The 113734-nt window shown below is 73.7% G+C and carries 104 protein-coding genes and 1 riboswitch (2 of these 105 only partly in view); of the genes, 26 read left to right on the forward strand and 78 right to left on the reverse strand.

Annotation, left to right across the window (positions count from 1 at the left end; translation table 11 throughout):
• From gltB to ACZ5GH_RS09035, 18 genes are all read right to left on the reverse strand, one after another.
• Nucleotides 1–4152, reverse strand: partial view of a glutamate synthase large subunit gene (gene gltB, locus ACZ5GH_RS08950; RefSeq protein ID WP_464336809.1) — the 5' portion only. The gene continues 450 nt to the left of window position 1, outside the view; 4152 of the gene's 4602 nt are visible here — the first part of the coding sequence; it begins with the start codon at nt 4150–4152; its stop codon lies off the left edge, out of view.
• Between the two features lie 417 nt (nt 4153–4569).
• Nucleotides 4570–5307: a VIT1/CCC1 transporter family protein gene (locus ACZ5GH_RS08955; RefSeq protein ID WP_387749091.1), complete on the reverse strand. Its 738-nt coding sequence runs from the start codon at nt 5305–5307 to the stop codon at nt 4570–4572.
• A 147-nt stretch (nt 5308–5454) separates the two neighbouring features.
• The gene (gene lgt, locus ACZ5GH_RS08960) at nt 5455–6474 is read right to left on the reverse strand and encodes a prolipoprotein diacylglyceryl transferase (protein ID WP_464333885.1); all 1020 of its coding nucleotides are present in this window, start codon (nt 6472–6474) and stop codon (nt 5455–5457) included.
• Nucleotides 6475–6593: 119 nt separating this feature from the next.
• Complete coding sequence (locus ACZ5GH_RS08965; protein WP_464333886.1) at nt 6594–7457, reverse strand: DsbA family protein; 864 nt, start codon at nt 7455–7457, stop codon at nt 6594–6596.
• A gap of 51 nt (nt 7458–7508) precedes the next feature.
• Nucleotides 7509–7967, reverse strand: a complete 459-nt coding sequence (locus tag ACZ5GH_RS08970; RefSeq protein ID WP_387749083.1) for a MauE/DoxX family redox-associated membrane protein — start codon at nt 7965–7967, stop codon at nt 7509–7511.
• 192 nt (nt 7968–8159) lie between these two features.
• Nucleotides 8160–8363 carry a hypothetical protein gene (locus tag ACZ5GH_RS08975; RefSeq protein ID WP_355249753.1) on the reverse strand — a complete coding sequence of 68 codons (204 nt, stop codon included), beginning with the start codon at nt 8361–8363 and terminating at the stop codon, nt 8160–8162.
• Nucleotides 8364–8692: 329 nt separating this feature from the next.
• Entirely contained in the window at nt 8693–9502 is an 810-nt protein-coding gene (gene trpA / locus ACZ5GH_RS08980; protein WP_387749080.1) for a tryptophan synthase subunit alpha, read from the reverse strand.
• A 2-nt stretch (nt 9503–9504) separates the two neighbouring features.
• Nucleotides 9505–10779, reverse strand: coding sequence for a tryptophan synthase subunit beta (gene trpB / locus ACZ5GH_RS08985; protein ID WP_387749078.1), 1275 nt, complete (start codon nt 10777–10779; stop codon nt 9505–9507).
• A gap of 71 nt (nt 10780–10850) precedes the next feature.
• Entirely contained in the window at nt 10851–11000 is a 150-nt protein-coding gene (gene trpM, locus ACZ5GH_RS08990) for a tryptophan biosynthesis modulator TrpM (RefSeq protein ID WP_188296911.1), read from the reverse strand.
• 9 nt (nt 11001–11009) lie between these two features.
• On the reverse strand, nt 11010–11816 hold the full coding sequence (gene trpC / locus ACZ5GH_RS08995; protein WP_387749075.1) for an indole-3-glycerol phosphate synthase TrpC: 807 nt from the start codon (nt 11814–11816) through the stop codon (nt 11010–11012).
• Nucleotides 11817–12158: 342 nt separating this feature from the next.
• The gene (locus ACZ5GH_RS09000) at nt 12159–12599 is read right to left on the reverse strand and encodes a DUF2752 domain-containing protein (RefSeq protein ID WP_387749072.1); all 441 of its coding nucleotides are present in this window, start codon (nt 12597–12599) and stop codon (nt 12159–12161) included.
• Between the two features lie 101 nt (nt 12600–12700).
• The gene (locus ACZ5GH_RS09005) at nt 12701–12961 is read right to left on the reverse strand and encodes an HGxxPAAW family protein (protein WP_387749069.1); all 261 of its coding nucleotides are present in this window, start codon (nt 12959–12961) and stop codon (nt 12701–12703) included.
• Between the two features lie 158 nt (nt 12962–13119).
• Nucleotides 13120–13707, reverse strand: coding sequence for a TIGR02234 family membrane protein (locus ACZ5GH_RS09010; RefSeq protein WP_464333887.1), 588 nt, complete (start codon nt 13705–13707; stop codon nt 13120–13122).
• A gap of 104 nt (nt 13708–13811) precedes the next feature.
• Nucleotides 13812–14333 (reverse strand): Uma2 family endonuclease, encoded by a 522-nt coding sequence (locus tag ACZ5GH_RS09015; RefSeq protein WP_387749064.1) that lies wholly within the window; start codon nt 14331–14333, stop codon nt 13812–13814.
• A gap of 20 nt (nt 14334–14353) precedes the next feature.
• Entirely contained in the window at nt 14354–15877 is a 1524-nt protein-coding gene (locus ACZ5GH_RS09020) for an anthranilate synthase component I (protein ID WP_387749061.1), read from the reverse strand.
• A 38-nt stretch (nt 15878–15915) separates the two neighbouring features.
• Nucleotides 15916–16287 (reverse strand): phosphoribosyl-AMP cyclohydrolase, encoded by a 372-nt coding sequence (hisI, locus tag ACZ5GH_RS09025; RefSeq protein WP_387749058.1) that lies wholly within the window; start codon nt 16285–16287, stop codon nt 15916–15918.
• Nucleotides 16288–16413: 126 nt separating this feature from the next.
• Nucleotides 16414–16983, reverse strand: coding sequence for a hypothetical protein (locus ACZ5GH_RS09030; protein ID WP_387749055.1), 570 nt, complete (start codon nt 16981–16983; stop codon nt 16414–16416).
• A gap of 232 nt (nt 16984–17215) precedes the next feature.
• The gene (locus ACZ5GH_RS09035) at nt 17216–17884 is read right to left on the reverse strand and encodes a hypothetical protein (protein WP_464333888.1); all 669 of its coding nucleotides are present in this window, start codon (nt 17882–17884) and stop codon (nt 17216–17218) included.
• Nucleotides 17885–17993: 109 nt separating this feature from the next.
• Here ACZ5GH_RS09035 and ACZ5GH_RS09040 point away from each other — a divergent pair, with 109 nt between their 5' ends.
• From ACZ5GH_RS09040 to ACZ5GH_RS09050, 3 genes are all read left to right on the forward strand, one after another.
• Nucleotides 17994–18623, forward strand: a complete 630-nt coding sequence (locus ACZ5GH_RS09040; RefSeq protein ID WP_387749051.1) for a TetR/AcrR family transcriptional regulator — start codon at nt 17994–17996, stop codon at nt 18621–18623.
• 84 nt (nt 18624–18707) lie between these two features.
• Complete coding sequence (locus ACZ5GH_RS09045; protein WP_387749048.1) at nt 18708–19352, forward strand: TIGR03085 family metal-binding protein; 645 nt, start codon at nt 18708–18710, stop codon at nt 19350–19352.
• A gap of 229 nt (nt 19353–19581) precedes the next feature.
• On the forward strand, nt 19582–20361 hold the full coding sequence (locus tag ACZ5GH_RS09050; RefSeq protein ID WP_387749045.1) for a VOC family protein: 780 nt from the start codon (nt 19582–19584) through the stop codon (nt 20359–20361).
• A 98-nt stretch (nt 20362–20459) separates the two neighbouring features.
• Here the strand turns inward: ACZ5GH_RS09050 and hisF are convergent, their stop codons facing one another.
• From hisF to hisD, 8 genes are read right to left on the reverse strand one after another with little or no spacing between them, the layout of a single operon-like run.
• Nucleotides 20460–21230, reverse strand: coding sequence for an imidazole glycerol phosphate synthase subunit HisF (hisF, locus tag ACZ5GH_RS09055; RefSeq protein WP_387749043.1), 771 nt, complete (start codon nt 21228–21230; stop codon nt 20460–20462).
• Nucleotides 21227–21676, reverse strand: a complete 450-nt coding sequence (locus tag ACZ5GH_RS09060) for a RidA family protein (RefSeq protein WP_387749040.1) — start codon at nt 21674–21676, stop codon at nt 21227–21229. Before ACZ5GH_RS09060 ends, hisF begins: the two co-directional genes overlap by 4 nt.
• Nucleotides 21673–22398, reverse strand: a complete 726-nt coding sequence (gene priA, locus ACZ5GH_RS09065; protein WP_387749303.1) for a bifunctional 1-(5-phosphoribosyl)-5-((5-phosphoribosylamino)methylideneamino)imidazole-4-carboxamide isomerase/phosphoribosylanthranilate isomerase PriA — start codon at nt 22396–22398, stop codon at nt 21673–21675. The genes ACZ5GH_RS09060 and priA overlap by 4 nt, the downstream gene beginning before the upstream one ends.
• 16 nt (nt 22399–22414) lie before the next feature.
• A complete protein-coding gene (hisH, locus tag ACZ5GH_RS09070) occupies nt 22415–23050 on the reverse strand; it encodes an imidazole glycerol phosphate synthase subunit HisH (protein ID WP_387749038.1) in 636 nt (211 codons plus the stop codon).
• Between the two features lie 37 nt (nt 23051–23087).
• Nucleotides 23088–23240, reverse strand: coding sequence for a hypothetical protein (locus tag ACZ5GH_RS09075; RefSeq protein WP_359828256.1), 153 nt, complete (start codon nt 23238–23240; stop codon nt 23088–23090).
• The gene (gene hisB, locus ACZ5GH_RS09080) at nt 23237–23830 is read right to left on the reverse strand and encodes an imidazoleglycerol-phosphate dehydratase HisB (protein ID WP_049650368.1); all 594 of its coding nucleotides are present in this window, start codon (nt 23828–23830) and stop codon (nt 23237–23239) included. The genes ACZ5GH_RS09075 and hisB overlap by 4 nt, the downstream gene beginning before the upstream one ends.
• A gap of 5 nt (nt 23831–23835) precedes the next feature.
• The gene (locus ACZ5GH_RS09085; RefSeq protein ID WP_387749034.1) at nt 23836–24978 is read right to left on the reverse strand and encodes a histidinol-phosphate transaminase; all 1143 of its coding nucleotides are present in this window, start codon (nt 24976–24978) and stop codon (nt 23836–23838) included.
• 23 nt (nt 24979–25001) lie between these two features.
• Nucleotides 25002–26309, reverse strand: a complete 1308-nt coding sequence (gene hisD, locus ACZ5GH_RS09090; RefSeq protein WP_387749031.1) for a histidinol dehydrogenase — start codon at nt 26307–26309, stop codon at nt 25002–25004.
• Between the two features lie 90 nt (nt 26310–26399).
• Here hisD and ACZ5GH_RS09095 point away from each other — a divergent pair, with 90 nt between their 5' ends.
• The 3 genes from ACZ5GH_RS09095 to ybaK all read left to right on the forward strand — a co-directional run bounded on the left by ACZ5GH_RS09095 (nt 26400) and on the right by ybaK (nt 29391).
• A complete protein-coding gene (locus ACZ5GH_RS09095) occupies nt 26400–27980 on the forward strand; it encodes an oxidoreductase (RefSeq protein ID WP_387749029.1) in 1581 nt (526 codons plus the stop codon).
• Between the two features lie 57 nt (nt 27981–28037).
• On the forward strand, nt 28038–28766 hold the full coding sequence (locus ACZ5GH_RS09100) for an LON peptidase substrate-binding domain-containing protein (RefSeq protein ID WP_387749026.1): 729 nt from the start codon (nt 28038–28040) through the stop codon (nt 28764–28766).
• 130 nt (nt 28767–28896) lie between these two features.
• The gene (ybaK, locus tag ACZ5GH_RS09105; RefSeq protein WP_387749023.1) at nt 28897–29391 is read left to right on the forward strand and encodes a Cys-tRNA(Pro) deacylase; all 495 of its coding nucleotides are present in this window, start codon (nt 28897–28899) and stop codon (nt 29389–29391) included.
• A 65-nt stretch (nt 29392–29456) separates the two neighbouring features.
• Here the strand turns inward: ybaK and ACZ5GH_RS09110 are convergent, their stop codons facing one another.
• From ACZ5GH_RS09110 to ACZ5GH_RS09135, 6 genes are all read right to left on the reverse strand, one after another.
• On the reverse strand, nt 29457–30230 hold the full coding sequence (locus ACZ5GH_RS09110; RefSeq protein ID WP_464333889.1) for a hypothetical protein: 774 nt from the start codon (nt 30228–30230) through the stop codon (nt 29457–29459).
• A gap of 82 nt (nt 30231–30312) precedes the next feature.
• On the reverse strand, nt 30313–31122 hold the full coding sequence (locus ACZ5GH_RS09115; protein WP_387749017.1) for an ABC transporter permease: 810 nt from the start codon (nt 31120–31122) through the stop codon (nt 30313–30315).
• Nucleotides 31119–32117, reverse strand: a complete 999-nt coding sequence (locus ACZ5GH_RS09120) for an ABC transporter ATP-binding protein (protein WP_464333890.1) — start codon at nt 32115–32117, stop codon at nt 31119–31121. The genes ACZ5GH_RS09115 and ACZ5GH_RS09120 overlap by 4 nt, the downstream gene beginning before the upstream one ends.
• A 163-nt stretch (nt 32118–32280) precedes the next feature.
• The gene (locus ACZ5GH_RS09125) at nt 32281–33591 is read right to left on the reverse strand and encodes an NYN domain-containing protein (protein WP_464333891.1); all 1311 of its coding nucleotides are present in this window, start codon (nt 33589–33591) and stop codon (nt 32281–32283) included.
• A gap of 334 nt (nt 33592–33925) precedes the next feature.
• Entirely contained in the window at nt 33926–34954 is a 1029-nt protein-coding gene (locus ACZ5GH_RS09130) for an aspartate-semialdehyde dehydrogenase (protein ID WP_387749009.1), read from the reverse strand.
• Nucleotides 34955–35068: 114 nt separating this feature from the next.
• Nucleotides 35069–35956: a dihydrodipicolinate synthase family protein gene (locus ACZ5GH_RS09135; protein ID WP_464333892.1), complete on the reverse strand. Its 888-nt coding sequence runs from the start codon at nt 35954–35956 to the stop codon at nt 35069–35071.
• 116 nt (nt 35957–36072) lie between these two features.
• Here ACZ5GH_RS09135 and ACZ5GH_RS09140 point away from each other — a divergent pair, with 116 nt between their 5' ends.
• A complete protein-coding gene (locus tag ACZ5GH_RS09140) occupies nt 36073–36960 on the forward strand; it encodes a LysR family transcriptional regulator (protein ID WP_387749004.1) in 888 nt (295 codons plus the stop codon).
• Between the two features lie 35 nt (nt 36961–36995).
• Here the strand turns inward: ACZ5GH_RS09140 and dnaE are convergent, their stop codons facing one another.
• Both dnaE and ACZ5GH_RS09150 read right to left on the reverse strand, forming a co-directional pair.
• Complete coding sequence (gene dnaE / locus ACZ5GH_RS09145) at nt 36996–40529, reverse strand: DNA polymerase III subunit alpha (protein ID WP_387749001.1); 3534 nt, start codon at nt 40527–40529, stop codon at nt 36996–36998.
• A gap of 157 nt (nt 40530–40686) precedes the next feature.
• Nucleotides 40687–41475, reverse strand: coding sequence for a hypothetical protein (locus ACZ5GH_RS09150; protein ID WP_464333893.1), 789 nt, complete (start codon nt 41473–41475; stop codon nt 40687–40689).
• 161 nt (nt 41476–41636) lie between these two features.
• Here ACZ5GH_RS09150 and ACZ5GH_RS09155 point away from each other — a divergent pair, with 161 nt between their 5' ends.
• Together ACZ5GH_RS09155 and ACZ5GH_RS09160 are read left to right on the forward strand one after the other, a co-directional pair.
• Nucleotides 41637–42056, forward strand: a complete 420-nt coding sequence (locus ACZ5GH_RS09155) for an I66 family serine proteinase inhibitor (RefSeq protein ID WP_464333894.1) — start codon at nt 41637–41639, stop codon at nt 42054–42056.
• 344 nt (nt 42057–42400) lie between these two features.
• On the forward strand, nt 42401–43180 hold the full coding sequence (locus ACZ5GH_RS09160; RefSeq protein WP_464333895.1) for a VOC family protein: 780 nt from the start codon (nt 42401–42403) through the stop codon (nt 43178–43180).
• A 94-nt stretch (nt 43181–43274) separates the two neighbouring features.
• Here the strand turns inward: ACZ5GH_RS09160 and ACZ5GH_RS09165 are convergent, their stop codons facing one another.
• The 6 genes from ACZ5GH_RS09165 to ACZ5GH_RS09190 all read right to left on the reverse strand — a co-directional run bounded on the left by ACZ5GH_RS09165 (nt 43275) and on the right by ACZ5GH_RS09190 (nt 51863).
• Nucleotides 43275–44402 (reverse strand): MFS transporter, encoded by a 1128-nt coding sequence (locus ACZ5GH_RS09165; RefSeq protein ID WP_464333896.1) that lies wholly within the window; start codon nt 44400–44402, stop codon nt 43275–43277.
• A 148-nt stretch (nt 44403–44550) separates the two neighbouring features.
• Nucleotides 44551–45276, reverse strand: a complete 726-nt coding sequence (locus ACZ5GH_RS09170; RefSeq protein WP_387748988.1) for an HAD family hydrolase — start codon at nt 45274–45276, stop codon at nt 44551–44553.
• A gap of 147 nt (nt 45277–45423) precedes the next feature.
• Entirely contained in the window at nt 45424–47151 is a 1728-nt protein-coding gene (locus tag ACZ5GH_RS09175; RefSeq protein WP_464333897.1) for a carbamoyltransferase family protein, read from the reverse strand.
• 388 nt (nt 47152–47539) lie between these two features.
• Nucleotides 47540–48118: a dienelactone hydrolase family protein gene (locus ACZ5GH_RS09180; RefSeq protein ID WP_387748983.1), complete on the reverse strand. Its 579-nt coding sequence runs from the start codon at nt 48116–48118 to the stop codon at nt 47540–47542.
• A gap of 80 nt (nt 48119–48198) precedes the next feature.
• Nucleotides 48199–49038, reverse strand: coding sequence for an ABC transporter permease (locus ACZ5GH_RS09185; RefSeq protein ID WP_387749301.1), 840 nt, complete (start codon nt 49036–49038; stop codon nt 48199–48201).
• A 47-nt stretch (nt 49039–49085) separates the two neighbouring features.
• Nucleotides 49086–51863, reverse strand: coding sequence for an alpha/beta fold hydrolase (locus ACZ5GH_RS09190; protein WP_464333898.1), 2778 nt, complete (start codon nt 51861–51863; stop codon nt 49086–49088).
• A 96-nt stretch (nt 51864–51959) separates the two neighbouring features.
• Between ACZ5GH_RS09190 and ACZ5GH_RS09195 the strand changes: the two genes are divergently transcribed.
• Nucleotides 51960–52979 (forward strand): mechanosensitive ion channel family protein, encoded by a 1020-nt coding sequence (locus tag ACZ5GH_RS09195; protein WP_464333899.1) that lies wholly within the window; start codon nt 51960–51962, stop codon nt 52977–52979.
• 66 nt (nt 52980–53045) lie between these two features.
• Here ACZ5GH_RS09195 and ACZ5GH_RS09200 read toward each other — a convergent pair whose 3' ends face one another.
• The 4 genes from ACZ5GH_RS09200 to ACZ5GH_RS09215 all read right to left on the reverse strand — a co-directional run bounded on the left by ACZ5GH_RS09200 (nt 53046) and on the right by ACZ5GH_RS09215 (nt 55849).
• Entirely contained in the window at nt 53046–53516 is a 471-nt protein-coding gene (locus tag ACZ5GH_RS09200; RefSeq protein ID WP_387748973.1) for a GNAT family N-acetyltransferase, read from the reverse strand.
• 1 nt (nt 53517) lies between these two features.
• Nucleotides 53518–54456 carry an RluA family pseudouridine synthase gene (locus ACZ5GH_RS09205; RefSeq protein WP_387748970.1) on the reverse strand — a complete coding sequence of 313 codons (939 nt, stop codon included), beginning with the start codon at nt 54454–54456 and terminating at the stop codon, nt 53518–53520.
• A gap of 90 nt (nt 54457–54546) precedes the next feature.
• Nucleotides 54547–55143 carry a signal peptidase II gene (gene lspA, locus ACZ5GH_RS09210; RefSeq protein ID WP_464333900.1) on the reverse strand — a complete coding sequence of 199 codons (597 nt, stop codon included), beginning with the start codon at nt 55141–55143 and terminating at the stop codon, nt 54547–54549.
• A 241-nt stretch (nt 55144–55384) separates the two neighbouring features.
• Nucleotides 55385–55849, reverse strand: a complete 465-nt coding sequence (locus tag ACZ5GH_RS09215) for a TraR/DksA family transcriptional regulator (RefSeq protein ID WP_387748967.1) — start codon at nt 55847–55849, stop codon at nt 55385–55387.
• A 663-nt stretch (nt 55850–56512) separates the two neighbouring features.
• Between ACZ5GH_RS09215 and ileS the strand changes: the two genes are divergently transcribed.
• Nucleotides 56513–59698, forward strand: a complete 3186-nt coding sequence (gene ileS, locus ACZ5GH_RS09220) for an isoleucine--tRNA ligase (protein ID WP_464333901.1) — start codon at nt 56513–56515, stop codon at nt 59696–59698.
• Nucleotides 59699–59941: 243 nt separating this feature from the next.
• Here the strand turns inward: ileS and ACZ5GH_RS09225 are convergent, their stop codons facing one another.
• The 16 genes from ACZ5GH_RS09225 to rsmH form a co-directional block, all read right to left on the reverse strand.
• Nucleotides 59942–61291: a DivIVA domain-containing protein gene (locus ACZ5GH_RS09225; protein WP_387748962.1), complete on the reverse strand. Its 1350-nt coding sequence runs from the start codon at nt 61289–61291 to the stop codon at nt 59942–59944.
• Nucleotides 61292–61350: 59 nt separating this feature from the next.
• Entirely contained in the window at nt 61351–61632 is a 282-nt protein-coding gene (locus ACZ5GH_RS09230) for a YggT family protein (RefSeq protein WP_030060143.1), read from the reverse strand.
• Between the two features lie 99 nt (nt 61633–61731).
• On the reverse strand, nt 61732–62349 hold the full coding sequence (locus tag ACZ5GH_RS09235; protein ID WP_224276937.1) for a cell division protein SepF: 618 nt from the start codon (nt 62347–62349) through the stop codon (nt 61732–61734).
• Nucleotides 62350–62646: 297 nt separating this feature from the next.
• Nucleotides 62647–63435, reverse strand: coding sequence for a YggS family pyridoxal phosphate-dependent enzyme (locus ACZ5GH_RS09240; RefSeq protein WP_387748959.1), 789 nt, complete (start codon nt 63433–63435; stop codon nt 62647–62649).
• Complete coding sequence (pgeF, locus tag ACZ5GH_RS09245; RefSeq protein ID WP_387748957.1) at nt 63435–64166, reverse strand: peptidoglycan editing factor PgeF; 732 nt, start codon at nt 64164–64166, stop codon at nt 63435–63437. Before pgeF ends, ACZ5GH_RS09240 begins: the two co-directional genes overlap by 1 nt.
• Nucleotides 64163–65395, reverse strand: coding sequence for a cell division protein FtsZ (gene ftsZ / locus ACZ5GH_RS09250; RefSeq protein WP_387748954.1), 1233 nt, complete (start codon nt 65393–65395; stop codon nt 64163–64165). The genes pgeF and ftsZ overlap by 4 nt, the downstream gene beginning before the upstream one ends.
• Before the next feature lie 364 nt (nt 65396–65759).
• On the reverse strand, nt 65760–66566 hold the full coding sequence (locus ACZ5GH_RS09255; protein ID WP_464333902.1) for a cell division protein FtsQ/DivIB: 807 nt from the start codon (nt 66564–66566) through the stop codon (nt 65760–65762).
• On the reverse strand, nt 66559–67665 hold the full coding sequence (gene murG, locus ACZ5GH_RS09260) for an undecaprenyldiphospho-muramoylpentapeptide beta-N-acetylglucosaminyltransferase (protein WP_049649525.1): 1107 nt from the start codon (nt 67663–67665) through the stop codon (nt 66559–66561). Before murG ends, ACZ5GH_RS09255 begins: the two co-directional genes overlap by 8 nt.
• A 6-nt stretch (nt 67666–67671) precedes the next feature.
• Nucleotides 67672–68985, reverse strand: coding sequence for a putative lipid II flippase FtsW (gene ftsW, locus ACZ5GH_RS09265; RefSeq protein WP_387748948.1), 1314 nt, complete (start codon nt 68983–68985; stop codon nt 67672–67674).
• A gap of 115 nt (nt 68986–69100) precedes the next feature.
• Entirely contained in the window at nt 69101–70564 is a 1464-nt protein-coding gene (gene murD / locus ACZ5GH_RS09270; protein ID WP_464333903.1) for a UDP-N-acetylmuramoyl-L-alanine--D-glutamate ligase, read from the reverse strand.
• Nucleotides 70561–71622, reverse strand: coding sequence for a phospho-N-acetylmuramoyl-pentapeptide-transferase (mraY, locus tag ACZ5GH_RS09275; RefSeq protein ID WP_355249882.1), 1062 nt, complete (start codon nt 71620–71622; stop codon nt 70561–70563). The genes murD and mraY overlap by 4 nt, the downstream gene beginning before the upstream one ends.
• Nucleotides 71622–73025: a UDP-N-acetylmuramoyl-tripeptide--D-alanyl-D-alanine ligase gene (locus tag ACZ5GH_RS09280; protein WP_464333904.1), complete on the reverse strand. Its 1404-nt coding sequence runs from the start codon at nt 73023–73025 to the stop codon at nt 71622–71624. The genes mraY and ACZ5GH_RS09280 overlap by 1 nt, the downstream gene beginning before the upstream one ends.
• Nucleotides 73022–74674, reverse strand: coding sequence for a UDP-N-acetylmuramoyl-L-alanyl-D-glutamate--2,6-diaminopimelate ligase (locus ACZ5GH_RS09285; RefSeq protein WP_464333905.1), 1653 nt, complete (start codon nt 74672–74674; stop codon nt 73022–73024). Before ACZ5GH_RS09285 ends, ACZ5GH_RS09280 begins: the two co-directional genes overlap by 4 nt.
• Before the next feature lie 7 nt (nt 74675–74681).
• Nucleotides 74682–76946, reverse strand: coding sequence for a peptidoglycan D,D-transpeptidase FtsI family protein (locus ACZ5GH_RS09290; RefSeq protein WP_464333906.1), 2265 nt, complete (start codon nt 76944–76946; stop codon nt 74682–74684).
• A gap of 73 nt (nt 76947–77019) precedes the next feature.
• Nucleotides 77020–77532 (reverse strand): cell division protein FtsL, encoded by a 513-nt coding sequence (gene ftsL / locus ACZ5GH_RS09295; RefSeq protein WP_464333907.1) that lies wholly within the window; start codon nt 77530–77532, stop codon nt 77020–77022.
• A 157-nt stretch (nt 77533–77689) separates the two neighbouring features.
• Nucleotides 77690–78664, reverse strand: a complete 975-nt coding sequence (rsmH, locus tag ACZ5GH_RS09300) for a 16S rRNA (cytosine(1402)-N(4))-methyltransferase RsmH (RefSeq protein ID WP_387748931.1) — start codon at nt 78662–78664, stop codon at nt 77690–77692.
• A 537-nt stretch (nt 78665–79201) separates the two neighbouring features.
• Here rsmH and ACZ5GH_RS09305 point away from each other — a divergent pair.
• The 4 genes from ACZ5GH_RS09305 (at nt 79202) to ACZ5GH_RS09320 (ending at nt 84814) form a co-directional block, all read left to right on the forward strand.
• Complete coding sequence (locus ACZ5GH_RS09305; RefSeq protein ID WP_464333908.1) at nt 79202–79744, forward strand: beta-class carbonic anhydrase; 543 nt, start codon at nt 79202–79204, stop codon at nt 79742–79744.
• Nucleotides 79745–80107: 363 nt separating this feature from the next.
• Nucleotides 80108–81064: an AAA family ATPase gene (locus ACZ5GH_RS09310; RefSeq protein WP_464336810.1), complete on the forward strand. Its 957-nt coding sequence runs from the start codon at nt 80108–80110 to the stop codon at nt 81062–81064.
• A 1-nt stretch (nt 81065) separates the two neighbouring features.
• Nucleotides 81066–82388: a DUF58 domain-containing protein gene (locus tag ACZ5GH_RS09315; RefSeq protein WP_464333909.1), complete on the forward strand. Its 1323-nt coding sequence runs from the start codon at nt 81066–81068 to the stop codon at nt 82386–82388.
• Complete coding sequence (locus tag ACZ5GH_RS09320) at nt 82385–84814, forward strand: transglutaminase TgpA family protein (RefSeq protein ID WP_464333910.1); 2430 nt, start codon at nt 82385–82387, stop codon at nt 84812–84814. The genes ACZ5GH_RS09315 and ACZ5GH_RS09320 overlap by 4 nt, the downstream gene beginning before the upstream one ends.
• A 90-nt stretch (nt 84815–84904) precedes the next feature.
• Here ACZ5GH_RS09320 and ACZ5GH_RS09325 read toward each other — a convergent pair whose 3' ends face one another.
• The 3 genes from ACZ5GH_RS09325 to ACZ5GH_RS09335 form a co-directional block, all read right to left on the reverse strand.
• The gene (locus ACZ5GH_RS09325) at nt 84905–85294 is read right to left on the reverse strand and encodes a DUF3040 domain-containing protein (RefSeq protein ID WP_074000911.1); all 390 of its coding nucleotides are present in this window, start codon (nt 85292–85294) and stop codon (nt 84905–84907) included.
• Between the two features lie 477 nt (nt 85295–85771).
• Nucleotides 85772–86524, reverse strand: coding sequence for a methyltransferase domain-containing protein (locus ACZ5GH_RS09330; protein ID WP_387748919.1), 753 nt, complete (start codon nt 86522–86524; stop codon nt 85772–85774).
• A 111-nt stretch (nt 86525–86635) separates the two neighbouring features.
• The gene (locus ACZ5GH_RS09335) at nt 86636–87205 is read right to left on the reverse strand and encodes an SAV_6107 family HEPN domain-containing protein (RefSeq protein ID WP_387749295.1); all 570 of its coding nucleotides are present in this window, start codon (nt 87203–87205) and stop codon (nt 86636–86638) included.
• A 610-nt stretch (nt 87206–87815) separates the two neighbouring features.
• On the opposite strand from ACZ5GH_RS09335, the gene ACZ5GH_RS09340 reads away from it, so the two are divergent.
• A complete protein-coding gene (locus ACZ5GH_RS09340; protein ID WP_387748917.1) occupies nt 87816–88415 on the forward strand; it encodes a DUF4126 domain-containing protein in 600 nt (199 codons plus the stop codon).
• Nucleotides 88416–88438: 23 nt separating this feature from the next.
• Nucleotides 88439–89956 (forward strand): phytoene desaturase family protein, encoded by a 1518-nt coding sequence (locus ACZ5GH_RS09345; protein WP_387748914.1) that lies wholly within the window; start codon nt 88439–88441, stop codon nt 89954–89956.
• Nucleotides 89957–89963: 7 nt separating this feature from the next.
• Here ACZ5GH_RS09345 and ACZ5GH_RS09350 read toward each other — a convergent pair whose 3' ends face one another.
• Nucleotides 89964–90824 carry a hypothetical protein gene (locus ACZ5GH_RS09350; protein WP_387748911.1) on the reverse strand — a complete coding sequence of 287 codons (861 nt, stop codon included), beginning with the start codon at nt 90822–90824 and terminating at the stop codon, nt 89964–89966.
• A 202-nt stretch (nt 90825–91026) separates the two neighbouring features.
• A complete protein-coding gene (gene metF / locus ACZ5GH_RS09355) occupies nt 91027–91941 on the reverse strand; it encodes a methylenetetrahydrofolate reductase [NAD(P)H] (RefSeq protein WP_387748908.1) in 915 nt (304 codons plus the stop codon).
• 195 nt (nt 91942–92136) lie between these two features.
• Between metF and ACZ5GH_RS09360 the strand changes: the two genes are divergently transcribed.
• Nucleotides 92137–93252: a polyprenyl synthetase family protein gene (locus ACZ5GH_RS09360; protein ID WP_387748906.1), complete on the forward strand. Its 1116-nt coding sequence runs from the start codon at nt 92137–92139 to the stop codon at nt 93250–93252.
• Between the two features lie 43 nt (nt 93253–93295).
• Here the strand turns inward: ACZ5GH_RS09360 and thiE are convergent, their stop codons facing one another.
• The 3 genes from thiE to ACZ5GH_RS09375 are packed head-to-tail and all read right to left on the reverse strand — an operon-like array spanning nt 93296 to nt 95556.
• Nucleotides 93296–93946 (reverse strand): thiamine phosphate synthase, encoded by a 651-nt coding sequence (gene thiE / locus ACZ5GH_RS09365; protein WP_387748903.1) that lies wholly within the window; start codon nt 93944–93946, stop codon nt 93296–93298.
• The gene (locus ACZ5GH_RS09370; RefSeq protein WP_387748901.1) at nt 93943–94308 is read right to left on the reverse strand and encodes an Rv2175c family DNA-binding protein; all 366 of its coding nucleotides are present in this window, start codon (nt 94306–94308) and stop codon (nt 93943–93945) included. The genes thiE and ACZ5GH_RS09370 overlap by 4 nt, the downstream gene beginning before the upstream one ends.
• A gap of 42 nt (nt 94309–94350) precedes the next feature.
• Complete coding sequence (locus ACZ5GH_RS09375; protein WP_464333911.1) at nt 94351–95556, reverse strand: NAD(P)/FAD-dependent oxidoreductase; 1206 nt, start codon at nt 95554–95556, stop codon at nt 94351–94353.
• A gap of 124 nt (nt 95557–95680) precedes the next feature.
• Nucleotides 95681–95793, forward strand: a riboswitch (TPP riboswitch).
• Here ACZ5GH_RS09375 and thiO point away from each other — a divergent pair.
• The 4 genes from thiO (at nt 95788) to pknB (ending at nt 99919) form a co-directional block, all read left to right on the forward strand.
• Nucleotides 95788–96972, forward strand: coding sequence for a glycine oxidase ThiO (gene thiO / locus ACZ5GH_RS09380; protein WP_464333912.1), 1185 nt, complete (start codon nt 95788–95790; stop codon nt 96970–96972). Its footprint overlaps the riboswitch before it by 6 nt.
• Nucleotides 96969–97223 carry a sulfur carrier protein ThiS gene (gene thiS / locus ACZ5GH_RS09385; RefSeq protein ID WP_464333913.1) on the forward strand — a complete coding sequence of 85 codons (255 nt, stop codon included), beginning with the start codon at nt 96969–96971 and terminating at the stop codon, nt 97221–97223. Before thiO ends, thiS begins: the two co-directional genes overlap by 4 nt.
• A 3-nt stretch (nt 97224–97226) precedes the next feature.
• Nucleotides 97227–98045, forward strand: coding sequence for a thiazole synthase (locus ACZ5GH_RS09390; RefSeq protein WP_464333914.1), 819 nt, complete (start codon nt 97227–97229; stop codon nt 98043–98045).
• Nucleotides 98046–98140: 95 nt separating this feature from the next.
• Nucleotides 98141–99919 (forward strand): Stk1 family PASTA domain-containing Ser/Thr kinase, encoded by a 1779-nt coding sequence (gene pknB / locus ACZ5GH_RS09395; protein ID WP_387749292.1) that lies wholly within the window; start codon nt 98141–98143, stop codon nt 99917–99919.
• A gap of 16 nt (nt 99920–99935) precedes the next feature.
• On the opposite strand, the gene ACZ5GH_RS09400 is transcribed toward pknB, so the two are convergent.
• Nucleotides 99936–100565: a molybdopterin-dependent oxidoreductase gene (locus tag ACZ5GH_RS09400; RefSeq protein WP_387748891.1), complete on the reverse strand. Its 630-nt coding sequence runs from the start codon at nt 100563–100565 to the stop codon at nt 99936–99938.
• Between the two features lie 277 nt (nt 100566–100842).
• Between ACZ5GH_RS09400 and bfr the strand changes: the two genes are divergently transcribed.
• Complete coding sequence (gene bfr, locus ACZ5GH_RS09405) at nt 100843–101322, forward strand: bacterioferritin (protein ID WP_063347260.1); 480 nt, start codon at nt 100843–100845, stop codon at nt 101320–101322.
• A 48-nt stretch (nt 101323–101370) separates the two neighbouring features.
• Here bfr and ACZ5GH_RS09410 read toward each other — a convergent pair whose 3' ends face one another.
• Nucleotides 101371–101661, reverse strand: coding sequence for a (2Fe-2S)-binding protein (locus ACZ5GH_RS09410; protein ID WP_387748889.1), 291 nt, complete (start codon nt 101659–101661; stop codon nt 101371–101373).
• A gap of 160 nt (nt 101662–101821) precedes the next feature.
• A complete protein-coding gene (locus ACZ5GH_RS09415; RefSeq protein ID WP_387748887.1) occupies nt 101822–103171 on the reverse strand; it encodes a class II 3-deoxy-7-phosphoheptulonate synthase in 1350 nt (449 codons plus the stop codon).
• A 303-nt stretch (nt 103172–103474) separates the two neighbouring features.
• Here ACZ5GH_RS09415 and ACZ5GH_RS09420 point away from each other — a divergent pair, with 303 nt between their 5' ends.
• Nucleotides 103475–105412: a chorismate-binding protein gene (locus ACZ5GH_RS09420; RefSeq protein WP_464333915.1), complete on the forward strand. Its 1938-nt coding sequence runs from the start codon at nt 103475–103477 to the stop codon at nt 105410–105412.
• Nucleotides 105413–105484: 72 nt separating this feature from the next.
• Here ACZ5GH_RS09420 and ACZ5GH_RS09425 read toward each other — a convergent pair whose 3' ends face one another.
• Genes ACZ5GH_RS09425 through ACZ5GH_RS09435 form a run of 3 tightly spaced genes read right to left on the reverse strand, consistent with a single transcriptional unit; the run spans nt 105485 to nt 108281 of the window.
• Entirely contained in the window at nt 105485–106180 is a 696-nt protein-coding gene (locus ACZ5GH_RS09425) for a response regulator (RefSeq protein ID WP_464333916.1), read from the reverse strand.
• Complete coding sequence (macS, locus tag ACZ5GH_RS09430; protein ID WP_387748881.1) at nt 106177–107403, reverse strand: MacS family sensor histidine kinase; 1227 nt, start codon at nt 107401–107403, stop codon at nt 106177–106179. Before macS ends, ACZ5GH_RS09425 begins: the two co-directional genes overlap by 4 nt.
• A gap of 53 nt (nt 107404–107456) precedes the next feature.
• Nucleotides 107457–108281 (reverse strand): lysophospholipid acyltransferase family protein, encoded by an 825-nt coding sequence (locus ACZ5GH_RS09435; protein ID WP_387748879.1) that lies wholly within the window; start codon nt 108279–108281, stop codon nt 107457–107459.
• Between the two features lie 200 nt (nt 108282–108481).
• On the opposite strand from ACZ5GH_RS09435, the gene ACZ5GH_RS09440 reads away from it, so the two are divergent.
• Both ACZ5GH_RS09440 and ACZ5GH_RS09445 read left to right on the forward strand, forming a co-directional pair.
• On the forward strand, nt 108482–109276 hold the full coding sequence (locus tag ACZ5GH_RS09440; protein ID WP_464333917.1) for an alpha/beta hydrolase: 795 nt from the start codon (nt 108482–108484) through the stop codon (nt 109274–109276).
• 10 nt (nt 109277–109286) lie between these two features.
• Nucleotides 109287–110048 carry a hypothetical protein gene (locus tag ACZ5GH_RS09445; RefSeq protein ID WP_464333918.1) on the forward strand — a complete coding sequence of 254 codons (762 nt, stop codon included), beginning with the start codon at nt 109287–109289 and terminating at the stop codon, nt 110046–110048.
• A 3-nt stretch (nt 110049–110051) separates the two neighbouring features.
• Here the strand turns inward: ACZ5GH_RS09445 and ACZ5GH_RS09450 are convergent, their stop codons facing one another.
• From ACZ5GH_RS09450 to ACZ5GH_RS09465, 4 genes are all read right to left on the reverse strand, one after another.
• Complete coding sequence (locus ACZ5GH_RS09450; protein WP_387748873.1) at nt 110052–110849, reverse strand: endonuclease/exonuclease/phosphatase family protein; 798 nt, start codon at nt 110847–110849, stop codon at nt 110052–110054.
• Between the two features lie 134 nt (nt 110850–110983).
• The gene (locus ACZ5GH_RS09455) at nt 110984–111928 is read right to left on the reverse strand and encodes an ROK family glucokinase (RefSeq protein WP_387748871.1); all 945 of its coding nucleotides are present in this window, start codon (nt 111926–111928) and stop codon (nt 110984–110986) included.
• Nucleotides 111929–112120: 192 nt separating this feature from the next.
• Nucleotides 112121–112513, reverse strand: a complete 393-nt coding sequence (locus ACZ5GH_RS09460; protein ID WP_387748869.1) for a DUF5304 family protein — start codon at nt 112511–112513, stop codon at nt 112121–112123.
• Between the two features lie 171 nt (nt 112514–112684).
• Nucleotides 112685–113734 carry the 3' portion of an ArsA family ATPase gene (locus ACZ5GH_RS09465; RefSeq protein WP_387748868.1) on the reverse strand. It continues 123 nt past the right edge of the window, so only the last 1050 of its 1173 coding nucleotides appear in the window; its start codon lies beyond the right edge, outside the window — the gene reads right to left on this strand; it ends in the stop codon at nt 112685–112687.

Genomic DNA, 113734 nt, shown 5'->3' on the forward strand with positions numbered 1-113734 from the left:
GCGCAGGTGGATCCGGCCCGAGGTGGCGCCGTAGCCGATGGTGTTGCCGGCGATGACGTGGTTCTGCGCGTCGTTGCCGATGGCCGCCGCCTCGCGGGCCGGGCGGACGACGACCACGCCGCCCGACAGGCCCTTGCCGACGTAGTCGTTGGCGTCGCCCTCCAGGCGCAGGGTCACGCCGCGCGGCAGGAAGGCGCCGAAGGACTGCCCGGCGGAGCCGGTGAAGGTGACGTCGATGGTCCCCTCCGGCAGGCCCTCGCCGCGGTACCGCTTGGTGACCTCGTGGCCGAGCATGGTGCCGACGGTGCGGTTGACGTTGCGGATCGGCAGCTGGATGCGGACGGCGTCGCCGCGCTCCAGGGCGTCCTCGGCCAGCTCGATCAGCTGGTTGTCCAGGGCCTTGTCCAGCGCGTGGTCCTGGGTGGTGGTGCGGTGCCGGGCGGCGCCCTCGGGCAGCGCCGGCACGTGGAACAGCGGGGCGAGGTCGAGCCCGGCCGCCTTCCAGTGGTCGATCGCGGCCCGGGCGTCGATGTGCTCGGCGTGGCCGACGGCCTCCTCGATCGAGCGGAAGCCCAGCGAGGCGAGGATCTCCCGGACCTCCTCGGCGATGAACTCGAAGAAGTTGACGACGAATTCGGGCTTGCCGGAGAAGCGCTCGCGCAGCACCGGGTTCTGGGTGGCGACGCCGACGGGGCAGGTGTCCAGGTGGCAGACGCGCATCATGATGCAGCCGGAGACGACCAGCGGGGCGGTGGCGAAGCCGAACTCCTCGGCGCCGAGCAGCGCGGCGATCACCACGTCGCGGCCGGTCTTCAGCTGGCCGTCGGTCTGGACGACGATGCGGTCGCGCAGCCCGTTGAGCAGCAGGGTCTGCTGGGTCTCGGCGAGGCCGAGCTCCCAGGGGCCGCCGGCGTGCTTCAGGGAGGTGAGCGGCGAGGCGCCCGTTCCGCCGTCGTGCCCGGAGACGAGGACGACGTCCGCGTGCGCCTTGGAGACGCCGGCGGCGACCGTTCCGACGCCGACCTCGGAGACCAGCTTCACGTGGATGCGGGCCGCCGGGTTGGCGTTCTTGAGGTCGTGGATGAGCTGGGCGAGGTCCTCGATCGAGTAGATGTCGTGGTGCGGCGGCGGGGAGATCAGGCCGACGCCGGGGGTGGAGTGCCGGGTCCGGGCGACCCACGGGTACACCTTGTGGCCGGGCAGCTGGCCGCCTTCGCCGGGCTTGGCGCCCTGGGCCATCTTGATCTGGATGTCGTCGGCGTTGACCAGGTACTCGGAGGTGACGCCGAACCGGCCGGAGGCGACCTGCTTGATCGCCGAGCGGCGCTCGGGGTCGTACAGGCGGTCCGGGTCCTCGCCGCCCTCGCCGGTGTTGGACTTGCCGCCGAGGCGGTTCATCGCGATGGCGAGGGTCTCGTGCGCCTCGCGGGAGATCGAGCCGTACGACATGGCGCCGGTGGAGAAGCGCTTGACGATCTCGGAGACCGGCTCGACCTCCTCGACCGGGACGGGCTCCCGTCCGAGGCCGTCCAGCTGGAACAGGCCGCGCAGCGTCATCAGCCGCTCGGACTGCTCGTTCACCCGGTCGGTGTACTGCTTGAAGATGTCGTACCGGCGGTTGCGGGTGGAGTGCTGGAGCCGGAAGACGGTGTCCGGGTCGAACAGGTGCGGCTCGCCCTCGCGGCGCCACTGGTACTCGCCGCCGATGTCCAGCGCGCGGTGCGCGGCCGGGATGCCGGAGGCCGGGTACGCCTTGGCGTGCCGGGCGGCGGTCTCGCGGGCGATCTCCTCCAGGCCGATGCCGCCGAGCTTGGTGGTGGTGCCGGCGAAGTAGCCGTCGACCAGGTCCTGGGAGAGGCCGATGGCCTCGAAGACCTGGGCGCCGCGGTAGGAGGCGACGGTGGAGATGCCCATCTTGGACATGACCTTGAGCACGCCCTTGCCGAGCGCCTTGATCAGGTTCTTGATCGCCTTCTCGGCCTCGACGCCCTCGATGAACACGCCCTGGGCGACCAGGTCCTCGACGGACTCCATGGCCAGGTACGGGTTGACCGCGCCGGCGCCGTAGCCGACCAGCAGCGCGACGTGGTGCACCTCGCGGACGTCGCCGGCCTCGACCAGCAGCGACACCTGGGTGCGCTGCTTGGTGCGGATCAGGTGGTGGTGGATGGCGGAGGTGAGCAGCAGCGAGGGGATGGGGGCGTGCTCGGCGTCGGAGTGGCGGTCGGAGAGCACGATGATCCGGGCGCCGTCGGCGATCGCCGCGTCGGCCTCGGCGGCGATCGCGGCCAGCCGGGAGGCCAGGCCCTCGCCGCCGGCGGCGACCTTGTAGAGGCCGGAGAGCGTGACGGCCTTCAGGCCGGGCTGGTCGCCGTCGGCGTTGATGTGGACGAGCTTGGCGAGCTCGTCGTTGTCGATCACCGGGAAGGTGATGCCGACGGAGCGGCAGGAGGCGGCCTCGGCGGCCAGCAGGTTGCCCTCCGGGCCGAGGTTGGACAGCAGCGAGGTGACGAGCTCCTCGCGGATGGCGTCCAGCGGCGGGTTGGTGACCTGGGCGAAGAGCTGCACGAAGTAGTCGAACAGCAGGCGCGGCTTCTCGCTCAGCGCGGCGATCGGCGAGTCGGTGCCCATCGAGCCGAGCGCCTCGGCGCCGGTGCGCGCCATCGGGGCGAGGATGACCCGCAGCTCCTCCTCGGTGTAGCCGAAGGTCTGCTGGCGGCGGGTGACGGAGGCGTGAGTGTGGGCGATGTGCTCGCGCTCGGGCAGCTTGGCGAGCTGGATCTGCCCGCCGTCCACCCACTCCTGGTAGGGGTGCTCGGCGGCGAGGGCGGACTTGATCTCCTCGTCCTCGACGATCCGGCCCTCGACGGTGTCCACCAGGAACATCCGGCCGGGCTGGAGGCGGCCCTTCCGGGTGACCTTCTCCTGGTCGATGTCGAGCACGCCGACCTCGGAGGAGAGGACGACCAGGCCGTCCTCGGTGATCCAGTACCGGGCGGGGCGCAGGCCGTTGCGGTCAAGCACGGCGCCGATCTGGGTGCCGTCGGTGAAGGTGACGCAGGCCGGGCCGTCCCAGGGCTCCATCAGGTTGGAGTGGTACTGGTAGAAGGCGCGGCGGGCCGGGCTCATGGTGGCGTGGTTCTCCCACGCCTCCGGGATCATCATCAGCACCGAGTGCGGCAGCGAGCGGCCGCCGAGGTGGAGCAGCTCCAGGACCTCGTCGAAGGAGGCCGAGTCGGAGTGGTCCGGGGTGCAGATCGGGAAGATCCTCTCCAGGCCCTGTCCGTTCCTGTTGGCCGGGATCAGGTCGGTGGCGAGCTGGGACTCCCGGGCCCGCATCCAGTTGCGGTTGCCCTTGACCGTGTTGATCTCGCCGTTGTGCGCGACGAAGCGGTAGGGGTGGGCGAGCGGCCAGCTCGGGAAGGTGTTGGTGGAGAAGCGGGAGTGCACCAGGCCGATCGCGGACGCGTAGCCGCGGTCCGACAGGTCGGGGAAGAAGGGCTCCAGCTGGCCGGTGGTCAGCATGCCCTTGTAGACGATGGTGCGCGCGGACAGCGACGGGAAGTAGACCCCGGCCTCGCGCTCGGACCGCTTGCGGACCACGAAGGCGATCCGGTCCAGCTCGATGCCGGCCCTGCCGTCCTGCGCGAGGAAGAGCTGCCGGAACCGCGGCATGACGCTGCGGGCGGTCTCGCCGAGCAGGTCCGGGGTGACCGGGACGTCGCGCCAGCCGAGGACGGTCAGGCCCTCCTCGGCCGCGATGTCCTCGATCCGCGCGACGGCGGCGGCGTCCTGCTCGTCCTCGTCGGGGAGGAAGGCGATGCCGACGGCGTAGGAGCCGGCCGCCGGGAGTTCGAAGGCGACCTTGCCGCGCAGGAAGGCGTCCGGGATCTGGGTCAGGATGCCCGCGCCGTCGCCGGAGTCCGGCTCGGCGCCGGTGGCGCCGCGGTGCTCCAGGTTGCGCAGGACGGTCAGCGCCTGCTCGACGATGGTGTGGTCGGCGATGCCGGTCAGCGTGGCGACGAAACCGACGCCACAGGCGTCGTGCTCGTTCCGCGGGTCGTACAGGCCCTGAGCAGCAGGTCGCGCATCCGGCACGAGCGCGTACGGCTGGCGGGCGGCGCCGGCCTGGGGCTCGTTGGCGGAGTGCATGGATGCAGACAGCATCGGCTCTCCCGTCGTCGTCTTTCGGCAAGGTGGTGCAAGGAGGGACGACGTTGGCCCTGATGCGATGGTGCGTGTCGTGCGAGTTACATGATGCCCGTGATCCCGAGAAGCGGAATGTCCCGTCCACATGGCGGGACGGCGCGCAGGTCAGCGGGGATGTGAGGAGGACGTGCCACAGTGCACGTCCCGACGATTGTGCCCAACGCTCCACCGCCTGAAACAGGGGCGAAACCGGACCGCCACAGAAGCCGATCATGGATGCCTGGGAATCCATTCCGGGAGCCCGCCCGCAGTTGCGAATCCGCGGCGCGCAGGCCCGGATGATGAGACAGTGCCAGGCGTTGCCAGGCGACCATGTGTGAAACGTCACTCACTTCCCAGCATAACCATGCATGATCGCGGTCAGCCGACGTGCCCGCCGATCAGCCACCCCAGCAGGTAGGTCACCCCGGCCGCCGCACCGCCCAGCACCAGCTGCCGCAGCCCGCTGAACCACCAGCTGCGGGCCGTCACCCGGGCCACCACCGCGCCGCACAGGAACAGCCCGGCCCCCGCCGGTAGCAGGGCGGGCAGCAGCGTGGTCGCCCCCAGCAGGTACGGCAGCAGCGGCAGCAGCGCGCCGAGCGCGAAGCACAGGAACGACGAGCCGGCCGCCACCAGCGGCGACGGCAGGTCGGTGGGGTCGACGCCCAGCTCCTCCCGGGCGTGCACCTCCAGGGCCAGCTCCGGGTCGGCGGACAGCTGCCGGGCCACCTCGTGGGCCAGCTCCGGGTCCACCCCGCGCGAGACGTACAGCTGGGCCAGTTCGGCCAGCTCCCCGTGCGGGTTGCGGCTCAGCTCCAGCCGCTCCACCTCGATCTCGGCCTGCACCAGCTCCCGCTGCGAGGCCACCGAGGTGTACTCCCCCGCCGCCATCGAGCAGGCGCCGGCCGCCAGGCCCGCCAGCCCGGTCAGGATCACCGTCCCGTTGGACACCGCTCCGCCGACCACCCCGGTCATCAGCGCGAAGTTGGACACCAGCCCGTCCACCGCGCCGAACACGGCCGGCCGCAGCCAGCCGCCGTTGACGTCCCGGTGGTGGTCGGCCGCGGGTATCCGGGGCTGCTGTGCGGCGTCGGCTCCCACAGTGGTCGCGCTCATCGTCGTTCCCCTCCGTCGTCGTTCGTCAGCCCTGAACGTAGCCCGTCTGACCTGGGCATTTCCAGCAAAGTAAGGCTGTCCGAACACCACTGAGGCCACCCTTCGCAACGCTCGCGAAGGGTGGCCTCAGCCGGGGGAAGCCCCTGGTCAGATCGGGTTCTTGGCGTCCTCGCCGACCGTTTCGGCGGCCGCCCCGCCGCCCACGGGCTCGACCGGCTTCCGGTCCGCGGGCTCACCGGCCTTCCGCGGCACCGGCGTGTCGTCGGCCTTCCGGTCGGCCTTGCCGTCGGCCTTCCCGTCGCCCTTGCCGTCGGTCCGGTCGTCCTCCGCCAGGTGCGCGGCCGGGTCGATGCTCGCCGGGTCCTCCCGCCCGGGCCGCTTCTTCCCCGCGATCACGAAGTACGCGACGGCGCCGACGAACACCCCGATGGACACCCAGTCGTTCAGCCGCAGGCCGAAGTAGACGTGCGCCTCGTCGATCCGCAGCCACTCGGTCCAGAACCGGCCCACCGTGTACGCGGCCACGTACAGCGCGAACACCCGGCCGTGGCCCAGCTTGAACCGGCGGTCCGCCCAGATCACCAGCAGCGCGACGCCGACGCACCACAGCGACTCGTACAGGAAGGTCGGGTGGTAGACGCCCTTCACGACCTCGCCGCCCGGCAGCGTCTTGTCGATCTCCAGGCCCCACGGCAGGGTGGTCTCCCGGCCGTACAGCTCCTGGTTGAAGTAGTTGCCCCAGCGGCCCAGCGCCTGCGCGAGCGCGATGCCCGGCGCGATGGCGTCGGCGTACGCGGGCAGCGGCACGCCCCGGCGGCGGGCGCCGATCCAGGCGCCGACCGCGCCCAGCGCGACCGCGCCCCAGATGCCGAGGCCGCCCTCCCAGATCTTGAGGGCGTCCCAGGGGTTCTTCCCCTCGGCGAAGTACAGGCGGCCGCCGTCGGTGATCACGTGGTACAGGCGGCCGCCGACCAGGCCGAACGGCACGGCCCACACGGCGATGTCACCGACGGTGTGTTTGGCACCGCCCCGGGCGACCCAGCGCTTGCTGCCGAGCCAGACGGCAACGACGACACCGAGGATGATGCAGAAGGCGTAGGCGCGCAGCGGGACCGGTCCCAGGTACAGGACGCCCCGCGACGGGCTGGGAATGTAGGCGATATCCATGGCAGTTCCGACGCTACAGGGTCCGACGGGCCGCTCGGGCAGCCTTGTGGTCACAGAAACCGAACAACGGTCGGCGCCGCCCCCTCCGGACGGGGAGGGGGCGGCGCGGCGCGGCGGGCTCAGCCGGCCGTCGGCGACGGGTTGTTGGCCTCCGAAGCGGTGCTGGTCGGCGCCGGGGTCTGCCCGTGCGAACCCGCCGTTCCCAGCTGCTTGCCCTGGTTCGCGGCGTCCACCCACTTCACCAGGTTCGCCGGGGTGATCTCCTCGCTGCCGTTCTTCGGGTAGATCGGCTGGCCGTTGAGCAGCACCGTGGGGGTGGACTTGAAGCTGGACTTGTCGAAGTCCTGCTGCACCGCGGACACCCAGCCACCGAACCGGTTGTCCTTGACGCAGGACTGGAACCCGGGCGTGTCCAGGCCGTTGACCTGCTTGGCCAGGCTGAGCAGGACGGCCTTGTCGCCGAAGGCGTCGTTGGTCTCCTCCGGCTGGTTGCGGTACAGCACGTCGTGGAAGTCCCGGAAGTGCCCGGCGTCCTGGGCGCAGGCCAGCGCGTTGGCGCCGGTCCGGGAGCCCTTGCCGGTGACCGCCCGGTCGATGAACGACACGATGTGGTAGTTCGTGTAGATCTTCCCGGCGTCCTCCAGCTGGTCGACGGTCGCCGAGAACTCGCGCTCGAAGGTGCCGCAGGCGGGGCAGCGCGGGTCCTCGTAGACGGTGAGGACGGAGGGCGCGTCGGCGGCGCCGACCGGGATGACCAGGTTCTTGTCGCCGATCGTCCCGGCGGGGGCGGCGGTCGGCGTCTCCGGCTTGGAGCGCTGGTTCTGCACCACGACGCCGACGATCACCGCGGCGGCGATCACCGCGAGCACGGACCCGCCCACGATCAGCTTCTTCTTGCGCCGGGAGGAGGCCTCGTCGGCCGCCCGCTGCTCCAGCATCCGCTCGCGGGCGGTGCGCTTGCCTTCTCGGTTCTTCTCGCTCATTGCCTTGACATCCACGGTCGGGGGCCTTCGTCGGGTGCAGGGATGTGGGGGTCAGCTCGCCAGCCGGCCGTCTGCCGACAGCCGGGTGCGGGGCCGCCACAGCAGCCATCCGGCGAGCAACAGGAACCCGGTGTCGCGCAGGATCTCCTGGAGGTACTTCGTCTGGGACTCGTCGACGTGCCCGCCGCCGCCGAAGCAGCCGCAGTCGATCGAGATGCCGCGCGCCCAGGCGGAGGCGATCCCGGCGATGAACACCAGCAGCAGCAGCGCGGAGACCCCGGCCACCAGCCGGACGCCGAGGCCCACCACCAGCAGCAGGGCCAGTGCCAGCTCCAGGAACGGCAGGCCGTAACCGATCGGCTTGACCAGCCCCTCGGGGAGGATCTCGTAGGCCCGTACGGCCTGCGCGGCCTCCGCCGGATCGGAGACCTTCGCCAGCCCGGCCCACCCCCAGACGACCGCGAGGGCGAGCCGGACCACCGTGCCGAGCCACTCACTCCGGACCGGCACCGGGCGCCCCGCTCTCGGCGGCGCGGGCGCGGAGCCATCAGGCTGCGCGGCCATCAGGGAACCCCCCTCGGGAAACTCGTTCACTCCCTGAGGAACCGTCCGGGGCGGGGGGTGGTTCCTCCGTATTCGGTAATTAAGCCGGATGAGTGACGCTCTGTCCGAATGGACCGCCCGGAACCGAACACCCGCGCGTCAGCGGCACCCCGCAAGCCACCCCGCCTCGAACAGATCGGGGTGCCGGGCCGCCTCCGCGCACGCCACCGCCTCCCGTTCCGCCCGTTCGGCACCCCGCTTGGCCAGCGCCTGCCCCACCTCGACGTGCACCCCGACCGCGCCGCCGAGCACCACCACGGCCGCCGCCGCCCGCAGCAGGACGGCCCGCTGGAGACTCCGCACCGGCTCACTCCTTCCGCTCGGGTCCGTAACCGTTCGTGCACTCCTCCCTCCTCTCAACGTCCGCCAACCCCCTCTGATGCGTGTCCCCACCCCTTGTTCACCCGTTCGGGTCCGCATCCCGGTCGGCGCGCACGCCAATGCCGCGCGCCCGCGCCCACGCCCCGCGGAAGAACGGCGGCGGCGGAAGCGCTCGTGCCGCGGGAGGGCGCGTGACCCGGAAGAGCGACGGCCGGGAAGAGCGACGGCCGCGAGCGAGCGCCCCGGGAACGCGGCGGCCCCCCACTCCCCGAGGGAGTGAGGGGCCGCCGGTCGGACGGTCCTACCGGGCGTCAGCGCCTGCGCACGCCCTCGGCCAGCTCTCCGGCCAGGGCCCGTACGGCGTCCAGCGCCGCGGCCTCGTCCTCGCCCGCGGCCAGGATCCGCTTCACGAACGCCGACCCCACGATCACGCCGTCCGCGAACCGGGCGACCTCCGCCGCCTGCGCCGCGTCCGACACGCCGAGCCCGACGCAGACCGGCAGGTCCGTGGTGGCCCGGGTCCGGGCGACCAGGTCCTCGGCCATCGACCCGACGGCCGACCGCGTCCCGGTCACGCCCATCACCGCGGCCGCGTACACGAACCCGCTGCCCGCCGCCGTGACCTCCGCGAGGCGCGCGTCCTTGCTGCTCGGGGCGACCACGAACACGGTGTCCAGACCGTGCTCGTCCGCCGCCTTGCGCCACTCCTCGGACTCCTCCACCGGGAGGTCCGGCAGGATGCACCCGGCCCCGCCCGCGGCCGCCAGGTCCGCCGCGAACCGCGCCACGCCGTAGCGGTCGACCGGGTTCCAGTACGTCATCACCAGCACCGCGGCCCCGGGGTGCGCCGAGGCGACCTCCTGGACGGTCCGCAGCACGTCCTTGATCCGCACACCGCCCCGCAGCGCGATGTCGTCGGCGGTCTGGATGACCGCGCCGTCCAGGACCGGGTCGGAGTGCGGCAGGCCGACCTCGACCACGTCGCAGCCGCCCTCGATCAGCGCCTTGACCGCCCGGATCCCGCCGTCCACGGTCGGGAACCCGGCCGGCAGGTAGCCGATCAGCGCGGCCCGGTCCTCGGCCTTCGCGGCCGCCAGCACACCGCTCAGCTTGGAAGTCATGATCACTTGCCCCCCTCGGCGGCGCCGTCGCCGGAACCCTCGCCCGAACCGCCGGTCCGCTCGTCGTACAGCCCGAAGTACTCGGCCGCGGTGTGCATGTCCTTGTCCCCGCGTCCCGACAGCGAGACCAGGACGGTCGCCTCCGGCCCGAGCTCGCGCCCCAGCTCCAGCGCCCCGGCGAGCGCGTGGGCGCTCTCGATGGCCGGGATGATCCCCTCGGTGCGGGACAGCAGCCGCAGCGCCTGCATCGCGGCGTCGTCGGTGACCGGCCGGTACTCCGCCCGCCCGGTGTCCTTCAGCCAGGCGTGCTCCGGCCCGACCCCGGGGTAGTCCAGCCCCGCCGAGATCGAGTGCGACTCGATGGTCTGGCCGTCCTCGTCCTGGAGGACGTACGTCCGGGAGCCGTGCAGCACCCCCGGGTCGCCCTTGGTGAGGGTGGCCGCGTGCCGGGGCGTCTCGGCGCCCTCGCCGGCCGCCTCGCAGCCGACCAGCCGCACCCCGGCGTCCGGGATGAACTCGTGGAAGATCCCCATCGCGTTGGAGCCGCCGCCCACGCAGGCCACCACCGCGTCGGGCAGCCGCCCGGTCCGCTCCAGCACCTGCCGGCGCGCCTCGACGCCGATGACCCGGTGGAAGTCCCGGACCATCATCGGGAACGGGTGCGGCCCGGCGACGGTGCCGAACAGGTAGTGGGTGGAGTCGACGTTGGCGACCCAGTCCCGGAACGCCTCGTTGATGGCGTCCTTGAGCGTCCGGCTGCCGGACTTGACGGCCACCACCTCGGCGCCGAGCATCCGCATCCGGGCGACGTTGAGCGCCTGGCGCTCGGTGTCGACCTCGCCCATGTAGATGGTGCAGTCGAAGCCGAACAGCGCGCAGGCGGTCGCGGTGGCCACGCCGTGCTGGCCGGCGCCGGTCTCGGCGATGATCCGGGTCTTGCCCATCCGCCGGGTGAGCAGCGCCTGGCCCAGCACGTTGTTGATCTTGTGCGAGCCGGTGTGGTTGAGGTCCTCGCGCTTGAGCAGGATGCGCGCGCCGCCCGCCTCGGCGGAGAAGCGGTGCACGTCGGTCAGCGGGCTCGGGCGCCCGGTGTAGTCCTTGAGCAGCCCGTCGAGCTCGGCGGCGAAGGCCGGGTCGGCCTTGGCCTTCTCGTACTCCTCGGCGACCTGCTCGACCGCGGCGACCAGCGCCTCGGGGATGAAGCGGCCGCCGTACGCGCCGAAGTAGCCTCGCGCGTCCGGCACCTGGGCACCGGGCAGGTAGTCCTTCTCGGACATGGTGGTTTCCCTTGAACGGAGATGAACAACGGTGACGTCCGACCGGCCGGGCTCAGCCGGGTGGCTGGGCCTCAGCCGGACGTCACGCGCCATCGCCGCCCCGGCACCTGCCCGGGCTCGCACCCGATGACGTACCGCACCCGACGCCCCAGCACCCGGCGTGCGGGCGCGCGGCAGCCGCGCGGGCGGCAACCGGGGGCGAGTCGGGCGGCGATCTTCATCGGGTGGCGTCAGTCCTTGTGCCGGACGGCGGGGTGGGCCCCGGCGGCGACCAGGTCGGCGACCGCGGCGCGCGGGTCCTTGCCGGTCACCAGGGTCTCGCCGACCAGCACCGCGTCGGCGCCCAGGTTGGCGTAGTTGATCACGTCCAGCGGGCCGCGCACACCGGACTCGGCGATCTTGACGATGCCGTCCGGGATCGCGTGGGCGACGTTCTCGAAGGTGTTGCGGTCCACCTCGAGCGTCTTGAGGTTGCGGGCGTTGACGCCGATGATCCGGGCGCCGGCGTCCACCGCGCGCTTGATCTCCTCCTCGTCGTGCACCTCCACCAGCGGGGTGAGGCCGATCGACTCGGCGCGCTCGATCAGCGACACCAGGGCCGGCTGGTCGAGGGCCGCGACGATCAGCAGCGCGAGGTCGGCGCCGTGCGCACGGGCCTCCCACAGCTGGTAGGCGGTGACGATGAAGTCCTTGCGCAGCAGCGGGGTGTCCACCGCGGCGCGGACGGCGTCCAGGTCGGCCAGCGACCCGCCGAAGCGGCGCTGCTCGGTCAGCACGCTGATCGCGGCGGCACCGCCGGCCGCGTAGTCGACCGCCAGGGCGGCCGGATCGGCGATCGAGGCCAGGGCGCCCTTGGACGGGCTGGAGCGCTTCACCTCGCAGATCACCCGGACCCCGTCGCCCTTGAGGGCGGTGACGCCGTCCTTGGCCTCCGGGGCCTTGGCGGCGAGCTCCTTGAGCTCGTCCAGGGAGACCCGGGCCTGCCGCTCGGCGAGGTCCTCGCGGACCCCTTCGATGATCGAGTCGAGCACACTCACTCAGGAGCCCCCATCTTTTCTGCCAGTTGGTCGGCGCGAGTCGGCGGGCGACAGCCCACCGGCTCTTCGATGGTATCGGCACCCGGGGGCGGGGAGCGCATCGGTTCGAACCCCGTCCTACCGACCGGACGTCCGCCCCGGTGCACCCCAGCTGCGGCTTCGTCGGCGCCACAGCGGTTTTCGGACGGTCTTCGCACCGGTTTTCGGACGGTCCGGGAGCCGCCCGGACGCGGCCGGTGGCCGGGAAGCGCGGTTCGGCAGGTCGGGACGCACGGCCCGGCGGCCGGAAAAGCGGGTCCGGGGGCCGGCCGAGCGGCCCGGACCGGCCGTCCCGCGGCCGGATCAGACCAGCGGCGGCGCGAGCCCCGCCCCGATCGACGAGTTGCGCACCACGGTGAACACCAGCACCAGCAAGGCGATCAGCGCCCAGCGCCGGCCCCCGACGGTGATCCTGGGCGGCGCCCCGCCGGTCAGCGCGGCCCAGCCCCAGCGCAGCCAGAGCACCGCCAGCACGCCGAACAGCAGGACGGCGACGGCGTTGTCGTGCAGGGCCCCGGTGAGGTCCCCGTGGGTCAGCGCGTGGACGCAGCGGATCCCCCCGCAGCCGGGGCACCACCAGCCGGTGGCGGTCAGGAACGGGCACTCCGGGTAGTGCCCGGGGGTGTTCGGGTCCACCACGGCGACGTACGCGGCGGGGACGGCCACCGCCGCCAGCGCGGTCAGCGGCGGCCTCAGCCGGCGCAGCACGGGCGGCGGGGCGGAGGCGGTGGAGGCGGAGGTCACGCCCCGATTCTGCCCGGATCGGGCCCGGACACGACGAAACGGCGGGCGTGGCGCGCCCGCCGTTCCGATGTACGACAAACGTGTGGTGCGACGATCCGTCGTCAGGCGGCGACGGCGGCGGCCTCACGGGCCGCGGTCTGCTCCTCGACCGACTTGTAGACGTTGGTGCTGGCCTGCTTGCCCATGCCCGCCAGGGACATGGCCTTGCCGACCACACCGCCGGCCAGGACGACCGCCAGGCCGACCCAGACGAGCAGCACCGACGGCAGGATCATCGCGACGCCCGCGACACCGAAACCGACGAAGGAGATGACGACGCCGGTCCAGGCGGCGGGGGTGTGGCCGTGTGCTGCTGCTGCCATCTGAATGGTGCTCCTTGGCTCTCGGGGCCCGGCCGGGCCTGCGGGGCCGCCGGCGGGTTGACGGGTTCCATTGTGCCGGGCCACACATCGGGGGCCCAAAGCGGGTGGCGGGTCTATCGCGTCACATGCGCGCGGCTCACGCGTCACGTGCGCGCGGCTCACACCGCGGTGGGGTCCTCGCCGCGGTCCAGGGCCTTCCACAGGTCGCCCGGGGTGTCGGCCTTCGCCGGGGTCCTGCGGGTCGGCGCCTCGTAGCGGCTGCCCATGGCCGGCCAGCCCCGGCCGTAGCGCAGGGTGAGCAGTCCGGCCAGGGCGAGCAGCGCCCCGCCGACCAGCGCCACCCAGGGCCAGGCGGTGTGCGAGACCTCGGTGGCCGCCGAGCCGGTCAGCGCCAGCTTGCGGGCGGCCTCGGCGTCCAGCGCGGCGGTGTCGCCCGCCCCGGCCACCGAGGCGGCGGCCGCGCCGAGCCCGGCCAGCAGGGTCAGCGCGCCGACGGCGAGCCGGCCGGCACCGCGCACCGCGAACACCGCGACCGCCGCGGCGAGGCCCACCAGGGCCAGGCCGCCGGGCAGTTCGGAGATCCTGCCGCCGGTGACGGAGACGTCCAGGGTGCCGGCCCGGCCCTCGGCCCAGGTCCGCCCGACCGCGGTCAGCACCAGCACGGCGCTCAGCACGGTCAGCAGCAGCATCACGCCGAGGGTGCGGCGGCTGGGAGTGGCGGGGGCGGGGGTCTGCTCAGCGGTCACCCGTCCACTATCCCCCGGCTGACGCCGGGGGCCGTACCCGGGGTGGGGGCGGGTCGCGTCGCGGGTCGGTCGGGGGTGGGCGGCGGGGTGGGGCGCGGGGCGGGTCAGGGGGCGGGTCGCGGGGTGGGGAACTCGTCCGTGCGCAGCACCACCGTGCGGCCGCCGAGCGGCAGGAAGAGGTCGTTGCCGAACGGCACCCGTTCGGCCTCCCGGTACACCCCCTCCGGGGACGGCGCGGTGTGCACGGTGCAGACCGCCGCGGCCGGATCGACCACCACGTACAGCGGGACGCCGCTGCACGCGTACGCCCTCGCCGCCTCCGCCAGACCCGGCCGGGCCAGCTCCAGCACCGCCTCGACCCCGGCCGCCACGAACCGGCCCCGCCCGCCCCGGACCGCGTCCGGGGCGAGCACGGCGAGGTCCGGGGCGAGCACCGGCGGGGCGTCCGCCGAGGAGTCGGCCGGGAAGTCGATCGCCACCCCGGACAGCACCCGCCCGTGGCCCGCCGGCTGCTCGCCGAGCTGGCCGGCCGCGCCGAGCACGACCGCCCAGCGCAGCTCGTCGTACGGCACCTCGGCCGTCTCGGGCACGTCGGGGACGTCGGGCACGTCGGGGACCTCGGGCATCCCGGCCGCCTCCTCGCGCCTCAGGACAGTTCCGGCCTCCGCAGCGTATTGGCGGTGGCGACGGCCCGCAGCACGGCGGCCGCCTTGTTGCGGCACTCGGTGTCCTCGCCGTGCGGGTCGGAGTCGGCGACCACGCCCGCGCCGGCCTGCACGTAGGCGGTGCCGTCGCGCAGCACCGCGGTGCGGATCGCGATCGCGGTGTCCGAGTCCCCGGCGAAGTCCAGGTAGCCGACGCAGCCGCCGTACAGGCCGCGCCGGGTGGGCTCCAGCTCCTCGATGATCCGCATCGCCCGGGGCTTGGGGGCGCCGGAGAGGGTGCCGGCCGGGAAGCAGGCGGTCAGCACGTCGAAGGCGGTCCGCCCGGGCGCGACCTTGCCGGTCACCGTCGACACGATGTGCATCACGTGGCTGTAGCGCTCGATCTGCATGAAGTCGACCACCTCGACGCTGCCCGGCTCGCAGACCCGGCCGAGGTCGTTGCGGCCCAGGTCCACCAGCATCAGGTGCTCGGCCCGCTCCTTGGGGTCGGCGAGCAGCTCGGCGGCCAGCTCCGCGTCCTCGTGCGGGGTGGCGCCGCGGTGCCGGGTGCCGGCGATCGGGTGCAGCATCGCCTCGCCCCCGGTCACCTTGACCAGCGCCTCCGGGCTGGAGCCGACCACGTCGAAGCCGCCCTCGGCGCCGCCGTCCGGCCCGGGGAAGCGGAACAGGTACATGTACGGGCTGGGGTTGGTGGTGCGCAGCACCCGGTAGACGTCCAGCGCGGAGGCCGGGCAGGGCGCCTCGAAGCGCTGCGAGGGCACCACCTGGAAGGCCTCGCCGGCCCGGATCCGCTCCTTGATCTCCTCCACCGCGGCCCGGTACGGCTCGCCGCCGAACGGCGAGTGCACCTCGCCGGGGCCGGCCGGGGAGAAGGTGGCCAGGCCCGGGTCGACCGGCTTGGACAGCTCGGCCTCCATCGCGTCCAGCCGGGCCACCGCGTCCGCCCAGGCCTCGTCCACGCCGCTGGCGAGGTCGTTGTGGTTGACGGCGTTGGCGATCAGCAGCACCGTGCCGTCGACGTGGTCGAGCACGGCGAGGTCGGTGGCGAGCAGCATGGTCAGCTCGGGCAGGCCCAGGTCGTCCGGGTTGAGGTCGGGCAGCTTCTCCAGCCGGCGGACGATGTCGTAGCCGAGGTAGCCGACCAGGCCGCCGGTGAGCGGGGGCAGGCCGTCGTCCTCCTGCCGCGGGGTGTGCAGCGCCTGCAGGGCGGTGCGCAGCACCTCCAGCGGGTCGCCGGTGGTGGGGATGCCGACCGGCGGGGTGCCGAGCCAGCGGGCCCCGCCGTCCGGGCCGACGGTGAGCGCGGCGGCGCTGCGCACCCCGACGAAGGAGTAGCGCGACCAGCTGCGGCCCTGCTCGGCGGACTCCAGCAGGAAGGTGCCGGGCCGCTCCTCGGCGAGGCTGCGGTAGAGGCCGATCGGGGTGAGGCCGTCCGCGAGGAGCCTGCGGGTGACCGGGATGACCCGGGTGTCGACGGCGAGCTTGCGGAAGGCTTCGAGATCCATGACGGGCGGCACCTTCTGGAGTTGTGGACGGGGAGGGATCAGGACAGCGGGAGCACGTCGGCGTCGAAGCAGGTGCGGTCACCGGTGTGGCAGGCCGCGCCGCTCTGGTCGACCTTGACCAGCAGGGTGTCGCCGTCGCAGTCCAGGGCCACCGACTTGACCGCCTGGACGTGGCCCGAGGTGTCGCCCTTCACCCAGTACTCACGGCGGCTGCGGCTCCAGTAGGTGCAGCGGCCCGTGGTGAGGGTGCGGTGCAACGCCTCGTCGTCCATCCACCCGAGCATCAGCACCTCGCCGGTGTCGTACTGCTGGGCGATGGCCGGGAGCAGCCCGTCCTCGGTGCGCTTGAGCCGCGCGGCGATCTCGGGCGCGAGGGCGGTGCTGCCAGGGGTGGCGGGTGTCGTGGACATGGGCCCCATTGTGTCAGCCCGCCCCACCGCCCCGGCGGCGCCCGCCCCCGCCCGGTACCGAGCGCGACTGGGAATCGGATGCCGGATGCCGACCGACCAGCGGCGGCCCCCTCCGGCCGGGAGCCCTTACGGGCGCAGCTGCCCGGTGAGCTTGGGGCCGCCCTGCTTGTTGCCGGCGGTCAGGGTGCAGGTGTAGTCGCGCCAGCCCTGCTGGTAGTTGGCCATCGCCGGGCCGAACTGACGGCCGTAGTAGGTCTTTCCGTCACCCTGGCGGGCCTTGGCGGCGGCTTCGGCCTCCTTGCAGCCGTCCCGCATGGCGAGGGCGAGCGGGATGTCGCCGGTGATGCCGTCGGCCAGCTTGAGGTCGGCGATCACCTCACCGTCGTGGTCGCCGGTGCAGGGGCGCTCCTCCGGCTTGGTGATCACCGGGCTCAGCTGCGGGTGGTCGAAGCAGGCGCCGACCGGGAAGAAGGCGTACGGCGGCTGCGGCGTGGGCGTCGGGGTGGGTGTCGGCGTCGGGGTGACCGTTGCCGTGGGGGTGGGCGGCGGTGGCGCGGCGGCCGGCTTCCTGTCGTCCGGCCAGAGCACCGCGGTGGCCACCACCGCGAGCAGGACGACCAACACGGCGGCCACGGTGAGGACCAGGCCGCGGGACGGGCGGGAGCCGGCTGCGGGCGGCTGCTGCTCGGAGGTCATGGCCACGAGGATGGCCCACCCACCCCCTCCTCGGCAGGCAGTTCACCGAACTCGCCCCCAACGGGCGGTCGGCGCCCGGAGCCCGAGGTCAAGAGGCCCGCCCACCGGCGCCGGACGGCGAAGGACGTGCACGCCTTCGGCACGGCCGCGCGGTCACGTCGAGTTCCCGGACCGAGGTCCGCGCTGCCGGCCGCGTCGACGGTGATCGTGGCGCCGGCGGCGCGTCCGCGGGTCAGACCGCGCGGCCGGGTGCCCGGTGGAGCGGTCGGCGGCGGACCGCCCACGCCGCCGCGGCGAGGGCGAAGCCGTAGACGGACACCAGTCCGTGGCCGTTCTCCTGGGCGAGCCACATGGCGAGGCCCAGGGCGGGGACGCCGGCTGCCAGCGCGATCTCCTTGGGGAGGCGGGTGCGGGTGAGGAAGGCGAGGGCGAGGGTGGCGCCGAGGAAGTAGGTGGCGCCGGAGCTGCCGGCGAAGTTGCGGGGGTCGGTGCTGGGGCCGTCGCCCAGGCCGAGCAGGGTGTCGACGCGGCCGGGCAGCAGGATGCCGGCGAGGAAGAAGCCGAGGGTGAGCGGGCCGCCCCAGTACCACTGGGCCAGCGCGGCGACGGCGGCGAGGGTGACGAGGTTCCACAGGCCGCCGAAGAGGCCGCCGTTCTGCAGGAACACCGAGGTGAACTCGCGCCACCAGCCCGACTTGGCGGGGTCGGCGTCGAGCGCGTCTATCGCGCCGGACCAGACGAGCTGGAGCAGCACGCCACCGACGGCGAGCGCGGTCAGGGCGATCGCCGCCCACGGCAGCGGCCGTCCGCGCAGGGTGTCGCGGCCCACCACGCCGAGCCCGCAGTTGACCATCATGACCATCAGCGCGGCCGTGGTCACGTTGAAGACGATCGCCTCCACGTCTGGCCCCTCCCCCCGGTTCCGGTGTTTCCAACACCGTTCGAAAACTTGCCGACGCAAAGCTAGCACAACTTTCGAACGGTGTTGGAAAACGCTGTACGGTGAGTCCATGAAGCTCACCAAGGACCGCATCGTCGACGCGGGCATGGCCGTCTTCGCCGAGGTCGGCTACCAGAACCTGTCCATGCGCCAGGTCGCCGACCGCCTCGACGCCCACGCGGGCAGCCTCTACTACCACGTACGCGGCAAGGAGGAGCTGCTCGCCCTGATGGCCGACCGGGTCTGCCGCCGGGCCTACGACGCGGGCACCGAGGCCCTGGACGCCCTCCCGGCCGACGCCACCTGGCAGGACCGCATCCGGACCCAGGCCACCACCCTGCGGCTGAGCATCAAGCAGCACCCCGGCGGCGCCCAGCTCCTCGCCGAGAGCCCCGGGACGCTCAGCACCGGCGCCCTCTCCCTGATGGAACGCCTGCTGCGCACCCTCCTCGACGCCGGTCTGCCCGCCGACCACTGCGGCATCGCCGCCGACACCCTGCTCAGCCACGTCACCGGCTTCGTCCTCCAGGAGCAGAACCAGCCGACGGCGCCGCCGACCGTCACAGCCGAGCTCTACGCCGGACTGCGCGAGCGGTTCCCCCTCGTCATGGGCCCGTTGATGCCGCGCCTGAGCCAGGACGAGAAGTTCGCACGGAGCGTCCAGCTGCTCTGCACCGGCCTGGCGGCGGTCATCGGGTGACGGAGAGCAGGATCGCGTCGAGGAAGCTCCGAGAGCCGAGCGACCGGACCCACCGGGTGCGGGAGGAGCCCCTAGGCTGACGTCATGTCGAACCACGCCCTCGCCGAACGCCACCGGCTCGCCCGACTCCTGACCGCCGCCGGCCCGGACGCCCCCACGCTCTGCGCCGGCTGGACCACCCGGGACCTCGCCGCCCACCTGGTCGTCCGCGAGCGCCGCCCCGACGCGGCGGCCGGGATCCGGGTCGGGGCGCTGGCCGGGTGGACGCGGCGGGTGCAGGACGGCTACGCCCAGCGGCCGTACGAGGAGTTGGTGCGGCTGTTCCGGGCCGGGCCGCCGGTCTACTCGCCGTTCGCGCTTCCCGGTGCCGACGAGGCGGCGAACACCGTCGAGTACTTCGTCCACGCCGAGGACGTCCTGCGCGCGGCCGACGACTGGACCGCGCAGCCCGTTCCGCCCGGCCGGGCCGAGGCCCTCTGGCGCCGTCTGCCGCTCATCGCCCGGCTGGAGGCCGGCCGGCGCTCACCCGTCCGGCTGGCCCTCACCCACCCCGACGGCCGTTCCCTCACCGTCGGCCCCGCGGGCGACGCCCCCGTCCGCGTCACCGGCGAGCCCGCCGAGCTCGTCCTGTTCACCTACGGCCGCGGGGAACGCACCACCGTCACCGTCGACGGCGCCCCGGACGCCGTTGAGGCCCTGCGCCACGTCCTGCCGCTGCCCCCGAAGTAGGGCGCACGGCCTGCGGCGGGGCGGCGACGGCTTCCCGGCCGTCCTCGCCGGCACGTCCGGACGACGGGGCCGGGGGCCGGACCGGCCCGCCACCATTCCGCGAGCGGACGGCCCCCCGCTCCGGCTGCGGATGTCAGTGCCCGGGTGCAGACTCGCAGGTGGCCGGGAGGGGGCGTGCGCGCGCCCGACGGAACCGTCCCGGCCACTCTCCGTCGAAGGGCACACCGCCATGCTCACCACCGACTTCCCCATCGGCTCGCCCTGCTGGATCGACCTGGGCAGCCCGGACATCCCCGCCAGCGCCGCGTTCTACCACCAGGTGTTCGGCTGGACCTTCCAGGAGGTCCCCGGGACCGGCGGCTACGGGTTCGTCCAGCTGAACGGCAGGACCGTCGGCGCGATCGGTTCGCTCAACGAGGGGGACCCGTCCACCTGGACGACGTACTTCCGCAGCGCCGACGCGGACGCCACCGCCAACGCCGTCCAGAAGGCCGGCGGCAAGGTCCTGGTCGAGCCGATGGACGTCATGCAGGAGGGCCGGCTGGCCCAGTTCTCGGACCCGCAGGGCGCCCGGTTCGCGATCTGGCAGGCCGGCAACACCACGGGGCTGGACCTCGTCTCCGACGAGGGGGCGCTGGTCTGGGCCGAGCTGCACACCTCCGACCAGGAGGGCGCCTTCGCCTTCTACCGGCAGCTGTTCGGCTGGCGGGTGGAGAACTTCGAGCCGTCGCCGGGCATGGACTACCGGGTGGTCTCCACCGCCGAGGGCGACCAGCGGGCCACCAGCTTCGGCGGCATCGCCCCGACCATGTCCCCGGAGCAGCCGTCCGCCTGGACGCCCTACTTCGCCACCGAGGACGTGGACGGCGTGATCTCCAAGGCGACGGCGGCCGGTGGCACGGTGCTGATGCCGGCCTCGGACGTGGAGAACGTCGGGCGCCTCGCCTGGCTGGCGGACCCGAACGGCGCCCCCTTCGCCCTGATCAAGGGCGAGCCCCGGGAGTCCTGAGCACCCGGAGCCCCGAGCCCGCGGCGAGGGCCCGCCGCACACCGGCGCGACGGGCCCTCGCACGCACGAAGCGACGCACGAAGCGACCTACCGACCGGTCACCGCACCTGGTGCCCGGCCTCCCGCAGCGCGCCCTTGACCTCGCCGATCCGCAGGTCCCCGAAGTGGAACACGCTGGCGGCCAGCACCGCGTCCGCGCCCGCGTCGACGGCCGGCGCGAAGTCCGCGAGCTTACCCGCCCCGCCGGAGGCGATCACCGGCACCGACACGGCCTCGCGCACGGCCCGGATCATGTCCAGGTCGTAGCCGTCCTTGGTGCCGTCCGCGTCCATCGAGTTGAGCAGGATCTCACCCGCCCCCAACTCGGCGGCGCGGGCCGCCCATTCGACGGCGTCGAGCCCGGTGCCCCGGCGCCCGCCGTGCGTGGTGACCTCGAAGCCGGACGCGGTCTCGACACCGGCGGGGCAGCGCCGGGCGTCCACCGACAGCACCAGCACCTGCCGTCCGAACCGCTCGGCGATCTCCCGGACCAGCTCCGGCCGGGCGATCGCCGCGGTGTTGACGCCGACCTTGTCGGCGCCGGCCCGCAGCAGCTTGTCGACGTCCTCGACGGCGCGGATGCCGCCGCCCACCGTCAGCGGGATGAAGACCTGCTCGGCGGTGCGGCGGACCACGTCGTAGGTGGTCTCCCGGTCGCCGGAGGAGGCGGTGATGTCGAGGAAGGTCAGCTCGTCGGCGCCCTCGGCGTCGTAGAGCTTGGCCATCTCGACCGGGTCGCCGGCGTCGCGCAGGTTCTGGAAGTTGACGCCCTTGACCACCCGCCCGGCGTCCACGTCGAGGCAGGGGATGACACGTACTGCGAGGGTCACGGCTGTTCGCCTTCCAGGGGTCCCTGGGCTTCCAGGGTCTTTGCCAGCCCGGATCGGTACGCGTCGAGTTCGATCTCGACCATCATCCGGGAGTCGATCAGTCCCTCGACCACCACCATGGTGGCCACCGGGCGTGCGGCGTCGAAGAGTTCGCGGTGGGCGCGGCCCACCTCCTCGGCGTCGCGGACGTGGGTGATGTACATCCGGGTGCGGACCACGTCGTCGGTGGTCAGACCGTACGCGGCCAGGGCCTTGAGCCCGACGCCGAACGCGGCGAGGGTCTGCCGGTACGGGTCGCCCTCGTGCTCGATCCGGCCGTCCACCCAGGCGGTGGAGCCGGCCACGTGCACGTGGTCGCCCGCGGCGACCGCCCGGGAGTAGCCGAACTCGTCCTCCCAGGGGGAGAAGCCACCGACCCTGCCGCGTACGATCCGACCGTCCGTCATCCTGAAACCGCCTCCAGGGCCTCTTCGAGGGTGAACTTCTGCTCGTAGAGTGCCTTGCCCACGATGGCGCCCTCGACACCCTCGCCGACCAGCGTGGCGATGGCGCGCAGGTCGTCGAGCGAGGAGACGCCGCCGGAGGCGACCACGGGCCGGTCCGTCGCGGCGCAGACGTCGCGCAGCAGCTGGAGGTTGGGGCCGGTCAGGGTGCCGTCCCGGTTGACGTCGGTGACGACGTAGCGGGCGCAGCCCTCCCGGTTGAGGCGCTCCAGCACGTCGAAGAGCTGGCCGCCGTCGCGGGTCCAGCCGCGGCCGCGCAGGGTGGTGCCGACGACGTCGAGGCCGACGGCGATCCGGTCGCCGTGCTCGGCGATGGCCTTGGCGACCCACTCGGGGGCCTCCAGGGCGGCGGTGCCGAGGTTGACCCGGGTGCAGCCGGTGGCGAGCGCCCGGGCGAGCGACTCGTCGTCGCGGATGCCGCCGGACAGCTCGACCTTGACGTCCAGCTGTCCGGTGACCTCGCGCAGCAGCTCGTAGTTGGAGCCGGTGCCGAAGGCGGCGTCCAGGTCGACCAGGTGCAGCCACTCGGCGCCGGCGTTCTGCCAGGCGAGGGCGGCGGCCAGCGGCTCGCCGAAGGAGGTCTCGGTGCCGGAGGCGCCCTTGACCAGGCGGACGGCCTGACCGTCCCGGACGTCGACGGCGGGCAGCAGTTCGAGGCTCATCAGATCAACTCTCAGACGGTCAGAGGGTGTCGACCCAGTTGGTCAACAGGGCGGCGCCGGCGTCGCCGGACTTCTCGGGGTGGAACTGGGTGGCCCACAGCGGGCCGTTCTCGACGGCCGCGACGAACGGCTGCCCGTGGGTGGCCCAGGTGACCAGCGGCGGGTTGATCCGCGCGCTGTGGGTCTCCAGCTCCCAGTGCCGCACCCCGTAGGAGTGCACGAAGTAGAAGCGGGTCTCCGGGTCGAGGCCGGCGAACATCCGGCTGCCCTCGGGCGCGTCCACGGTGTTCCAGCCCATGTGCGGGACGACGGGGGCGTCCAGCGGCTCCACGGTGCCCGGCCACTCGTCGCAGCCGGCCGTCTCGACGCCGTGCTCGACCCCCTTCTCGAAGAGGATCTGCATGCCGACGCAGATGCCCATGACCGGTCGGCCCCCGGCCAGCCGGCGGCCGATGATCCAGTCGCCCCGGACGGACTTGAGCCCGCGCATGCAGGCCTCGAAGGCGCCCACGCCGGGGACGAGCAGGCCGTCCGCGGCCATCGCGGTGTCGTAGTCGGAGCTGACCGTGACGTCCGCTCCGGTCCGCTCCAGGGCGCGCTGCGCCGAGCGGAGGTTGCCGGAGCCGTAGTCGAGGACGACGACGTTCTTGCCCATGTTCAGGTGTCCAGTCTCTATGCGGCGGGCGGCGGGTCTACAGGCGCATGAGGCCGGAGGCCAGGCACATCACGGAGCCGAAGGCGAGCACCAGGATGACGCTCTTCGAGTGCTTCTGCTTCCAGAAGGAGATGACTCCGCCGGCCAGGAAGAGGCCGACGAAGATGAGGATCATCGCGGTGTTGCTCACAGCGCACCCTTGGTCGACGGGAGGATTCCGGCCGCGCGCGGGTCGCGCTCGGCGGCGTAGCGCAGCGCCCGGGCCAGCGCCTTGAACTGGCACTCCACGATGTGGTGGGCGTTGCGCCCGTACGGCACGTGGACGTGCAGCGCGATCTGCGCCTGGGCCACGAAGGACTCCAGGATGTGCCGGGTCATCGTGGTGTCGTACGAGCCGATCATCGGCGCGATGCCCTCGGGCTCGGTGTGCACCAGGTACGGCCGGCCGGAGAGGTCCACGGTGACCTGGGCGAGCGACTCGTCCAGCGGCACCGTGCAGTTGCCGAAGCGGTAGATGCCCACCTTGTCGCCGAGGGCCTGCTTGAACGCGGCGCCGAGCGCGAGGGCGGTGTCCTCGATGGTGTGGTGGGTGTCGATGTGCAGGTCGCCGTCGGTCTTGACGGTGAGGTCGAACAGGCCGTGCCGGCCGAGCTGGTCGAGCATGTGGTCGTAGAAGCCGACGCCCGTGGAGATGTCGGTCCGCCCGGTGCCGTCGAGGTCTATCTCGACCAGGACCGAGGTCTCCTTGGTGGTGCGCTCGACGCGTCCGATGCGGGACATGGGGGTCACAGCTCCTTGCTGACTCTGCGGACGGCGTCCAGGAAGGCGTCGTTCTCGGCGGGCGTGCCGGCGGTGACGCGCAGCCACCCGGGGACGCCGTTGTCGCGGACCAGGACGCCCTGGTCGAGGATGGCCCGCCACACCGCGTGGGTGTCGGCGAAGCGGCCGAACTGGACGAAGTTGGCGTCCGAGTCGGTGACCTCCAGGCCCATCCCCCGCAGCGCGTCGACCAGCCGGTCGCGCTCCTCCTTGAGCCGCCCGACGTACCCGAGCAGGGTGTCGGTGTGCTCCAGGCAGGCCAGCGCGGTGGCCTGGGTGACGGCCGACAGGTGGTACGGCAGGCGCACCAGCTGCACCGCGTCCACCACGGCCGGGTCGGCGGCGAGGTAGCCCAGGCGCAGCCCGGCCGCGCCGAAGGCCTTGGACATGGTCCGGCTGACCACCAGGTTGGGCCGGCCCTCGATCAGCGGCAGCAGCGAGGCGCGGTGCGAGAACTCGACGTACGCCTCGTCCACCACCACCAGGCTGGGCCGGGCGGCCTGCGCGGCCTCGTACAGCCGCAGCACGGTGTCGGCGTCCACGGCGGTGCCGGTCGGGTTGTTGGGCGAGCAGACGAAGACCACGTTCGGCCGGTGCCGCGCGATGGCGGCGACGGCGGCGTCCACGTCGATGGTGAAGTCGTCGTTGCGCGGGCCGGAGATCCAGGCGGTGCCGGTGCCCCGGGAGATCAGCGCGTGCATCGAGTACGAGGGCTCGAAGCCGAGCGCGCTGCGGCCGGGGCCGCCGAAGGTCTGCAGCAGCTGCTGGAGCACCTCGTTGGAGCCGTTGGCCGCCCACACCTGCGCGCGCCGGACCGGGAAGCCGGTGGTCCTGCCGAGGTACGCGGCGAGGCCCTCGCGCAGCTCGACCGCGTCCCGGTCGGGGTAGCGGTTCAGCCCGCGGGCGGCCTCGGCGACGCGCTCGGCGATCCGGGCCACCAGCTCCTCGGGCAGCGGGTACGGGTTCTCGTTGGTGTTCAGCTGGACGGGCACGTCCAGCTGCGGCGCGCCGTACGGGGACTGGCCGCGCAGCTCGTCGCGGACGGGGAGGTCGTCGATCCGGGTCCCCGGAGCGGCACCCGCCGGGGTCGCCGGCGTCGGAGGGGTCACAGGAGCCCCGGAGGTCTCAGGAGTCACGAGCCCGGCACCGTCCAGTCGAAGCGGGCCTTGATCGCGTCCCCGTGCCCCGGCAGGTCCTCCGCGTTCGCCAGGGTGACGACGTGCGCGGCGACGCCCGCCAGCGCGTCCCGGTCGTACTCGACGACCTGGACGCCGCGCAGGAAGGTCTGCACCGACAGCCCGGAGGAGTGGCAGGCGCAGCCGCCGGTCGGCAGCACGTGGTTGGAGCCGGCCGCGTAGTCGCCCAGCGAGACCGGGGTCCAGCGGCCGATGAAGACCGCGCCGGCGTTGACGACCTTCGCCGCCACCGCGTGCGGGTCGCGGGTCTGGATCTCCAGGTGCTCGGCCGCGTAGGCGTTGACCACGGCGAGGCCCTGCTCCAGGTCGTCGACCAGGATGATGCCGGACTGCCGGCCGCCCAGCGCCTCGGCCACCCGCTCGCCGTGCTTGGTCCTGGCGACCTGCGCGGCCAGCTCGGCCTCGACCGCGTCGGCCAGCGCCGGGGAGTCGGTGACCAGCACGGAGCCGGAGGTCGGGCCGTGCTCGGCCTGGCTGATCAGGTCGGCGGCGACGTCGGACGGCAGGGCGCTGTCGTCGGCGAGGACGGCGATCTCGGTCGGACCGGCCTCGGAGTCGATGCCGATCCGGCCGGCGAAGTAGCGCTTGGCGGCGGCCACGTAGATGTTGCCGGGGCCGGTCACCATGTCGACCGGCTCGCACTCCTCGGTACCGAGGGCGAACATCGCGACCGCCTGGGCGCCGCCGACGGAGTAGACCTCGTCCACGCCGAGCAGCGCGCAGGCCGCCAGGATGGTCGGGTGGACCCGGCCCCCGAACTCCTTCTGCGGCGGCGAGGAGACCGCGATGCCCCGGACGCCCGCCTCCTGGGCCGGCACCACGTTCATCACCACGGAGGAGGGGTAGACCGCCAGCCCGCCCGGCACGTACAGGCCGACCCGCTCGACCGGCACCCAGCGCTGGGTGACCGTGCCGCCCGGCACCACCTGGGTGGTGTGCCCGGTTCGGCGCTGGTCCGCGTGGACGGCGCGGGCCCGGCGGATCGACTCCTCCAGGGCGGCGCGGACCTTCGGGTCCAGCGTCTCCAACGCCGCGGTCAGCTGCTCGGCCGGGACCCGGGTCGACTCCAGCCGGACGCCGTCGAAGCGCTCGGTGATCTCGATCAGCGCCGCGACCCCGCGATGGCGTACGTCCTCGGCGATCGGCCGCACCTTCTCCAGGGCGGCCGCCACGTCGAACTCGGCACGGGGCAGCAGGTCACGCGGGTCGTCCAGCGAGCCGCGGAGGTCGATTCGAGAGATCACGCCACCCAGTGTAAGGAGTGGCCGGAACCGCTGGCCCCGCATTTCAGTCCGTGATACGAAAGGCGAGACGACCGGGGGGCGGGGGAAACCATGGCGGAGCGTGCTCCGGAGGGCTGGAACGGGGTCGAGCAGAGGCTCTGGGAGGCCTACCGCCAGGGTGACGTCCTGGATCTGCGGACGGGCCGGCCGGAGGACGACGACGCCTTCGGCGACGCCGTCTGGGGCCCCGAGCGGACCGTCCGCGCCGAGGTGCTCGCCCACCTGCTGCTGGCCGGCCCCGAGCCCGCGCCCGGCAAGGTCGCCTCGCTGCGGCTCAGCGGCGTGCGGGTGACCGGCGCGCTCAAGCTGGCCGGCGCCACCATCGACCGCTACGTCGAGGTCCACGACTGCCGCTTCGACCAGAAGGTCCTGGTCTCCGAGGCCGCGGCCTCGACGCTGCGCTTCGTGGGCTGCCTGATCCCCCGGCTGGAGGCCTCCCGGCTCTCCACCACCGGCGACCTCCACCTGGCCCGCTGCCGCGTCCCCGACGGCATCCGGCTCACCGACGCCAAGATCGGCACCGACCTGCTGCTCAACCAGACGGTGGTCGGCGGCGACCGCTACGCCCGCGCCGTGTCCGCCGACGGGATCACCGTCAACCAGGACTTCGAGGCCGAACGCCTGGAGACGGAAGGCGAGTTGAGCATCCGCACGGCCCGGATAGGCGGCCGGCTCTCGCTGCGCGGCGCCCAGCTGCGCGCCGTCCCGGAGAAGAACCGCGTCTGCTTCAACGCCGTCCGTGTCATCGTCGGCCACACCCTCTACCTGACCGGCTCCGCCGACATCGGCTGGACCGGCTCCCGCGGCTACTACGGCTCCGGCTACGGCCAGCTCCCGCCGCCCGACGGCCCCGTCACCCCGTTCCGGGCCTTCGGCCGGGTCCGGCTGTCCGACTCCCGTTTCGAGGCCGCCTGCCTGATCTCCGGCGAATTCCACCTGGAGGGTGACGACGAGCTCGCGCTGAGCCGCATCCAGACCCCCGAGCTGCGCTTCTCCTGCAAGTTCCGCCCCACCGGCACGGTCTCGCTCTCCCGCGCCCGGGTCGGCAACCTGGTCGACGACCCGGACGCCTGGCCGCTCGGCGGGCACCTGCGGCTCACCGGCTTCGTCTACGAGAACCTGCGCCCGTTCAGGCCCTTCACCGTCCAGCAGCGGATCGCCTGGCTGGAGGGCTCCTCGGTGGACTTCCAGCCGGAGTCCTACGAGCAGCTCGCCGCCGCCCTGCGCCGCGACGGCGCCGACGACGACGCCCGCGAGGTGCTCTACGCCAAGCAGCGCCGGCGCCGGCGAACCCTGCCGCTGCCGGCCCGGGTCTGGGGCGCGGTCCAGGACGCCACCGTGGGCTACGGCTACCGGCCCGGCCGGGCGGGCCTGTGGCTGCTGCTCGCCTGGATCCTCGGCAGCCTCTGGTTCGCCACCCACCCGCTGCAGCCGCTCAAGGCCGACGAGCGCCCGCACTGGAACCCGGTGCTGTACACCCTCAACCAGCTGCTGCCGATCGTGGACCTGAACCAGGGCGGCTGGAACCCCGGCGGCCTCACCCAGTGGATCTCCGCCGGGCTGGTCGTGATCGGCTGGCTGCTCGCCTCCACGGTCGTCGCCGGCGCCACGCGGATGCTGCAGCGCGGATAGCGTCGATCGTCGCGGGCGGGCGACAACCGCCGGGCCCGGGGAACTACGCTGTCCGCCGTGACAGAACGGCTGCCGCTCTTCCCGCTGAACACCGTGCTCTACCCGGGCCTGGTGCTGCCCCTGAACGTCTTCGAGGAGCGCTACCGCCGTCTCGTCGCCGATCTGCTCGAACAGCCCGAGGACACCCCCCGGCGGTTCGGCGTGCTCGCGATCAAGGACGGCCGGGAGGTCGCGCCGGTCCGGCCCGAGGAGGGCCCGGCCGGTCCGCTGGACGGCCTCGGCACCGTCACCGGGGACCCGCTGGAGGCGCTCTTCCCGGTCGGCTGCGTCGCCGACGTCGCGTCCGTCCAGCACCAGCCGGACGGCCGCTACGAGCTGCTGGTCACCGGCACCACCCGGTTCCGGCTGCGCTCGGTGGACGCCTCCGGCCCGTACCTGACCGGCGAGACCGAGACGATCGACGAGCGCCCCGGCGAGGGCTCGGGCGCGCTGGCCTCCGAGGTCGAGCGGGCGTTCCGGGTCTACCAGAAGCGCCTGGCCGGCGCCCGCGAGGCCAGCACCGTCGGCCACCAGGACCTCCCGGACGACCCCCAGGTGCTCTCCTACCTGGTCGCCGCCGCCTCGGTGTTCGAGACACCGGTCAAGCAGCGGCTGCTCGCCTGCCCGGACAACGCCGAGCGGCTGCGCGCCGAACTCGACCTGCTGCGCCGCGAGACCGCCGTCCTCAGCTGGCTGCCCTCGCTGCCCGCCGTCGACCTCACCCGCCAGACCTTCAGCCCCAACTGACCGGGGCACCCGACGGGCCCGGGCCCCCGGCTGGCCGACGGCCCGACCGACCCGGGCCCCCGGCTGACCGAGGCCCGACGACCACGACTGACAGAGGGCCCTGACGACCCGACGACCCCGAGGACCCCGCATGGCCAAGAAGACGAAGAAGGGCGGCCAGGGCACCCCCGCCACCGTCGCCCTGGAAGCCGCCGCCGTCCCGTTCACCGTGCACGCCTACGACCACGACCCGGCCGCCGCCTCCTACGGCGGCGAGGCCGCCGAGGCCCTCGGCATCACCCCCGACCGGGTCTTCAAGACCCTCGTCGCCGACGTGGACGGCACCCTCACCGTCGGCGTGGTCCCGGTCGCCGGCCAGCTCGACCTCAAGGCCCTGGCCGCCGCCGTCGGCGGCAAGCGCGCCGCCATGGCCGACCCGGCCGCCGCCGAGCGCAGCAGCGGCTACGTCCGCGGCGGCATCTCGCCGCTGGGCCAGCGCCGCCCGCTGCGCACCGTCGTCGACGCCAGCGCGCTCGGCCACCCCACCGTCTACGTCTCGGCGGGCCGCCGCGGCCTGGAGGTCGAACTCGCCCCCGCCGACCTCGTCGCCCTCACCGGGGCCCGCACCGCCGCCATCGCCCGCTGAGCCCCGCCCCGCGCCCGCTCACCACCGGGCGCGGGGAACCGCGCGGGCGGAACCGCCCACCGCGGTCAGTGCCCGGCGCCGCTCCCCGTTCCGCTCGCCGGCCCGCTCATCGGCCCGCTCGCCGGATCGCCCGCCGGCCCGGCCCACGGCCCCACCGGGGCCTCCGCCGGCGGCACCCCCATCGGAGCCCCCCAGTACGGCGGCGGGTCCTCCTCCCGCTTCCCGAACGCGGCCGAGAGCAGGAGCAGCACCACCATCGCCGTCATCGGCCAGACCAGCAGCGCCCCCAGCGCCCCCAGGTCGATGCCCGCGTCGAAGTGCCCGCCGTCGCCGACCCGCCGGGCCTCGCCGATCAGGTCTCCGCTCGGCCCGAGCCACCGCCCGATCCGCCAGGCCCCGATCGAGCCGAGCAGCCCGCCGACGGCCAGGCCCAGCGCGACCGCGATGCCGCCGCCGCGCCGCCGGGTCACCAGGAAGGCCCCGAGCGCGGTCACCAGCCCGGCGCCGAGGCAGATCAGCACGAACACCGCGTCGGCCCCGGCCCGCTGCTCCCCCTCGGGGTCGGCGTAGAGGATGCGGTCCCCGTCCACCACCAGCGGCACCTTGGGCGCCAGCCAGGCCCACAGCCCGGCCGCCATCAGCCCGGCCACCAGACAGGCGACCACGACCCCGGCCCCGACCCGCACCTCCGGCAGCAACCGCTGCCCCAGCGGGGTGGTCGTCCCGTGCCCGAGGGCGGTGGCCCCGTGCGGCGGCGGCGCGAACGGGTCGGACGCTGCGTCCGGAACCGCCCGCACATCGGCGGCGGCGGGATCCGGAGGTGTGTTCGGTACGGTCACAGGCCCCATCGTTTCACGACGGCCACTCGAACGACCCACCACCGTACCCACCGGGCCGGGGCCCGACCGTGGCGTAGCGGTACTACCGCGAGACCGCCCGCCGGTACGCCCACGTGGCGAGGGCCAGCGACGCCACGCCCACCCCCGCGCAGACCGCCAGGTCCCCGAGCACCATCGCCCAGTCCGGGTCCGGCGTGAACGTCCGGGCGAAGGCGTCCACCCCGTACGTGGACGGCAGCAGGTCCCGCAGCCACCGCACCGCCTGCGGCAGGTGGTCCACCGGCAGCACGCCCAGCAGCAGGGCGGCCGACATCCCGAGCTGCCCGAGCATCGTCGCGATCTCCTGGCGCGGCGCGAGGAGCCCGCAGGCCGCCCCCAGCCCCGCCAGCGCGGCCCCGGCCAGCGGCACGACCGCCAGCAGCACCCACAGCTGGCCGAGCGGCAGCCCGAACATCACCGCCCCGAACGCCGCCGTGGCGAGCGTCCCGGGCAGGGTGAAGGAGGCGTACGCGGCGGCCGCCCCCAGCACCACCGAGGCGGCCGGCACCGGCAGCGTCGCGTAGTGGTCGAGCCCGCCGGTGGCCCGCAGTTTCCCGAAGTACTGGGCGAGCAGGTTCAGCGCGACGAACGCCACCACCAGCACGCTCGACCCGGCGACCACCGACCGCGCCGCCGAGGACTGCCCGGCGTCCACCACGCCCCGCATCATCACCAGGATGCCCACGGACTGGAAGGTGGCCACGAACAGCAGCGGGATGCGCGCCACCCGCGCCCGGGCGAGCTGCGCCCGGTAGACGGCCGCAAGCGCCGGCAGCAGCCGGGCCGCGGGGGCGAGCGGGGCGGGGGCGGCCGTGGACCGGTCGGTCCGCGGGGGCACCGAGAGCAGCGTCACTTGGCCAGTCCTCCGTGGCGGCCGCCCAGCTTGAGGTACGCGTCCTCAAGGCTCGGGGTGGCGAGGGTGAAGTCGTCGAGTGCGGCGAAGGCCGGGCCGGTGGTCACGGCGGCGACCAGTTCGCGGGCCTGCTCGGGGGTGGTGCGGACGGTCCAGCGGCGGCCGGTGCACTCGGCCCGCTCGCGCAGCGCGGCGACGGCGGGCACGCCGAGCGGCGCCTCGTCCCGCCAGACCAGGTCGAGCCGGACGTCGCCGTCCACCAGCGCCTTGAGCCCGCCGGGCGTGTCGCAGGCGATCACCCGGCCGTCGTCGACCACGGCGACCCGGTCGAGCACCGTCTCCGCCTCGATGACGTTGTGGGTGACCAGCAGCACCGTCGTCCCGTGCTCGGCGCGCCGGCGGTCCACGGCGCTCCACACGGCCCGCCGGGCGACCGGGTCCATGCCGGTGGTGGGCTCGTCCAGGACGAGCAGCGGCCGCTCCCCCACCAGGGCGGCCGCGAAGCAGGCGAGCCGCCGCTGCCCGCCGGACAGCTTGGCGAGCGGCCGGGTGGCGATCGGCTCCAGCCCGAGCTCGGCGAGCACGTCCCCGGCCGCGCCGCGGGCCTGCGCCCGGGTGAGTCCGCGCAGCCGTCCGGTGGTCTCGGCGGCGAGCGCCACGGTCAGCTCGTCCAGCGCGGTGGACTCCTGTCCGAGGTAGCCGAGCAGCCGGGCGGCCCGCTCGGGGTGGCGGACGATGTCGTGGCCGAGGAGTTCGACGGATCCCGAGTCGGGGCGCAGCAGGCCGGTGAGCTGGCGCACCAGCGTCGACTTCCCGGCTCCGTTGGGCCCGAGCAGCCCGAAGACCTCGCCCTGGCGGACGGTGAGGCTGATCCCGTCGTTGGCCCGGATCTCGGTGGCGGCGGCGCCGCGCCCGCTTCGGTAGGTCCTGACCAGGTCGCGCACGGCAACGCACGGCAGGGGTTCCTCGGGTGCTCGCCCGGCCGTCTCGTTCACGACCGAAGACTCTACGCGTTCATACGGGCGAACCGGACAACGGGGGCCTGTCCGCGCCGGGGCCGCCGACCGGTCGGCCCAGCCGTCGGACCGGGCCGGTGGCACGGCCTGCCCCACGGCGGAGCCTGCCCGACGGCGGGGCCGGGCCGGTCGCCCGGTCGGCTCAGTCGTCGACGACCATCGACCCGCCCGGGACCCGCGCGGCCAGCTCCTTCCAGAACCCGGCCCGGATGGCGTAGCGGTCGTGCTCGTCGATCTGGTCGTCCTTGTGCGCGAGCAGCCCGAAGCGGGCGGCGTAGCGCAGCAGTTCGCCGTCCACCCGGTGCGGGATGCGCGGGTAGTCGGGCCAGAGCATGGTGAGCTTCTCGGCGTCGCCGACGCGATCGCTCCAGCGGCGGGCGAAGACCTGCCCGACCTCGTGGGCGTCGCCGCCGATGGAGGTGATGTCCTCCTCGCGGTCGGCCCAGCGCTGCTCGGCGGTGGTGAGCTGGGCGAGCGTGGGCAGGCTGTCGCCGGCGGTGACGGCGGGCTCGGGGGCGGGCCGGTCCACCCAGCCGCGGTCGGAGGACCAGCGCAGCACCGGCCCGGCCTGCGCGACGGCCCCGTGCCCGTTGACCCCGTGCCCGTTCGTGCCGTGGCCGTTGGCGCCGTTCACCACCGGGGTGATCGGGGTGACGGAGGAGGCCCGCCCGGCGAGGTCCTTGGGCGTCGGTACGACCTTGAGCGCGGCCGCGGCCGGCTGCGGCCGTCCGTTGACGGCGGGGGCGGCGCCCGCCGGAGCCGTGGCCGCGGCGGCCGCGGTGGCCGCCGGACGGACCTCCGGCGGCACCACGTCGGGCAGCCCGGTGGGCGGTGCGGCCGGCGGGGCGGCGAGGATCTTGGCGATCTCCTGCCGGGCCCCCGGGGCCGGGAAGACGCTGGAGTGGTCCCGCAGCGAGAAGGACCCCTCGATCCACTCCCGGTCCAGCACCCGCCGCTCGTCCGCCTCGCCGACCAGGTCCTCGGACTGGTTGAAGTCGCCGTCGGCGGCCTGCAGGGCCCACAGGTGGACGGCCACCCCGTGTTCCTTGGCGGTCATCATGCCGGGCAGCAGGTCCCCGTCGCCGGTGATCAGCACGACGTCGGCGCAGGCCCGGTTGCGGGCGAGTTCGGAGAGTTCGGCGTGCATGGCGGCGTCCACGCCCTTCTGCACCCAGCGCCCCTCGGCCCGGGTGAGCGCGCCGAGCCGTACGGTGACCCGGGGCAGCACCCGCAGCCGCCGGTGCTCGGGCATCGGGCGCCGGTCGGGCGCGGCGTCGAACCAGTAGATCCGCAGCAGCGGCAGCCCGGTCTCGGCCTCGGCGCGCTCGCGCAGGGCGGTGATCAGGGCCGTGTGGTTCACGGTGACTCTGGACCGGGACGGATCCCCCGCGAGCAGGCTGGCGGCGGCGCCCAGCAGGTATCCGGCGTCCACCAGGACGACACAGCGGTCCATCGCGCACCTCTTTTCGCTCGCCCTCGGATTCAGTCGGGTGGGTCCATTCGGGCACGGGCGCTCGGCCCGTCGTCCGGGCGTGCCGAGGTGAGGGGCCCCCGTCGTCGCCCGATCGTTGGGTCACCTTTTACCCGCGGTTCGCCTGCCGAACCTCGCCGGTTGTCCCGGTCCCGCAACAGCGGCGCGGGCGCGGAGCGGACGAAAGCGAGGGCGGGCCCCGTACAACGACGGGGCCCGCCCGAGGTCACGCGGCGGTGTTCCGACCGGCGGACACCGGTGCCGGACCGGTGGCCGCCGGCCACGGCGACGGGAGGTGGACGCTCGGCCCCCGGGCTCAGCCCCTGAGCTCGGCGGCAACCAGCTCGGCCAGCTGGACGGCGTTCAGCGCGGCGCCCTTGCGCAGGTTGTCGTTCGAGACGAACAGCGACAGGCCGTTGTCCACCGTCTCGTCCGCCCGGACGCGGCCGACGTAGCTCGGGTCGCGGCCGGCGGCCTGGAGCGGGGTGGGGATGTCGGACAGCTCGACGCCGGGGGCGCCGCTGAGCAGCTCGACGGCGCGCTCGGGGCTGATCGGGCGCTCGAAGCGGGCGTTGATCTGCAGCGAGTGGCCGGAGAAGACCGGCACGCGCACGCAGGTGCCGGAGACCTTCAGCCCGGGGATGCCGAGGATCTTGCGGCTCTCGTGGCGGAGCTTCTGCTCCTCGTCGGTCTCGTTGGAGCCGTCGTCCACGATGGAGCCGGCCAGCGGCACCACGTTGAAGGCGATCGGCCGCTGGTAGACCTTGGGCTCCGGGAACTCGACGGCGCCGCCGTCGTGGGCGAGCGCGGCGGCGCCGTCCACGACCTTGGCGGCCTGGTCCTGGAGCTCGGCGACGCCGGCCACACCGCTGCCGGAGACGGCCTGGTAGGTGGAGACGACGAGCGCGGCCAGGCCGGCCTCCTCGTGCAGCGGGCGCAGCACGGGCATGGCGGCCATGGTGGTGCAGTTCGGGTTGGCGATGATGCCCTTGGGGCGGTCCGCGACGGCCTCCGGGTTGACCTCGGAGACGACCAGCGGGACCTCGGGGTCGCGGCGCCAGGCGGAGGAGTTGTCGATCACGACGGCACCGGCCGCGGCGACCTTGGGGGCCAGGGCCTTGGAGGTCGAGCCGCCGGCCGAGAAGATCACGATGTCCAGGCCGGTGTAGTCGGCCGTGGCCGCGTCCTCGACGGTGACCTCGGTGCCCTGCCAGGGCAGCGTGCGCCCGGCCGAACGGGCCGAGGCGAACAGCCGCAGCCGCTCCACCGGGAAGTTCCGCTCCGCCAGGATCTCGCGGACCACGCCGCCGACCTGGCCGGTGGCACCGACAATGCCGATCTTCATCTCCGACTACTCCTCTGAATGGTGCTGTTCACAGCCGCACTCCGCCCATCATGCCTTGTCACGCGGGTGGGGCGGCCTGGTGTTCCACGGTGTGAGAGGCCGCCCGGACGGCCCCTACCGGTCCAGACCACTGGCGAGGGCCAGCGCGGCGCCGACCTCCGCCTCCCCGGCCGGCAGCAGCGGCAGCCGCACGTCCGGGGTCGGGATGCGGCCCTGGGCGTGCAGCACGCCCTTGGTGACCGACGGGTTCGGCGCCGTGAAGGCGGACAGCGCCAGCCCGGTCAGCCGGTGCCCGAGCGCCCGTGCCCGGGCCACGTCCCCGGCCTGCCAGGCCTCGGCCAGCTCGACGAACCGGGCGGTCGACAGGTGGGCGGAGGCGAGGATGCCGCCGGCCGCGCCGAGCGCCAGCATCGGCGGCAGGTAGGCGTCCTCGCCGGTGAGGAAGGCGAACCCCTCGGGGGTGTCGGCGAGCAGTTCGGCGGCCGTCTGGTCCAGCCCGCCGGTCGCGTACTTGACGCCCACCACGCCCTCGATCGCGGCGAGTTCGCGCAGCGCGGCGGTGGAGAGCTGCTGCCCGGTGCGGTACGGGATGTGGTAGACGACCAGCGGCAGCGGGCTGCCCGCGGCCAGCGCCCGGAAGTGCGCGACCGTCCCGGCCTCGCCGGCCCGGACGAAGGACGGCGTGGTGACCAGCGCCGCCGCCCCCGGCACCCGCGCGCCGAGCACGGCCAGCGCCTCGCCGACGGCCCGGGTGTCGCCGCCGGAGGCGCCGACGAGCAGCTGCGCCCCGCGCGCGGCGCAGGCGGCCGCGGCGACGTCCACCACCGCGTCCTTCTCCTCGGCGCTCAGCGCGGCGGGCTCGCCGGTGGTGCCGAGCGCGCACAGCCCGGCCGCCCCGGCGTCCAGCACCTCGTGCGCGAGCTTCTCCAGCGCGTCCAGCGCGACCGAGCCGTCGGCGGCGAAGGGGGTGATCAGGGGGACGTAGATGCCCTTGAGTTCCATGCCCACGATCCTGCGGCGCACTGATCGCCCAGGTCCAGTTCACATTTCCGACGCTTCTCGTAAGCTGAGCCGATGCTCGGCGGGGCAGGGCCCGGGCCAGGCCGTAGTCTGGCCTGATGCTGGACGTCCGACGCCTGCGCCTGCTGCGCGAACTCGCCCACCTCGGCACCATCGCGGCCGTCGCCGAGGCGCTCTCCTTCAGCCCGTCGGCGGTGTCCCAGCAGCTGTCCGTCCTGGAGAAGGAGGCGGGCGTCCCGCTGCTGGAGCGCACCGGGCGGCGGGTCACCCTCACTCCGGCCGGGCGCAACCTGGTCCGGCACGCCGAGGCGGTGCTCGCCCTGCTGGAGCAGGCCGGCGCCGAACTCGCCCACACCAAGCGGGGGTTGGCCGGCCCGCTGCGGATCGGCACCTACCCCTCGGCGGCCCGGGCGATCATCCCGGCGGTGCTCGCCGAGCTGGCCGGCTGGCAGCCGGGGCTGGAGCCGATGGTCACCGAGGTGGACCCGGCGGCCGTCGGCGCGGCGCTGCGGGCGGGCGAGCTGGACGTGGCGCTGGTGCACGAGTACGACCTCGTCCCGGCCGACCCGGAGCCGGGCCTCGCGGTGACCCGCCCGGTCTTCACCGAACCCATGTACCTGGCCGCCCGCACCCCGGGCACCGTCGCCGAGCAGCGCGGCGCGCCGTGGATCATGTCCCCGCCGGACACGCTCTGCCACACCATGGCCGTCCGCGCCTGCGAGGCGGCGGGCTTCGCGCCCCGCATCCGGCACCAGATCGACGACTTCACCACCGTGCTGGCCCTGGTGGCGGCCGGCCAGGGCGTCGCCCTGGTCCCCCACCTGGGCACGGCCGGCTCCCCGCCCGGCGTCGTCCTCACCCGGCTGCCGATGTACCGCCGCACCCGCGCCGCGTTCCGCGCCGGCGCCGGCTCCCACCCGGCCATCTCGGCCTTCGTCTCGGCCCTGCACACGGCCGTCCCCCCGGGCCTGGGCGGCGGCGTCTGAGGCTCCGCGGACGCGGAGGGGCCTCCGTCGTCGCGTCAGCCCGCCAGGCAGCTCGGTCCGAGCAGCTGCTTCAGGTCCCCGAAGAGCGCCGGGTCCGACTTCACCCGGTGCCGGTCCAGCCGGAGCACCGTGGTCTTGTTGCGGCTCTCCAGGCGCACCCGCACCTCGGTGGTGCCGCGGTGGCTGCCCAGCACCTCGCCGAGCCTGGCCACCAGCGGCGGGGTGACCTTCCCGCTCGGGATGTTGATGGTGATCGGCGCCTCGGCGTGGGCGTTCGACAGGTCGGGGACGGACAGCTCCATGCCCATCAGCCGCGGCACGTCCTCCCGCTTGTCCAGCTTGCCGCGCACGAAGACGACGGCGTCCTCGACCAGTTGGGACGACACCAGCTGGTAGCTGGCCGGGAAGAACATGCAGTCGATCGAGCCCGCCAGGTCCTCGACGGTCGCGATGGCCCAGGCGTTGCCCTGCTTGGTCATCTTCCGCTGGAGGCCCGAGATGATGCCGCCGATGGTGACGATCGTCCCGTCCGGCCGATCCGCGAGGTCGGCCACCGCGCAGTCCGCCTTGTCGGCGAGCACGTGCTCGATGCCGTGCAGCGGGTGCGAGGAGACGTACAGGCCGAGCATCTCCCGCTCCTGGGTGAGCAGGAAGGACTTCTCCCACTCCTCCTCGGAGAAGACGACGTCCAGCCCGAAGCTCGGCTCGTCCGCGGTGGCGTCGCCGCCGAAGAGGTCGAACTGCCCCTCGGCCTCCTTGCGCTTGACGCCCACGACGTTGTCGATCATCGGCTCGAACTGGGCGCTGAGGCCCTTGCGGGTGTGCCCGAGCGAGTCGAAGGCGCCGGCCTTGATCAGCGATTCGACGGTCCGCTTGTTGCAGACCACCGACTCCACCTTGTCCAGGAAGTCGGGGAAGGACGCGAACTTCCCCTTCGCCTTCCGGGTCCGGATCATCGACTCGACCACCGGCCCGCCGACGTTGCGGATCGCGGTCAGGCCGAAGCGGACCAGGGTGTCACCGTGCGGGGTGAAGTCCGAGTCCGACTCGTTGACGTCCGGCGGCAGCACCTGGATGCCCATCTTGCGGCACTCGTTGAGGTAGACCGCGGACTTGTCCTTGTCGTCCTTGACGGAGGTGAGCAGGCCGGACATGTACTCGGCCGGGTAGTTGGCCTTGAGGTACGCCGTCCAGTACGAGACCAGCCCGTACCCGGCGGTGTGCGCTTTGTTGAACGCGTAGCCGGAGAAGGGGACGAGGACGTCCCACACGGCCTGGATGGCCGCGTCGGAGTAGCCGCGCTCGCGGCAGCCCTTCTGGAAGGGGACGAACTCCGCCTCCAGGATCTCCTTCTTCTTCTTGCCCATGGCCCGGCGCAGCAGGTCCGCCTGGCCGAGCGAGTAGCCGGCCAGGATCTGCGCGGCCTTCTGCACCTGCTCCTGGTAGACGATCAGGCCGTACGTCGGCCGGAGCACCTCCTCCAGGGGCTTCTCCAGCTCCGGGTGGATCGGGGTGATCTCCTGCTGGCCGTTCTTGCGCAGGGCGTAGTTGGTGTGGGAGTTGACGCCCATCGGGCCCGGGCGGTACAGCGCCAGGACGGCGGAGATGTCCTCGAAGTTGTCGGGCTTCATCAGCCGCAGCAGCGAGCGCATGGGGCCGCCGTCGAGCTGGAAGACGCCGAGCGTGTCGCCGCGGGCGAGGAGTTCGTAGGTCGGCTTGTCGTCCAGGGGCAGATCAAGCAGGTTGATCTTGATGCCCTTGTTCTTCTCGATCGCCTTGACGGCGTCGTCCATGATCGTCAGGTTGCGCAGGCCGAGGAAGTCCATCTTGAGGAGGCCGAGGCCCTCACAGGTGGGGTAGTCGAACTGCGTGATGGTGACGCCGTCGGTGTGCCGGGTCCAGACCGGGATGTGGTCGGTCAGCGGCTCGGCGGACATGATGACGCCGGCGGCGTGCACACCGGGCTGGCGGATCAGGCCCTCGATGCCGCGCGCGGTGTCGATGACCTTCCGGACGTCCGGGTCGGTCTCGTACAGCCCGCGGATCTCGCCGGCCTCGCTGTAGCGCGGGTGCGAGGGGTCGGTGATGCCGGAGAGCGGGATGCCCTTGCCCATGACGTCCGGCGGCATCGCCTTGGTGATCCGGTCGCCCATCGCGTACGGGTAGCCGAGGACCCGGGAGGAGTCCTTGATGGCGGCCTTCGCCTTGATGGTGCCGTACGTGACGATCATGGCGACCTTGTCGGATCCCCACTTCTCGGTCACGTAGCGGATCACGTCACCGCGCCGGCGCTCGTCGAAGTCGATGTCGACGTCGGGCATGGAGATGCGCTCGGGGTTGAGGAAGCGCTCGAAGATCAGGCCGTGCGGGATGGGGTCGAGGTCGGTGATGCCCATCGCGTACGCGACCAGCGAGCCGGCCGCCGAACCACGGCCGGGGCCCACCGCGATGCCCTGGCTCTTGGCCCACATGATGAAGTCCGCGACCACGAGGAAGTACGCCGGGAACCCCATCTGGATGATGGTGTCCATCTCGTACTCGGCGAGCTTCTTGTGCTCCTCGTCGTACCCGCCCGGGAAGCGCCAGTCCATGCCCTCCCAGACCTTGGACCGGAAGAAGTCCGCCTCCGACTCGAAGCCCTCCGGGATGGGGAAGCGGGGCATCAGGTTCTTGAACTGGAACATGCCCTCGGTGTCGACCCGGGAGGCGACCAGCAGCTGGCTGTTGCGGCAGCCCTCCTGCCAGGCGTCCGAGGAGTCCAGGGCGTACATCTCGGCGGCGGACTTGATGTAGTAGCCGGTGCCGTCGAAGCGGAAGCGGTCCGGGTCGGAGAGGTTCTTGCCGGTCTGCACGCAGAGCAGCAGGTCGTGGGCGCCGGCGTCGGCCTCGGTGGTGTAGTGCGAGTCGTTGGTGACGACCGGGGGGATGTTCAGCTTCCGGCTGATCTCCAGCAGCCCGTCGCGGACCCGCTTCTCGATCTCGAGGCCGTGGTCCATCAGCTCCAGGAAGTAGTTCTCCTTGCCGAAGATCTCCTGGTAGTCGGCCGCGGACTTCAGCGCCTCGTCGAACTGGCCGAGGCGCAGCCGCGTCTGCACCTCGCCGGAGGGGCAGCCGGTGGTGGCCATCAGGCCGCCGGACAGCTCGGAGATCAGCTCCTTGTCCATCCGGGGCCACTTCACGAGCCAGCCCTCGGCGTAGGAGCGCGAGGTCAGCTTGAAGAGGTTGTGCAGGCCCTCCTTGTTGCGGGCCCAGATGGTCTTGTGGGTGTACGCGCCGGACGCCGAGACGTCGTCCCGCTTCTGGTGCGGCTGGCCCCACAGGATGCGCTTGGTGTTGGAGCGGGACTCCGGGGCGACGTACGCCTCGATGCCGATGACGGGCGTGATGCCGGCGGCGGTGGCCTGCTTGTGGAACTCGGCGGCGCCGTACATGTTGCCGTGGTCGGTCATGGCCACGTGGGTCTGGCCGAGGCGCTCGACCTCCTTGAACATCTGCTTCAGCCGGGCGGCACCGTCCAGCATCGAGTACTCGGTGTGGACGTGCAGATGCGCGAACGGCTGGTCGCTCAAGGCGGGGCCTCCGGAGGCTCTGGTGCTGGTCTGGTGGGCCGGCGAACGTGCGGGTCACGGGGGACGCCCCCGGAAATGGATGTGGCCCGGAGCGCCGCTCGGGGCCCGGACCGTCACTCACACGTTCACCCGTCTACTCTAGCCCCCTTCGAACGGCTCATCCGTCCGCCGGGAGGGGTGTCCAGGCAGGCCCGGCGAGTCGTGTTCCGGCGGCCTCGCGGACCTCCGGCCGCTCCATCGGATCGTCCCGGAGGTACGCCAGCCGGGCCCGCACGTCGGGCCGGTCGGGGGCGTGCGCGACGCCGAGGAGCCGGGCCCGCGCCTCGCAGTCCCACAGCGACTCGGTGTACGCCTCGGCCGTCCCGGCGGAGCCGAGCGCGGCGAGTGCCGCCAGGTGGTCGGGGCGCTCGTACGAGTGCGGGGTCCACAGCCAGAACCGGCGCAGCAGGGAGACCGCGTCGGCCGCACCGGCCCCGGCCCCGAGCCGCGCCAGCCCGCCCGCGAGGGCGCCCGGGCCGCACCAGGCGCGGTCCACCCAGTGCCGCTCCAGCTCCGCGACCAGGGCCGGCCCGTCCCCGGGCTCCCCGTCCGGGGACGGGTCCCCCCGCCCGGTCGGGCAGTGCGGGGCCGGCGCGGGGTCCTCCGGGGCGCCGGAGGCCAGCAGCTCCAGGACGCCGGCCGCCCGGTCGCGGGTCTCCTCGTCCCCGGCCAGGAGTTCCTCCACCGGGCCGAGCGGCAGCTCCAGGTCCCGGAGCAGACGGGCCAGGTACAGGCACCGGTCGTCGGTCCGCGAGTCCCAGCGCCACTCCCACCGGAGGCAGCCGTACACGAGGTCGGCGGCCGCGGCCGGGTCCTCCGCCGCCATCCGCGCGCCCAGGCCCCGGCCGCGCTGGAGCAGGCCGGGGAGGGTGTTCGCCGGGGCGTGCTCGAATCTCCGCTGTGTCACGGGAGCCATCGTGCCGCAGCCCCGGCGCGCGGGCGGCCAGGGGGCGGGCGCCGGGGGGCGTAGCTCGTTCAGGTGACGGCGTGCCGAGGCCCCTGCCCCGGCTTCCTCCGAGCACGTACAACTGTCCTGCACCTCGCCCACACCGCGGAGGAATGACAGCCATGGCCCAGCTGGAGTCCGGCCTCTACACCATCCAGAACGGCGGCGCCAGGATCGGCCGAGCCCGTCACGAGGCCCTGGACCTCTCCCCCAAAACCGTCTTCGCCAACACCGACGACCAGGACGCCGTCTGGGTCGTCGAGGCCTGCCCCGGCAACCGCTACCGGCTCTACGCCAAGGGCGCCCCGACCGCCGTGGAGGACCTCAAGCCGGCCGGCCCGCTGGTCTCCCTCCTCCTCGACCAGGGCGACGCGACCGAGTGGGAGCTGACCCCCGTCGACGGCCTTCCGGCCACCTACCGGATCAAGTCCCCCCAGGGCTCCTCGTGGACCGTCCTCGAACCCGGGAGGCGGAGCCCGATCGAGGTCATCCCCGTCCTCGACGGCTCCACCGCCTTCACCTTCGAGAAGGTCGACGTCTGACCGAAGCCTCGGCCCGCCCCGTACGGGCGTCGTCCTCAACGGGGGCACCGCCGTCGTACCGCCCCGCCGGCAGCCGCTCCGGACGCGCGGGAGCGGGCCGCTCCGGCTTCCCGCGCGCCTCCGCCTCCTCGAAGCGTCAGCGGTCGAACCGGGCGGCGGCTCTCCGCAGGTGTCGACCCGGCCGTCACGCGAACGGCCCACCCGTACGCCGTCGGGCCGGCCCCGCCGCCCCGGGCCGCCCCGGCGGCCACGGCGGTGTGTCGAGTGGCGGACCACCGGGCCCGAGGCGATGGTGACCGGCAGAGCCCCCTCACCGCAGAGACCCCTCACCAGAAAGGGCGAGCATGCCCGAGGTCACCTCCCCGTACCCGACCGGCACCCCGTGCTGGGTCGACCTGACGGCCAAGGACCAGCAGGCCGCACTGGACTTCTACCGCGACCTCCTCGGCTGGCAGGGCGAGCCGGGCCCGGCCGAGTTCGGCGGCTACGCCGTCTGCGAGCTCAACGGCAGGGCCGTGGCCGGCATCGGCCCGACGATGACGCCCGAAGGGACGCCGGAGCCGCCGACCGTCTGGACCAGCTACCTGGCCGCCACCGACGCCGAGGCCACCCAGGACGCGATCGTCGCGGCCGGCGGCACCCTGCTCGCGCCGGTCGTGGACGTCGGCGGGCTGGGCCGGATGCTGATCGCCGCCGATCCGCAGGGCGCGGTGTTCGGCGTCTGGCAGCCGGGCGAGTTCTCCGGCGCCAAGGTCGTCAACGAGGCCGGCGCGCTGACCTGGAACGAGCTGCACACCAGCGACATCCCGGCCGCCACCGCCTTCTACGGCGCGGCGTTCGGCATCGAGATCGAACCGCTGGACGGCGCGGACTCGTACTGGGAGCTGCGGGTCGGCGGCCGCGCGGTCGGCGGCGCCACCCTGCTCGCCAACGACCCGCCCGGCACCCCGGCGCACTGGCTGACCTACTTCGCGGTCGACGACGTGGACTCCACCGTGGACGCCCTGGTCCGGGGCGGCGGCACCGTCCTCGTCCCGCCCTTCGACATGATGGCGGGCCGGATGACCGTGGTCACCGACCCGCAGGGCGCCCCCTTCGCCATGATCAGGCCCACGCCGATGTAACCCGCCCCGCTCCGCCCCGCTCCGCCCGTTTAGGCCGGCTCGACGACGTCGGCCACCGCGTGGGAAGTCGGCCGGGCCGACTTCCCACGCGCGCTCACCGCCGTACGGCCCGCAGCCACCCCGCGAGTCCGAGGCAGAGCAGGCACGCCCCGGCCAGCACCAGCGGGATCACCACCGGCCCGCCCGACCCGCTGAGCGCCCCCACCACCGCCGGTACGACGGCATTGCCGAGCATGCAGCAGAGCGTCAGCACCGAGGTCGCCTGCTGCGGCACCTCCGCCACGCCCGAGACCCACGCGATCAGCGTCGGCAGCACCGGCGCCAGCGCCAGCCCGGCCAGCGGGTAGGCCGCCACCGCGAGGTGCGGCACGGCGGCCAGCGCCAGCGCGCCGAGCGCGGCCGCCAGGTAGGCGGGCAGCGCGGTGCGGCCCGGCACCCGCCGGGTCAGCTGCGGGATCACCAGGCGGCCGACGGCCAGCCCGGCCCAGAACCCCGAGGCCGCGGTGGTCGCCGCCTGGGTGCTCCAGCCGTCGCGCTCCAGTTGGGTCGACTGCCAGGTGCCGATGCTGGTCTCCAGGCCCGCGTAGACCAGGCCCACCAGCAGGAACGGCAGGAAGGCCACGACGGTCCCGAGCCGTCGGCCGTCGGCCCCGGTCCGGGGGGCGGCCTGCGTGCGGGGCGCCGCCGCGAGCACCGCCCCGGCCCGTCCGACCAGGAAGCACGGCAGCGCGCACACCGCCGCCGCCAGCGCCAGCAGCCGGATGTCCGTACGGCCCAGGGCCCCGGCGGCCAGCGGGCCCAGCATCGCGCCGATCCCGAACACCGCGTTCAGCCGGTTGACCATCACCACGCTGTCCCCGGCGAAGCCGCGCGCGAACGCCGTGTTGAGGGTGAGCGCCAGCCCGCCGTACCCGATGCCGGTCACCGCCGCGCAGCCGAGGTAGCCGGCCCAGCCGGGGCTGGCCGCCATCCCGGCCGCGCCCGCCGCGAAGACCGCGAGCAGCACGGGCGGCGCCGCCCGGACGTTCAGCCGCCGCCCGAGCAGCCCGATGCCGAGGGTCGCCGCGAGCGCGCCCACGTTGTAGGCGGAGACCACCCGTCCGACCTCGTGCTCGGCGCCGAACCGTTCCCGCAGGAAGGGCAGCGAGGCGCCGAGCGAGGCGGTGAGCACGCCCAGGACGAGGAAGACGCCGAACGCCGAGAGCGCCGCCGATCTCGCCATCACCGGCGCGTCCGGCGCGTCCGGCACCTCCGACGCCGCATCGGACGGCCCCGCGTCCGAGGGCGCACCCGGCGCAGCGTCCGGCGCAGCGCCCGACGGAGCGCCCGACGGAGCGCCCGGCGACAGGTCCGCCGCCGCCCGCCCCGCCTCAGCCACCGTGCGGCCCCGCCGTGAGCACCACCGAGACCAGCCCGTCCGGGTCGGTCAGCACCAGCGGCCCCGCGGCACCGGCCCCGCCCACCACCAGCGCGGTGAAGTCCGGCACCGCGACCACCGCACCCGCCTCCACCAGGGCCGGCCCGCCGATGCCGACGCACACCGCCCCCGCCCCGACCGCCGAGCGGACCCCGCTGACGGAGTCCTCGAAGACCAGCGTGCGCTGCGGCCGGATCCCGAGCCCCCGGCAGGCCGCCAGGTACGGGTCCGGGTGCGGCTTGCCCCGCTCGACGTCGTCCCGGGTGACGCGCACCCGGAAGGCGTCGAGCAGGCCGAGCCCGCCGAGCGCGTTCTCGATCTTCCGCGGCCAGCTGCTGGTGGCCAGTCCGATCGGCACGCCCGCCCGCCGCAGCCGGGCGGCCAGCCCGTCGGCGCCGGGGATCACCGGGTACGGGGCCTCCTCCTCGACGGTGTCCACCTCGGCCCAGATCGCCCTGCGGTCGGCGTCCGAGTGGTCCGGGAAGATCAGCCGGACGGTCTGGTCGCCGGTCCGCCCGTGGACGTAGTCCTCCAGCTCCGGGTCCGTCAGCACCCGGCCGTGGCGCCGGGCCACCGACCGCCACGCCTCCTCGATCACCGGCCTGGAGTCGATCAGGACCCCGTCCATGTCGAAGACGACGGCCTCGACCTCGTACCGCGTTCCGGCTTGCGGCTGCATCGGTCTCCTCACTCGGCGCTCGCACCATACGATCTGACGATTGTTCACACTTTCCCGGCCGCGGGCCGGGCGGTCAATTGGACTAGACCTCGCTCGTCGGTCCGGCCCCCTCGCCCGCCCGGCCCGAGCCCCCGCCCGAGCCCCCGGTCAGACCGCCTGCCGCGCCATGAAGCCGTCGGCGGAGTCCTTCCAGACCAGGTACACGTCGTCCACCAGCAGCAGGTCGATCACCCCGTCGAGCAGCGGGTCGAGCGCGTCGCGGTGCGACCCGACGATCGGCTCCTCGTGCTTGTTGAACGAGGTGTTCACCAGCGCCGCCTGCCCGCTGCGCTCGTACCAGGCCATCAGCAGGCCGTGCAGGAAGGGGTCGTCCTGGGCCCGGACGATCTGCGGCCGGGCGGTGTTGTCCACGTGCACCACCGCCGGGCAGGCCTTGGCGAAGGTCTCGTGGCAGTCGTAGGTGATCGTCATGAACAGCGCCGAGGGCTGCTCGGGGGCCCAGCCCCGGTAGCAGTCGGCCGCCAGGTCCTCGGCGGTGATCGGCGCGAAGGGCATGAACTCGGTACGGTTCAGGCGCTTGTTGAGCCAGTCGTTCATGGTCACGTCGGCGGTGCCGTAGATGACGCTGCGCCGCCCGAGCGCGCGCGGGCCGAACTCCATCCGGCCGCGGTAGGTGCCGATGACCTGGTCCGCCTCCAGCGCGGCGAGCAGCACCTCGCGCATGGACTCGCCGATCCGCCGGTAGCGCAGCCCGGGGTACTCGTGCAGGATCTCCTCCAGCAGGCCCTCGGAGATCGCCGCGTCCGGCCCGAGCGCCATCGAGGGCACCCGCGGGCGCTCGCCGGTCTCCCGGTGGGCCACCACCACGGCGGCCTGCAGCGGCAGCCCGCCGTCGCCCATCGGCGGCAGCACGTAGATGTTCCGCACGCCCTCGGTCTCGAAGATCCGCTGGTTCAGCTTGACGTTGGCGAAGACCCCGCCGGACAGGCAGACGTTGCCGCCGGGCACCCGGCCGATGTGCCGCGCGACCACGGCGGTCAGCAGGTCCTCCACGTGCCGCTGGGCGGCCGCCGCGACGTCGGCCGGCTCGTGCGTCGCGATCTCGCGCAGCAGCTCCTCGGAGTAGCCCTCGTAGGACGGCTGGTACCAGTCGCCGCAGCGGGCGCGGATCGCGCCGTCCTCCTCGATGTCGATCATCCGCCGCATCAGCGGGAGCAGCTTCTCCGGGTCGCCGTTGGCGGCCAGGCCGGTGATCTTGCCCTCGTGCCGGTTGGGGCGGAAGCCGAGCAGCTTGGTGATCCGGCCGTAGAAGTAGCCGAGGCTGTCGATCGAGGTCTCGCGCTGGAGCACCTCCTCGCCGCCGGGGTGGTAGTGGGTGACGGTCAGGGACTGGAAGTCCCCGCGGCCGTCACAGGTGACCACGAGCGCCTCGTCGAACGGGGAGCACAGGAAGGCGCCCAGGCCGTGCGATTCGTGGTGGTCGACGTGAACCACCTTGGCGCGCAGTCCGTTGTCCTCCACGAAGGCGTCGAACTCGGCGCGCTTCGCACGGTCGTTGCGAATTTCGTCGGATATCCGCTTGCGCAGGTGCGGAAGCGCCTCGGGGCGGCGCAGGGCCTCCTCCGAAATCCGGTCCACATAGAGCAGCAGGTGCTTTTCGGCGTCGAATCCGGCCTGCCAGCCGTAGGCCACCCGGTCGACCTCGGAAAGGGTGACCCCGGCCTCCTTCAGAACGTACTCGATGGACCGTTCCGGCCAGGTCCGATGGTCCTTGACCCGGGTGAACCGCTCCTCGCTGACGGCCGCGAGGACCGTCCCGTCCTGGACCAGGCAGGCTCCGGCCAGGTCGTTGTTGGTGATTCCGAGAACAAGCATGTGCCGCTCCAAGCTGGTGTCGCGGGAAATGGCGTGACGGCATTTCCACGGATTAGGCGAGCAAGTGAGGGTTGGAGTGCACACCGATGCTATGAAGGCAATTCACGGTAGATCAACGAGGCCCTGGGAATTCCGGCCGCCCGGGCGGGCCCGCGTACCGTGAAGCCGAAGGGGCCGTACGGTGAACAGCGGATTCCACATCGGCCATCGGCGCTGGCCCGGCGGCCGCGGGCCGCAAGGAGGTCTGGACCATTCGGGCTGTGATCACGCTCTGTAGCTGTCCGGAAACAGTCCTCCCGCCCGGGCGGGCCGGGCCCGGGAACGCGGAAGGCGCCGGGTGGGGCGGTGTCACCGCCCCACCCGGCGCCTTCGGCGCCGGTCCTTCGGCTCAGCCGTCCAGCTCCGCGAGGAAGTCCAGCGACGCCGCCCAGGCCCGCTCCGCCGCCTCCTCGTCGTAGTCCGGCAGCTCCGGGTCGGTGAACAGGTGCCCGGCGCCCCGGTAGCGGTGCACCTCCACCTCCGCGCCGGCCCGCCGCATCCGCAGGTACCAGGCGTTCAGCCAGTCCTCGGGCTCGAACGGGTCCGGCTCCGCGATGTGCAGCTGCACCGGGATCTCGGTGGCCGCGTCCTCCCGCAGGTCCGAGGTGCCGTGCAGGAGCAGCAGTCCGCGCGCCTTCTCGTCGGCCAGCGCCAGGTTCTGCGCCACCGCGCCGCCGAGCGAGAAGCCGGCGTACACCAGCCCGCCCTCGGAGACCGGCGCGACCGCCGCCACCGCCCGCCGCAGCAGCTCGTCGCGGCCGCCGAGCTCCTCCTGGAACTCCTGCGCCTCCTCGACGGACTCGAAGGTCCGCCCGTCGAACAGGTCCGGCGTGTGCACGGTGTGCCCGGCGGCGCGCAGCCGGTCGGCGGCGGCGCGCACGGCGGGGCGCAGCCCGTAGGCGGAGTGGAAGAGGACGATCTGGGCCACGGTTCGGGTCCTTCACCAGGGGGGTCAGCTACCCGTCCATGATCCCGCATCCCCCACCGGGACCCTCGCTCCGCGTCCGGCTACGACACCACGTCCTTGCGCGCGAAGCCGCGGAACGCCAGCGCCAGCAGCACCACCGCGTACGAGAGCGACAGCGACACCCCCTGCACCATGCCGCCCCACTCCAGCTGCGGTTGCAGGGCGTCCGCCCAGGCGTACTGCCAGTGCGCCGGCAGCCACTCCCGCAGGTCGCCCAGCGCGGTGACGGCGTCCAGCACCCCGGTGATGATCGAGGCGAACACCGCGCCGCCGACCGCGCCCAGCGGCGCGTCGGTGGCCGTGGAGAGCCAGAACGCCAGCGCCGCGATCACGATCTCGCCGAGGAACACGAAGGCCACCGCGATGGCGATCCGGGGCAGCGCCTGCCCGGCCGGCAGGCTGACCCCGGCGGGCAGCTTGAGGTCCCCCCAGCCGTACGCCGCCGTGCCGACGACCAGTCCGATCGCGGGCAGCATCACCACCGCCACGGCCGAGAACAGCAGCCCGACCGCGAACTTGCGGGCCAGCAGCCGGGCCCGGGGCACCGGCGCGGCCAGCAGGTAGCGCAGCGAGGACCAGCTGGCCTCGGAGGCGACGGTGTCCCCGCAGAACAGCGCGACCGGGATGACCAGCATGAAGCCGGTGCCGACGAACAGCATGGTGACCGCGAAGTTGGCCCCCGAGGCGGTGGCCAGCTCGATGAAGCTGGTCCGGTCCGGACGGCCCGGGGTGCCGCCGATCTGGAACGCGGCCAGCAGGACGAACGGCATCGCGGCCAGCACCGCGCCGATCACCAGCGTGCGGCGCCGGCGCAGCTGCCGCATCGCCTCCACCCGCAGCGGCAGTGTCCGGCTCGCCCGGTACCCCTCGGCGTGGTCCATCGACTCCGCCGGGTCCTTCGACCCGGCGCGGTCCGTCGCGACGACGCTCACGCTCCACCTCCGATCAACGACAGGAACGCGTCCTCCAGCCGCCGCTGCGGCCCGGCGCTCTCCACCGGCACCTCCAGCCGCACCAGTTCGGCCAGCAGCTCGCTGGCCGCGAGCCCGTCCAGGCGCACCAGCAGTCCGCCCTCGACGGCCTCCACCGAGCCGACCCCGGCCAGCGCGCCGACCTTCTCGACCACCGGCACCGGGTCGTACGGGCCGGCGACGCCGATCACCAGCAGTTCGCCGGCGCCCACGATGTCCCCGACCGGGCCGGCCGTGACCAGCCGCCCGCGGTCCATCACCACCAGGTCCGTACAGCTCTGCTCGACCTCGGACAGCAGGTGGCTCGACACGATCACGGTCCGCCCGCCGGCCGCGTACCGGATCATCACCTCGCGCATCTCGCGGATCTGCGGCGGGTCCAGCCCGTTGGTCGGCTCGTCCAGGATCAGCAGGTCCGGCATCCCGAGCATCGCCTGCGCGATGGCCAGCCGCTGCCGCATGCCCTGCGAGTACGTGCGCACCGCGCGGTCCAGCGCCTCGCCGAGCCCGGCGATGGCCAGCGCCTCGTCGAAGCGCGCGTCCGCCTCCGGCCGTCCGGTCGCCTGCCAGTACAGCCGCAGGTTGGCCCGCCCGGTGAGGTGCGGCAGGAAGCCCGCGCCCTCCACGAACGCCCCGACCCGCGACAGCACCGGCGCGCCGGGCCGCACCAGGTGCCCGAAGATCCGGATCTCCCCGGCGTCCGGCCGGATCAGGCCCATCAGCATCCGCAGCGTGGTGGTCTTGCCCGCGCCGTTCGGCCCGAGCAGTCCGAGCACCTGCCCCTGCTCCACCCGGAAGCCCAGCTCCCGTACGGCGTAGCGGTCCTGGGCGCCCTTGTAGCGCTTGCTCAGCCCGCTGATCCGCAGCGGCACCGCGGCCAGCTCCGGGTCGAAGCCGGGCCCGTCGGCGGTCCGCCGGCGGCGCAGGCGCGGCGCCAGCACCAGGGCGGCGGCGGCCAGCACGGCGACCACCGGCAGCACCCAGGTGCGCGAGGGCAGCGGCGCCGACTCGGTGACCAGCTCCTCGACGGTCGGCACGGTGACCGCCCCGGCCGGCGCCACCCGGTAGGTGGCCGGCTCGACCGGCGAGGCGTACGCGAGGTCGGTGCTCGCCAGCACCAGCCGCACCCGGTGCCCGGCCGGGAAGGCGTGGTCCACGGTCGGCAGCGCCACCGTGACGGTCCGTCCGGCGTCCGCGCCGGTGACCCGCAGCGGGGCGGCGAGCTGCTGCGGCAGCACCGCCTTGCCGTCCGGGCCGACGTCGTACAGCTTGGCGAAGAGCACCGCGTCCGGCCGGTCCGCCGTCACCCGCACCGGTACGGTCGGCTGCCCGGTCAGGTGCAGCGGCGAGTCCAGCGGCGCCGAGTCGAAGGCGGCGTTCTGCCCGGGGAAGTCCAGCGACAGCCCGGCGCCCAGCGAGGCCGCCTGGCTGAGCGCGCCGACGCCGGGCAGGGTCGAGATCCCGGGCGGGGCGCCGCCGGGCGGGTTGGCGAGGGTCTGCTCGCCGCCCGTCAGCTCGACGGTCCGCGAGCCGGTCCCGCCCAGTCCCGGGTACCGGTCGGCGCTGGCCCCGCGCAGCACGGCCTGGAAGCCGGTCGAGTCCACCCCGCCGGTGCGGGTGACCCGGAACGCCGCTCCGGTGTCGTCGCCGAGCCCCTTCAGATGGTGGTCGAACCAGGCCGTCACCCGGTCGTCGACCCGCGCGGAGGTGTCCGTCCCGCCGTCGTGGCCGCCGGCGAACCAGTCCACCGCCACCGGCGCGCCGTTGGCGGCCACCGCCTGGGCGATCCGGTCCCCCTGGTCCAGCGGGAACAGCGAGTCCTGCTGCCCCTGCACCACCAGCGTGGGCGCCTTGAGCCGCTCCGCCACCGAGGACGGGCTGGAGCGCTCCAGCAGCGCCACGGCCTCCGGGTCGGCGTGCCCGGCGGTGGCGACCCGGTCGTACATCCGGCAGAGCGACTCCAGGAACCGCCCGCAGCCGACCGGCCCGTCCTCCTTCGGCCGCAGTCCGGCGTTCTCCCGCGGCGCGCCGCCGGACGGCCCGAGTTCCCCGGCCGAGCCGGTGGTGAAGAAGATCCCGGCCCACAGCTTCTTGAACACGCCGTCCGCGGCGTCCGAGCCCCGCACGCCCTGCGGGAACAGCGCGTCGGCCAGGTTCCACCAGGTGATCTGGGTGGCCACCGCGTCGATCCGGGCGTCGTAGGCGGAGGCCAGCAGCGAGACCGCCCCGCCGTACGAGGCGCCGGTGATGCCGACCTTCGGGTCGCCGGCCGCGTCCAGCCGCACCTCGGGCCGCTGGGCCAGCCAGTCCACCAGGTGCCTGACGTCCTCGACCTCGCGGTCCGGCGCGTTCAGCCCGATCCGGCCGCCCGAGTGCCCGAAGCCGCGTGCCGACCAGGTCAGCACCGCGTACCCCTGCCGGGCCAGCTGCTCGGCACGCTCGCGCTCGCCCTCCTTGGAGCCGCCGAAGCCGTGCGCCAGCAGCACCGCCGGGCGCGGACCGCCGCCGCCGGTGGTGAAGAAGGAGGTGTCCAGCTGGACCTGCTGGGCGCTGCCGGGCGTCTCCGGCATGCTGAGGAAACGGTCCTCCTGCCGGACCGCCCGCTCACCGCCGGACGCCACCGTCGCGGTGCCGGCCGCGGCCACCGCCACCAGGGCCACCGCCCCGGCCAGCAGCCTGCGTCTCACCGATGTTCCCCGGGCGCGCCAGCGACGCCATGCCCCACCGAACTCCATGGCCGCTGATCGTATCGGCCGTCCGGGTAGGCGTCTGATAAAGCCGCCACACCGTTTGCCCGTTTCACCCCGGTATGCCCGAGTATCGTACGGCGCATGCCCTGGCCGCTGATCTCGCTGCTCGCCACCGTCGCCGCCACCCTGGCGGTCGGCTGGACCGTCGACCAGGCCCTCCAGCGGATCGCCGCCCGTCAGCCCTCGGCCCCGGTCTGGCCGCTGCTCCGCCGCTGCCGGGTCCCACTCCAACTCACCGTCGTGTCAGCCCTGTTGCTCGCCGCCAAGCCGCTCCAGCGGACCTTCCGCCCGAAGCACGACGACGGCGCGCACCACCTGCTCCTGCTGTTCCTGCTCGCCGCCCTGGGCTGGCTCACCGTCCGCGTGGTGGCCGCCGTCCTGGAGGCGCTGCTCGGCCGCTACGAGACCCGGGTCGACGACCCGGCCCGGATCCAGCGGGTGCACACCCAGGTCAGCATGCTGCGCCGGGTGGTCAACGCGCTGATCGTCGTGGTCACCGCGGCCGTGATGCTGCTGACCTTCTCCGCCATGCGCACCATCGGCGCCAGCCTGCTCGCCTCGGCGGGCATCCTCGGCATCGTGGCCGGCATCGCCGCCCAGAGCACCCTGGGCAACTTCTTCGCCGGCCTCCAGATCGCCTTCGGCGACACCGTCCGGATCGGCGACACCGTGGTGGTGGACGGCCAGCAGGGCACCGTCGAGGAGATCACCCTCACCTACCTGGTGGTCCGGCTCTGGGACTACCGCCGGCTGGTCGTCCCGGTCTCGTACTTCGTCAGCAGGCCCTTCGAGAACTGGACCCGCCGCGACCCCGGCCTGCTCGCCGCCGTCCTGCTCCACCTCGACCACACCGCCCCGGTGGACGAGCTGCGCGCCGCCCTGCGCGCCCGGCTCGACCGGCACCCGCTCTGGGACGGCGCCGAGTGGGCCCTGCAGGTCACCGACACCACGCCCAGCACCATCGTCGTCCGCGCCACCATGACCGCCCGCACCCCCGACGACGCCGCCCAGCTCCGCTTCGACATCCGCGAACAGCTCATCGCCCACCTGCGCGACGAGCACCCCCACGCCCTCCCGCGGCTCCGCACCACCGACACCTGACCGGCGCCCCCGGGAAGCAGGAGTTCCCCGCACCCCGACGGGGGCACGGGGAACCGCGGCGAACGCCTACAGCACCCGGGTCATCGTCCGGTGCGGGATCCCGGCGTCGTCGTACACCGGCCCCTGCGCCACGTACCCCAGCCGCTCGTAGAACCCGAGCGCCCCCACCTGCGCGTGCAGCTCGACCTCCACGGCCCCGCGCCCGGCCCCCGCGGCCTCGACCGCCCGGACCAGCTCGGCACCCAGCCCCGTCCCCCGGGCCGCCGCGACGACCGCGAGCCGCCCGAGCAGCACCCGTCCCTCGACGCCCCCGGTGAGCTCGCGCGCCTGCTCCCCGAAGATCAGCCGCGCCGTCCCGACGGCCCTACCGTCGGGACCGATCGCCAGCAGGTGCTCGGAGGTCCCGTCGAGGTCGTCCCACTCCTCGTCCTCGGGGATCCCCTGCTCCACGACGAACACCTCGCGCCGCACGCCGTGCACCAGCGCCAGGTCCGCCTCGCCCTCGGCGACCCGGACCGTCACCCCCGCCGCGGCCACGTCAGCTCTCCGCCGCGATGACGTCCAGCGCCTTGCGCAGGTCGTCCGGGTACTCGCTGGAGAACTCGACCCACTGCCCGTCCGCCGGGTGCTCGAAGCCGAGCGACACCGCGTGCAGCCACTGCCGGGTCAGCCCCAGCCGCTTGGCCAGCGTCGGGTCGGCGCCGTACGTCAGGTCGCCCACGCAGGGGTGGCGCAGCGCGGACATGTGGACGCGGATCTGGTGGGTGCGCCCGGTCTCCAGCTTGATCGCCAGCAGCGACGCGGCCCGGTACGCCTCGATCAGGTCGTAGTGGGTGATCGACGCCTTGCCGTCCTGGGTGACGGCCCACTTCCAGTCCGAGCTGGGGTGCCGGCCGATCGGCGCGTCCACCGTCCCGCTCATCGGGTCCGGGTGGCCCTGCACCAGCGTGTGGTAGCGCTTCTCGGTGATCCGGTCGTGGAACTGCCGCTTGAGGTCGGTGTAGGCGCGCTCGGACTTGGCGACCACCATCAGCCCGGAGGTGCCGACGTCCAGCCGGTGCACGATGCCCTGGCGCTCGGCGGCGCCCGAGGTGGAGATCCGGTACCCGGCCGCGGCCAGTCCGCCGATCACGGTGGGGCCGGTCCAGCCCGGGCTGGGGTGCGCGGCGACACCGACCGGCTTGTCGACCAGCACGATGTCCTCGTCGTCGTGCACGATCCGCATGCCCTCGACCGCCTCGGCGACGATCCGCACGGGGGCCGCCGGGGCGGGGATCTCGACCTCCAGCCAGGAACCGGCGGTGACCCGGTCCGACTTGCCGGCCACGGCGCCGTCGAGCGTCACCTTGCCGTCGGCGGCCAGCTCGGCGGCCTTGGTCCGGGAGAAGCCGAACATCCGGGCCAGGGCGGCGTCGAGGCGCTCGCCCTCCAGGCCGTCGGGTACGGGGAGGCTGCGGATCTGCGCTGCGGTACTCACCCGTACGAGTATGCCGGAAACGCGGCCCTCCCCCGCCCGCCGGTGGCCCGGCCCGCCTCCGGGACCGGTCCCCGGCCTGCTTCCCGGCGGCTACTTCCGGGCCTGCTCCGCCTTGTCGGCCTTCTCGGCCGGCTGGTGGACGGTGCCGTCCGGGTTGCTGCCCCGGAAGGAGAGCAGGACCACCAGGATCCCGCCGCAGACGATCGCCGAGTCCGCGAGGTTGAAGACCGCGAAGTGCTGGACGGAGATGAAGTCCACCACATGCCCGCGGAAGACGCTGGGCGCGCGGAACAGCCGGTCGGTGAGGTTGCCGAGCGCCCCGCCGAGCAGCAGCCCGAGCGCGATCGCCCAGGGCAGGCTGTACAGCCGGCGGGCGATCCGCCAGATCACCACGATGACGGAGGAGGCGATCATCGTGAAGACGATGGTCAGCGCCTGCCCCATCCCGAAGGCCGCACCCGAGTTGCGGATCACCTGGAAGGTGACGACGTCGCCGACCACCTTGATCGCCGCGTGGTTCTCCAGCCGGGCGACCACCAGCACCTTGCTGCCCAGGTCGATCAGGAAGGCGAGCATCGCGACGACCAGCAGCACGCCGACCCGGCGCGGGCCCCTGGGCCGCTCGGCCTTCGCCTCGTCCACGGACGCGGACTCGGACACCCGGGCCGGCTCGGTCGGCTCGGCCACGGGCACCTCCACGGCATCGGCGGGGGACGGGACGGCGTCGTCCCGGGTGTGGGGGGAACCTTGCGTACTGATGATCCGCTCCGCTGCCGATGGAGCTCCCCCGGTCCGCAGGAGGGGGAGGGTGGTGGGCCGGTGACTACCTGCCCGCGTTCGCGAACGCGTCAGGCGACGTTACTCGGGCGACGATACGGGGTCGAGCGTACGGCAAGCCCGACCCCCCGCGTCGCTCCGGTCGCCCGGGTCAGCGGCGTTCCTGCTTGGCCTTGCACTGCACGCAGAGCGTCGCCCGCGGGAAGGCCTGCATCCGGGCCTTGCCGATGGCCTGCCCGCAGGACTCGCAGGTGCCGAACCCGACGCCCTCCAGCCGCTCCAGCGCGCGCTCGGTCTGGGCCAGGCTGTCCCGCGCGTTGTTGGCCAGCGCCAGCTCGCTCTCCCGCGAGATGTTCTTCGTGCCGGCGTCCACCTGGTCGTCGCCGGCTCCGTCGTTGGAGTCGCGCATCAGGCCGGAGATGGCCGCCTCGGCGGCGTCGATCTCGTTGCGGAGCCGCTCCAGGTCGCTGATCAGCTCGTCGTGCAGCTCGTGGACCTCCTCGGTGGTCCACGGCTCCTCGCCGGGCCGGACCGGCAGCGTGGCCGGATCGACGGACTCGGCGCCGCGCGGTGCGGTGACGGTGTCGGTGCTGCTCTTGGATGCGGTAGTGGTCACGGTCCCCTCCCCTGGGTCGACCGCCACGGCCTTGCGTGCCCGCTTGGTGGCGGTGCCCGCGCCGGTTCCCTTCTCAGCCATGGCTTTCGACCCCATCTACGAACGAATCGAGCCGCCGGTTCCCGGCGGCTTCCAGTGCCGGAACGATAGTCCCGATCAAAACCGGTCACAACCTGACATACCGACGCCTCATGACGATCCCACCCAGGCAGCCGCCCCAACCGTCCCGCCCCGTGTGCCCATGGTTTTGTGCCCAGATCGACTCCGGCTAACCTCCGCCGCCGAACGCCCCCGGACCGGCCGCCCGAACACCTGCCCGAGCGGCCGCGGGCCGCCCGCCGGAAACGGTTTGGACAAACCGACTCGCCCGGCCGATACACTGGCCCTGCAAGGCGCAGATGGGACGAGTACCGACGTACGCAGCCACCAGCGACCCGGGGACGGTGCGAGCCCGGGGGTGTGCACGGCGGGAAGATCACCCCGGAGCCGCCGGAAGAACGGCCGCCGCGATGCCGCGGTGGCCCACTAGACCCGGCAGCAAGCCCAAACAAGAGGGCCGCGAACGCAGCACCGCGGCCAAGGAGGGTGGTACCGCGGGACGGCCGGGCCGTCTCGTCCCTCCGGAGGATCCAGTCCCAGCATCCGCCGGAGGTAGACGCCGCGATGGCCAGCTCCCAACCCGCCACCCACCACCACCCTTCCGACGACGCACCGCGTGCGACCCCCCTGTACCACCCCGTCCCCGCGCAGGTGGATCTGCCTACCCTGGAGCACGGGATCCTGTCGTTCTGGCAGGACAACAAGATCTTCCAGCGCAGCCTGGAGCAGTCCGAGGGCCGCCCCGAGTGGGTGTTCTACGAGGGCCCGCCCACCGCCAACGGCATGCCGGGCGCCCACCACATCGAGGCCCGCGTCTTCAAGGACGTCTTCCCGCGCTTCCGGACCATGAAGGGCTACCACGTCGCCCGCAAGGCCGGCTGGGACTGTCACGGCCTGCCGGTCGAGCTCGCCGTCGAGAAGGAGCTGGGCTTCTCCGGCAAGCAGGACATCGAGGCGTACGGCATCGCCGAGTTCAACGCCAAGTGCCGCGACTCGGTGACCCGCCACACCGACGCCTTCGCCGAGCTGACCACCCGGATGGGCTACTGGGTCGACCTCGACGAGGCGTACCGCACGATGGACCCGTCGTACGTCCAGTCCGTCTGGTGGTCGCTCCAGCAGATCTTCGACAAGGGCCTGCTGGTCCAGGACCACCGGGTCGCCCCCTGGTGCCCGCGCTGCGGCACCGGCCTCTCGGACCACGAGCTGGCCCAGGGCTACGAGACCGTGGTCGACCCCTCGGTCTTCGTGCGGTTCCCGCTGACCAGCGGCCCGCTGGCCGGCCGGGCCTCCCTGCTGGTCTGGACCACCACCCCGTGGACCCTGGTCTCCAACACCGCCGCCGCCGTCCACCCCGAGGTCACCTACGTGGTGGCCACCGACGGCGACGAGCAGCTCGTCGTCGCCGAGCCGCTGGTCGCCAAGGCGCTCGGCGAGGGCTGGGAGACCACGGGCGAGTCCTTCACCGGCGCCGAGATGGAGCGCTGGGCCTACCGCCGCCCCTTCGACCTGGTCGAGATCGAGGACGCCCACTACGTCCTCAACGCCGACTACGTCACCACCGAGGACGGCACCGGCATCGTCCACCAGTCCCCCGCCTTCGGCGCGGACGACCTCGCGACCTGCCGCAGGTACGGCCTGCCGGTGGTCAACCCGGTGCTCGCCGACGGCACCTTCGCCCCCGAGGTCCCGCTGGTCGGCGGCCAGTTCTTCAAGAAGGCCGACGAGGCCCTGGTCGCGGACCTCAAGGGGCGCGGCCTGCTCTTCCGCCACCTGCCGTACGAGCACAGCTACCCGCACTGCTGGCGCTGCCACACCGCGCTGCTCTACTACGCGCAGCCGTCCTGGTACATCCGGACCACCGCCGTCAAGGACGCGATGATCCGCGAGAACGAGGCCACCAACTGGTTCCCGGACACGGTCAAGCACGGCCGCTTCGGCGACTGGCTGAACAACAACATCGACTGGGCGCTCAGCCGCAACCGCTACTGGGGCACCCCGCTGCCGATCTGGCGCTGCGAGGAGGGCCACCTCACCTGCGTCGGCTCGCTGGCCGAGCTGTCCGAGCTCACCGGCACCGACCAGAGCGGCCTCGACCCGCACCGCCCGTACATCGACGCGGTGACCTTCGACTGCCGCGACTGCGGCGGCACCGCCACCCGCGTGCCCGAGGTCATCGACGCCTGGTACGACTCGGGCTCGATGCCCTTCGCCCAGTACGGCTACCCGTACCAGAACAAGGAGCTGTTCGAGAAGCGCTACCCGGCGCAGTTCATCTCCGAGGCGATCGACCAGACCCGCGGCTGGTTCTACACGCTGATGGCGGTCGGCACCCTGGTGTTCGACAGGAGCAGCTACCAGAACGTCGTCTGCCTGGGCCACATCCTGGCCGAGGACGGCCGCAAGATGTCCAAGCACCTCGGCAACATCCTCCAGCCGATCCCGCTGATGGACCAGCACGGCGCCGACGCCGTCCGCTGGTTCATGGCGGCCGGCGGCTCGCCCTGGTCGGCCCGCCGGGTCGGCCACGGCACCATCCAGGAGGTGGTCCGCAAGACCCTCCTCACCTACTGGAACACCGTCGCCTTCCAGGCCCTGTACGCCCGCACCTCGAACTGGGCGCCCTCGGCGAGCGACCCGGCCCCGGCCGACCGTCCGCAGCTGGACCGCTGGGTGCTCTCCGAGCTGAACACCCTGGTCCGCGAGGTCGACGCGGCCTACGAGGCGTACGACACCCAGCGCGCCGGCAAGCTGCTGTCCGGCTTCGTCGACGACCTGTCCAACTGGTACGTCCGCCGCGGCCGCCGCCGCTTCTGGCAGGGCGACGCCGCCGCGCTCGCCACCCTGCACGAGGCGCTGGAGACGGTCACCCGCCTGATGGCCCCGCTCACCCCGTTCATCACCGAGCGGGTCTGGCAGGACCTGGTCGTCCCGGTCGCTCCGGAGGCCCCGGCCTCGGTGCACCTGGCCACCTGGCCGGAGGCCGACGAGTCGCTGATCGACACCGAGCTCTCCCGGCACATGGCGCTGGTCCGCCGCCTGGTCGAGCTGGGCCGGGCCACCCGCGCCGAGTCCGGCGTGAAGACCCGTCAGCCGCTGTCGCGCGCGCTGGTCGCCGCCCAGGGCTGGGAGGAGCTGCCCGCCGACCTGCGCGCGCAGATCGCCGAGGAGCTCAACGTCGCCGCCCTGGAGTCGCTGGCCGAGGTCGGCGGCTCGCTGGTCGACACCAGCGCCAAGGCCAACTTCCGCGTGCTGGGCAAGCGTTTCGGCAAGGGCGTGCAGGACGTCGCCAAGGCGGTCGCCGCCACCGACGCCGCCCGCCTGGCCGCCGAACTGCGCGCCACCGGCGAGACCTCGGTCGAGCTGGACGGCGCGACGATCACCCTCTCCCCGGACGAGGTGGTCATCACCGAGACCCCGCGCGAGGGCTGGGCCGTCGCCAACGAGTCCGGCGCCACCGTCGCCCTCGACCTGGCCATCACCCCGGAGCTCAAGCGCCTCGGCATCGCCCGCGACGCCATCCGCCAGATCCAGGAGGCCCGCAAGAACTCCGGCCTGGACGTCGCCGACCGCATCGTCCTGCGCTGGCGCGCCACCTCGGAGGAGACCGCCGAGGCCGTCGCCGAGCACGGCCCGCTCGTCGCCGAGGAGGTCCTCGCGACCGACTTCGCCGCCGGTGCGGCCGACTGGGACTCCGAGACCTTCGCCGACGACTCCCTCGGCCTCGCGTTCCAGCTCCGCAAGGCCTGACGCTCCGCCACGAAGCCGCCGTCCCCCCCCCCCGGGGTGACGGCGGCTTCGTCGTACCCGCCCACGCCCCACGCCCGCCCCGGCTCCCGTACGCCCCCTCCGGTTCCACGCGCCCCGCGCTGCTCAGCCGGGCGCGCCCCTCGCCCTGCCCGCACGCCCCCCTGTCCCCCGGACGCAGAAGGGCGCCCCCTCCCCGACCCGTGGGTCGGAAAGGGGGCGCCCTCGAAAGGCCCTGCTACAACCTCAGTTGTCGCCGTCCTCGTCGATCAGGAAGCCCCGCATCGGCGCCGGAGCCTGCTGCATCGGCTGCGGCGGCTGCGGACGGACCGCCGCCATCGGCTGGGTCATCCCGGCCGGCTGCATCTGCGGAGCACCGCTGTTGCCGCCGTTCGACTGCCCGCCGAAGCTCGGCGCCGAGGAGTTGCCGCCGAAGGAGCTGTTCCCGCCGAAGGACGGCGAGTTGCCCCCGAAGGATGGCTGGTTGCCACCGAAGCTCGGCGCGCCACTGCTCATCGCACCGGCACCGGCCGGAGCCATCGACGAGGCCGCCGGCGGCAGCGACGCGGTGGCGGGGATCCGCGGCGGGGCGAGCGAGTCGTCGGCCTGCGACTCCAGCTGGCGCAGCTGGGTCTCCAGGTACGACTTCAGACGCGTGCGGTACTCACGCTCGAACGCCCGCAGGTCCTCGACCTTGCGCTCCAGCGTGGCCCGCGCCGACTCCAGGGAGCCCATCGCGACCCGGTGCTTCTCCTGCGCGTCCCGCTCCAGCGCGTCGGCCTTCGCACGGGCGTCGCGCTCCAGGCCCTCGGCCCGGCTGCGCGCCTCGCCGACGATCTTGTTGGCCTCGGAGCGGGCCTCGGAGATCGCCTGGTCGGCGGTCTGCTGGGCGAGCGCGAGCACCCGGGCGGCGCTGTCGCCACCGGGGCCCTGCTGCTGCATCGGGGCGCCCATCGGGCCGCCCATCTGCTGCGGGCCGCCCATCGGGCCACCCATCGGCTGCATCTGCTGCTGGCCCATGCCCTGGCCCATCGGGTTGCCCATCTGCTGCGGGCCACCGGGGCCGCCCATGGGCTGCAGCATCTGACCGCCCATCGGCTGGACCAGCTGCTGCTGGCCGCCCATGGTCTGGTTCATCTGCTGCTGCGGGCCGCCGCCGGCCGGAAGCTGCGGCGCGGAGCCGGCGGGCAGGCCGAGGGGCTGGTTGCCCATCTGCTGCTGCGGGCCGCCGGGGCCCATCTGCTGCTGCGGACCACCCGGACCCATCTGCTGCGGACCGCCGGGACCCATCTGCTGCGGGCCGCCCGGACCCTGCTGGCCGGGGACCGGAGGACCGGATATGGCGGCCGGCACGGGGGCGCCGCCCTGGCGGGGGGCGTCCTGCTGCGGCTCCTTGCGCAGGTTGGCCTGGTTCTGCGCGGCGGCACGAGTCGCGGCGGCCAGCTTGGCGCGCAGGTCCTCGTTCTCCCGGAGGAGGCGGGTCAGCTCCGCCTCGACCTCGTCGAGGAAGGCATCGACCTCGTCCTCGTCATAGCCTTCACGCAGGCGGACGGTCGTGAACTGCTTGTTCCGAACGTCCTCGGGGGTCAATGGCATCTCTTCACCTCAACGTGATCGTCGGCACACCGGCATCCTGTCGCATCGCTCACCTACGACTAGGGGTGCACAAGCGAGATCAGGACATACACAATGATCATCAGTACGAAGAAGGACAGGTCGAGCGCCACGCCCCCGAAACGCAACGGCGGAATGAGCCGCCGAAGAAGCTTGAGCGGCGGATCCGTGACAGTGTACGTGGCCTCCAGGACCAGGACCATGGCCTTGCCGGGCCGCCACGAACGCGCGAACTGGAAGACCCAGTCCATGACCAGTCGTACGAGCAGGAACACCAGGAAGACGGTCAGGGCGTAGTAGAGCACCGCCCACACGATGTCCATCGCGTTTCCCTCTCCCCGGTCCCGATCCCTCGGGCCTGCCGCTCGTCACCTGTCGCTAAACCACTGTTGATCAGATCCACACGTAAAGTCGTGGCCGGGTCAGCTCTGGTTGAAGAACCCACCCTCGGCGATCCGAGCCTTGTCCTCCGCCGTGACATCGACGTTAGCAGGCGACAGCAGGAACACCTTCTGTGTCACGCGCTCGATACTGCCGTGCAGACCGAAGACGAGTCCAGCGGCGAAGTCTACGAGGCGCTTCGCGTCGGTGTCGTCCATCTCGGTCAGATTCATGATCACGGGGGTCCCGCCGCGGAACTGTTCCCCGATGGTACGGGCCTCGTTGTAGGTCCGGGGGTGCAGCGTGGTGATGCGGTAGGGCTCTCGTTCGTTCACGACCTTGGGCATGATCACCGGTGCGCTCTTCTCCAGGTTGTGGCGACGTTCGGGTGTGATGGACGACACGGGTGCCATCCTCGGAGTCTCCTGTCGGATCGGCACCGCCGCGGGCACCGGCTGCGGGGTGATGGAGGAGACCGGGGCGGGCGCGGCGGCCGCGGGAGCCGGTGCCGGCCGGGGGATGTCCTCGGTCCGCTGGCCCGTCCGGATCGGTTCGGGATCCGCGTCGTAGTCGTCGTCGGGGTCGTACCCCTGGCCGTCGTACGTCTCGTCCTCCACGAGGCCGAGGTAGACCGCCATCTTGCGCATTGCGCCGGCCATGCTCCTGTCTCCTCCGCTCATAGCCACCTCGCTGACGCTCGGTGGCGGCTTCGCGATGCGCGCGCCTTCTGGTGGTCGCCCGCTTCGCTCGCTCCGTACGGACCGGCTCCGGCCCGGGCCGTACGGCCCCGCCTGCGGATTCCGTGGCCCTTCCACGACGGCGTGTCAGCCCGACGGCCGGTCAGAGTGCGTGGAGCGGGGGCCGCGGAGCTGCGATCCACGGTTCGCTAGCGCTCCGAAGAGCTGCTAGATTCTGTCCTATTTTGTCCTGCTGTCTGATCTACTTACCCGGTGACGTTACCTGAGCGGTGACCTCACTCCGAGGACCGCCGTTCCGACGCGCACATGTGTCGCTCCGGCGGCAATCGCCTGCTCAAGGTCGCCGCTCATCCCTGCGGAGACCATGGTGGCAGCCGGATGGTCCGCCCGTACGGCGGATGCGATTTCCGCCAGCCGATCGAAGGCGCGGGCCGGGTCCCCGGCCAGCGGACCGGCCAGCGGAGCGACGGTCATCACACCGTCCAGCCGCAGCCCGGGCGTGTCGGCGATCGCGTCGGCCAGTTGCGCGACGTCCTCCGGCGCGACCCCCGCCCGGTGTTCACCCTCCCCGTACGCCTTGTCCAGCGCCACCTGCACCAGGCAGCCCAGCTCCGGGCGCTCCGCCTTGAGCACCGCCGCGGAGAGCGAGCCGACCAGCCGGAGCCGGTCCACCGAGTGCACGTGGTTCGCGTACCGGACGACCGAGCGGACCTTGTTGGTCTGCAGCTGGCCGACGAAGTGCCAGTCAAGAGGAAGGTTTCTGCACTGCTCCGCCTTGGGAGCGGCGTCCTGGTCGCGGTTCTCCGCGACGTCCGTCACGCCGAGTCCGGCCAGCAGCGCGGTGTCCTCGGCGGGGTACGTCTTGGTGACGACGACCAGGGTGACCTCGCTCCGGGCGCGCCCGGCGGCCGCACAGGCGTCCGCGATCCGGCGCTCGACCACGTCGAGGTTGGTGCCGAGTTCCTCGTACCGGGCCCGCTGGCCCTCCGTCAGCGCCGCGGTGAACCCGGCGCTGCCCGGGAACGGTCCGTAGATGTCGTTCGTCATCAGTGATCAGAGCCCAACCAGACGTAGCTCGCGAGCCGGCCGGTGCGCTGCTCGCGGCGATAGGAGTAGTGATCGGCGGATTCGAGGGTGCAGACCGGTGACCGCACCAGCTCGTTGACCCCGGCCGCGGCCAGCTGGGCCGCGACTCCCTCCGGCACGTCCAGGGCCGGAGTCCCCCAGGACGTCTCGGCGAAGGCCTCCGGCACCACCGCGGCGACCTCGGCGCGCAGTTCGGCCGGCACCTCGTAGCAGCGGCCGCAGACCGCGGGCCCCGTCGCGGCGGTGATCCGCCCGGGCTCCGCGCCCAGTGCGACCATCGCCCGGACGACCGCGGGCACCACCCCGGCCGCCAGCCCGGGCCGGCCCGCGTGGGCCGCGCCCACCACGCCCGCCACCGGATCGGCCAGCAGCACCGGGGTGCAGTCGGCGGTCAGCACCGCCAGCGCGAGCGGCCGGTCGGAGACCACCGCGTCCACCGTGGGGGCCTCGCCGAGCGGCTGGCGCCCGGTCACCACGGCGACCTCGGCGCCGTGCACCTGGTTCATCCACACCACGTCGGCCGGGTCGAGCCCCAGCCGCCGGGCGGCCAGCGCCCGGTTCTCCCGCACGGCCCCGGGGTCGTCCCCCACCGCGCCGCCGAGGTTGAGCTCCCCGTACGGCGAAGTGCTCACCCCGCCCCACCGGGAGGTGAAGGCGAAGTGAGCACCCGCGCGGATCGAGTGATCGATCACTTAAGGAAGTCCGGGACGTCGAGCTCCTCGGCCGGGCTCTCCACGTACGGCTGCCGGGCCGGCTGCACCTGCGGCGGCACCGGGGCGGCGGCGGTCGTGGTGGCCGGGGTCTCGGCGGTCCGGCTCGGCGCGGCGGCCGGGGACTCGCCCTCCGAACGGGACGTCACCGAGCCGATGGTCCCGTACGGGCGGCCGGCCGGACGCTCCGGCGCCGCCGGCGGGGTGGCCGGGCGGTCCGGGGTGGTGGACTTGACCACCGGGTCGCGGACGATCGCCGGCGGCTGCCCGCCGTCGAAGCCGGCCGCGATGACGGTGACCCGGACCTCGTCGCCGAGCGCGTCGTCGATGACCGCGCCGAAGATGATGTTCGCCTCGGGGTGGGCCGCCTCGCTGACCAGCTGGGCCGACTCGTTGATCTCGAACAGGCCGAGGTCGGAACCGCCCGAGATGGACAGCAGCACGCCGCGGGCGCCGTCGATCGAGGCCTCCAGCAGCGGCGAGGAGATCGCCATCACGGCGGCGGCCTTGGCGCGGTCCTCACCGCGGGCCGAGCCGATGCCCATGAGCGCCGAACCGGCGTCCGACATGACGGACTTGACGTCGGCGAAGTCGAGGTTGATCAGACCCGGGGTGGTGATCAGGTCGGTGATGCCCTGGACACCGGAGAGCAGGACCTGGTCGGCCGAGCGGAACGCGTCGAGGACGCTGACCTGGCGGTCCGAGATGGACAGCAGCCGGTCGTTGGGGATCACGATGAGGGTGTCGACCTCTTCGCGCAGGGAGGCGATGCCGTCCTCGGCCTGGTTGGCCCGGCGCCGTCCCTCGAAGGTGAACGGACGGGTGACCACGCCGATGGTCAGGGCGCCCAGCGAGCGCGCGATGTTGGCGACGACGGGCGCGCCGCCCGTGCCCGTGCCACCGCCCTCGCCGGCGGTCACGAAGACCATGTCGGCCCCCTTGAGGACCTCCTCGATCTCCTCGCGGTGGTCCTCGGCGGCCTTGCGGCCGACCTCGGGGTTGGCGCCGGCGCCCAGGCCCCGGGTGAGTTCACGGCCCACATCGAGCTTGACGTCGGCGTCGCTCATCAGGAGGGCCTGCGCATCGGTGTTGATCGCGATGAACTCGACGCCCTTGAGACCGACCTCGATCATCCGGTTGATGGCGTTGACACCACCGCCGCCGATTCCGACGACCTTGATGACTGCGAGGTAGTTCTGCGGTGCTGCCACGTCGAAGGCCTCTCGCCTCGAATTTCCGGGTCGGTGCGACCCGGAGCGGGGCCGTACCGACGGATGTCGATGGGTAGGGAGCCTGGTTTCTGACTGAATGTCCGAAATGCCGACCGCCGACCCCAACCCTAAACTTGACCTTTAGGGTTAGTTCTGTGCCTCCGTCACATCACCAGGAAACACAGTCTGGTGACACAGGACACTAGGTGGCTCCAGGCACGTGTTTCAACGAACACGCCGAGCTTCCCTTTTTCTTTTGAGCCTATGTGATCATCGGCCGGCTTAGGAAACCGGGGGTGACCACCAAGAGTCGGGCCGACACTTCAAGGCGTCAACCCCTCCCTCAGCCAGAGAACCTACCGGATCACCCGGACACCGCCGGCGCCTCAGGCGCCGTCACATCGAAGTTGGTGCCCTTCTGGTTCATCAGCGCCACCAGCACCCGGGCCTTCCGGTCGATCTGCTCCGGACTCCCCCAACGCACCGTCGCACCCCCGCTGAGCTGCAACTCGATGTCGTCGTACGAGTGCACCAGCACCGAGCCGGCCCGCTTGGCGACCTCCGGCGGCAGCCCGGCGGCCACCGCCACCGCGCCCCGCACCAACTGCGGACGGGAGATCACCCCGTCGACGTCGTTCGCCTGCTGACTGAGTCGCAGCTCGACCACCGGGACGCCCTCCGGCGGGGCCGGTTCGGTGGCGAAGCTCACGCCCCCGGCATCCACCTGGGTGAACCGGCCGTCCTCCCCCTTGACGGCGGCCACCGCCTTGCGCTGGACGACCTTCACCCGCAGGGTGTGCGGCCAGCCCCGCCAGACCTCGGCCCCGGCCACCCGGGGGATGGCCTCCACCCGGTGCCGGACCTCGTCCAGGTCCACGCGCGCCAGCGGCCCCTGGCCGAGCCCGCCGACCGCCTCGCGGACCTGGTCCGCCGTCAGCCTGTCGTCGCTCGTCCCCTGGACGGCGACGCTGCGCACGTCCAGGACCGAGGAGAGGAACACCAGCCAGGCCAGCACGCCGAGCACCACGGCGCCGAGCGCGCCCAGCACCACGATGCCCCGCCGGGAGAGCCGGAGGCGGGGAGCGGACTCCTCCTCGTCTCCGAACTCGTCCTCATGGGGGTACCCCCGGCCGGAGGCTGGGGGAGGGTCGGCGAGCCGGCCGTCAGCCACGGCGGCGGCCGCCGCGGTGCGCCTGGATCGCCTCGTACACCATGCCGACCAGCAGGTCGTCGGCGTCGCGCCGGCCGAACTCGGCGGCCGACCGGCTCATGTCCCAGAGCCGCTGCGGGTCGGTGAGCACCGGCAGCACGTTCTGGAGCACCCAGTCCGGGGTCAGCTCGGCGTCGTCCACCAGCAGGCCGCCGCCGGCCTTGACCATCGGCTGGGCGTTCAGCCGCTGCTCGCCGTTGCCGATCGGCAGCGGGACGAAGGCGGCGGGCAGGCCGACGGCCGCCAGCTCGGCCACCGTCATGGCACCGGCCCGGCAGAGCATCATGTCGGCGGCCGCGTAGGCGAGATCCATCCGGTCCAGGTACGGCACCGGGCGGTACGGCGGCATCCCCGGGACGTCCGCCACCTGCGGCAGCTCGTTCTTCGGGCCGACCGCGTGCAGGATCTGCACGCCGTACTGCTGGAGCCGCGGGGCGATCGCGGTGATCGTCTCGTTGAGCCGGCGCGCGCCCTGGGAGCCGCCGGACACCAGCAGGGTGGGCAGCCGCTGGTCGAGGCCGAAGTACTGGCGGGCCTCGGGGCGGGCGGCGCCCCGGTCCAGGGTGGCGATGGTCCGGCGCAGCGGGATGCCGATGTACCGGGAGTCGCGCAGCTTGCTGTCCGGCGTGGAGACCGCCACGAAGTCGCTGTAGCGGGCGCCGATCTTGTTGGCCAGGCCGGGGCGGGCGTTCGCCTCGTGCACCACGATCGGCACCCCGGCCCGCTTGGCGGCCAGGTAGGCGGGCATCGCGACGTAGCCGCCGAAGCCGACCACGGCGTCCGCGTTGACCCGCTCGATGATCTCCTGGGCGGCCCGGACGGTGCCGCGCAGCCGGCCGGGGACGGTGATCAGCTCCGGGGTGGGCTTGCGGGGCAGCGGGACGGCCGGGATGAGCTCCAGCTGGTAGCCGCGCTCGGGTACCAGTCGGGTCTCCAGTCCGCGCTCGGTGCCCAGGGCGGTGATCCCGACGGACGGGTCGTGCCTGCGGAGGGCATCCGCGAGGGCCATGGCCGGCTCGATGTGACCGGCGGTCCCCCCGCCGGCGAGTACGACATGCACCGAAATTCACCGCTCCCTGCGTGCCGGCCCCGGGGCCGGGCGCGCTGTGGTTCGTCGTCGTGGCAGCACCCGGGCCAGTTGTCTCCTGATCCGGGAGTTCTTGCTCCGGGCGGCCAGGGCCGCCTTCGCGCCCGAGGCGCTGCGTGCCAGGCACAGCAGCACTCCGACCGCGGACATGGCCGACAGCATGGCGGAACCGCCGTAGGAGAACAGCGGGAGCGGGACGCCCGCGATGGGCAGCAGTCCCAGTGCCGACCCCAGGTTGATCATGGCCTGCGCCATGATCCAGGTGGTGGCGGCTCCCGCGGCGTACCTGACGAAGGGGTCCTTCGTACCGATGGCCACACGGATACCCGCGTAGCCTAGTGCCGCGAAGAGACCGAGGACGGACAGCGTCCCCACCAGACCGAGTTCCTCACCGGTCGCGGCGAAGATGAAGTCGGTGTGCGCCTCGGGCAGCTGGCCCCATTTCTCCACGCCGGCGCCGAGGCCGGTGCCGAAGCCGCCGCCGTTGGCGAACGCGAAGACGCCGTGCAGGGCCTGGAAGCAGGCGCCCTCCGGGTCGATCTTGGTGACGCCGATGCAGCTCAGCCGCTCCGCCCGGTGCGGGACGGTGACCACCAGGGCGGTGCAGACCACGACCGCCACCCCGAGGGTGGCCACGAACAGCCGCAGCGGCGCTCCGACCATCCAGAGCAGCGCGAACACCATGGCCACCAGGATCATCGAGGTGCCCATGTCGCCGCCGAACATGATCAGCGCGAGCAGCAGCAGGGCCCCCGGCACCAGCGGCACCAGCAGGTGCTTCCAGGAGTTGAGGGTCCCGGCCTTCTGCTTGCGGGCGAGCAGGTCGGCGCCCCAGAGCACCAGCGCGAGCTTGGCGAACTCCGAGGGCTGGAACTGGAAGAAGCCGAAATCCAGCCAGTTCTGGTTGCCGTTGATCCGCACCCCGATGCCGGGGATGGCGACCAGGGTGAGGGCGCCGATCACGCCGATCATCACCGGGTAGGTGATCACCCGCAGCACCGCCACCGGGACGGAGGCGAAGCCGATCAGCAGGACCAGGCCGAGGATGGCCGCGATCAGCTGCTTGAGGAAGTAGTACTGCGCCGTGTGGTGCTGGTTCAGGGCGAGGATCTGCGAGGCCGAGAAGACCATCATCAGGCCGAGCACGACCAGCAGCAGGGTGCTGCCGACGACCAGCAGGTACGGGGCGAGCGGCCGGTCCAGCCAGTACCGGACCCGGGCCCGGAAGGCCTGGACCCGGGCCAGCGGACCGGCCGACTTGTACTTGGTCGTGGTGGCGGAGATCACCCTCATCGGCTCCGCGGCGTCCCGCTTCGCAACGCCGGAATCCGCTCTGCCCTGCCCCGCCACCGCTCCCCGCTCCCGTCTTACGGCTCGTCCGCCTCCGGGCCGCCAGGACCCGAGGGGCTCACTCGCCGGAGTCCGCCAGCTCCCGGACGGCCGCCGCGAAGAGGTCGCCGCGCTCGCCGTAGTTGGTGAACATGTCCATCGAGGCGCAGGCCGGCGCCAGCAGCACCGTGTCACCCGATCGGGCGAGCGACGCGGCCGTCCGGACGACCTCGGCCATCGCCACCGCGCCAGTCTGGCCCTCGGCCGCCTCGATCACCGGCACATCCGGAGCGTGTCGCTCCAGCGCCTCCCGGATCACCGCGCGGTCCTGACCGATCAGCACCACCGCGCGCAGCCGCTCGGCCGCGCCCTGCACCAGGTCGTCGAAGGTCGCGCCCTTGGCCAGGCCCCCGGCGATCCAGACGATCGGCCGGTAGGCGGCCAGCGAGGCGGCCGCCGCGTGGGTGTTGGTGGCCTTGGAGTCGTCGACATACGTGACCTCGCGGACCACGCCGACCTCGGCGATCCGGTGGGCGTCCGGGCGGAAGGCCCGCAGGCCCTCCCGGACGGCCTTCGGCTCGACGCCGTACGCCCGGGCCAGCGCCGCCGCGGCGAGCGCGTTGGCGACGTTGTGCGGGGCCGGCGGGTTCACGTCCGAGACGGCGCCCAGCTCGGCCGCGTTCTTGGCCCGGTCCTCGACGAACGCGCGGTCCACCAGCAGCCCGTCCACCACGCCGAAGTTCGACGGGCCGGGCGCGCCGAGGCCGAAGCCGATCGCCCGGCAGCCCTCCTCGACGTCGGCCTCGCGGACCAGCGCCTCGGTGGCCGGGTCGGCCAGGTTGTACACGCAGGCGACCACGTTGCCCTCGTAGATCCGGCCCTTGTCGGCGGCGTACGCCTCCATCGAGCCGTGCCAGTCGAGGTGGTCCGGCGCCAGGTTGAGCACCGCCGCCGAGTACGGGCGCAGCGAGGGCGCCCAGTGCAGCTGGTAGCTGGAGAGCTCGACGGCGAGCACGTCGTACGGCTCCTCGGCGAGCACCGCGTCCAGCACCGAGACCCCGACGTTGCCGACCGCGGCGGTGCGCCGGCCGGCGGCGGTGAGGATCGAGGCGAGCATCTGGACGGTGGTGGTCTTGCCGTTGGTGCCGGTGACGGCCAGCCAGGGGGCGGGCTCGCCGGTGCCGGGCAGCGGCCTGCGCAGCCGCCAGGCCAGCTCGACGTCGCCCCAGACCGGCACGCCGGCCGCCGCGGCGGCGGCGAACAGCGGGCTGTCCGGCGCCCAGCCGGGCGAGGTGACGACCAGTTCGGTGCCCTCGGGCAGGCTCGCGCCGTCGCCGAGCCGCACCGTGACGCCCAGCGCCTCCAGCTCGGCGGCCCGGGCGGCCAGGCCGGGCCCGCTGCCGCCGTCCACGACGGTGACCCGGGCGCCGAGGCCGTGCAGGACGCGCGCGGCGCTGATGCCCGAGACGCCCAGGCCGGCGACGGCGACCGGCAGGCCGTCGAAGTCCGGGTTGGCCGGGCCGGTCAGGTCGGGGTCGGTCATCCGGTCACCCATCCCGCGTAGAACAGGCCGAGGCCGACGGCGACGCAGAGGCCCTGGATGATCCAGAACCTGACCACGATCAGGACCTCGGTCCAGCCCTTGAGTTCGAAGTGGTGCTGCAACGGCGCCATCTTGAAGACGCGCTTGCCGGTCATCCGGAAGGAGCCGACCTGGATGATCACCGAGAGGGTGATGATCACGTAGAGGCCGCCGAGCAGGGCGAGCAGCAGCTCGGTGCGGGAGCAGATCGCCAGACCGGCCAGGGCGCCGCCGAGGGCGAGCGAGCCGGTGTCACCCATGAAGATCTTGGCGGGCGAGGTGTTCCACCACAGGAAGCCGAAGCAGGAGCCCATCAGGGCGGAGGCCACGACGGCGAGGTCCAGCGGGTCGCGGATGTCGTAGCAGTTGGCGGTCGCGGTGATGGCGTAGGCGCAGCTCTGGGTGTGCTCCCAGATGCCGATGAAGGTGTAGGCGCCGAAGACCATCACCGAGGCGCCGGTGGCGAGGCCGTCCAGACCGTCCGTCAGGTTCACGCCGTTCGACATCGCGGCGATCATGAAGTACGCGAAGATGACGAACAGGACCGGGCCGATCGCCCACTTGAAGTCCCGGACGAAGGACAGGCTCTGGGACGCCGGGTTGAGCCCGCGGTCGTCCGGGAACTGCATCGCCAGGACGGCGAACCCGAGGCCGACGATCGACTGGCCGGCCAGCTTCGCCTTGGCCCGCAGGCCCAGCGAGCGGCGCTTGACCACCTTGATGTAGTCGTCCAGGAAGCCGACCAGCCCGAGGCCCGCGGTCAGGAAGAGCACCAGCAGCCCGGAGGCCGTCGGGCTCTCGCCCGTTATCGCCTTCGTGGCGAAGTACGCGATCAGGGTCGCCAGGATGAAGGCGATGCCGCCCATGGTGGGCGTGCCCTTCTTGCTGTGGTGCGCCTTGGGGCCGTCGTCACGGATGTACTGGCCGTAGCCGTGCTTCGCGAGCAGCTTGATCAGCGCCGGGGTGCCGAGCAGCGACAGGATGAGACCGATCATCCCGGAGAACAGGATCTGCTTCATTATTCGGCCACACCGTCCGCCAGGAGGGCCTCGGCCACCTTCTCCAGCCCCACCGAACGGGAAGCCTTCACCAGGACCACATCCCCCGGCCGAAGCTGACTGCGCAGCAGCTCGACCGCCGCGTCCGCGTCGGACACCAGCACCGACTCCTCACCCCACGAACCTTCGTTCCTCGCGCCGAGTTCCATGCAGGCCGCCTCGCGTCCGCCGACCGCCACCAGCTTGGTGACGTCCAGCCGGACGGCGAGCCGCCCGATGGCGTCGTGCTCGGCCAGGCTCTCCTCGCCGAGCTCCCGCATCTCGCCGAGCACCGCCCAGGTGCGGCGGCGCTCCGGGCCCCGGCCCCCCATCGACACCAGCGCCCGCAGCGCGGCCCGCATCGAGTCGGGGTTCGCGTTGTAGGCGTCGTTCACGACGGTGACACCATCGGCCCGGTCGACGACCTCCATGCGCCAGCGGGACAGCGCACCCGCTTCGCCCAGGGCTGCCGCGGTGTCGTCGACGGACATCCCGAGCTCCACCGCCACCGCGGCGGCGGCGAGGGCGTTCGAGACGTGGTGCTCACCGTACAGGCGCAGCTGCACGGGCGCGGAACCGGCCGGGGTGGTGAGCGTGAACGATGGCCGTCCGGTGGCGTCCAGGCGAACGCCGGTGGCCCGTACGTGGGCGTCCGGGGATTCCCCGAACAGGACCACCTTCGCCCTGGTACGGGAGGCCATCGCGCGCACCAGCCGGTCGTCCGCGTTGAGGATCGCGGCGCCGTCGGCGGGCAGCGCCTCGACCAGTTCGCCCTTGGCCTCGGCGATCGCCTCCTGGGAGCCGAACTCGCCGAGGTGGGCGGTGCCGACGTTGAGGACCAGGCCGATCCGGGGCGGGGTGATCGAGGTGAGGTACTCGATGTCGCCCTTGTGCCGGGCGCCCATCTCGATGACCAGGTGCCGGGTGCCGTCCTCGACCCGCAGCGCGGTCATCGGGTGGCCGATCTCGTTGTTGAGCGAGCCGGGCGGGTAGACCGTCTCGCCGAGGCGCTGGAGCAGCTGGGCGATCAGGTCCTTGGTGCTGGTCTTGCCGGCCGAGCCGGTCAGCGCGACCACGGTGGTGCCCTCGGCGCGGGAGACCACGGTGCGGGCCAGCCTGCCGAGCGCCTCCACCACACTGTCGACCAGGACGGCGGGCACGCCGACCGGGCGGGAGGCCAGCACCGCGACGGCGCCGTCCTCGACCGCCTTGGCCGCGTAGTCGTGGCCGTCCACGTGCTCGCCGACGAAGGCCGCGAACAGGCCGCCGGGGCTGACCTTCCGCGAGTCGATCTCGACCGGGCCGGTGACCAGGGCGTCCGGGTCGGCGCCGTCCAGGGTGCCTCCGACGGCGGCGGCCACCTCGGCGAGGGTCAGTGCGATCACTGCTGCTCTACTCCTCGGTCGCCCCGCGCGGCCGCGGTCTGCGCGATGGATTCGCGCAGCACCTCCCGGTCGTCGAAGGGGCGGATCTCGTCTCGTACGTACTGGCCGAGCTCGTGGCCCTTGCCGGCCACCAGCACGGTGTCCCCCGCCCGGGCGCGGGCGACGGCGAGCCTGATCGCCTCGGCCCGGTCGGGGACGACCAGGACGTCCCCGCGCTCGGCCTCGGGCACCGCGGCGGCACCGGTCAGCATGGTGGCGAGGATCGCCAGCGGGTCCTCGCTGCGCGGGTTGTCGCTGGTCAGCAGGGCGGTGTCGGCGAGGCGGGCGGCGATGTCGCCCATCGGGCCGCGCTTGTGCGGGTCGCGGTCGCCGCCGCAGCCGACCACGACGTGCAGCCGGCCCTCGGTGACCTCGCGCAGCGAGGCGAGGACGGCCCTGAGGGCGTCCGGCTTGTGCGCGTAGTCGACGACGGCGACGAACGGCTGTCCGGCGTCCACCCGCTCCAGCCGGCCCGGCACCCCGGGGACGGCGGCGACGCCGGCCACGGCGCGCTCCAGCGGCAGCCCGGCGGCGACCAGCGCGGTGATCGCGGCGAGCGCGTTGGCGACGTTGAACGGGCCGGGCAGCGGCACGGAGGCGTCGGCCGCGGCACCGTCCGGGCCCAGCACCCTGAAGGTGGAGCCGACCGGGCCGAGCCGGACGTCCACGGCCCGCCAGTCGGCCCCGGCGTCGCCGGTGGCGGAGAAGGTGGTCACCGGGATCTTGGCCTCGGCGGCGAGCCGGCGGCCGTACCCGTCGTCCAGGTTGACCACGCCGTGGCGGGACTTGCCGGGCTGGAAGAGCCGGGCCTTCGCCTGGAAGTAGTCCTCCATGTCCGGGTGGAAGTCGAGGTGTTCGGGGGTCAGGTTGTTGAACAGCGCGACGTCGTACGCGACCCCGTCGGTGCGGCCGAAGACCAGGGCGTGGCTGGAGACCTCCATGGTCACCGCGTCGGCGCCGCGCTCGGCCATCACGCCGAGGATCGCGTGCAGGTCGGTGGCCTCGGGGGTGGTGCGCTCGCTCTTGATCCGCTCCTCGCCGACCCGCATCTCGACGGTGCCGATCACGCCCGGGCTGCGCCCGGCGCCGCGCAGGCCGCCCTCGACCAGGTACGAGGTGGTGGTCTTGCCGTTGGTGCCGGTGAGCCCGATCATCAGCAGCCGCTGGGAGGGGCGGCCGTAGACGATCGCGGCCAGCTCGCCCATGACGGCCCGCGGCCGGTCGACGACCAGCAGCGGCAGGCCGGCGCCGGCCGCCAGCTCGGCGCCGGCCGGGTCGGTGAGCACCGCCACCGCGCCGGACTCCGCGGCCTTGGCGGCGAAGGCCGCGCCGTGGTGGTTGGCGCCCGGGAAGGCCACGTACACGTCGCCCGGACGGACCGCGCGGGAGTCGTGGGTGACGCCGCTGACGGCGCCGCCCTCGACGGGCGGCAGGCCCAGTTCGACGGCCAGCTCGGCGAGCGGCAGGGCGGTGGTCCCGGTCGGGCGGGGCGGACTCACGGTGGTTTGATCGGGTTTCGGCACGGCGGGAAGGCTATCCGCCGAAGGGTGTCCAGGGCCAAACCGGCCCTGCGCCGCGCCGTGCTCCGGCCCGGCCGGTTCGTTGCTCATCGCTCGCTCACGGCTTCCAGTCGACGGCCAGGTTGGGTGCCGGGCTGCCGCTCGGCGGGACCTGCATGGTCTTCAGGGTGAACTCCATCACCTGCTTGAACACCGGGCCGCACAGCTGGCCGCCGAAGTGGCCGTTGACCGGGCCCTGGAGGGTGCAGGAGACGGTGTAGCGGGGGGCGTCGGCGGGGGCGAAGCCGATGAAGGAGGCGGTGTAGCCGTCGTAGCCGACGCCGTTGGCGGCGCCGCGGTTGGCGGTGCCGGTCTTGCCGGCGACCCGGTAGCCGGGGATGGCGGCCTTGCCGCCGGTGCCCTGCTCGTCGTCGACGACCGACTCCAGCATCGAGGTGAGCGTCCTGGCCGTCTCCGGGCTGACCACCTGGGTCTGCTCCCCCGGCCTGCTCGGCTTGTACTTGCCGTCGGGGTCGGTGACGCCCTGGACGATGCTGGGCGCGACCCGCACCCCGCCGTTGGCGATGGTCGAGTAGACCGAGGTGGCCTGCAGCGCGTTCATCTGCATCGGGCCCTGGCCGAAGGAGATGTTGTACTTCTCCGAGGCGACCAGGTCCTCCGGCTTCTTGAGCTTCCCGGCGGTCTCCCCGGGGAAGCCCAGGCCGGTCGGCTCGGCCACGCCGAACTTGCGCATGTAGCCGTCCAGGACCTTGTTGGCCTCCAGCTGGTCGCCGCCGCCGAGGGTCTCCACCGCCTCGATGGTGCCGATGTTGGAGGACTTGGCCAGCACCCCGGCCAGCGTCAGGTACCAGGTGTCGTGGTCGACGTCGTCCTTGAACTGCTGCCCGGCCCGGACCAGCCGGTTGGGCACGGTGACCTTGGTGTCCCAGGTGGCCTTGCCGGAGTCCAGCACGGCGGCCATGCTCATCAGCTTGGCGGTGCTGCCGGGCTCGTACGCGTCGGCCAGGGCGGGGTTGCCCAGGTTGGCCTGCTTGGACAGGCTCAGGTCGTTCGGGTTGAACCCGGGCGCGGTGGCCATCGCGAGGACCTGGCCGGTCTTCACGTCCTGGACCACCACGTAGCCCTTCTCCGCGCCGGAGTTGGCGACCTGGTCGGTGATCGCCCGCTGGGCGGCCCACTGGATGTCCCGGTCGATGGTCAGCTTGACGTCGCTGCCCGGCACGGCCGGTTCCATCGAGCCCCCGGCGGTGGGCACCAGCCGCCCGCCCGACTGGGCGTAGCTGCTGTGGCCGTCCTTGCCGGCCAGCAGCTTCTGGTACTGGAGCTCCAGGCCGCCGGCGCCCTCACCCTCGGCGTTGACGAAGCCGACCAGGTTGGCGGCCAGCCCGTCCGCCGGGTAGATCCGCTTCTGGGTCTCCCGGTTGAACACCCCGGCCAGCGGGTTGGCGCACTCGTTGTCCACCCGGGTGCGCCCGCCCTGGTCGGCGGGCTTGCCGAGCAGCTTCTTCTGCGCCTGGCAGGCCCGCGAGCCGGCCTGCTTCTCCAGGCCCGACTTGAGGTCGCTGATCTGCTTCTTGGCGACCGGGGTCTGCTGGGCCGCGAGCCGCTTGTAACGGCTCTTGGGGGTGTGGAGGTCGGCGGCGAGCTTCTCCCTGGGCACGCCGAGGATCGGCGACAGCAGCGCGGCCGCCTGCTCCGGCGCGTCCGGGATGCCGGTCGCCTCCGGGGTGAACATCGCCGGGTCGGCGGTGATGTCGTACGCGTCCACGGTGGCCGCCAGGGCGACCCCGTCGGAGGACGTTATCGAGCCGCGCTCGGCGGTGATCGGGATGTTCAGGTAGCGGTTGGTGTTGGCGTCGGCGGCCAGCGCGTCGGCGTCCACCAGCTGGAGCTGCACCAGGCGCCCCGCGAAGACGGAGAGCACCAGCGACAGCACCACGCCGATCACCCGCAGCCGGCGCTTGGGCTCGGCCAGCTTGAGCGCCTTGGGGCGCAGCGGCGGACGGCTCCTCGGGCGCGCCGCCGCCCCGCGGGCCGGCGGGCGTCCCTCGGGGCGGCGCTGCTGCGGCGCCCGCGGGGTACGGCCGGCGGAGGCCGACCGGGCGGGCTGGGCCTTGGCGGGCTGTCCCTTCGCGGGCTGGCTCCGCGCGGGCTGGCCCTTCGCGGGCTGAGCCCGGTCGGGCTGGCCCTTGGCGGGCTGGCTCCTGGGCGGTTGCTGCCCCTTGGCGGGCTGGCCCTTCGCGGGCTGGCCGCGGCCGGTGCCGGACTGCGCGCGCGGCGCGGCGCTCCGGGGCACCGGACGGCGGCCGTTGCCGCCGCCGGATCCGCCGGAACCTCCGGAGGGCTGACGTGGAGTGCTCATGCGACCACCTCGCCGCGCTCGGCGGGCGCTTCGCACCCGGCGCACCCTCTGCTGGTCCGCTCGTTCCACCCGCTCATCGGGCCGCACCCCCGCTCGGCTTGGCGGTCGCGGCGGGCGGGACCGGGTTGAGCTGGATCACCGAGTCACCGGCGGACGCCGCCGGGGTCGGCGCCGGCGGCGGTGCGGCCGGCGCCGGGGCGCCGCTCGGCTGGGGCGCGGTCGGCGACGGCCCGGCGACGGGCTGGGCCGCGCCGGACTGGGCCCTGGTCGGCCACGGCTCGGCCGTGGAGCGCTTGACCGGCGGGCTGTCCTGCGCCGGGCCCGGGGTGCCGACCACCTTGCCGCCGTTCGGGACGTCCAGGAAGGCCATCCCGCCGGCCGGGACCATGCCCAGCTCGGCGGCGCGCCTGGCCAGCGCGTCCGGCGCCGAGCTCTGGTCGATCTCGTGCTGGAGGCCCTGCTGCTCGTCGGTCGCCACGGTGGTCTGCTTCTGCAGCCTGGACAGCTCGAAGGAGCCCTCGTTGAGCGCGGTGTTCAGCGCGAGCAGGCCGAGCAGCCCGGCCGCGAGCAGCACCACGATGAGCACCGCGAACGGGGTACGCCCCCGTACCGGACGCCTGCCCGGCCGGACCGTGATCCGCGCCCTGCCCTGCCCGGGGAGTCCTCCCCGCCCCGCCCGGACCTCACCGGCCACCGGCCCCACCGCTCTCCTCCGCCCTTCGGACCCCGCCGGGGCCGGTTCGTCAGCCCCGCTTGCTTCGGTCCCTGATCCTCTCCGCCACCCGCAGCCGTACGGGCGCGGCGCGCCGGTTCTCCTCGATCTCCTCCTCGGTGGCCAGCTCGGCACCGCGGGTGATCAGTTTGAGCCAGGGCTGGTGCTCCTCCGGGATGAACGGCAGCCCCGGCGGAGCGGTGTTGGTCGCACCGGCGGCGAGGTACTGCTTGACCAGCCGGTCCTCGAGCGACTGGTAGGACATCACCACGATCCGGCCGCCGACCGCGAGGACGTCCAGCGCCCCCGGGATCGCCCGGTCCAGGACCTCCAGCTCGCCGTTGACCTCGATCCGCAGCGCCTGGAACGTCCGCTTGGCCGGGTTGCCGCCGGTCCGACGGGTCGCCGCCGGGATCGCGTTGCGCACCAACTCGACCAGACGCGCGCTGTTGGTGAACGGTTCCTTCTCCCGTTCCCGCAGGATCACCGAGGCGATCTTCCCGGCGAACCGCTCCTCGCCGTACACCTTGAGGATCCGGGCCAGGGCGCCGTGGCTGTAGGTGTTCAGCACCTCCGCCGCGCTGATCCCCCGGGTCTGGTCCATTCGCATGTCCAGCGGCGCGTCCTGGGCGTACGCGAAGCCGCGGTCCGCCTCGTCCAGCTGCATCGAGGAGACGCCGAGGTCGAACAGGACGCCGTCCACCCGGTCGATGCCCAGCCGCTCCAGCACCTCGGGGATCTCGTCGTAGACGGCGTGCACCAGGGTGGCCCGGTCGCCGAACCGGGCCAGCCGCTCGCCGGACAGCTTCAGCGCCGCCGGGTCGCGGTCCACCGCGACCAGCCGGACCTCCGGGAACTGGGTCAGCAGCGCCTCGCTGTGCCCGCCGAGGCCGAGGGTGGCGTCCACCACGACGGCGCCGGGGCGCGAGATCGCCGGGGCCAGCGCGTCCACGCACCGCTGGAGCATCACCGGAACGTGCTTGGGGCCCGGTTCGTTGGTGGTCATGCGCGGTGGCGCCCTTCCTCGGTGCGGAGCAGCCCGACGTCCGGGAGCTGCGACCATTCTCGCCCACCGTGCCCCGGCACGACGAAGCGGCCCGTGGTCCCCGCCCGCTCGAGGGGAAGGTCGTGACCGCCCGGCGCCGGGGAAGGTGCGCCAGGTGGGCACGGAGCGGGTGGAGGCCACGGACCGCGTCGACCGGCCGCACCGGCCGGGAAGGCCCCGTTGACGGGCCCCGGCGGGTGTGCTCCACTGCGCCGCAAACTCTATCGCGCGGGCCCCGGCAGTCAATGGTCCGCTCCGGCGCACCACCCGGGCGGCGGTACGGATCACCGCAGGTCGCGGCCGTCGGCGCGGTCCGGCGGCGGTACGGATCGGGGGCCTTCGGCGACGGGCGCGCGCCCCCTGCCCGCCACCGCGTGCGGCCACTGCGGGAGCAGCCCGGACGAACCCTCCCGTTGTGGCCATGCGCTCGATCACGGCGCCCCGTTCTGTAGCTCTCCGCCCCACCGCGCGGGCCCGCACCGCACTAACGTCGCCACCATGACAGTGACACCCGACCGGCCCTCGCCGAACGCCGCTGCCGAACCCGCCAGACCCACCGTCATCGACCGCTTCGTCACGGCCAACCGCGCCTACGCGGTGACCTTCCGGGACGGCGGCATGGACGCCCGCCCGGTGCAGCGGATCGCCGTGGTGGCCTGCATGGACGCCCGCCTGGACCTGTTCGCGGCGCTCGGCCTCGAACTCGGCGACGCGCACGTCATCCGCAACGCCGGCGGCGTCGTCACCGACGACACCATCCGGTCCCTGACCATCAGCCAGCGCGCCCTCGGCACCCGCTCGGTCGCGCTGATCCACCACACCGGCTGCGGCCTGCTCGGGCTCACCGAGGACTTCCGCCGCGAGCTGGAGCTGGAGGTCGGCCAGCGCCCGCAGTGGGCGGTGGAGGCCTTCGTCGACCTGGACGGCGACGTCCGCCAGTCCATGCAGCGCGTCCGCACCTCGCCCTTCCTGCCGCACACCGACGACGTCCGCGGCTTCGTCTTCGACGTCCACACCGGCCTGCTGCGCGAGATCGACTGAGTCCTCCCGCCCGGACCCCACCCGGCCGACGGCGTCCCGGGGTCCGGGCGTCCGGGCATTCGGGCGCCTCCGAATGGTGACTTCCGGCCGTCGCACGAGGGAGAATGCGCCTGCCGGTCGGACCCCGAACCACCTGGGGCGGCCAGGCCGCAGGCCGCCTTCCCGGCGCCGGGACCCCTTCGGAACCGCCCCCGGGACGGCCGCGTCAAGCATGGGGTGGGGTCCGGCCTCGGGACGGGGCGGGCACAGGGTGCCAGGGAGCGTAAACGGGTGACGAGCTACAACGACCAGGCCGGACTCGGGAGTCCCGCGGGGGGCGGGCAGCAGAGGGCGAACGGGTACCAGCCGGTCGGGCTCCCCGAGCTGGCGGCGGTCGTCGACCGCGTCCGCGCCAACGTGGAGAGCGTGATCGAGGGCAAGCCGGAGGCCGTCCGGATCGCCCTGACCGTCCTGCTCGCCGAGGGCCACCTGCTGCTGGAGGACGTGCCCGGCGTCGGCAAGACCATGCTGGCCAAGGCGCTCGCCCGCTCGCTCGACTGCACCGTGCGCCGCATCCAGTTCACGCCCGACCTGCTGCCCTCGGACGTCACCGGCACCAACATCTACGACCAGCAGCGGCACGACTTCGAGTTCCGCCCGGGCGCGATCTTCGCCCAGGTCGTGGTCGGCGACGAGATCAACCGCGCCTCGCCCAAGACCCAGTCGGCGCTGCTGGAGTCGATGGAGGAGCGCCAGGTCACCATCGACGGCACCAGCTACGAGCTGCCCTCGCCGTTCATGGTCGTGGCCACCCAGAACCCGGTCGAGATGGAGGGCACCTACCCGCTGCCGGAGGCCCAGCGCGACCGCTTCATGGCCCGGATCTCGATCGGCTACCCCAGCCCCGAGGCCGAGCTCGCGATGCTGGACGTGCACGCCGGCGCCAGCCCGCTGGAGGACCTCCAGCCGGTCGCGCACGCCTCCGACATCCTCAAGCTGATCGACCTGGTCCGCACCGTGCACATCGCCGACCCGGTCCGCCGCTACGCCGTCGACCTGGTCGGCGCCACCCGCACCAGCCCCGAGCTGCGCCTGGGCGCCTCGCCGCGCGCGACCCTGCACCTGGTCCGGGCCGCCCGCGCCGCCGCCGCGCTGGACGGCCGCGACTACGTCACCCCGGACGACATCCAGCGCCTCGCCGTGCCGGTCCTGGCGCACCGTCTGATGCCGACCGCCGAGACCCAGCTCAGCCGCCGCACCTCCGAGCAGATCGTGACCGACCTGGTCGCCCGGCTGCCGCTGCCGCGCCCGCAGGGCGGCCCGGCCGTCCGGAGGGGCTGAGGTGGCCGAGTCCGACTCCGCATCGGGGCTGCGGGCCGGGTTCCGCGGCCTCACCACCCGGGGGCGGTCCTTCCTCGCCGCCGGGGTCACCGCGGTGGTCTGTTCCTACCTGCTCGACCAGGACGCCCTGCTGCGCGTCGGCGTCCTGCTCGCCGCGCTGCCGCTGGTCGCCGTGGTGGTGGTCGCCAACACCCGCTACCGGGTGGCCAGCGGACGCCGGCTCAGCCCGCGCCGGGCGGTCGCCGGCCAGGAGGCCCGGGTCCACCTGCGGGTCGACAACGTCTCCCGGGTGCCCACCGGGGTGCTGCTGCTGGAGGACAGGGTCCCGTACGTGCTCGGGCCGCGCCCGCGCTTCGTGCTGGACCGGGTCGAGCCGCGCGGCCACCGCGAGGTCTCCTACCGGGTCCGCTCCGACCTGCGCGGCCGCTACCCGCTCGGGCCGCTCCAGCTGCGGCTGTCCGACCCGTTCGGGATGTGCGAGGTCACCCGCGCCTTCACCGCCTCCGACGTCCTCACCGTCGTCCCCCAGGTCCAGGCGCTGCAGTCGGTCCGGCTCAGCGGCGAGTGGATCGGCCAGGGCGAGAGCCACAGCCGCACCCTGGCGCTGGCCGGCGACGACGACGTGATCCTGCGCGAGTACCGGCCCGGCGACGACCTGCGCCGGGTGCACTGGCGCTCCACCGCCAAGTACGGCGAGCTGATGGTGCGCCGCGAGGAGCAGCCGCAGCAGGCCCGGGCCACCGTCGTGCTGGACACCCGGGAGATCGCCCACCGGGGCAGCGGCCCCGCCTCCTCCTTCGAGTGGGCGGTCGGTTGCGCCGCGTCCGTCGCCGTGCACCTGCTGGAGCGCGGCTACCAGACCCGGCTGCTCACCGACACCGGGCAGTCGGTGCCCGGCCCGGGCGCGGGCGGCGGCCACGGCACCGCCGACGCCTCCGGGCTGATCCTGGACGCCCTCGCCGTCGCCGACCTGTCCGACGGCGGCACCCTCTCCCGCGCCGAGGACCCGCTGCGCACCGGCGGCGAGGGCCTGTTGGTCGCCGTCCTCGGCGAGCTGGACGACTCCCAGGCCGCCCGGCTGGGCCGGCTGCGCAGCCGCGCCGGCGGGGCGATCGCCTTCCTGCTGGACACCGGCACCTGGGCCGGCCTGCGGATGCTCGCCCCGGACACCGGCGGCGACGACTTCCAGGCCCGGGTGCGGCAGCTGCGCGAGTCCGGCTGGACGGTGATCCCGGTGCGCGCCGGGGACTCCGTACCGGACCTGTGGCGGGCCGCCGACGGCAGCAGGACGACCGCCCCCTACCGAGAAGAGGCCGGCGCGTGACCACCCGGGCCAAACTGACCGTCTACTCGGCGCTGGCCACCGCCCTCGCCGCGCTGTGCATGATGCCGCTGCTCACCAACCGCGGCTGGCTCACCCACGCCGCCCTGGTGATCGCCGTGATCGCCGCGGTCGGCGCCGGCCTGCGCCGCTCCCCGCTGTACCGCTGGACGGTGCCGGTCGGGCAGCTGCTGGCGCTGCTCCTGCTGATGCTGCTCGGCTTCGCCGGTGCCGGCGGGGTGCTGCCCGGGCCGGCCACGATGCGGGTCCTGGACCAGGTCCTCGCCTCCGGCCTGGACGACATACAGCAGTACGCCATCCCGGCTCCGCCCACCCCCGGGCTGCGGCTGATCCTGGTCTCGGCGATCGGTCTGATCGCCGTCGCGGTCGACACCGTCGCGGTGACCTACCGGCGCTCGGCGCTGGCCGGGCTGCCGCTGCTGGCGCTGTACTCGGTCGGCAACGGCCTGGCCGGGGAGCACGGCAGCTGGGTCTGGTTCGCCGCCGCCGCGGCCGGCTACCTGCTGCTGCTGTTCGCCGAGGGCCAGGACCGGGTCTCCCGCTGGGGCCGGGTGTTCCACGGCGGCGCCCGCGGCTCCGTGGAGTCCGCCCGGGTCAGCCCGGGCGGCCGGCAGGTCGGCGTGCTGGCCCTGGCGGTGGCGCTGCTGCTGCCGGTGATCCTGCCGCACTGGAGCTCCGGGCTGCTGCACTCCGGCTCCGGCGGGTCGAACGGCAAGGGCGCCGCCGGGAGCCTGGCGACCAGCCTCGACCCGCTGGTCAGCCTGGAGGCCGCGATCACCAAGCCCACCGACGCGGAGCTGCTCACCTACACCCTGGACAGCCCGCTGGCCGACCAGATCTACCTGCGGACCGGCTCGCTCGACCAGTTCGACGGCACCAACTGGAAGCTCGGCAGCACCACGGTCAGCGACCTCCCGGCCACGCTGCCCGCCCCGGAGGGCCTGCGCAACGCCCAGGTCCCCCGGATCGAGGGCGACTTCACGGTCACCGACCGGCTGGAGGGGAGCTGGCTGCCGATGCCGTACCCGGCCGCCGCCGTCCAGCTCCCCAACCGGGGCGACTGGAGGCTCGACCCGCTGACCCGTACCGTCCTGCCGGCCAACGACAAGGCGATGCGCAACCTGCGCTACCACGTCAGCGCCCTGGACCTGCGGCCCACCGCCGCCGAGCTGCGCCTCGCGGCCACCGCCCCGCAGGACGTCAGGGACCGCTACACCGCCCTCCCGACCGACCTGCCCCCCGTGGTCGCCGAGAAGGCCAGGTCCGTCACCGCCGGCGCGCAGAACGACTACGACCGGGCGACGGCGCTGGTCAACTGGTTCACCGGGCCGGATTTCAAGTACGACACCACGGTCAGCGGCGGCACCGGCAGCAACGCCATCGCCGTCTTCCTGCGCGACCGCCGGGGCTTCTGCGTGCACTACGCCTCCACCATGGCGGCGATGGCCCGGACGCTGAAGATCCCGGCCCGGGTGGCCGTGGGCTTCACCCCCGGCGACAACAAGGGCGGCGACGTCTACTCGGTGACCGGCCGGATGTACCACGCCTGGCCCGAGCTGTACTTCGCGAACTACGGCTGGCTGCGCTTCGAGCCGACCCCGAGCCGCGGCGTCCCGGCCCGCTACACCGAGCCGGCCAGCACCCCGACCAGCGCGCCGACCCAGCAGGCGACCGCCGCCCCGCAGCCCACCGCGGCCGCCCCGGCGCCGACCGCCGCCTCGGACTGCACCGCCAAGCAGCGCCAGCTCGGCGAGTGCGGCTCCGAGGACCGGGCCGTCGCCAGGGCCGCCGAGGAGTCCTGGCTGCTCTCCGGCCAGGTGCTCGGCACCCTGGCCGCGGTGCTCGCGCTGATCGCACTGCTGCTCGTCCCGATGCTCTGGCGCGCCGCCGTGCGCCGCCGCCGACTGGGCGGCGGCGGGCGGCGCGGGCCCGGCGGGGGCCGTCCGGCGGAGCTGACCGACGCCCAGGTGCTGGCCGCCTGGGACGAGCTGGTCGACTCCGCCTGGGACCTCGGAATTCCCCCGGACGAGTCACGCACCCCGCGTTCGGCGGCCCGCCGGATCGCCGAGGAGGCGCGGCTGGACGAGGACTCGGCGGCGGCCACCGGCCGGCTCGCGCTGGCCACCGAGCGGGTGCTCTACGCCCCGCCCGGGCAGCCCTCCCCGGAGCCGCTGGCGGCCGACGTCCGCACCGTGCGGCGCGGCCTGCGGGCGACCGCCGGCCGGGCCGGGCGGACCAGGGCGGTGCTGCTGCCGCCGTCCTCGGCGCAGCTGTGGTGGCGGATCTCCGACGCGGTGCGGGCGGCCCGTACGGCGGCGGGCGCCGCGGTCGGCCGGGCGGTCGGGACGGTGTCCGCGCCGGTGCGGCGGGTCCTCACCCGGCGCAAGCGGTCCACTCCGGAGTCCTGATCCGGACACGAAGCCGGGGCGGGCAGTCGATCGACTGCCCGCCCCGGCTTCGTACGTAGGTGGGGCCTCGCGCGCAGGTGGCCGAGCGGCTCAGAAGCCCCCGGTCTGCTCGTCCCTGCGGCGCTGCCAGCGCTGCTCGACCCGGTCCATCATCCCGGCCTTGCGGCGCGGGGCGGCGGCCGGGCGGGCCCCGGCGCCCTGGCCCGCGGGCCCGCGGCGCCAGCCGGTCACGGCGAACACCGCGCAGCCGAGCATCACCAGGAAGCCCACGACGCTGACCCAGATCTGGTCCGGCACGACCATGCCGCCCATCAGCAGGCCGATGCCCACCACGAAGCCGGCGACGGCCAGGTAGACCCGCCGACGGGTGTAGGTGCGCAGCCCGGTCCCCTCAAGCGCAGACGCGAATTTGGGATCTTCGGCATACAGCGCTCGCTCCATCTGGTCGAGCAGTCGCTGCTCGTGCTCCGAGAGCGGCACGGAGTCCTCCTACTCGTCGGTCGCGGTCGCGACCGGTCCGCCCACCCCGGTCGGGGGGGCAAGTCCAATCAGCCGTGGGCACACGGTCGGACGCCCGTGCGGGGGACCCGGCCCGTGTCGTCCATATGCCCCACGCGTCCGGCTGTCATGCTTTCCGGCTTTACCCAGATCATACGGTCCGTGGGCCCGATACGGGGTGGTCTGCGCCGCGTGGGGCAGGCCACTTCGAGCGGGGACGGCCGCACCGGTGTCAACGCGCCACGCCCCGGACAAGTGCCCGATCGGATGGAATGGTCCTGGACCTGGGCAGGTCCCCGCCGGGCGGCGCGGCCCGGCGGGGACCGACCGGCGCGCGGACGGCGTACGGACCGGGGAACGGGGGGCCTCCGGGGCGCGAACGGCCGACGTCCGGTGTGCGCGGAATCCGCACGACGGCGGAAGGGTTCGTGAAGGGGCGCGCGGGTCGGGAGGGGCGCCTCAGGCCAGGGTGGCCAGCAGATGCAGCTGGGTCGCCACGGCGTGGAAGGCGGGCTGCGCGGCGGCGGCCTCCTCCAGCTTCAGCAGCGCCTCCAGCGCGCCCGGCTCGGTGTCCACCAGCACGCCGGGGACGAGGTCGGAGAAGACCCGCACCCCGTGCACCGACTCCACCCGCAGGCCCGCGGCCTCGGCCAGCCGGCCCAGCTCCTCGCCGGTGAAGCGGCGCGGCATCGGGTCCTGCTCGCCCCAGCGGCCGTCGGCGGCGGAGAGCACGGTACGGGCCTCGGTGAAGTGGCCGGCCAGCGCGCGGGCCAGCACGGCGCCGTTGCGGTTGGCCGCCAGCAGGCTGACCACGCCGCCCTTGCGCAGGGTGCCGGCCAGGCTGCCGAGCGCCTCGGCCGGGTCGTCCACGACCTCCAGCACGCCGTGGCAGAGCACCGCGTCCACGCTGCCGGCCGCGACCAGCTCGGGCAGGGTCTGGGTGTCGCCCTGGACGGCCCGCACCAGGTCCGTCACCCCGGCCTCGGCGGCCCGGCGCTCCAGGGCGAACAGGGCGTCCGGGCTCGGGTCGACCACGGTGACGCGGTGGCCGAGCTTGGCGACCGGCACCGCGAAGTTCCCGGTGCCGCCGCCGGTGTCGACCACGTCGAGCACCGGCTGGTCCAGCTCGGCCGACCGCTTCTCCAGGGCCGCCCGGACCACCTCCCACACCACGGCGGTACGCAGGGCACTGCGGGGACGCGTCGGGTACAAGGTGGGGCTCCTTGGCACGTGCAGTTCGATCAGGTTGCCTCCACCTTAGAGCCTGTCCCCCGGATCACCGCCGGGCCACGGGCCCTGACCGGCCCGGCGGCGGCCCCGCTCTCACCCGGCGGCGGCCCCGATCCCGCCCGGCGGCTCGTCGCCGTCCAGCGGCAGCCGGGGCGGGGGCGGCTCGGCGTGCAGGCCGAGCAGCCGCTCGACCAGACGCAGGAAGAGCGCGGAGTTGCGGATCAGGTCGTCGGCGTCGCGGGCCGAGGCGGCGCCCCTGATCCCGGCCTCGGCGGCGGCCCGGCGGCGGGCGCCGGCCCCGTAGTAGAGCGCCCACTCGGCGAGCTCCGGGGCCACCTCGGGCAAGACCTCCCAGGCGCTGCGGATGGCCTTGCGCCGGCGCGGGCTCTTCTCCGGGCGGCCGCGCACCGCCAGGACGGCGGCCACCGTGCGCAGCGCGGCCAGGTGGGCGGTGGCGTAGCGCTCCAGCGGATCCTCCAGGGCGCGGGCCCGGGCGAGGGTGCGGTGGGCGTCGGCGAGCAGGTCGAGGGCGGCCGGCGGCGCGCCGACCCGGCGCAGCACCGGGTGGACGTCCGATCCGGCGGGGCGTCCGACGGACGGACCCGGCAGGTGCGGCAGGGCGGCGGAGCGGAGGCGGGCGGTGACGGGCTCAGGATGGCTGATGGTCATGGTCTCCCCCTTCCGAGGCAGCGCGCGGACCGGGCGGTCCGTGCCCTTCCATCGTGAACGGCACCACTGACAATCCGTCGGGCAATTCCGGCCAGGCCGTCCGCGACCGCCGAAAGGGGCCGGAAACGGCGTAGCGGCGGCGGGCGCGGGACTCCCCCGGTTCCGCGCCGCCGCCGTGCCGTCGCTCCGCCGTTCCCCCGTGGTCGGCGGAGGCGAACTCCCCCCGTGGCCGGCTCCCCCCGGTCCGCTCCGCCGCCCCGTGCCGGCGGTGCGGGCGCCTTGACCAGCCCCGTGGCGGTCCGTCCGCCGCCTCCCCCGTCGTTCGCGGCCGGGGGACGGACGGATCCGCCGCCCGGGTGGGCCGGCGCCCGACGCGCCGCCCTCCCGGGTGCCACCACTCTCCCGTCTCCGCAGGTCGACGGCCATCCGCTGAGGTACTCAACCGCGGATCTGAGTATCCGTACTCAGTCCGCGCCGCCCGGCCCGCCGCCGGAACCGCGACGTGCGTCCACGGCGTCCCGGGTGCCGGTACGGTACGGCGGAGCCGGGCGGAACCGGCCCCACCGGAGGACGAGGGGGACGCCATGACGAGGAGGGGGACGCGATGACGGTCCTGCCGCTGATCTTCACCAGCGGACTGGCCAGCGGTATCAACGCCTACGCGGTGGTGCTGCTGCTCGGCCTGCTGGGCAGGTTCGCCGACGCGGAGTCGGTGCCGCGGGCGCTGGAGCGCACGGACGTGCTGGTCGTGGCCGGCGTGCTGTTCGCGCTGGAGGCGGTGGCCGACAAGATCCCGTACGTGGACAGCGTCTGGGACGTGGTGCACACGGTGATCCGGCCGGTCGCCGGTGCCACCGTCGGCGTGCTGATCGCGGACAACGACCCCGGCTCGCTGAGCGAGGTCGCGGCCGGCGCGATGGGCGGCGCCTCGGCGCTGGTCAGCCACCTGGTGAAGGCCTCGCTGCGGATGGCGGTCAACACCTCGCCCGAGCCGGCCAGCAACATCGTGGTCAGCATGGCGGAGGACCTCTCGGTGGCCGGCCTGGTCACCCTGGCGATCTTCCACCCCTGGCTGGCCGCCACGGTCGCCGCCGTGGTCCTGGCCGTCGGCCTGCTGCTGGTCTGGCTGGCGGTGAGCAGGATCCGCGCCTTCCGGGCCCGCCGCCGCGAACGCCGGGCCGCCCGGGCGGCGGGAGTGGCGTAGCGCGGGTCCTAGGATCAGGTGCCATGGCACGGATCGTCATCATCGGCGCAGGAATGAGCGGGCTCGCGGCGGCCTCCCGACTGGCGACCCTCGGTCACCGGGTGACGGTCTGCGAGGCGAGCGGCACCTACGGGGGCATGGTCGGGAGGTACGAGCGCGACGGTTTCGCCTTCGACACCGGACCCGGTCTGCTCACCCTCCCGGCGGTCTACCGCGACCTCGCGCTGAAGACCGGCAAGGAGCCGCTGGAGCAGCTGGTCGAGCTGGCCCCGGTCGACCCGGAGAGCCGGCACCTGTTCCCCGACGGCACCGCCGTCACCCTGCCGAACGCCTCCCGCGGCGGTGTCAGCCAGGCGCTGGACGCCGCCTTCGGGGCCGGGTCCGGCGCCCGCTGGAGCGCGGTGATGAACCACGGCCGGACGGTCTGGGAGGCCACCCGCCGCCCGCTGCTGGAGGAGGCGCTCCCGGCCGACCTCGGCGTCCTGTCCCCCGCGGGCCGGGCCCGGGTGGACACCGACCCGTACCCCGTCCCGCCGCGCACCGGCCTGGCCCGGCTGCGCAAGCCCGTCCCGTGGACCCTCGACGACGTGGCCCGGCGGCAGCTCGGCGGCCACCCCGGCCTGACCGCCCTGCTGGGCGAGCCCGCGCTGCGGCACGGCCTCCTGCCCGGCCAGGCCCCGGCCGGGGCCGCCGTGCTGCCGTACATGGAGCAGTCCTTCGGCGTCTGGTACGTCCGGGGCGGTCTGCGGGCCCTCGCGGACGCGGTGTTCCGGCGGTGTGAACTGCGCAAGGTGGAGTTCCGCTTCGACACCCCGGTCACCCGGGTGGTCGTCGAGGGCGGCCGGGCGGCCGGGGTCGAGACGGCGGACGGCCGGATCGACGCGGACCTGGTGGTCTCCGCGATGGACACCGGCGCGCTGTTCCGCCACGGCATCGCCGAGTGGCCCGGGCTGCCGGCCGGGGAATGGGAGCCGTTCGAGGTGCCCGGCCGGTTCAGCGTGCTGCTCGCCCTGCGCGGGCCCCGGCCCGAGGGGACGGTGCACCGGACGGTGGTGCACGCGGCCGACCCGGCCGCCGAGGAGAACGCCCTCACCCACTCGGCGCCGCTGTGCGAGCGCCCCACCGTGCAGGTGCTGCGCCCGGACGACCCGTCCCTGCGGCCGGACGACGCCCACGAGAGCGTGGTGCTGACCGCGACCGTCCCGGCCCAGGAGGAGGACGTCGACTGGACCGCCCCCGGTGTCGCCGACCGCTACGCCGACCGGTTGCTCGCCCACGTGGACGCGGCCGGCCTGGGCCTGCGCGAACGGGTGCTGTGGCGGGTCGTGCGCACCCCGGAGGACACCCGCCGGGAGACCGGCGCGCTGTTCGGCTCGGTCGCCCGCCCGGTGCTCGCCGGTTCGTACGCGGGGCTGCACGCCGCGAACGAGTCCCCCGTCCCCGGCCTCTACCTGGTCGGCGGCAACGCCCACCCCGGCGGCGGACTCGCCCGGGTCGGCATGTCGGCCTGCATCACCGCCGGGCTGATCGGCCCGGCGTAGGGCCTGCTCAGCCCTGGTGCCAGGTGTTCTGCTGCTGGTAGCCGTTCTGGTCGTACACCGGCTGCTGCGGGATGCCCTGGATGTGCTGCTGGTCGGGCTGGGGCTGCCACTGCTGCTGGGGCTGGGCGTTCGGGTCCCAGGCCTGCTGGTGCTGCTGGTGCTGGGGCTGCTGGTAGGCCGCGTACTGGTCCTGCTGCTGGTAGCCGCCGTACGGGTCCTGCTGGTAGCCGCCGCCGTAGCCCTGCTGCTGGTCGTAGGCGTAGGCGGGCTGCTGCTGGGTCTGCCACTGCTGCTGGTCGTAGCCGGCCTGGTAGGCGGCGGCGTACGGGTCCTGGGGCTGCTGCTGGAGCTGCGGCTGCTGCTGCTCGTAGTACGCGGGGGCGTAGACGCCGTCCTGGGCGAGCTCCTGCATCTCGAAGGCGGCGGTCTGCTCGACCTCGGGCACCTCGTCGGCCACCCGCGCGGGGGCCGGGGCCGGGGTCTCCTCGACGGCGCTGACCTCGCCGACCCGCTCGCGGGCGGCGGCGACGGCCGCCACCGCGGCGCCGCCGCCGGTGAGGGCGCCGAGCAGCGGCACCTTGGCGAGCGGGCCGGGCAGGCTGCCGTCGCGCTTCCGCAGGGACCAGCCGGTCCGGTAGCCGCGCTTGACCGAGAGGGTGACGAAGGTCTGGCCGACCGCGAACAGCGCGGCTCCCGCCCCGATCACCACGACGGAGCCGAGGACCATCCCGGCGGCCACCCCGAGGAAGCCGGCCAGGGCCAGCACCCGCCAGTGCAGCGGCGCCCGGTTCTGCAGCAGCACCTCCGCGACGAGCCAGAGCGCCACCACCGCCAACGCGGCGTACAGCAGCAGGTATCCGATGCCCATCCGCCCGCTACCTCCAGTCGCGTACCCGCGCGTGTGCGCCGCGCGTGTGCGGCGACTGTACCGGTTCAACGGCCCGGGTACCGCATCGCGTTCCCACCGCCGCCGGACACCGGCCGCACACGACCGAGCCCGCCACCGTCGGTACGGTGACGGGCTCGTGAACGCCTGTCGAAGAACGTCCGGAGACGGCCCGGAAGCGGGCCTACCGCTGGTGCAGCCCCAGGTTCTGGTAGATCTCCAGCGTCGCCGTCGAGTGGTTCAGCGTGATGAAGTGCAGACCGGGCGCGCCCTCGGCGAGGAGGCGCTCGGCCATCGCCGTGGCGTGCTCCATGCCGACGGCCCGCAGCGCCGCCGGGTCGTCGATGGCCGCCCGCAGGCGGGCCTCCAGGTCGGCGGGGAAGGGCGAACCGCTGAGCTGCGGGAACCGCTCCAGCTGCTTGGCGTTGGTGACCGGCATGATCTCCGGGATGATCGGCGTCTCGCAGCCGGCGGCCGTCACCCGGTCGCGCAGCCGCAGGTAGTCGTCCACCTCGAAGAACATCTGGGTGATCGCGTAGTCGGCCCCGGAGCGGATCTTCGCCACGAAGTGCCGGATGTCCTCGTCCCAGTCGGTCGAGCGCGGGTGCATGTTCGGCGAGGCGGCGACGCCGACGCAGAAGTCGCCGATGCCCTTGATCAGCTCCACCAGCTCGTACGCGTAGGTGACGCCCTCGGGGTGCTTGACCCACTCGCCCATCGGGTCGCCGGGCGGGTCGCCGCGGACCGCGAGGACGTTCCGCACGCCCTGGTCGGCGTACTGGCCGATGATGTTGCGCAGCTCGGCGACCGAGTGGTCCACCGCGGTGAGGTGGGCGACCGGGGTCAGGGTGGTCTCGGTGGCGATCCGGCCGACCATGTTGACGGTGCGCTCGCGCGAGGAACCGCCGGCGCCGTACGTCATGCAGACGAAGTTGGGGTCGAGCGGTTCGAGCCGCCGAATGGCGTCCCAGAGCCTCTGCTCGCCGACCTCGGTGCGCGGCGGCATGAACTCGAAGGAGAAGGAGCGCTTACCGGCCGCCAGGAGTTCGCGCACCGTCAGTGCGCGATCCGTTCTCGTGGAAGCGATTCCGAGTGCCATGCTGGCAGGCTATCGGGCCTTCGAAGGGGCCGGACAGCTGGATTCCATCTATTGAGACAACTGATGGACGATGTTCCGTTTCCGTTCGGAACGGCTCACGGCACCGCTCCCGCGCCCCCGGCGGGCCGCTCGCACACCCGTTCCCAGCCGCACCGCTACGCTTGCTGCACCCCAGACAACCAGCGGAGCCCCATCGTGACCTCGTCCAGCACCCGGCCGGCCAACCCCATCGACGTGGAGGACGTCCGCACCCGCGTCAACGCGGCGCTCGCCGCGTTCATGGACGGCCAGTCCGTGCTGCTCGCCGAGATCTCGCCCCAGCTGGTCCCCGCCGCCGACGCGCTGCGCGACTTCCTGCTGGACGGCGGCAAGCGGCTGCGTCCGGCCTTCTGCTACTGGGGCTGGCGCGCCGCCGGCGGCCCGGCCGGGGGCGCCACCGGCGAGGCGGTCGCCAACGCGGCCGCCGCCCTGGAGCTGCTCCAGGCGAGCGCCCTGGTGCACGACGACCTGATGGACCGCAGCGACACCCGCCGCGGCCTGCCCTCGGTCCACCGCCGCTTCGAGGCGCTGCACCGCGACAACGGCTGGCGCGGCGACCGCGAGCAGTACGGCACCTCGGCCGCGGTACTGCTCGGCGACCTGCTGCTGATCTGGTGCGACGAGCTGTTCCTGCGCTCCGGCCTGGAGCCCGCCGCCGTCCTCGCCGCCAAGCCGGCGTTCGACCTGATGCGCACCGAGGTCATGCTCGGCCAGTACCTGGACGTGCTGGAGCCGGTGGCCGGCGACTCGACGGACGAGGGCGCGCTGGACCGGGCCCGGACCGTACTGCACTACAAGTCCGCGAAGTACACCATCGAGCGGCCGCTCCAGGTCGGGGCGCTGCTGGCCGGCGCGGGGCCGGAGCTGGTCGAGGCGCTCGGGGCGTTCGGCCTGCCGCTCGGCGAGGCCTTCCAGCTGCGCGACGACCTGCTCGGCGTCTTCGGGGACCCGGCCGTCACCGGCAAGCCCGCCGGGGACGACCTGCGCGAGGGCAAGCGCACCCTGCTGGTCGCGCACGCGATGCGGGGCCTGCCGGCCGCCGACGCCCGGCACCTGGACGAGCGGCTCGGCGCGCCGGACCTGGCCGCCCCGGAGGTCGCCGAGCTGCGCGAGCTGGTCGCCCGCAGCGGCGCGCCGGAGCTGGTGGAGCGCCGGATCGAGGCGCTGATGCGCCAGTCGCTGGCCGCGCTGGAGGCCGCGCCGCTCGCCGACGAGCGGGCCCGTACGGTACTGCTGGCACTGGCCGAGGCCGCCACCGTCCGCAAGTACTGACGGACGGCGACGGCCTCGGGCGGGGTCCTGCGGACCGGGTCGGTCAGAGCGCCGCGCGCACCCGGCGGGACAGCTCGGCGGCGGCCGCCCGCGGGTCCGCCGCGGCGGTGACGGCCCGCACCACGACGATCCGGCGGGCACCGGCCGCCAGCACCTCGTCCAGGTTGCCGAGGTCGATCCCGCCGATCGCGAACCACGGCCGGTCGGTGGCCTGCTTCGCCGCGTACGAGACCAGGCCGAGGCCCGGCGCCGGGCGGCCCGGCTTGGTCGGGGTCGGCCAGACCGGGCCGGTGCAGAAGTAGTCCACGCCGGGCTCGGCGAGCGCCGCGTCCACCTCGGACTCGGCGTGGCAGGAACGGCCGATCAGCACGTCCTCGCCGAGGATCGCCCGGGCCGCGGGCACCGGCAGGTCGTCCTGGCCGAGGTGCAGCACGTCCGGCCGGGCCGCGTGGGCGACGTCGGCGCGGTCGTTGACGGCCAGCAGCTTGCCGTGCCGGCGGCAGGCGTCGGCGAATACCTCCAGGGCCTCCAGCTCCTGCTTGGCCTCCAGGCCCTTGTCGCGCAGCTGGACGATGTCCACCCCGCCCGCCAGCGCCGCGTCCAGGAACTCGGCGAGGTCGCCCTGCTCGCGGCGGGCGTCGGTGCACAGGTACAGCCGGGCGTCGGCGAGCCGGGCGCGCGGGTCGGTGGTCACAGCGCCATGGCCTGGGCGCGGCGCTTGACCTCGGTCGCCCGGTTCTCCCACAGCGCCTGCACCGGGGTGCCGGGCAGCGACTCGTCCTCGGTGAACATCCACGCGATGATCTCGTCGTCGGAGAACCCGCTGTCCCGCAGCACGGTCAGCAGCCCGACCAGGTGCTTGACCGGGCCGTCCTCGTCGATGAAGGCGGCCGGGACCTGCAGGGACTTGTTGGGGCCGCGGCGGACCGCGATCAGGTCACCCTTCTTGACCATGTTGCGGACCTCGGTGACCAGCACACCCCACTTCTCGGAGATGTCGGGCAGGTACAGCCACTCGGGGACCAGGGCTTCAGTCTTGGCATCGATCTCGCTCACGGCACCAGACTGCCACCTCGGACGCCTCCAGCGCACACGGCCCTACGCCGTGGCCGCCTTCAGCGGCACCGCCGGGTCCGCCGCGCGGACCGGATCCAGCGCGGTGCCGCGCTCGATCAGCCGGCGCCCCTGGGTGAGGTCGCGCGGCCGGTCCACGGTCAGCAGCGCGCTGGGCACGCCGTCGCGCAGCCAGAGCACCGACCAGTCGGCGTCCCGCGGGCCGCCGCGCCGGACCAGCTGGTCGCCCTCGGCGTGCCGGCCGGCGTACTGGACCATCCGCCCGAACTGCTCGGACCAGAAGTACGGCACCGGGTCGTAGGCCGGCCCGTCCGCGCCCAGCACGGCGGCGGCCACCGCCTCGCCGGACTGCAGGGCGTGGTCCCAGTGCTGGACGGCCAGCCGGGCCCCCGTCCGGGCCGAGGGGTAGCTGACGCAGTCGCCCGCCGCGAAGACGCCGGGCACCGAGGTGCGCAGCCGCCCGTCCACCACGACGGCGCCGGTCGGGTCCAGCTCGACCCCGGAGCCGGCCAGCCAGCCGGTCGCCGGGCGGGCCCCGATGCCGACCACCACCTCGTCGGCGGGCAGGTGCGAGCCGTCCGCCAGCAGCACCGCTCCGGGCTCGACGGCGGCCACGCCGACCCCGCAGCGCAGGTCGACCCCGGCCTCGGCGTACCAGGCGGCCATCGCCGAACCGATCTCCGTCGGCAGCGCGCCGGGCAGCGGCGCCGGACCGGCCTCGACCACCGTCACCGCACAGCCCGCCGCGCGGGCCGCGGTGGCCACCTCGGCGCCGATCCAGCCCGCGCCGACCAGCACCAGCCGCAGCCCGGGGCGCAGCAGCGCGCGCAGCGCCAGGGCGTCGTCCAGGGTGTGCAGCAGGTGCGCCCGCTCGGCGCCGGGCAGGGCGCGCGGGACGGCGCCGGTGGCGATCACCAGCGAGCCGTACGGGAGGTCGCCGCCGTCGGTGTGCAGCACGCCGGGGGTCAGGCCGGTGGCGCGGCGGCCGGTGAGCAGCTCGATGCCGAGCTGCCCGTAGTCGATGTCCAGGGCGGTGGAGTCGGTCTTGCCGAGCAGCACGTCCTTGGAGAGCGGCGGCCGGTCGTACGGCGCGTGCGGCTCCTCGCCGACCAGGGCGATCCGCCCCCGCCAGCCGCCCTGCCGCAGCTTGAGGGCGCACTGCGCCCCGGCCAGCCCGGCTCCGACGACGACCACCCGATCCGTTCCGCTCAGCTCTGCCACGCCCGTCACTGTACTCAGCCGTCGGCCGGCGGCCGCGGGCCGTCCCGCATCCCCCGCCGTCCCGCCCCGCTGTCCCACCCCCGTCCACGCCTCGTACGCGCCTTCGGCCGGGACGGCCCCCGGCGTTAAGGTGGGGACACCACACGGGAGCCCGGCGTACCGGGCTGAGAGGCGGGCTGACACGGCCCGCGACCGTCCGAACCTGATCCGGGTCATACCGGCGAAGGGAGAAGAGCAGCCTTGTCACGCTTGCCATCGGGCGCCCACGCCGAGGTGCTGGTGATCGGCGGGGGGATCATCGGCCTCGCCGTCGCCTGGCGCGCCGCCCAGCGCGGTCTGCGGAACGTGATCGTGGTCGACCCCTCCCCTGGCGGCGGCGCGGCCCAGGTCGCGGCCGGGATGCTCGCCCCGGTCACCGAGCTGCAGTACGGCGAGGAGCCGCTGCTGCGCCTCGGGATGGCCTCGAACGAGCGGTACGCGGCCTTCGCCGCCGAGCTCACCGAGGCGAGCGGCGGCCAGGACACCGGTTACCGCCGGTGCGGCACGCTCGCCGTCGCGCTGGACTCCGACGACCGCGAGGAACTGCGCGAACTGCACGCCTTCCACCAGCGGCTCGGCCTGGACTCGGCCTGGCTGACCGGCCGGGAGGCCCGCAGGCTGGAGCCGATGCTCGCCCCCGGCGTGCGCGGCGGCCTGCACGTGGCCGAGGACCACCAGGTGGACGGCCGCCGGCTGCTCCGGGCCCTGGTCCTCGCCTGCGAGCGCGCCGGTGTCCTGGTCCACCGGGCCGAGGCGGTCGAGCTGCTGGTCGGCGACGGCCGAGCGGCCGGCGCCCGCCTGAGCACCCACGAGACCGTGACCGCGGACCGGACCGTGCTCGCCGCCGGCCCGCACAGCCACCGGCTGCCCGGCCTGCCCGAGGGGGTGCTGCCCGCGATCCGCCCGGTGAAGGGGCAGGTGCTGCGGCTGCACGTCCCGGACGCCTACCGCCCGTTCCTGTCCCGCAACGTCCGCGCCGTCGTCCGCGGCCGGCACCTCTACCTGGTGCCCCGGGAGAACGGCGAGCTGGTGGTCGGCGCGACCACCGAGGAGCAGGGCTACGACACCACCGTCACTGCCGGCGGGGTGTACGAACTCCTCCGCGACGCCCACGAGTTGGTTCCGGGCATCACCGAACTCCCGCTGCTGGAGACCTCGGCCGGGCTGCGCCCCGGCTCGCCGGACAACGCCCCGCTGCTGGGCCCGACCTCGCTGCCCGGCCTGGTCGCCGCCACCGGCCACTACCGCAACGGCGTGCTGCTCACCCCGGTGACCGCCGACCTGGTCGCCGAGTACCTGACCACCGGCGAAGTCCCCGAGCTCGCACGGCCGTTCACCCCCCTGCGCTTCTCCCCCGACCGCTCCACGACGAAGGCCTCCGCATGACCGAGACCACCCACGACGAGACCACCCACGACGAGACCACCCGGCACGAGATCGCCCTGACCGTCAACGGCGAGCCCCGCCGGGTGCCCGCCACGACCACCCTCGCCGAGGTGGTGTCCGCCGTCAGCGCCGCCAACACCGGTGTCGCCGCCGCGCTCAACGAGGCCGTGGTGCCCCGCGGTTCGTGGCCGGGGACGGCGCTGAGCACCGGCGACCGGATCGAGATCCTCACCGCCGTGCAGGGAGGCTGAACCATGGCCGACACCCTTCTCTCCACCGATGGGGACAGCCTCACCATCGCCGGGACGACCTTCTCCTCCCGGCTGATCATGGGCACCGGCGGCGCCCCCAGCCTGGAGGTCCTGGAGCGCGCGCTGCTCGCCTCCGGCACCGAGCTGACCACCGTGGCGATGCGCCGGGTCGACGCCTCCACCCAGGGCTCCGTCCTGGACGTGCTGACCCGCAACGGCATCCGGGTGCTGCCCAACACGGCCGGCTGCTTCACCGCCGGCGAGGCCGTGCTGACCGCGCGGCTGGCCCGCGAGGCGCTCGGCACCGACTGGGTCAAGCTGGAGGTGATCGCCGACGAGCGCACCCTGCTGCCCGACCCGATCGAGCTGCTGGACGCCGCCGAGACCCTGGTCGACGACGGCTTCACCGTCCTGCCGTACACCAACGACGACCCGGTGCTGGCCCGCAGGCTGGAGGACGTCGGCTGTGCGGCCGTCATGCCGCTGGGCTCGCCGATCGGTTCGGGCCTGGGCATCCGCAACCCGCACAACTTCCAGCTGATCGTGGAGAACGCGGGCGTCCCGGTGATCCTGGACGCGGGCGCCGGCACCGCCTCCGACGTGGCGCTGGCGATGGAGCTGGGCTGCGCCGCGGTGATGCTCGCCTCCGCGGTGACCCGGGCTCAGGACCCGGTGCTGATGGCCGGGGCGATGCGGCACGCCGCCGAGGCCGGCCGGCTCGCCCACCGGGCCGGCCGGATCCCGCGGCGCTTCCACGCCGAGGCCTCCTCCGCGATGGCCGGCCTAGCCGACCTGGACACCCGCGAGCACCCCGCGTTCTGACGCGCCCGCGTGTCACAACCCGGGCACAGCCGGGCCCGGCGGCGGCGTCCTCCGGGCCCGGCCGCCGGGGCCGCCACTAGACTCCTCGGGTGGACATGGCATTGCACGACCCCCTGATCGGCACCCTGCTCGACAACCGGTACCGGGTCGAGCAGCGCGTCGCGACCGGCGGGATGTCCACCGTCTACCGGGGCACCGACACCCGGCTGGACCGGGTCGTCGCGCTCAAGGTGATGCACCCCTCGCTGGCCGGCGACGAGGGCTTCACCGCCCGCTTCATCCGCGAGGCCAAGGCGGTCGCCAAGCTCACCCACCCCAACGTGGTCAACGTCTTCGACCAGGGCGCGGACGGCGGCCACGTCTTCCTCGCCATGGAGTACGTGCCCGGCCGCACCCTGCGCGACCTGCTGCGCGACCGCGGCGCGCTGTCCGTCCGGGCCGCGCTGGACGTGCTGGAGCCGGTACTGGCCGCGCTCGGCGCCGCCCACCGGGCCGGGCTGGTCCACCGCGACGTCAAGCCCGAGAACGTGCTGATCACCGAGGGCGGCCTGGTCAAGGTCGCCGACTTCGGCCTGGTCCGGGTGCTCGGCACCGCCGACGGCGCGCCCACCTCGACCACCACCGCCACCGGCGGCACGGTCATGGGCACCGTCTCCTACCTGGCCCCCGAGCAGATCCTCCCGGACGCCGCCACCGACCAGCGGGTGGACGTCTACGCGGCCGGCATCCTGCTGTACGAGATGCTCACCGGCCGCCGCCCGCACACCGGCGACAACCCCGTCCAGGTCATGTACAAGCACCTGCACGAGGACGTCCCGGCCCCCTCCCTGGTCGCCCCCGCCGTCGGCCCCGAACTGGACGCGATAGTCGCCGGCGCCTGCGCCCGGTCGGCCGCCGCCCGCCCGTACGACGCGGTCGAGCTGCTCGCCGCCCTCCAGCGGGTCCGCCGCACCCTCGCCCCGGCCGAGCTGGACGCCGAGCCGCCGGCCTCCACCCGGCCCAGCCCGCGCTACCCCACCAGCGAGCCGACCTCGGTGATCCAGCCGCTGCCGCGGCCCGCCGACGCCCCGCCCACCGAGCGCACCAGCGTGCTGGACATGCCGCCGGAGCTGATGGACGAGCTGCTCGCCGAGCCCCGCCCGTACGACGAGCCGACCCCGGTGCAGCAGCGCCGGCCGGGCCGGCTGCGCCGTCTCCCGCGCCGGACACTGATCTGGACGGCCGCGCTGGCCGCCCTCGTGCTGGCGATCGGCGGCGCCACCTACGGCATCTCCCAGGGGCTGTACGGCTCGGTGCCGGGCGTGCTCGGCAAGGACCGGGCCGAGGCGCAGCGGGTCCTGGACAAGTCGGGCCTGCACGGGAGGTTCGTCGAGGTGTTCAGCGAGTCCGTCCCGTCCGGACAGGTGATCTCCACCGACCCCGGGGTGGGCGCGCGCACCCGCAAGAGCGACAGCGTCACGGTCACCGTCTCCAAGGGCCCCAAACGGATCGCGGTGCCGGAGCTCGTCGGCAAGAGCTCCGCCGACGCCGCCGCGGCCCTGACCGGCGCCCAGCTGACCAGGGGCGGGGTGACCGAGACCTACGACGACACCGTGCCCGAGGGTTCGGTGATCAGCAGCTCGCCGGCGGCCGGGCAGCTGCTGCAGGAGAACTCCGCGGTCGCGCTGGTGGTCAGCAAGGGCATGGTGCCGGTCCCGAACGTCACCGGGATGAGCAGGGACGAGGCGCAGAAGGCGCTCCAGGCGGCGGGCTTCACCATGCAGACCAGCGGCTGGGACGTGTTCGGCGCGGTCACCTCGTCCGGCCAGAGCCCGGCGGCGGGCGAGCGGCGCCCGCAGCGCAGCACGGTGACGGTCAAGTTCTCGCTGTTCTAGGACTCCCGGTGCGGGGTCAGCGCAGCGGCCCGTCGCCGGGCTCCTCCTGGTAGGAGTACCGCTGCTCGCGCCAGGGGTCGGCGAGGTTGTGGTAGCCGCGCTCCTCCCAGAAACCGCGCCGGTCGGCCCGCATGTACTCCACCGCGCGGACCCACTTGGGGCCCTTCCAGGCGTAGAGCCGCGGCACCACCAACCGGACCGGGAAGCCGTGCTCGGCGGTGAGCGCCTCGCCGTTGCGGTGGGTGGCGAGCAGGGTGCGCGGGTCGGCGAAGTCGGCCAGCCGCAGGTTGGCGCTGTAGCCGTACTCGGCCCAGACCATGACGTGGGTGACGCCGGGCGCGGGGGGCACCAGGTCGAGCACGGCGGCGGCCGACACGCCCGTCCACTCGTTGCCGAGGACCGAGAACTTGGTCACGCAGTGCAGGTCCCCGACGACGGTGGTGCGCGGCAGGGCGTTGAAGGCCTCGAAGTCCCAGCTGTGCTTCTCCGCCGAGGCGGTGGCGCCGAACACCTGGAGGTCCCAGGTCAGCGGCTTGAAGCGGGGCACCGGCCCGTAGTGCAGGGCGGGCCAGCCGCGCTGCGCGCGCTGGCCCGGGGGGAGCCTCGGGTCAGGCGGCGGAAGCGGTTCGTGTTTCGACTGACCCATGGATCCATGGTGACAGACGGCGGACATGCCTCGGCGCGCGCCCCTTTCCACGGCTTCGCGCCCCCGCCCGTACGGACCAGTGGTCGATCGCCCGCCGGCGCCCTTCGGAATGAATCGGATATTCCGGCACATGTCCTAGTGAGTGTGAACTTACTGGAATTTCCTCCCGAAGCGGTGCCAGGATGCCCAGCACAGGACCCAGCGCAGGACCCAGCACAGGATCACGCAGGACACACGCAGGACTCACGGCAGCAGCACGAGCGCAGGAGGCACCACCATGCAGGGCGATCCCGAGGTCATCGAGTTCCTCAACGAGCAGCTCACCGCCGAGCTGACCGCGATCAACCAGTACTTCCTGCACGCCAAGATGCAGGAGAACTTCGGCTGGACGAAGCTCGCCAAGTACACCCGGCACGAGTCCTTCGACGAGATGAAGCACGCCGAGACGCTCACCGACCGGATCCTGTTCCTGGACGGGCTGCCCAACTACCAGCGGCTGTTCCACGTCCGGATCGGCCAGACGGTCAAGGAGATGTTCGAGGCGGACCGCCAGATCGAGGTCGAGGCGATCGACCGGCTCAAGCGCGGGATCGTGGTGATGCGGGCCAAGAACGACGTCACCTCGGCGAACATCTTCGAGGACATCCTGGCCGACGAGGAGCACCACATCGACTACCTCGACACCCAGCTGGAGCTGCTGGAGAAGCTCGGCGAGGCGCTCTACCTCGCCCAGGTCATCGAGCAGCCGGAGTCCTGAGGCCGTACGCCCGGGCCGCTCAGGGGCCGCTCAGGCCGCCCGGACCGCTCAGGCGGCTCGCAGCGGGACCACCGGGGCGGCCCCCCGGGCCTCCCCGGCCGGCTCCGCCGGGACCTCCGGGGCCTCCGGGTCCGCGAGCCCGAGCTTCGCGGCCAGCCGGGCGGTCGGGCAGGGGCGGGCGCCGTGCTCGCCGAGCAGCGCCTGGATGCGGCGCACGCAGGAGCCGCAGTCGGTGCCGGCCCGGCAGCCCTTCGCGATCTGGCGCGGGGTGTTGGCACCGCCGTCGATCGCCTTCTTCACCTGGTCCTCGGTGACCGCATGGCACATGCACACGTACATCGCGGTGTCTCCCGGGGGTGAAGCGGAGTGGATCTTGACTAAGGTCTACCTTAGTTCGCTGAGGCTTACCTTACCCGGCGGAACGGGTACGAAAAAGCCCCTCCGGGCTCGGGAAACCCGAATCCGGAGGGGCCTTCGTCACATCGGACGGGCACCGGGCCTACTGGCCGCGGTACATCTCCGCCACCAGGAACGCCAGGTCCAGCGACTGGCTGCGGTTGAGCCGCGGGTCGCAGGCCGTCTCGTAGCGCTGGTGCAGGTCGTCCACCATGACCTCGTCGCCGCCGCCGACGCACTCGGTCACGTCGTCGCCGGTCAGCTCCACGTGGATGCCGCCCGGGTGGGTGCCGAGCGCGCGGTGCACCTCGAAGAAGCCCTTGACCTCGTCCAGGACGTCGTCGAAGCGGCGGGTCTTGTGCCCGCTGGAGGCCTCGAAGGTGTTGCCGTGCATCGGGTCGCAGATCCACACCGGCTTGGCGCCGGAGGCGGTGACCTTCTCCACCAGGCCGGGCAGGTGGTCGCGGATCTTGCCCGCACCCATCCGGGTGATGAAGGTCAGGCGGCCGGGCTCGCGCTCCGGGTCCAGCTTCTCGATCAGGGCGAGCGCGTCGTCCACCGAGGTGGTCGGGCCGAGCTTGACGCCGATCGGGTTGCGGATCTTCGAGGCGAACTCGATGTGCGCGTGGTCCAGCTGGCGGGTGCGCTCGCCGATCCACACCATGTGGCCGGAGACGTCGTACAGCTCGCCGGTGCGCGAGTCCACGCGGGTCAGCGCGGTCTCGTAGTCGAGGATCAGCGCCTCGTGCGAGGAGAAGAACTCGACCGCCTTGAACTCCTCCGGCACCACGCCGCAGGCGCTCATGAACGCCAGGGCGTTGTCGATCTCCCGGGCGAGCTGCTCGTAGCGCTGGCCGGCCGGCGAGTTGCGGACGAAGTCCTGGTTCCAGGCGTGCACCTGGCGCAGGTCCGCGTAACCACCGGTGGTGAACGCGCGCACCAGGTTGAGCGTCGCGGCGGACGCGTTGTACATCCGCTTCAGGCGCTCCGGGTCCGGGATGCGGGACTCGGGGGTGAACTCGAAGCCGTTCACCGAGTCGCCGCGGTAGACCGGCAGCGTCACGCCGTCGCGGGTCTCGGTCGACTTGGAGCGCGGCTTGGAGTACTGGCCGGCGATGCGGCCGACCTTCACCACCGGAACGGAGGCCGCGTACGTCAGCACGGCGGCCATCTGGAGCAGCGTCTTCAGCTTGTTGCGGATGTGCTCCGCCGAGACGCCGTCGAAGGCCTCGGCACAGTCACCGCCCTGAAGGAGGAAGGCCTCCCCGCGCGCCACGGCTCCGAGCCGGGCGCGCAGCTGGTCGCACTCGCCGGCGAAGACGAGCGGCGGATAGGAGGCGAGCTCGGCAAGGGTCTTGCGCAGAGCCTCTTGGTCCGGCCATTCAGGCTGCTGCGCCGCGGGCAGGGACTCCCAGGAATGGGCAGCCCTCGATGTCTCAGTCGTAGCGGTCACACCGCCAAGGCTACGGGGTGACTGGAGTGACTCGTGACTATTGCCCGAGTGATGAGACACATCTCGGACAAAGACGTGATCGCCCTCACCCGTCCCGACGCATCCGCTACGCTCCAACCATGCACGCGCCCCACACCCACTCCTGGTGGTGGACCTCCCCCAAGGGTGGCCCACAGATGACGCGTTCCTAGACGAACACGACGGCCGCCCCTCGGGGCGGCCGTCGACGTCTGAGCAGACGGCCCTCCGGGAGCGGACCCTGCACCGCCTCTCAGCAGTCCATCCGGAAGGAAGCCGTTTCCCGTGACCACCGCCGTCGACCTGCTCACCCGTCTCACCGGCCCGGACGCCCCCGCGTTCGCCCTGCTGCACCGCCGCACGCCCCGGCTCAGCCCGGACACCGTCGAGGTGCTGCTGGGCACCGTCGACAGCTACGAGCACCTCGCCGACCTGCCCGTGCGCAGCGGCGCGCCGGCCGACGGCGGGCCGGTGCACGACCTGCTCGCACTCGTCCCGTACCGCCAGATCCGCGAGCGCGGCTTCGAGGCGCACGACGACGGAACCCCCCTCCAGGCCCTCTCGGTGGCCGAGCAACACGTGCTTCCGTTGGCCGAATTCACCTACGCCCTACCGAAGTTGCCGGTCTCACTTGCCGGTGGCGGGTTCGACGTGGACGACGACGCGTACGCCGCGATCGTCCGCCGGGTGATCCGCGACGAGATCGGCAACGGGGAGGGCGCCAACTTCGTGATCCGGCGCGACTTCCACGCGACGCTGGAGGACTTCTCCCCCGAGCTCGCGCTGACGCTCTTCCGGCGGCTGCTGGAGCAGGAGCGCGGCGCCTACTGGACCTTCCTGGTGCACACCGGTGACCGGGTGTTGGTCGGCGCCTCCCCCGAGGTGCACGTCCGGCAGAGCGGCGGCACCGTCGTGATGAACCCGATCTCCGGCACCTACCGCTACCCGACCGGCGGCTCCGACCTCGACTCGCTGCTCCAATTCCTGCACGACCCCAAGGAGTTGGAGGAGCTCACCATGGTCGTGGACGAGGAGCTCAAGATGATGTGCACGGTCGGCGACCTCGGCGGCCAGGTGCTCGGGCCCCGACTCAAGGAGATGGCCCACCTCGCCCACACCGAGTACGAGCTGCGCGGGCGCACCTCGATGGACGTCCGCGAGGTGCTCCGCGAGACGATGTTCGCGGCGACCGTCACCGGCAGCCCGGTCGAGAACGCCACCCGGGTGATCCGGCGCTACGAGCCCTCCGGGCGCGGCTACTACTCCGGCGCGCTCGCCCTGATCGGCCGCTCCGCCAGCGGCGGGCAGCTGCTGGACTCGCCGATCTGCATCCGCACCGCCGACATCGACCCGGCCACCGGCCGGCTGGTCGTCCGGGTCGGCGCCACCCTGGTGCGCCACTCCGTCCCGGAGTCCGAGGTCGCCGAGACCCACGCCAAGGCCGCCGGGGTGCTCACCGCGATCGGCGCCCGGCCCGCGCCCGCCCGGCTGCCCCACCCGGTCGGGCCCCGGCTCGCCGACGACCACCGGGTGCAGGCCGCGCTGGACGCCCGCCGGGCCGACCTCGCGCCGTTCTGGCTGCGGATGCAGCAGCCGGCCGAGATCACCGAGGCCGAGCCGACCCTGGTCGTGGACGGCGAGGACACCTTCACCTCGATGCTCTCCCACCTGCTCGGCTCGCTCGGCCACCGGGTGACGGTGGCCCGCTACGACGAGCCGGGGCTGCGCGAGCGGGTCGCGGCGCACCGGGGTGCGCTGGTGCTCGGCCCCGGCCCGGGCGACCCGGCGCTCGCGGACGACCCCAAGATGGCGGTGCTGCGGCCGATCGTCGCGGACGCGCTGGCCGCCGTCCGCGCCGGCGCCCGCACCTCGCCGCTGCTCGCGGTCTGCCTGAGCCACCAGCTGCTGGCCGCCGAACTCGGGCTCGCGCTGGGCCGCAAGGCCGTCCCGTACCAGGGGGCGCAGGAGCGCATCGACCTGTTCGGCAGCAAGCACACGGTCGGCTTCTACAACACCTTCACCGCGCGCTGCTCGGAGCAGGACGCGGCGCGGCTCGCCGCCGAGGGCGTCGAGGTCTCCCGGGACGCCCTCACCGGCGACGTGCACGCGCTGCGCGGGCACGGCTTCGCCGGGCTCCAGTTCCACCCGGAGTCGGTGCTCACCCGCGACGGCGTCGGCATCGTGGCGGGCCTGCTGCGCGAGGCGACGGCCGCGCCGCGCTGAGCCGGCGGCGCGGCCCCGGGCGGATGTGCCCCGCCCGGGGCCGCGCGGGGCGCCCGGCGACCGGAGCGGCGCTCAGAACCCGTCGTCCAGGCCCTGCTCGATCGCGTACCGGACCAGCTCCACCCGGTTGTGCAGCTGCAGCTTCCCGAGCGTGTTCTGCACGTGGTTCTGCACCGTCCGGTGCGACAGCACCAGCCGGTCGGCGATCTGCCGGTACGACAGCCCCTTGGCCACCAGCCGCAGCACCTCGGTCTCCCGGGCGGTCAGCCGCGGGGCGGCCGGCGCCGAGGCCGCGGCCGGCTCGGCGGCCAGCCGGCGGAACTCGCCGAGCACCAGGCCGGCCAGCCCGGGGGTGAACACCGCGTCGCCGACGGCCGTACGGCGCACCGCGTCCAGCAGTTCCTCCCGCCCGGCCGACTTCAGCAGGTAGCCGGTCGCGCCGGACTTCACCGCCTCCAGCACGTCCTGGTGCTCGCCGCTGGCCGACAGCACCAGCACCCGCACCGCCGGGTCGTGCGCGACCACCTGGCGGCACACCTCGGCGCCGGACAGGCCGGGCAGGTTGAGGTCCAGCACGACCACCTGCGGCGTGCAGGCCCGGGCCCGGCGGACGGCCTCCTCGCCGTCGCCCGCGGTGGCCACCACGTCCAGCCCGGCCTCGGCGAGGTCGCGCGAGACGGCGTCCCGCCACATCGGGTGGTCGTCCACCACCATCACCCGCACCGGCCGGTCGGCGGTCGGCTGGTCGGTCGTCAGCTGCTCGTTCATGCGGTGGCCTTCCTCGGGACGCGCAGTTCGACCTCGACGCCCTCCCCGGGCGCCGAGTACAGCTCGGCCGTGCCGCCGAGGTCCAGCAGCCGGCCGCGGATCGACTGGGAGACGCCGAGCCGGCCGGCCTGCTCCGCCTCGCCGAGCCGGCCCGGGGCGAAGCCGGGGCCGTCGTCGCGGATGCTCACCGTGACGGCCTCCGGCTCGTCCTCCACCAGGATCCAGGCCCGGGCCCGCTCCCCCGCGTGCTTGCGCACGTTGTCCACGGCGGCGCCGACCGCCGCCGCGAGCTCGCCCGCCGCCGGGCCGGGCAGCAGCACCGGGGTGCCGGGCGCGGAGAACGTGATCCGCTCGTCCGCGTACGGGCGCAGCAGGGCGGTGAGGTCGCGCGGGGCGTCCGGGTCCGGCGGCTCGGCGGCGTCGGACCGCGACGCGCGCTGGGCCGGCAGCGGACCACCCGTCATCAGGGTGCGCAGCGCACGCTCCTGTTCACCGGCCAGCCGGCCGAGCTCGGCGAAGCCCGCGCCGGAGCCCGTCCCCTCGCCCAGCTCCGCGCCGCGCCGCTGGACCAGGGCGAGCACCTGGAGCACGCCGTCGTGGATGTCCCGGGAGAGCCGCTCGCGCTCCCGGGTGGCCGCCTCCACCTGGAGCGCCCGGGTGAGGGTGTCCTCGCTGGCCCGGGCCAGCTCGATCACGTAGCCGATCGCGCAGCCGGCCACCATCAGCAGCACGATGTTGTGGATGTTGTCGCCGGTCGGCCCGCCGTGGCCGAGGATGTTGGCGACGCCGATCACCGAGCCCGAGGCCGCCGCCGGGCGCCAGCCGCCCTTCGCGGCGAAGCCGAGGACCGTGCCGGCCGCCCAGATGGTCGGCAGGGTGGGCGCGCCGTGGCTGATCCGGGCCGGGGAGTCGGTCAGCCCGCTCATCACGATGCCGGTGACGGCGAGGGTGAGGTCGGTGCCCAGGACGTACCAGGTGCAGCGCCGCGGGTCGGCGAAGGCCCGGGTGCTGGCCAGGGTCCACAGGGTCAGCGCGCCGAGGAAGATCCAGCCGGCCACCGGGTGCAGGAAGTGCAGGTACGAGTTGAAGTACCGCAGCAGCGCGTAGCACAGGGCCAGCACCCGGAAGTAGGAGATCGCCCGCCACAGCGGGAGCTCGACGGACATGCCGCCGGCCGCCACCGTGCCGCCGACCGCACCGGCTCTGCCGCCGTCGTCCGTCATCCGCCCCGCCCTCCCCTGGGCCCGTCCGGTCGGCCAGGCGGCCGCCCGGACGACTACTCCGGCTTCTCCGAGGTGCCCGGCTCGGCGGACTTCGCGGCCTCGGCCGCGGCCTTCTCCGCCTTCTCCGCCTCGGCGGCCTCCGCCTTCTCCGCCTTGGCCGCGGCCCGGCGCTCGGCGTCGGCCTTCTTCTTCTCGTCGGCGATCTGCCGCTTGGCGGCGGTCGCGTAGATGTCCACGTACTCCTGGCCGGAGAGCCGCATGATCTCGTACATCACCTCGTCCGTCACCGAACGGAGGATGAAGCGGTCGTTCTCCATGCCGTGGTAGCGGGAGAAGTCCAGCGGGCGGCCGATCCGGATGCCGGGGCGGATGCCGAAGTTGGGGACCACCTGGCCGGGCGGCTGCACCTTCTCGGTGTCGATCATGGCGACCGGGATCACCGGGGCGCCGGTGGCCAGCGCGACGCGGGCCAGGCCGCCGACCTTGCCGCGGTACAGCTTGCCGTCGGGCGAGCGGGTGCCCTCCGGGTAGACCCCGAACAGCTCGCCGCGGTCCAGCACCGCGATGGCGCTGCGGATCGCGGCCTCGCCGGCGCCGCGCACGCCCGAGCGGTCCACCGGCAGCTGGCCGACGCCCTTGAAGAACGCGGCGGTCAGCCGGCCCTTGAGGCCCGGGGTGTTGAAGTACTCGGCCTTCGCGATGAAGGTCACCCGGCGCTTGATCAGCGCGGGGAAGAAGAACGAGTCCGAGAAGGACAGGTGGTTGCTCGCGATGATCGCGGCACCCTCGGCGGGGATGTTCTCCTCGCCCTCGATCCACGGCCGGAAGAAGAGCCGAAGCAGTGGCGCGACGATCATCTTCATCAGTCGGTAGAACAACCGGGGCCTCCTGTTATGCGGACCGGTCGATCCTAATGCCCCGCGGCCGCCCGCCGTGCCCGGCCCCGCCGTAGGGGCCGGGCCGAGCACGCTCGAAGGGGGTGTACGACCCGGCGCGGAGCGTGGGACGATGCGGTTTCGCAGCACCTCCCCACCAGCGTCCCCTCCCCCAGCGCCACCCGCCCGCGAAGGAGTCCGCCATGCCGTTGCTGCCCGGTGCCGAGCCGTACCGCCACCGCGGCGGACCGGTGGGGGTGCTGCTCTGCCACGGCTTCACCGGGTCGCCGCAGTCGCTGCGGCCGTGGGCCGACGAGCTGGCGGCGGCCGGCTTCACCGTCTCGCTGCCGCTGCTGCCCGGGCACGGCACCCGCTGGCAGGACATGCAGCTCACCCGCTGGGAGGACTGGTACGCCGAGGTCGAGCGCGAGCTGCTGGCGCTCGCCGAGGAGTGCGAGCAGGTCTTCGTCTGCGCGCTGTCGATGGGCGGCGCGCTGGCGCTGCGGCTCGCGGCCCTGCACGGGCCGACGGTCTCCGGCCTGGTGCTGGTCAACCCGTCGGTGCGCTCGGACACCCCCGCGAGCGTGCTGCTGCCGGTGCTGCGCCACCTGGTCCCCAGCCGTCCCGGGGTCGCCAACGACATCGCCCGGGCAGGCTCGGCCGAGGTCGGTTACGACCGCACCCCGCTGCACGCCGCCTGGTCGCTGACCCGGCTGTGGCGGGAGGTCCAGCGGCTGCTGCCGGAGGTGACCCAGCCGGTGCTGCTGTTCCGCAGCCCGCAGGACCACGTCGTCTCGCCGGCCAACTCGGAACTGGTGCTGGCCCGGATATCCTCGACGGACGTGACGGAGCGGCTGTGCCAGCGCAGTTTCCACGTCGCCACGCTGGACCACGACGCGGCGGAAATATTCGGGGCCAGCCAGGACTTCATCCGACGGCTGGCTCCCGCGAACGCGGCGGGCGTCACCCGGGTCGAATCCGACGATCACCATGGCTGAAGGGCCGGAAGTGCACGAGAGCAGCACGGCGGGCGGCGGGGACGAGACTCCCCGCGAGGACGGCGCGACCAAGGACGGCGGGGCGAACGCCGCCGTCCCGAGCGGTACGCCGGCGGATCGCGGCGGTCCGGACGGCGCCGCGACGCCCCCGCCCGTCAAGGACATCGTCGAGGACACCGCCGGCTCCGCCGGAGACGCCGCCGGGCCCCAGGCCCCCGCCGAGCGCCGTCCGCGCCGCGCCCCCGAGCGCAGCCAGGCCGAGCAGGACGAGATCTTCGCCGCCCTGGTGGCCCAGTTCGACGACCCGGTCGACCTCAACAACCCGAACTGGCCGGAGGTCGAGAACCTCCGGGCGCAGAACGAGCTCAAGGGCGGCACCAAGGAGGCCGGCACCGGCGCCCGCGGCGACCGGGACGACCTCTCCGACCTCGCCCCGCGGCCCCGCCCCCGCTCCGGCCGCCCGGTGATGCCGGCCGGCGGCGCGGGCCCGCGCGACTTCGAGCTGGCCGAGGAGACCGACGAGGGCCACTTCGTCCCGCCGGAGCCCCCGCCGCTGCCCGCCGCCGACGTGACCGCCAAGTTCGCCTGGCTGGCGGTGCTCGGCGGCCCGGCCCTGCTGCTGGTCGACGCGGTGGTCTGGCGGGAGATCTCCGGCTGGCCCGCCTGGGTCGGGATCACCGCCTTCCTCGGCGGCTTCGTCACCCTGGTCGCGCGGATGAAGGACCGCGACGAGGACGAGCCGGAGGACCCGGACCACGGCGCGGTCGTCTGACGGCTAGCCGCCCGGCAGTTCGAGGACGGCGAGCACCGGCAGGTGGTCGGTGGCGGCCCGCAGGTCGGCCTCGGTGACGCCGGGCAGGCCGTGCGGCACCCCGCAGCCGAGGACGGTGATCCCGGGCGTGGCGAAGACGGCGTCGATCCGCTGGTAGGGGCGCTCCGGGACGGAGGTGAACTCGCCTCCCCAGGGTGCGGTCGGGTACCCGTCCTGGAGCCGGGAGGCCAGCAGCCGCCAGCCCGGCCCGTCCGGGTGCTCGTTGAAGTCCCCCGCCACGACGCCGAGTTCGGCGATCCCCAGCTGGTCGAGCAGCAGCTCGAACTGCCCGTACCGCTCCTCCGGGTCCAGGCTGAGGTGGCAGCTGGTGACGGTGAACGGCGCCGTGCCGGGCAGCCGCAGCAGCGCGCCGGCGAAGCCCCGGGCGTGCAGGCCGCGGGTCTTCGGCAGCAGCCGGTCGTGCACCTCCAGCAGTTCCACCGCGCCGGGCCGACCGAGCAGCAGCGGACCGGCGGCGGTGCGGCCGCCGCCGGCCAGCACGACCGTCCCGGTGTTCCGGGCCAGCCAGGCGGCCTGCCCCTCGGGCCGCCAGTAGCGCGGGGACTCCTGGACGCAGACCAGGTCCGGCTCGCAGGCCCGGACCACCCGGGCCAGCGCCCGCCGGTCGTCGCGCAGCGAGCGGATGTTGTAGCTGAGCAGCCGCAGCCGGCCCGGGCCGGGCGGCGGCAGCGGTACGGGGGCCGCGGCTGTCCCGGTCGCGGCTGTCCCGGTCGCGGCGGCGGTCGTGGTCGCGGCGCTCATGGTCCTCCCCTGGGCGGTCACCTGATCGGTCCGACCGTACGCGGCCGGGCCGGGACGTGCGACGGCGGCGGTGCGTCCGGGATCGGTCGGGGCCCGGTCGCACCGCCGCCGGCGGGCTCTGAGGGGTGGGGCGGTTACGGGACGCGGGCGAGGTCCGCCGCGCCGACGATGCCGGCGGCGGAGCCCATCGAGGCCAGCACGACCTCGGCGCGCGGGCGGTGCACCCCGCCGGTCAGGTAGTGCTCGAAGGCCTTGGCGACCGGGTCGAGCAGCAGTCGGCCGGAGTCGGAGACGCCGCCGCCGAGCACGAAGACGCCCGGGTCGAACAGCGCGGCGAGGTCGGCCATGCCGCGGCCCAGCCAGTCGGCCAGCTCGGCGTAGCACTCCAGGGCGAGCGGGTCGCCCTCCTCGGCGGCCTGGGTGATGTGGATGCCGCGGATGGTCTCGGCCACGCCGTCGTTGAGCTCCAGCATCCGGCGGCCGCGCTGCGGGTCGGCGGCGGCCTTCTCCCGGCCGTAGCGGCGCAGCGCGCGCCCGGAGCCGTACTGCTCCCAGCAGCCCTTGCCGCCGCAGCCGCAGGTGAGGCCGTCGGGGACCATGTTGAGGTGGCCGATCTCGCCGGCCACGCCGAAGCGGCCGCGGTGCAGCCGGCCGTCCAGGACGATGCCGCCGCCGATGCCGGTGCCGACGGTGATCAGCACCATGTCCTGGTGCTCCTCGGCCGCGCCGAAGCGGAACTCGGCCCAGGCCGCGCAGTTGGCGTCGTTCTCCACGACGGTGGACAGGCCGGTGAGCTCCTCGACCCGCCCGCGCAGCGGCTCGTTCTCCCAGTCGATGTTGGGGGCGAAGATCACCGTGGAGCGGTTGCTGTCGACGAAGCCGGGGGCGCCGACGCCCACCGCGGTGACGCCGGGGTGCTGCTCCTTGAGCTCGCGCACGGCCTGCGCGATGGCGTCGACCGCCCACTGCGGGTCGGCCGGGGTGGGCACCCTGGTCCGGGCCAGGATCGCGCCCGCCTCGTCGACCACACCTGCCGCGATCTTGGTCCCGCCGACATCGACGCCGATGGTCAGAGCCATGTGTCCCTCAGCTATTCACTCGTTCCGCTGGACGGAAACGCTACCGCCCAACCCGGCCCCCGTACACAGCCTCGCATACATTATCCGAAGACAATCCTGGGGCAGGCGGGCCGGGATGCTTCAAAAGTCTTATCTAATCTCCTTCTTCGTGACGTACGAGAGCAACGCGATCACCCTCCGAAAGTCACGGTTTCACTGCTTGGCGGACGGCCCGTCAGCCTCGTCGAGGTCGATCTTCTCGGTCGGCGCGCCCTGCCCGGCGGTCCAGCGGCCCTCGTGCCCGGCCACGGCGGCGCGGTAGGCGGCCAACAGCTCGGTCCCCGCGGCGGCGAGCCCGGTGCCGGCGGCGGCGAGGTGGGAGTAGACCTCGGGCTGCTGGGTGCGAAGCCGGTCGGCCAGCCCGGACAGGGTGATCAGGGTGGTGGCGCTCGCCTCCTGGGCCTTCTCGCCGAGCGCACCGGCGAACCGGCGCACCTCGTCCACCAGCGGGCCCAGCTCCGGTCCGAACGGGTTCCCCTGGCCGCCCGGCTCGCCGCCCTGCCGGGCGCCGGGCTCGGTGCGGTCGCGGTCGTCGGTGCTGGTCATCGCGGGCGCCTCCTCAGCCGTGGCCGCACCCCGCGGCCCTCCGGCCCGACGCTACCCGACCGGCCGGGCCGCCCGAAAAGGCGCCGGACCCCCGCCGAAGTCCCGCCGGACCAGCGCCGAGCCGCAGCCGGACTCCCGCCGGGCCGGCGCCAGGCCCCCGCCGAACCCCCGTCAGCCCCGCGGCCAGAGCGCCGGGTCGGGCGCGAACCGCACCGAGAGCACCCCGTCGTGCAGCCCGGCCCCGGCCACCGTGCAGCGGCGCAGCGCGGACGGCAGGGTGAGCACCCGGCGGTGGGTGCCGAGCCCGACCACCAGCTCGTCGCCCCGGCGGACCAGGTCCAGCTCGGCGCGGTCGGCGCCGGGCAGGTCGAGGTGCCAGACCAGCAGGCCCTCGTCGGCGAGCCGGTCCTCGACCGGCCAGGGCTCGGGGGCCAGTCGCTCGGGCCCCTCCCCGTCCCCGTAGAGCCGGTCCGCGACGGCCTCCAGGGTCACCTCGGCCAGACCGGTGACCAGCACCGGGGCGTCGGTCTCGGCTGCGAGCCCGGTCAGCTCCTCCTGCCGGCGGCGGGCCAGGTCGGCCAGCCAGGGGTCGGGCGAGGAGGCGGCCTCCTCGGGCAGCGCGCCGTGCACCACCACGGCGTCCGGCCGGTGCCCGTGCAGCGCCAGCCCGGCCCGGATCCGGCGCAGCTCCCGGTACGGGTGGCCGTCGGCCGGGACGACCAGCCGGACGCTGGTGCCGGGCGCGGTGACGGCGGCGCGGGACTCGGCGAGCGCCGCGGCGGCCTTGGTGCGCCCCTCGTAGAGCCAGTCGGCGGGCATCGGGACGCCGGCCAGTCCGGCCAGCAACGGACGCAGCGCCCGGGCGGCCTGCCGCTGCTCGGGGACGAGCCGGTCCAGGTAGCGGGCGAGCTGCTCGGGCAGGGCGAGGGTGGCGATCAGCTCGGCGGGCGGCGGGGCGAGCACGACCAGGACGTCGTGGTCGGCGGCGGGCAGCGCGCGCAGCAGGGCGAGCCGGGCGATGCCGGGGAGGGCGGTGAGCTCCTCGGCGTCGAGCTGTTCGGCGCCGAGCAGGTCGAGGGCGGGCTTGAGCCGACCGGTGAGCTCGCCGACGGCGTAGCGGAAGGCCGCCTGCTCGTCGATCCGGGAGACGGTCAGGCCCGGGGCGTACCGGAGCGGTTCGGGCTCCAGCCGGGTGCCGAGGGCGGAGTCCAGGGCGCGGTG

The sequence above is a fragment of the Kitasatospora sp. Xyl93 genome, assembly GCF_055383135.1.

Coding starts and splice junctions, on each gene's coding strand:
- ACZ5GH_RS08955 (WP_387749091.1), bottom strand. CDS start 5,307: ATGAGCGCGACCACTGTGGGAGCCGACGCCGCACAGCAGCCCCGGATA.
- lgt (WP_464333885.1), bottom strand. CDS start 6,474: ATGGATATCGCCTACATTCCCAGCCCGTCGCGGGGCGTCCTGTACCTG.
- ACZ5GH_RS08965 (WP_464333886.1), bottom strand. CDS start 7,457: ATGAGCGAGAAGAACCGAGAAGGCAAGCGCACCGCCCGCGAGCGGATG.
- trpA (WP_387749080.1), bottom strand. CDS start 9,502: ATGACTTCCAAGCTGAGCGGTGTGCTGGCGGCCGCGAAGGCCGAGGAC.
- trpB (WP_387749078.1), bottom strand. CDS start 10,779: ATGTCCGAGAAGGACTACCTGCCCGGTGCCCAGGTGCCGGACGCGCGA.
- trpM (WP_188296911.1), bottom strand. CDS start 11,000: ATGAAGATCGCCGCCCGACTCGCCCCCGGTTGCCGCCCGCGCGGCTGC.
- ACZ5GH_RS09005 (WP_387749069.1), bottom strand. CDS start 12,961: ATGGCAGCAGCAGCACACGGCCACACCCCCGCCGCCTGGACCGGCGTC.
- ACZ5GH_RS09015 (WP_387749064.1), bottom strand. CDS start 14,333: ATGCCCGAGGTCCCCGACGTGCCCGACGTCCCCGACGTGCCCGAGACG.
- ACZ5GH_RS09020 (WP_387749061.1), bottom strand. CDS start 15,877: ATGGATCTCGAAGCCTTCCGCAAGCTCGCCGTCGACACCCGGGTCATC.
- hisI (WP_387749058.1), bottom strand. CDS start 16,287: ATGTCCACGACACCCGCCACCCCTGGCAGCACCGCCCTCGCGCCCGAG.
- ACZ5GH_RS09030 (WP_387749055.1), bottom strand. CDS start 16,983: ATGACCTCCGAGCAGCAGCCGCCCGCAGCCGGCTCCCGCCCGTCCCGC.
- ACZ5GH_RS09040 (WP_387749051.1), top strand. CDS start 17,994: ATGAAGCTCACCAAGGACCGCATCGTCGACGCGGGCATGGCCGTCTTC.
- ACZ5GH_RS09045 (WP_387749048.1), top strand. CDS start 18,708: ATGTCGAACCACGCCCTCGCCGAACGCCACCGGCTCGCCCGACTCCTG.
- ACZ5GH_RS09050 (WP_387749045.1), top strand. CDS start 19,582: ATGCTCACCACCGACTTCCCCATCGGCTCGCCCTGCTGGATCGACCTG.
- ACZ5GH_RS09060 (WP_387749040.1), bottom strand. CDS start 21,676: ATGACGGACGGTCGGATCGTACGCGGCAGGGTCGGTGGCTTCTCCCCC.
- hisH (WP_387749038.1), bottom strand. CDS start 23,050: ATGGGCAAGAACGTCGTCGTCCTCGACTACGGCTCCGGCAACCTCCGC.
- hisB (WP_049650368.1), bottom strand. CDS start 23,830: ATGTCCCGCATCGGACGCGTCGAGCGCACCACCAAGGAGACCTCGGTC.
- ACZ5GH_RS09095 (WP_387749029.1), top strand. CDS start 26,400: ATGGCGGAGCGTGCTCCGGAGGGCTGGAACGGGGTCGAGCAGAGGCTC.
- ybaK (WP_387749023.1), top strand. CDS start 28,897: ATGGCCAAGAAGACGAAGAAGGGCGGCCAGGGCACCCCCGCCACCGTC.
- ACZ5GH_RS09125 (WP_464333891.1), bottom strand. CDS start 33,591: ATGGACCGCTGTGTCGTCCTGGTGGACGCCGGATACCTGCTGGGCGCC.
- ACZ5GH_RS09130 (WP_387749009.1), bottom strand. CDS start 34,954: ATGAAGATCGGCATTGTCGGTGCCACCGGCCAGGTCGGCGGCGTGGTC.
- ACZ5GH_RS09135 (WP_464333892.1), bottom strand. CDS start 35,956: ATGGAACTCAAGGGCATCTACGTCCCCCTGATCACCCCCTTCGCCGCC.
- ACZ5GH_RS09140 (WP_387749004.1), top strand. CDS start 36,073: ATGCTGGACGTCCGACGCCTGCGCCTGCTGCGCGAACTCGCCCACCTC.
- ACZ5GH_RS09155 (WP_464333894.1), top strand. CDS start 41,637: ATGGCCCAGCTGGAGTCCGGCCTCTACACCATCCAGAACGGCGGCGCC.
- ACZ5GH_RS09160 (WP_464333895.1), top strand. CDS start 42,401: ATGCCCGAGGTCACCTCCCCGTACCCGACCGGCACCCCGTGCTGGGTC.
- ACZ5GH_RS09165 (WP_464333896.1), bottom strand. CDS start 44,402: ATGGCGAGATCGGCGGCGCTCTCGGCGTTCGGCGTCTTCCTCGTCCTG.
- ACZ5GH_RS09170 (WP_387748988.1), bottom strand. CDS start 45,276: ATGCAGCCGCAAGCCGGAACGCGGTACGAGGTCGAGGCCGTCGTCTTC.
- ACZ5GH_RS09175 (WP_464333897.1), bottom strand. CDS start 47,151: ATGCTTGTTCTCGGAATCACCAACAACGACCTGGCCGGAGCCTGCCTG.
- ACZ5GH_RS09185 (WP_387749301.1), bottom strand. CDS start 49,038: ATGGACCACGCCGAGGGGTACCGGGCGAGCCGGACACTGCCGCTGCGG.
- ACZ5GH_RS09190 (WP_464333898.1), bottom strand. CDS start 51,863: ATGGAGTTCGGTGGGGCATGGCGTCGCTGGCGCGCCCGGGGAACATCG.
- ACZ5GH_RS09195 (WP_464333899.1), top strand. CDS start 51,960: ATGCCCTGGCCGCTGATCTCGCTGCTCGCCACCGTCGCCGCCACCCTG.
- ileS (WP_464333901.1), top strand. CDS start 56,513: ATGGCCAGCTCCCAACCCGCCACCCACCACCACCCTTCCGACGACGCA.
- ACZ5GH_RS09225 (WP_387748962.1), bottom strand. CDS start 61,291: ATGCCATTGACCCCCGAGGACGTTCGGAACAAGCAGTTCACGACCGTC.
- ACZ5GH_RS09230 (WP_030060143.1), bottom strand. CDS start 61,632: ATGGACATCGTGTGGGCGGTGCTCTACTACGCCCTGACCGTCTTCCTG.
- ACZ5GH_RS09235 (WP_224276937.1), bottom strand. CDS start 62,349: ATGGCCGGCGCAATGCGCAAGATGGCGGTCTACCTCGGCCTCGTGGAG.
- ACZ5GH_RS09240 (WP_387748959.1), bottom strand. CDS start 63,435: ATGACGAACGACATCTACGGACCGTTCCCGGGCAGCGCCGGGTTCACC.
- ftsW (WP_387748948.1), bottom strand. CDS start 68,985: ATGAGGGTGATCTCCGCCACCACGACCAAGTACAAGTCGGCCGGTCCG.
- murD (WP_464333903.1), bottom strand. CDS start 70,564: ATGACCGACCCCGACCTGACCGGCCCGGCCAACCCGGACTTCGACGGC.
- mraY (WP_355249882.1), bottom strand. CDS start 71,622: ATGAAGCAGATCCTGTTCTCCGGGATGATCGGTCTCATCCTGTCGCTG.
- ACZ5GH_RS09285 (WP_464333905.1), bottom strand. CDS start 74,674: ATGAGCAACGAACCGGCCGGGCCGGAGCACGGCGCGGCGCAGGGCCGG.
- ACZ5GH_RS09290 (WP_464333906.1), bottom strand. CDS start 76,946: ATGAGCACTCCACGTCAGCCCTCCGGAGGTTCCGGCGGATCCGGCGGC.
- rsmH (WP_387748931.1), bottom strand. CDS start 78,664: ATGACCACCAACGAACCGGGCCCCAAGCACGTTCCGGTGATGCTCCAG.
- ACZ5GH_RS09305 (WP_464333908.1), top strand. CDS start 79,202: ATGACAGTGACACCCGACCGGCCCTCGCCGAACGCCGCTGCCGAACCC.
- ACZ5GH_RS09340 (WP_387748917.1), top strand. CDS start 87,816: ATGACGGTCCTGCCGCTGATCTTCACCAGCGGACTGGCCAGCGGTATC.
- ACZ5GH_RS09345 (WP_387748914.1), top strand. CDS start 88,439: ATGGCACGGATCGTCATCATCGGCGCAGGAATGAGCGGGCTCGCGGCG.
- ACZ5GH_RS09350 (WP_387748911.1), bottom strand. CDS start 90,824: ATGGGCATCGGATACCTGCTGCTGTACGCCGCGTTGGCGGTGGTGGCG.
- metF (WP_387748908.1), bottom strand. CDS start 91,941: ATGGCACTCGGAATCGCTTCCACGAGAACGGATCGCGCACTGACGGTG.
- thiS (WP_464333913.1), top strand. CDS start 96,969: ATGACCGAGACCACCCACGACGAGACCACCCACGACGAGACCACCCGG.
- ACZ5GH_RS09390 (WP_464333914.1), top strand. CDS start 97,227: ATGGCCGACACCCTTCTCTCCACCGATGGGGACAGCCTCACCATCGCC.
- pknB (WP_387749292.1), top strand. CDS start 98,141: ATGGCATTGCACGACCCCCTGATCGGCACCCTGCTCGACAACCGGTAC.
- ACZ5GH_RS09400 (WP_387748891.1), bottom strand. CDS start 100,565: ATGGGTCAGTCGAAACACGAACCGCTTCCGCCGCCTGACCCGAGGCTC.
- bfr (WP_063347260.1), top strand. CDS start 100,843: ATGCAGGGCGATCCCGAGGTCATCGAGTTCCTCAACGAGCAGCTCACC.
- ACZ5GH_RS09410 (WP_387748889.1), bottom strand. CDS start 101,661: ATGTACGTGTGCATGTGCCATGCGGTCACCGAGGACCAGGTGAAGAAG.
- ACZ5GH_RS09425 (WP_464333916.1), bottom strand. CDS start 106,180: ATGAACGAGCAGCTGACGACCGACCAGCCGACCGCCGACCGGCCGGTG.
- macS (WP_387748881.1), bottom strand. CDS start 107,403: ATGACGGACGACGGCGGCAGAGCCGGTGCGGTCGGCGGCACGGTGGCG.
- ACZ5GH_RS09440 (WP_464333917.1), top strand. CDS start 108,482: ATGCCGTTGCTGCCCGGTGCCGAGCCGTACCGCCACCGCGGCGGACCG.
- ACZ5GH_RS09450 (WP_387748873.1), bottom strand. CDS start 110,849: ATGAGCGCCGCGACCACGACCGCCGCCGCGACCGGGACAGCCGCGACC.
- ACZ5GH_RS09455 (WP_387748871.1), bottom strand. CDS start 111,928: ATGGCTCTGACCATCGGCGTCGATGTCGGCGGGACCAAGATCGCGGCA.
- ACZ5GH_RS09460 (WP_387748869.1), bottom strand. CDS start 112,513: ATGACCAGCACCGACGACCGCGACCGCACCGAGCCCGGCGCCCGGCAG.